The sequence below is a fragment of the Pseudomonas turukhanskensis genome, assembly GCF_027922365.1.
In the GTDB taxonomy this organism is placed as follows: Bacteria; Pseudomonadota; Gammaproteobacteria; order Pseudomonadales; family Pseudomonadaceae; genus Aquipseudomonas; species Aquipseudomonas turukhanskensis.
This window is the reverse complement of the sequence record NZ_BSFN01000002.1, coordinates 395,913-504,597: the sequence shown is the minus strand read 5'-3', so window position 1 is coordinate 504,597 and position 108,685 is coordinate 395,913. Positions and strand designations below refer to the sequence as shown.

General features: G+C 61.4%; 88 protein-coding genes, 1 pseudogene and 1 riboswitch (1 of these 90 running past the window's edge). Of the genes and pseudogenes, 62 read left to right on the top strand and 27 right to left on the bottom strand.

Going from position 1 to position 108,685, the window contains the following annotated elements:
* The 5 genes from PKE98_RS06135 to PKE98_RS06115 form a co-directional block, all read left to right on the top strand.
* The coding region (locus PKE98_RS06135) for a cadherin-like domain-containing protein (protein WP_271194378.1) at positions 1 to 8,268 on the top strand (8,268 nt) is incomplete at its 5' end.
* A gap of 178 nt (positions 8,269 to 8,446) precedes the next feature.
* On the top strand, positions 8,447 to 8,785 hold the full coding sequence (locus PKE98_RS06130; protein ID WP_271194377.1) for a tryptophan synthase subunit beta: 339 nt from the start codon (positions 8,447 to 8,449) through the stop codon (positions 8,783 to 8,785).
* 196 nt (positions 8,786 to 8,981) lie between these two features.
* Positions 8,982 to 10,340 (top strand): MATE family efflux transporter, encoded by a 1,359-nt coding sequence (locus PKE98_RS06125; protein ID WP_271194376.1) that lies wholly within the window; start codon positions 8,982 to 8,984, stop codon positions 10,338 to 10,340.
* 90 nt (positions 10,341 to 10,430) lie between these two features.
* The gene (locus PKE98_RS06120; protein ID WP_271194375.1) at positions 10,431 to 10,601 is read left to right on the top strand and encodes a YhfG family protein; all 171 of its coding nucleotides are present in this window, start codon (positions 10,431 to 10,433) and stop codon (positions 10,599 to 10,601) included.
* A 3-nt stretch (positions 10,602 to 10,604) separates the two neighbouring features.
* Positions 10,605 to 11,204 (top strand): putative adenosine monophosphate-protein transferase Fic, encoded by a 600-nt coding sequence (locus tag PKE98_RS06115; protein WP_271194430.1) that lies wholly within the window; start codon positions 10,605 to 10,607, stop codon positions 11,202 to 11,204.
* Here PKE98_RS06115 and PKE98_RS06110 read toward each other — a convergent pair.
* A complete protein-coding gene (locus PKE98_RS06110) occupies positions 11,190 to 11,882 on the bottom strand; it encodes a TetR/AcrR family transcriptional regulator (protein ID WP_271194374.1) in 693 nt (230 codons plus the stop codon). The genes PKE98_RS06115 and PKE98_RS06110 overlap by 15 nt on opposite strands.
* A gap of 57 nt (positions 11,883 to 11,939) precedes the next feature.
* Between PKE98_RS06110 and PKE98_RS06105 the strand changes: the two genes are divergently transcribed.
* Positions 11,940 to 13,028 (top strand): DUF2855 family protein, encoded by a 1,089-nt coding sequence (locus tag PKE98_RS06105; RefSeq protein ID WP_271194373.1) that lies wholly within the window; start codon positions 11,940 to 11,942, stop codon positions 13,026 to 13,028.
* Positions 13,029 to 13,161: 133 nt separating this feature from the next.
* On the opposite strand, the gene PKE98_RS06100 is transcribed toward PKE98_RS06105, so the two are convergent.
* The 4 genes and pseudogenes from PKE98_RS06100 to PKE98_RS06085 form a co-directional block, all read right to left on the bottom strand.
* Positions 13,162 to 14,634, bottom strand: coding sequence for an inorganic phosphate transporter (locus PKE98_RS06100; RefSeq protein WP_271194372.1), 1,473 nt, complete (start codon positions 14,632 to 14,634; stop codon positions 13,162 to 13,164).
* 160 nt (positions 14,635 to 14,794) lie between these two features.
* Entirely contained in the window at positions 14,795 to 15,982 is a 1,188-nt protein-coding gene (locus PKE98_RS06095; RefSeq protein WP_271194371.1) for an MFS transporter, read from the bottom strand.
* Positions 15,983 to 16,090: 108 nt separating this feature from the next.
* Positions 16,091 to 16,894 carry an SDR family oxidoreductase gene (locus tag PKE98_RS06090; RefSeq protein ID WP_271194370.1) on the bottom strand — a complete coding sequence of 268 codons (804 nt, stop codon included), beginning with the start codon at positions 16,892 to 16,894 and terminating at the stop codon, positions 16,091 to 16,093.
* Positions 16,895 to 17,154: 260 nt separating this feature from the next.
* Positions 17,155 to 17,508, bottom strand: a pseudogene (locus tag PKE98_RS06085) (DUF2784 domain-containing protein); the annotation flags it as partial.
* 144 nt (positions 17,509 to 17,652) lie between these two features.
* Here PKE98_RS06085 and PKE98_RS06080 point away from each other — a divergent pair.
* Complete coding sequence (locus PKE98_RS06080; RefSeq protein WP_108095509.1) at positions 17,653 to 17,811, top strand: DUF3309 family protein; 159 nt, start codon at positions 17,653 to 17,655, stop codon at positions 17,809 to 17,811.
* A gap of 306 nt (positions 17,812 to 18,117) precedes the next feature.
* Here the strand turns inward: PKE98_RS06080 and PKE98_RS06075 are convergent, their stop codons facing one another.
* The 3 genes from PKE98_RS06075 to PKE98_RS06065 all read right to left on the bottom strand — a co-directional run bounded on the left by PKE98_RS06075 (position 18,118) and on the right by PKE98_RS06065 (position 21,183).
* A complete protein-coding gene (locus PKE98_RS06075; RefSeq protein ID WP_271194369.1) occupies positions 18,118 to 19,776 on the bottom strand; it encodes a cation acetate symporter in 1,659 nt (552 codons plus the stop codon).
* Positions 19,773 to 20,084, bottom strand: coding sequence for a DUF485 domain-containing protein (locus PKE98_RS06070; RefSeq protein ID WP_271194368.1), 312 nt, complete (start codon positions 20,082 to 20,084; stop codon positions 19,773 to 19,775). Before PKE98_RS06070 ends, PKE98_RS06075 begins: the two co-directional genes overlap by 4 nt.
* 244 nt (positions 20,085 to 20,328) lie before the next feature.
* The gene (locus PKE98_RS06065; RefSeq protein WP_271194367.1) at positions 20,329 to 21,183 is read right to left on the bottom strand and encodes a glycine betaine ABC transporter substrate-binding protein; all 855 of its coding nucleotides are present in this window, start codon (positions 21,181 to 21,183) and stop codon (positions 20,329 to 20,331) included.
* A 404-nt stretch (positions 21,184 to 21,587) separates the two neighbouring features.
* On the opposite strand from PKE98_RS06065, the gene PKE98_RS06060 reads away from it, so the two are divergent.
* On the top strand, positions 21,588 to 23,141 hold the full coding sequence (locus PKE98_RS06060; protein WP_271194366.1) for a glycoside hydrolase family 17 protein: 1,554 nt from the start codon (positions 21,588 to 21,590) through the stop codon (positions 23,139 to 23,141).
* Between the two features lie 65 nt (positions 23,142 to 23,206).
* Here the strand turns inward: PKE98_RS06060 and PKE98_RS06055 are convergent, their stop codons facing one another.
* Positions 23,207 to 23,578 (bottom strand): hypothetical protein, encoded by a 372-nt coding sequence (locus PKE98_RS06055; RefSeq protein ID WP_271194365.1) that lies wholly within the window; start codon positions 23,576 to 23,578, stop codon positions 23,207 to 23,209.
* A gap of 166 nt (positions 23,579 to 23,744) precedes the next feature.
* Between PKE98_RS06055 and PKE98_RS06050 the strand changes: the two genes are divergently transcribed.
* The 4 genes from PKE98_RS06050 to PKE98_RS06035 all read left to right on the top strand — a co-directional run bounded on the left by PKE98_RS06050 (position 23,745) and on the right by PKE98_RS06035 (position 27,421).
* Positions 23,745 to 24,233 (top strand): GNAT family N-acetyltransferase, encoded by a 489-nt coding sequence (locus PKE98_RS06050; protein WP_271194364.1) that lies wholly within the window; start codon positions 23,745 to 23,747, stop codon positions 24,231 to 24,233.
* A gap of 79 nt (positions 24,234 to 24,312) precedes the next feature.
* Positions 24,313 to 25,611 carry a lipid asymmetry maintenance lipase MlaY gene (gene mlaY / locus PKE98_RS06045; protein WP_271194363.1) on the top strand — a complete coding sequence of 433 codons (1,299 nt, stop codon included), beginning with the start codon at positions 24,313 to 24,315 and terminating at the stop codon, positions 25,609 to 25,611.
* Complete coding sequence (locus PKE98_RS06040; protein WP_271194362.1) at positions 25,604 to 26,392, top strand: MlaA family lipoprotein; 789 nt, start codon at positions 25,604 to 25,606, stop codon at positions 26,390 to 26,392. The genes mlaY and PKE98_RS06040 overlap by 8 nt, the downstream gene beginning before the upstream one ends.
* 189 nt (positions 26,393 to 26,581) lie before the next feature.
* On the top strand, positions 26,582 to 27,421 hold the full coding sequence (locus tag PKE98_RS06035) for a pirin family protein (RefSeq protein ID WP_373877811.1): 840 nt from the start codon (positions 26,582 to 26,584) through the stop codon (positions 27,419 to 27,421).
* 150 nt (positions 27,422 to 27,571) lie between these two features.
* Here the strand turns inward: PKE98_RS06035 and PKE98_RS06030 are convergent, their stop codons facing one another.
* The 3 genes from PKE98_RS06030 to PKE98_RS06020 all read right to left on the bottom strand — a co-directional run bounded on the left by PKE98_RS06030 (position 27,572) and on the right by PKE98_RS06020 (position 31,575).
* The gene (locus PKE98_RS06030) at positions 27,572 to 29,674 is read right to left on the bottom strand and encodes a CHASE2 domain-containing protein (RefSeq protein WP_271194361.1); all 2,103 of its coding nucleotides are present in this window, start codon (positions 29,672 to 29,674) and stop codon (positions 27,572 to 27,574) included.
* A 7-nt stretch (positions 29,675 to 29,681) separates the two neighbouring features.
* A complete protein-coding gene (locus tag PKE98_RS06025; protein ID WP_271194360.1) occupies positions 29,682 to 30,503 on the bottom strand; it encodes an aldo/keto reductase in 822 nt (273 codons plus the stop codon).
* 391 nt (positions 30,504 to 30,894) lie between these two features.
* Entirely contained in the window at positions 30,895 to 31,575 is a 681-nt protein-coding gene (locus PKE98_RS06020; protein WP_271194359.1) for a class I SAM-dependent methyltransferase, read from the bottom strand.
* Positions 31,576 to 31,704: 129 nt separating this feature from the next.
* Here PKE98_RS06020 and PKE98_RS06015 point away from each other — a divergent pair, with 129 nt between their 5' ends.
* The 3 genes from PKE98_RS06015 (at position 31,705) to PKE98_RS06005 (ending at position 35,741) form a co-directional block, all read left to right on the top strand.
* Complete coding sequence (locus tag PKE98_RS06015) at positions 31,705 to 34,791, top strand: transglycosylase domain-containing protein (protein WP_271194358.1); 3,087 nt, start codon at positions 31,705 to 31,707, stop codon at positions 34,789 to 34,791.
* A 175-nt stretch (positions 34,792 to 34,966) separates the two neighbouring features.
* A complete protein-coding gene (locus PKE98_RS06010; RefSeq protein ID WP_271194357.1) occupies positions 34,967 to 35,398 on the top strand; it encodes a hypothetical protein in 432 nt (143 codons plus the stop codon).
* Between the two features lie 10 nt (positions 35,399 to 35,408).
* On the top strand, positions 35,409 to 35,741 hold the full coding sequence (locus tag PKE98_RS06005) for a YnfA family protein (RefSeq protein ID WP_271194356.1): 333 nt from the start codon (positions 35,409 to 35,411) through the stop codon (positions 35,739 to 35,741).
* Between the two features lie 171 nt (positions 35,742 to 35,912).
* Here PKE98_RS06005 and PKE98_RS06000 read toward each other — a convergent pair whose 3' ends face one another.
* The 5 genes from PKE98_RS06000 to PKE98_RS05980 form a co-directional block, all read right to left on the bottom strand.
* Positions 35,913 to 36,143, bottom strand: coding sequence for a YheU family protein (locus PKE98_RS06000; RefSeq protein WP_271194355.1), 231 nt, complete (start codon positions 36,141 to 36,143; stop codon positions 35,913 to 35,915).
* Positions 36,144 to 36,193: 50 nt separating this feature from the next.
* On the bottom strand, positions 36,194 to 38,965 hold the full coding sequence (locus PKE98_RS05995) for a hybrid sensor histidine kinase/response regulator family protein (protein ID WP_271194354.1): 2,772 nt from the start codon (positions 38,963 to 38,965) through the stop codon (positions 36,194 to 36,196).
* Positions 38,966 to 39,109: 144 nt separating this feature from the next.
* Positions 39,110 to 40,300 (bottom strand): osmoprotectant NAGGN system M42 family peptidase, encoded by a 1,191-nt coding sequence (locus PKE98_RS05990; protein ID WP_271194353.1) that lies wholly within the window; start codon positions 40,298 to 40,300, stop codon positions 39,110 to 39,112.
* A gap of 188 nt (positions 40,301 to 40,488) precedes the next feature.
* Positions 40,489 to 42,228 (bottom strand): N-acetylglutaminylglutamine synthetase, encoded by a 1,740-nt coding sequence (ngg, locus tag PKE98_RS05985; protein ID WP_271194352.1) that lies wholly within the window; start codon positions 42,226 to 42,228, stop codon positions 40,489 to 40,491.
* A gap of 45 nt (positions 42,229 to 42,273) precedes the next feature.
* The gene (locus tag PKE98_RS05980) at positions 42,274 to 44,043 is read right to left on the bottom strand and encodes an N-acetylglutaminylglutamine amidotransferase (RefSeq protein ID WP_271194351.1); all 1,770 of its coding nucleotides are present in this window, start codon (positions 44,041 to 44,043) and stop codon (positions 42,274 to 42,276) included.
* 280 nt (positions 44,044 to 44,323) lie between these two features.
* On the opposite strand from PKE98_RS05980, the gene PKE98_RS05975 reads away from it, so the two are divergent.
* The 3 genes from PKE98_RS05975 (at position 44,324) to PKE98_RS05965 (ending at position 46,699) form a co-directional block, all read left to right on the top strand.
* On the top strand, positions 44,324 to 44,536 hold the full coding sequence (locus PKE98_RS05975) for a hypothetical protein (RefSeq protein WP_271194350.1): 213 nt from the start codon (positions 44,324 to 44,326) through the stop codon (positions 44,534 to 44,536).
* A 200-nt stretch (positions 44,537 to 44,736) separates the two neighbouring features.
* Entirely contained in the window at positions 44,737 to 45,300 is a 564-nt protein-coding gene (locus PKE98_RS05970; RefSeq protein WP_271194349.1) for a hypothetical protein, read from the top strand.
* 142 nt (positions 45,301 to 45,442) lie between these two features.
* A complete protein-coding gene (locus PKE98_RS05965; RefSeq protein WP_271194348.1) occupies positions 45,443 to 46,699 on the top strand; it encodes an FAD-dependent oxidoreductase in 1,257 nt (418 codons plus the stop codon).
* A 41-nt stretch (positions 46,700 to 46,740) separates the two neighbouring features.
* On the opposite strand, the gene PKE98_RS05960 is transcribed toward PKE98_RS05965, so the two are convergent.
* From PKE98_RS05960 to PKE98_RS05950, 3 genes are all read right to left on the bottom strand, one after another.
* On the bottom strand, positions 46,741 to 48,063 hold the full coding sequence (locus PKE98_RS05960; protein ID WP_271194347.1) for an NAD(P)/FAD-dependent oxidoreductase: 1,323 nt from the start codon (positions 48,061 to 48,063) through the stop codon (positions 46,741 to 46,743).
* 142 nt (positions 48,064 to 48,205) lie between these two features.
* Entirely contained in the window at positions 48,206 to 49,297 is a 1,092-nt protein-coding gene (locus PKE98_RS05955; RefSeq protein ID WP_271194346.1) for a polyamine ABC transporter substrate-binding protein, read from the bottom strand.
* Positions 49,298 to 49,324: 27 nt separating this feature from the next.
* Positions 49,325 to 50,683 carry a glutamine synthetase family protein gene (locus tag PKE98_RS05950; protein ID WP_271194345.1) on the bottom strand — a complete coding sequence of 453 codons (1,359 nt, stop codon included), beginning with the start codon at positions 50,681 to 50,683 and terminating at the stop codon, positions 49,325 to 49,327.
* Positions 50,684 to 50,907: 224 nt separating this feature from the next.
* Here PKE98_RS05950 and PKE98_RS05945 point away from each other — a divergent pair, with 224 nt between their 5' ends.
* The 25 genes from PKE98_RS05945 (at position 50,908) to PKE98_RS05825 (ending at position 80,183) form a co-directional block, all read left to right on the top strand.
* Entirely contained in the window at positions 50,908 to 51,789 is an 882-nt protein-coding gene (locus PKE98_RS05945) for a helix-turn-helix domain-containing protein (protein WP_271194344.1), read from the top strand.
* Positions 51,790 to 52,761: 972 nt separating this feature from the next.
* Positions 52,762 to 52,968: a hypothetical protein gene (locus PKE98_RS05940; RefSeq protein WP_271194343.1), complete on the top strand. Its 207-nt coding sequence runs from the start codon at positions 52,762 to 52,764 to the stop codon at positions 52,966 to 52,968.
* Between the two features lie 586 nt (positions 52,969 to 53,554).
* On the top strand, positions 53,555 to 54,058 hold the full coding sequence (gene rfaH, locus PKE98_RS05935; RefSeq protein WP_271194342.1) for a transcription/translation regulatory transformer protein RfaH: 504 nt from the start codon (positions 53,555 to 53,557) through the stop codon (positions 54,056 to 54,058).
* 171 nt (positions 54,059 to 54,229) lie between these two features.
* On the top strand, positions 54,230 to 54,706 hold the full coding sequence (locus PKE98_RS05930) for a hypothetical protein (protein ID WP_271194341.1): 477 nt from the start codon (positions 54,230 to 54,232) through the stop codon (positions 54,704 to 54,706).
* A gap of 124 nt (positions 54,707 to 54,830) precedes the next feature.
* Positions 54,831 to 55,991, top strand: a complete 1,161-nt coding sequence (locus PKE98_RS05925; protein ID WP_271194340.1) for an outer membrane beta-barrel protein — start codon at positions 54,831 to 54,833, stop codon at positions 55,989 to 55,991.
* Positions 55,992 to 56,014: 23 nt separating this feature from the next.
* The gene (locus tag PKE98_RS05920; protein WP_271194339.1) at positions 56,015 to 56,557 is read left to right on the top strand and encodes a polysaccharide biosynthesis/export family protein; all 543 of its coding nucleotides are present in this window, start codon (positions 56,015 to 56,017) and stop codon (positions 56,555 to 56,557) included.
* Positions 56,557 to 58,794, top strand: coding sequence for a GumC family protein (locus PKE98_RS05915; protein ID WP_271194338.1), 2,238 nt, complete (start codon positions 56,557 to 56,559; stop codon positions 58,792 to 58,794). Before PKE98_RS05920 ends, PKE98_RS05915 begins: the two co-directional genes overlap by 1 nt.
* A 184-nt stretch (positions 58,795 to 58,978) precedes the next feature.
* Positions 58,979 to 59,725: a tyrosine-protein phosphatase gene (locus PKE98_RS05910; RefSeq protein ID WP_271194337.1), complete on the top strand. Its 747-nt coding sequence runs from the start codon at positions 58,979 to 58,981 to the stop codon at positions 59,723 to 59,725.
* Entirely contained in the window at positions 59,722 to 60,492 is a 771-nt protein-coding gene (locus PKE98_RS05905) for a hypothetical protein (RefSeq protein ID WP_271194336.1), read from the top strand. Before PKE98_RS05910 ends, PKE98_RS05905 begins: the two co-directional genes overlap by 4 nt.
* Positions 60,493 to 61,887 (top strand): undecaprenyl-phosphate glucose phosphotransferase, encoded by a 1,395-nt coding sequence (locus PKE98_RS05900; protein ID WP_271194335.1) that lies wholly within the window; start codon positions 60,493 to 60,495, stop codon positions 61,885 to 61,887.
* A gap of 120 nt (positions 61,888 to 62,007) precedes the next feature.
* Positions 62,008 to 63,465, top strand: coding sequence for an O-antigen ligase family protein (locus PKE98_RS05895; protein WP_271194334.1), 1,458 nt, complete (start codon positions 62,008 to 62,010; stop codon positions 63,463 to 63,465).
* Positions 63,459 to 64,724: an oligosaccharide flippase family protein gene (locus PKE98_RS05890; protein WP_271194333.1), complete on the top strand. Its 1,266-nt coding sequence runs from the start codon at positions 63,459 to 63,461 to the stop codon at positions 64,722 to 64,724. The genes PKE98_RS05895 and PKE98_RS05890 overlap by 7 nt, the downstream gene beginning before the upstream one ends.
* 11 nt (positions 64,725 to 64,735) lie before the next feature.
* A complete protein-coding gene (locus PKE98_RS05885; protein WP_271194332.1) occupies positions 64,736 to 65,653 on the top strand; it encodes a glycosyltransferase family 2 protein in 918 nt (305 codons plus the stop codon).
* A gap of 212 nt (positions 65,654 to 65,865) precedes the next feature.
* Positions 65,866 to 67,008, top strand: coding sequence for a glycosyltransferase family 4 protein (locus tag PKE98_RS05880; RefSeq protein WP_271194331.1), 1,143 nt, complete (start codon positions 65,866 to 65,868; stop codon positions 67,006 to 67,008).
* Between the two features lie 125 nt (positions 67,009 to 67,133).
* Positions 67,134 to 68,432: a polysaccharide pyruvyl transferase family protein gene (locus tag PKE98_RS05875; protein ID WP_271194330.1), complete on the top strand. Its 1,299-nt coding sequence runs from the start codon at positions 67,134 to 67,136 to the stop codon at positions 68,430 to 68,432.
* A 46-nt stretch (positions 68,433 to 68,478) separates the two neighbouring features.
* Positions 68,479 to 69,525: a glycosyltransferase family 4 protein gene (locus tag PKE98_RS05870; RefSeq protein WP_271194329.1), complete on the top strand. Its 1,047-nt coding sequence runs from the start codon at positions 68,479 to 68,481 to the stop codon at positions 69,523 to 69,525.
* On the top strand, positions 69,522 to 70,676 hold the full coding sequence (locus tag PKE98_RS05865) for a glycosyltransferase (RefSeq protein ID WP_271194328.1): 1,155 nt from the start codon (positions 69,522 to 69,524) through the stop codon (positions 70,674 to 70,676). Before PKE98_RS05870 ends, PKE98_RS05865 begins: the two co-directional genes overlap by 4 nt.
* 20 nt (positions 70,677 to 70,696) lie before the next feature.
* Entirely contained in the window at positions 70,697 to 72,106 is a 1,410-nt protein-coding gene (locus PKE98_RS05860) for a mannose-1-phosphate guanylyltransferase/mannose-6-phosphate isomerase (protein WP_271194327.1), read from the top strand.
* A gap of 88 nt (positions 72,107 to 72,194) precedes the next feature.
* Positions 72,195 to 73,214 carry an NAD-dependent epimerase/dehydratase family protein gene (locus PKE98_RS05855; RefSeq protein ID WP_271194326.1) on the top strand — a complete coding sequence of 340 codons (1,020 nt, stop codon included), beginning with the start codon at positions 72,195 to 72,197 and terminating at the stop codon, positions 73,212 to 73,214.
* 18 nt (positions 73,215 to 73,232) lie between these two features.
* The gene (gene galE, locus PKE98_RS05850) at positions 73,233 to 74,255 is read left to right on the top strand and encodes a UDP-glucose 4-epimerase GalE (protein ID WP_271194325.1); all 1,023 of its coding nucleotides are present in this window, start codon (positions 73,233 to 73,235) and stop codon (positions 74,253 to 74,255) included.
* A gap of 121 nt (positions 74,256 to 74,376) precedes the next feature.
* Positions 74,377 to 75,210, top strand: coding sequence for a UTP--glucose-1-phosphate uridylyltransferase GalU (gene galU / locus PKE98_RS05845; RefSeq protein WP_271194324.1), 834 nt, complete (start codon positions 74,377 to 74,379; stop codon positions 75,208 to 75,210).
* 135 nt (positions 75,211 to 75,345) lie between these two features.
* Positions 75,346 to 77,364, top strand: a complete 2,019-nt coding sequence (locus PKE98_RS05840) for an acyltransferase family protein (protein ID WP_271194323.1) — start codon at positions 75,346 to 75,348, stop codon at positions 77,362 to 77,364.
* Entirely contained in the window at positions 77,361 to 78,572 is a 1,212-nt protein-coding gene (locus PKE98_RS05835; protein WP_271194322.1) for an acyltransferase family protein, read from the top strand. Before PKE98_RS05840 ends, PKE98_RS05835 begins: the two co-directional genes overlap by 4 nt.
* Before the next feature lie 121 nt (positions 78,573 to 78,693).
* Entirely contained in the window at positions 78,694 to 79,803 is a 1,110-nt protein-coding gene (locus PKE98_RS05830; RefSeq protein WP_271194321.1) for an acyltransferase family protein, read from the top strand.
* A gap of 17 nt (positions 79,804 to 79,820) precedes the next feature.
* Positions 79,821 to 80,183, top strand: a complete 363-nt coding sequence (locus PKE98_RS05825) for a VanZ family protein (protein WP_271194320.1) — start codon at positions 79,821 to 79,823, stop codon at positions 80,181 to 80,183.
* A gap of 1 nt (position 80,184) precedes the next feature.
* Here PKE98_RS05825 and PKE98_RS05820 read toward each other — a convergent pair whose 3' ends face one another.
* The gene (locus PKE98_RS05820; protein WP_271194319.1) at positions 80,185 to 81,537 is read right to left on the bottom strand and encodes an O-antigen ligase family protein; all 1,353 of its coding nucleotides are present in this window, start codon (positions 81,535 to 81,537) and stop codon (positions 80,185 to 80,187) included.
* A 239-nt stretch (positions 81,538 to 81,776) separates the two neighbouring features.
* Between PKE98_RS05820 and PKE98_RS05815 the strand changes: the two genes are divergently transcribed.
* Positions 81,777 to 82,421, top strand: a complete 645-nt coding sequence (locus tag PKE98_RS05815; RefSeq protein WP_271194318.1) for an HAD-IA family hydrolase — start codon at positions 81,777 to 81,779, stop codon at positions 82,419 to 82,421.
* Positions 82,422 to 82,486: 65 nt separating this feature from the next.
* On the opposite strand, the gene PKE98_RS05810 is transcribed toward PKE98_RS05815, so the two are convergent.
* From PKE98_RS05810 to PKE98_RS05800, 3 genes are read right to left on the bottom strand one after another with little or no spacing between them, the layout of a single operon-like run.
* On the bottom strand, positions 82,487 to 83,668 hold the full coding sequence (locus PKE98_RS05810; RefSeq protein WP_271194317.1) for an acetyl-CoA C-acetyltransferase: 1,182 nt from the start codon (positions 83,666 to 83,668) through the stop codon (positions 82,487 to 82,489).
* An 11-nt stretch (positions 83,669 to 83,679) separates the two neighbouring features.
* Positions 83,680 to 84,336 (bottom strand): CoA transferase subunit B, encoded by a 657-nt coding sequence (locus tag PKE98_RS05805; RefSeq protein ID WP_271194316.1) that lies wholly within the window; start codon positions 84,334 to 84,336, stop codon positions 83,680 to 83,682.
* A gap of 36 nt (positions 84,337 to 84,372) precedes the next feature.
* Positions 84,373 to 85,071, bottom strand: coding sequence for a CoA transferase subunit A (locus tag PKE98_RS05800; protein ID WP_271194315.1), 699 nt, complete (start codon positions 85,069 to 85,071; stop codon positions 84,373 to 84,375).
* 146 nt (positions 85,072 to 85,217) lie between these two features.
* Here PKE98_RS05800 and PKE98_RS05795 point away from each other — a divergent pair, with 146 nt between their 5' ends.
* Positions 85,218 to 86,114, top strand: coding sequence for a LysR family transcriptional regulator (locus PKE98_RS05795; RefSeq protein WP_271194314.1), 897 nt, complete (start codon positions 85,218 to 85,220; stop codon positions 86,112 to 86,114).
* Here the strand turns inward: PKE98_RS05795 and PKE98_RS05790 are convergent.
* Positions 86,111 to 86,281 (bottom strand): hypothetical protein, encoded by a 171-nt coding sequence (locus PKE98_RS05790; protein ID WP_271194313.1) that lies wholly within the window; start codon positions 86,279 to 86,281, stop codon positions 86,111 to 86,113. The two genes, PKE98_RS05795 and PKE98_RS05790, sit on opposite strands and share 4 nt — an antisense overlap.
* A 206-nt stretch (positions 86,282 to 86,487) precedes the next feature.
* Between PKE98_RS05790 and PKE98_RS05785 the strand changes: the two genes are divergently transcribed.
* The 6 genes from PKE98_RS05785 (at position 86,488) to PKE98_RS05760 (ending at position 94,320) form a co-directional block, all read left to right on the top strand.
* A complete protein-coding gene (locus PKE98_RS05785; RefSeq protein WP_271194312.1) occupies positions 86,488 to 88,002 on the top strand; it encodes a CoA-acylating methylmalonate-semialdehyde dehydrogenase in 1,515 nt (504 codons plus the stop codon).
* Between the two features lie 33 nt (positions 88,003 to 88,035).
* Positions 88,036 to 88,929 carry a 3-hydroxyisobutyrate dehydrogenase gene (gene mmsB / locus PKE98_RS05780; RefSeq protein ID WP_271194311.1) on the top strand — a complete coding sequence of 298 codons (894 nt, stop codon included), beginning with the start codon at positions 88,036 to 88,038 and terminating at the stop codon, positions 88,927 to 88,929.
* Between the two features lie 10 nt (positions 88,930 to 88,939).
* Positions 88,940 to 90,091 carry an acyl-CoA dehydrogenase family protein gene (locus PKE98_RS05775; RefSeq protein ID WP_271194310.1) on the top strand — a complete coding sequence of 384 codons (1,152 nt, stop codon included), beginning with the start codon at positions 88,940 to 88,942 and terminating at the stop codon, positions 90,089 to 90,091.
* 493 nt (positions 90,092 to 90,584) lie between these two features.
* Positions 90,585 to 91,985, top strand: a complete 1,401-nt coding sequence (locus PKE98_RS05770) for an MFS transporter (RefSeq protein WP_309298742.1) — start codon at positions 90,585 to 90,587, stop codon at positions 91,983 to 91,985.
* Positions 91,986 to 92,179: 194 nt separating this feature from the next.
* Positions 92,180 to 93,769: a malate:quinone oxidoreductase gene (locus tag PKE98_RS05765; protein ID WP_271194308.1), complete on the top strand. Its 1,590-nt coding sequence runs from the start codon at positions 92,180 to 92,182 to the stop codon at positions 93,767 to 93,769.
* A 137-nt stretch (positions 93,770 to 93,906) separates the two neighbouring features.
* Complete coding sequence (locus PKE98_RS05760; RefSeq protein WP_271194307.1) at positions 93,907 to 94,320, top strand: hypothetical protein; 414 nt, start codon at positions 93,907 to 93,909, stop codon at positions 94,318 to 94,320.
* Between the two features lie 51 nt (positions 94,321 to 94,371).
* On the opposite strand, the gene PKE98_RS05755 is transcribed toward PKE98_RS05760, so the two are convergent.
* Positions 94,372 to 94,635 carry a DUF2188 domain-containing protein gene (locus tag PKE98_RS05755; protein WP_271194306.1) on the bottom strand — a complete coding sequence of 88 codons (264 nt, stop codon included), beginning with the start codon at positions 94,633 to 94,635 and terminating at the stop codon, positions 94,372 to 94,374.
* A 329-nt stretch (positions 94,636 to 94,964) separates the two neighbouring features.
* On the opposite strand from PKE98_RS05755, the gene PKE98_RS05750 reads away from it, so the two are divergent.
* Positions 94,965 to 95,132, top strand: coding sequence for a con-10 family general stress protein (locus PKE98_RS05750; protein WP_108099367.1), 168 nt, complete (start codon positions 94,965 to 94,967; stop codon positions 95,130 to 95,132).
* Between the two features lie 134 nt (positions 95,133 to 95,266).
* Here the strand turns inward: PKE98_RS05750 and PKE98_RS05745 are convergent, their stop codons facing one another.
* Positions 95,267 to 95,716: a hypothetical protein gene (locus PKE98_RS05745; protein WP_271194305.1), complete on the bottom strand. Its 450-nt coding sequence runs from the start codon at positions 95,714 to 95,716 to the stop codon at positions 95,267 to 95,269.
* 321 nt (positions 95,717 to 96,037) lie between these two features.
* Positions 96,038 to 96,143: riboswitch (guanidine-I (ykkC/yxkD leader) on the top strand.
* A 53-nt stretch (positions 96,144 to 96,196) separates the two neighbouring features.
* Here PKE98_RS05745 and PKE98_RS05740 point away from each other — a divergent pair.
* The 10 genes from PKE98_RS05740 to PKE98_RS05695 form a co-directional block, all read left to right on the top strand.
* Positions 96,197 to 97,264, top strand: a complete 1,068-nt coding sequence (locus tag PKE98_RS05740; RefSeq protein ID WP_271194304.1) for a putative urea ABC transporter substrate-binding protein — start codon at positions 96,197 to 96,199, stop codon at positions 97,262 to 97,264.
* A gap of 42 nt (positions 97,265 to 97,306) precedes the next feature.
* Entirely contained in the window at positions 97,307 to 98,122 is an 816-nt protein-coding gene (locus PKE98_RS05735; protein ID WP_271194303.1) for an ABC transporter permease, read from the top strand.
* Positions 98,119 to 98,922 (top strand): ABC transporter ATP-binding protein, encoded by an 804-nt coding sequence (locus tag PKE98_RS05730; protein ID WP_271194302.1) that lies wholly within the window; start codon positions 98,119 to 98,121, stop codon positions 98,920 to 98,922. Before PKE98_RS05735 ends, PKE98_RS05730 begins: the two co-directional genes overlap by 4 nt.
* Positions 98,923 to 98,924: 2 nt before the next feature.
* On the top strand, positions 98,925 to 99,653 hold the full coding sequence (locus PKE98_RS05725; protein WP_271194301.1) for an urea amidolyase associated protein UAAP1: 729 nt from the start codon (positions 98,925 to 98,927) through the stop codon (positions 99,651 to 99,653).
* A gap of 10 nt (positions 99,654 to 99,663) precedes the next feature.
* Complete coding sequence (locus PKE98_RS05720) at positions 99,664 to 100,299, top strand: urea amidolyase associated protein UAAP2 (protein ID WP_271194300.1); 636 nt, start codon at positions 99,664 to 99,666, stop codon at positions 100,297 to 100,299.
* 258 nt (positions 100,300 to 100,557) lie between these two features.
* A complete protein-coding gene (locus PKE98_RS05715; protein WP_271194299.1) occupies positions 100,558 to 104,268 on the top strand; it encodes an urea carboxylase in 3,711 nt (1,236 codons plus the stop codon).
* 212 nt (positions 104,269 to 104,480) lie between these two features.
* Entirely contained in the window at positions 104,481 to 106,283 is a 1,803-nt protein-coding gene (gene atzF, locus PKE98_RS05710; RefSeq protein WP_271194298.1) for an allophanate hydrolase, read from the top strand.
* Positions 106,284 to 106,437: 154 nt separating this feature from the next.
* Positions 106,438 to 107,919: a sensor domain-containing diguanylate cyclase gene (locus PKE98_RS05705; protein WP_271194297.1), complete on the top strand. Its 1,482-nt coding sequence runs from the start codon at positions 106,438 to 106,440 to the stop codon at positions 107,917 to 107,919.
* Entirely contained in the window at positions 107,909 to 108,118 is a 210-nt protein-coding gene (locus PKE98_RS05700) for a cysteine-rich CWC family protein (protein WP_271194296.1), read from the top strand. Before PKE98_RS05705 ends, PKE98_RS05700 begins: the two co-directional genes overlap by 11 nt.
* Positions 108,119 to 108,206: 88 nt before the next feature.
* Positions 108,207 to 108,685, top strand: the 5' portion of a protein-coding gene (locus tag PKE98_RS05695) for a 16S rRNA pseudouridine(516) synthase (protein WP_271194295.1). The gene runs 214 nt beyond the window's last position; the window shows 479 of its 693 coding nt (coding positions 1-479); it begins with the start codon at positions 108,207 to 108,209; its stop codon lies off the right edge, out of view.

The following is a 108,685-nucleotide window of genomic DNA, read 5'->3' as shown; positions in this document are numbered from 1 at the left end:
GATAACGATGCACCGACTGCTCCGGCTGTAACGCTGGAAACACTGGAAGACACGCCAATCGATGGCTCGGTAGTCGGCAACGATGTCGACGGCGACTCCCTGACCTATACCCTTAAAGGCGATGTCCAGCCGGCTCACGGTTCTGTGGTCGTCAACACCGACGGTACGTTCACGTACACACCGAACACCAACTACAACGGTCCAGACAGCTTTACCGTCAGCGTCTCGGACGGTAAAGGCGGCACCGTTGATAGCGTAGTGACCATCGGCGTCACCCCGGACAACGATGCACCGACTGCTCCGGCTGTAACCCTAGAAACCCTGGAAGACACGCCAATCGATGGCTCGGTAGTCGGTAACGATGTCGACGGCGACTCGCTGACCTACACCCTTAAAGGCGACGTGCAACCGGCCCACGGCTCGGTTGTGGTCAACACCGATGGCACCTTTACCTACACGCCAAACGCCAACTACAACGGGCCGGACAGCTTCACCGTCAGCGTTTCGGACGGTAAAGGCGGCATTGTTGATAGCGTGGTAACCATCGGCGTTACGCCAGTGGCCGACGCGCCAACGGTTGTTATCACCACCGACGGCGACAACAGCGGCACGATCAGCGCTGCCGAATTGGCTGCCGGCTCCAACGAAATCTCTGTAACCATCACCGTGCCAGCAGGTACGGCGGCGGGTGATGTGCTGAACATCACCAATCCTGATGGCACCGTTACCAACCATGAGCTGGTTGCAGACGACCTGGCCAACGGCGTCACCCTGACCTACCCACGGCCGGCTGACGGCGCGGTGGTAACTGTGTCCGCCACCATCACCGATGCAGGCGGCCATACGTCGCCCGCCGCTGCCGACACCGCGACCATCGGCGACACCACCGCCGCCAGCGCACCGGTGGTGAGCATCGTCGATGACGCCAACGACAATGGCCAACTGACGGCCGCCGAAGTGGGCACGGATGGCGTGCAGGTTCGCGTGGCAGTCAATAACGCCGATCTGGTGGCAGGCGGCACCGTCAGCCTGAACATCAGCAACGGCAGCGACAGCCACACCGCCAACCTCGCCCTGAGCAATGGCGTGCTGGTAGTCACCGGCACCACAACCCCGGCCGCCGGCTTCAGCTATAGCAACGGCACCATCAGCTTTACCGAAACCAAGCCGGCTACCGGCGACAGCATCAGCGTCACGGCCACCCAGACAGATGCGGCGGGCAATACCTCGGCGCCAGGCAATGACAGCGCCGTGGTGGTCAACACCGCCCCAGACGCCATCGACGACCTGGCCGGCACCGCTTACACCGTAACCTTGGGCGACAAGGCCGGCGCGCTTACCAGCAACAACTGGGGCAACCTGGACAGCAAGGGCCTGGGCGTGACCGTTAGCGCGGTCAAAGGCGATGGCACAGCCGGCACCGTTTACCACGGCAGCGATGATGGCAACGCCAACACGTTGGGCGTTTCCGGTACACCACGCGCTACCGGCGCCGTCGCCAACCAACTGGAATTCGACCCGGCCAGCAAAACCTCCGAAGGCCTGGTGCTGAACCTGAACGGCAACATCAACCACGCCGACTTCAGCGTCAGCCACCTGATTGCCAGCGAAGCGGGCGGTGAAGTCGGCCGCTGGGTCGCCATGTACAACGGCGAAGTCGTGGCCACCGGCGAGTTCAAACTCACCAGCGGCGGCGCCGGCACCTTTGCGATCGACACACCCGGGCTGGTATTCGACAGCATCCGCTTCGAAGGCGTGAGCACCGTTAGCGGTGGCGGCGACGGTTCGGATTACTTCCTCACCGGTTTCTCCGGCAGCGGCCCGGCTTCGGCCAACAGCGCCTACACCGTGAGCGAAAACGGCACCCTGACCATCGCCAACGGCAGCAAAGACCTGACCGCCAACGATACCGACGCCGACCACGACGCGTTGGTCGTTACCCAGGTCAATGGCACCGCCATCGGCAACGGCGCTGTCACCCTCGCCAGCGGCGCCCTGGTGACCGCCAATGCCGACGGCAGCTTCAGCTACAACACCAATGGCAAGTTCGACTCGCTCAAAGCCGGCCAGGTAGCAACCGACACCTTCACCTACACCATCAGCGACGGACATGGCGGCACAGACACCGCTACCGCCACCGTGACCATCATTGGCAGCAACGATGCGCCAACGGTCGGCGGCACCAGCACCGGCACCGTGACCGAAGCGGGCAACCTGGACGACGGCACCGTTGTGGCCGGTACCGCTACCGCGACCGGCACCCTGGTCGCCACGGATGTGGACCAAGGCGCCACCACCACCTGGAGCCTGGCCAATGGCACCGGCAACTACGGCAGCCTCGCCATTACGGCGGCAGGCGTGTGGACCTACACCCTGAACAATGGCGCAGCCGCGACCAATGCCCTGGCTGAAGGCCAGACCGGTCACGAAACCTTTACCGCCACGGTGACCGATAACAACGGTGCAACCGTTACCCAGCAAATCACCATCAACGTCACCGGCACCAACGACGCGCCAACCGTGAGCGGCACCAGCGTCACCACCGGCACCGTGGTCGAGGCCGGCAACCTGGATTCCGGTGCGGTGGTCAGCGGCACCCCAACCTTCACCGGCACCCTGGTCGCCCAGGATGTGGACCAGGGTTCGAGCACCACCTGGAGCCTCAACACCGGCACTGGCACCTACGGCACCATCGCCATTACCGCCGCCGGCGTGTGGACCTACACCCTGAACAACGGCGCAGCCGCCACCCAGGCGCTGGCTGAAGGCCAGACTGATCAGGAAACGTTCACCGCCACGGTCACCGACAACAACGGCGCCACCACCACCCAGGTGATCACCGTCAACGTGACCGGCACCAACGATGCACCGACCGTTAGCGGCCCGCTGACGGCCAGCGGCACCGAAGACGGCAACAGTGTGGTGGTCAACCTGCTGTCCGGCGCCGCCGATGTGGACAGTGGTGCCGTGCTCAGTGTGGGCAATGTGAGCACCCTGCCGGCCGGCGTCACGCTGTCGGGCAGCACCCTGACCGTGAACCCGAAAGACGCCAGCTTCCAATCGCTGGCCGCCGGCGCCACCAAAGACGTCGTCGTCACTTACAACGTGATTGACGAGAAAGGCGCCGTGGTCGCGCAAACCGCCACCGTTACCATCACTGGCACCAACGACGCACCGACCGTCAGCGCAGCCGTCACTGCGGCCGGCGTGGAAGATGGCGCAAGCTTCACCGTCAACCTGCTGGCCAACGCCAGCGATGTGGACACCGGCGCCGTACTGAACGTCGCCAGCGTCAGCACCTTGCCGGCCGGCGTCAGCCTGTCGGGCAATACCCTGACCGTGAACCCGGCCGATGCCAGCTTCCAGTCGTTGTCGGTGGGTGAGGTCAAAACCATCACCGTCAGCTACAACGTGGTGGACGATAAAGGCGCGCTGGTGGCACAGACCGCCACCATCACCATCACCGGCACCAACGATCTGCCCGAGGTGACCTCCAACGCGGCCGCCGCTACCGGCACCGTGGTGGAAGCGGGCAATCTGGATTCCGGCGCCGTTGTGGCCGGCACACCGACTGCCACCGGTACCCTGACCGCCACCGATGTCGACCACGGTTCGGCCACCCACTGGAGCGTGGCCAGCGGCACCGGCAACTATGGCACCCTGGCCATCACCGATGCCGGTGTGTGGACCTACACCCTCAATAACAACGCCACCGCCACCCAGGCACTGGCTGAAGGCCAGAGCGGTTCCGAAACCTTCACGGCCATCGTCACCGACGACAAGGGCGCGACCGTCAACCAGACCATCACCGTGACGGTTACCGGCACCAACGATGCACCGGTAGTCACCTCCACGGCGGCGGCCGCTACCGGCTCCGTGGTCGAAGCGGGCAATACCGACTCAGGTGCGGTTTTAGCGGGCACCCCGACGGCCACCGGCACCCTGACCGCCAGCGATGTCGACCACGGTTCCAGCACCAGTTGGAGTCTGGCCAGCGGCAGCGGCGTTTACGGCAGCCTGGCCATTACCCCGGCCGGCGTGTGGACCTACACCCTGAACGACGGCGCAGCCGCCACCCAGGCATTGGCCGAAGGCCAGGCGGGCCAGGAAACCTTTACCGTCAACGTCACCGACAACAACGGCGCCATCGCCACCCAGGTGATCACCATCAACGTCACCGGCACCAACGACTCGCCAACCGTGAGCGGTGCAGTGACCGCCAGCGGCGTGGAAGACGGCCCGAGCTTCACCGTCAACCTGCTCAGCGGCGCCAGCGATATGGATGCTGGAGCCAGCCTGAGTGTGGCCAACGTCAGCACCCTGCCGGCCGGTGTAAGCCGCTCGGGCAACGTGCTGACCGTCGACCCGAGCAATGCCGCTTACCAGGCCCTCAAAGCCGGCGAGCAGCAGACCCTGAACATCACCTACAACGTGGTGGATGACAAAGGTGCGGTGGTTGCGCAAACCGCCACCATCACCATTACCGGCACCAACGATGCACCGGTGGTCACCTCCTCTGCCGCCGCCGCTACCGGCACCGTGGTGGAAGCAGGGCTGACACCAGCGGGCGTGGCCACCGCCGGCACCGCCAGCGTCAGCGGCACGCTGACCGCCACCGATATCGACCACAGCTCCAGCACCAGCTGGACCGCGGCCGGCAGCGGCACTTATGGCTCGCTGACCATGACCCCAGCCGGCGTGTGGACCTACACCCTGGACAACAGCAAGCCCGCCACTCAGGCCCTGGCAGCCGGTGAGAGCACAACCGATACCTTCACTGCCACCGTCTCCGATGGTTTGGGCGGCACGGCCACCCAGGTGATTACCGTTACCGTCAACGGCACCAACGATGCACCGGTGGTGACCTCCGCCGCATCGGCTGCCACCGGCAGCGTGGTCGAGGCCGGCGTACTGGCCAACGGCACCGCCACCGCGGGCACCGCCAGCGTCACCGGCACCGTGGTGGCTACCGACGCCGACCACGGCTCCAGCACCACCTGGAGCGTGGCCGACGGCACCGGCACCTATGGTTCGCTGACCATGAGCGCGGCTGGCGTCTGGACCTACAACCTGGACAACAGCAAGCCCGCCACCCAGGCGCTGGCAGCCGGTGAGAGCAAAACCGAAGTCTTCACCGCCACCGTCTCCGACGGCTTGGGCGGCACGGCGACGCAGCAGATCACCGTGACGGTCAACGGCACCAACGACGCACCGGTGGCGGTCGATGACCACTACGTGCTGGGCCTTACCGGCCAGTACTACGGTTATGCCCAAGGCACCGGCGCCAACCTGGAAACCATTGCCCAGGTGCAAAACCTGATTGCCGGCAAAACGCCGGATGCCACCTTCACCGCCACCACGCTGAACTACGGCAATGGCGTGAGCACCGATCTGGGTGCGGGCACCAACCTGCAGACGTTCCTGGGTAGCGACAAGGCCAGCCTGTCCACCGACCCAGGCACTACCAGCGATGCGATCATCAAGCTCAGCGGGCAGGTCTCGCTCGCGGCCGGCACCTACAGCTTCAAGGTGACCTCCGACGACGGCTTTATCCTGCGCATCGATGGTCAGGATGTGATCAATTTCGACGGCAACCGCAGCGCTGCCTCCACCACCGCCACCTACACCATCCCTACCAGCGGCGCCCATCAGATCGAAATCATCTACTGGGACCAGGGCGGCAATGCCGTGCTGAAAGTGGAAACCAAACTCGCCAGTGCGGCCGACAGCGCGTACACCGTGCTGGGCGCCAGCGGCAATACCAGCTCGCTGGTTACCGCCGAAGACAACACCCTGACGATCAACGCCAGCACCCTGCTGAAAAATGACAGCGACGCCGATGGCGGCACCCTGAACGTGACCAGCGTGCAGGGCGCCACCCACGGCAGCGTGGCCTTGAACAACGGCGTGATCACCTTCACTCCAGAGGCCAACTACAACGGTGAGGCGACCTTCCAGTACACCGTCAGCGACGGCAAAGGCGGCACCGCCAACGCCACCGTGACCCTGTATGTAACGCCGGTAAACGATGCGCCGACCGTGACCTCCACCCCGGTGGCGCTGACGGCCGCCGACGAAGACACCAGTGTCACCATCACCGCCGCGCAGTTGCTGGCCAATGCCAGCGATGTCGACAGCAGCACACTGACCGTGTCGGGTCTGGCCGTGACAGCCGGCTCCGGCAAACTGACCGACAATAACAATGGCACCTGGACCTTTGTGCCGACCAAAGACTGGAACGGCGACGTCAAGTTCAGCTACACCGTCAGTGACGGCTCCCTGAGCGTTGCCGACAGCGCGACGCTGACCATCAAGCCCGTAGTCGATGCCAAGGCCGACACTGTCACCATCAATGAAGACAACGCCGTCACGATCAATGTGCTGGCCAATGACACCTTCACCAACAGTGACAAAGCCATCACCGCCATCAACGGCCAAACCATCACCTCGGCCGGTGTGGCTGTGGAAAACGGCGTGGTGAAACTGGTCAACGGCCAGTTGCAGTTCACCCCGACGGCAGACAAGAGCGGGCAGTCCAACTTCACCTATACCGTGAAGTCTGGCGGTGTCACTGAAGTCGCTGACGTCAAAGTGGTGATCAACCCGGTAAACGATGCCACAGCCCCAACCGTAACCGTGACCCCGAAGGGCTACTGGACGTTCGACTCCAGCACCACGACCGGCAACGGCAACAACGCTGTCACCAAGGTGACCAACGCCACCACCGGCGAAACCGGTACGCTCAAAGACATCGACAACACTGGCAACTCTACGGCTCCAACCCTGAGTTCGGGCACTGGCACTGGCACCCGTGCAGACGGCGCCGGCAAGTACCTGACGCTCAACACGGGCACCGACATTGGCGACGTGGTTCAGGTGGACAGCTCCATCTCCAACGCGCTGTTGGGCACCGCCACCCTGACCTTCTGGATCAATACCGCGCAAGCCGGCAACACCGACGGCAAGGGCACCTCCTGGAACAACCCGAGCATCATTGGCAGCGAGCAGGTCAGTGGCGGTAACGATATCCAGTGGGGCGCGATCAACAGCAGCGGCAAGATCGGCTTGGGTCTGGGCAACGTCGACGGCGTGTACAGCACCACCTCGATCAACGACAGCCAATGGCACAACATCGCCATCTCCCGTGATGCCGCTACCGGCCTGGTCAATGTGTATGTCGACGGCAAACTGGAAGCCTGGGGCAGCCCGACCGACAGCGCCTTCACCGGCGCGCTCAACAAACTGCTGGAAATCGGCGCCACCAATGCCTTCACCGGTTCTGGCACTGATGCCACCGATACGTCGTACTTCAAAGGCGCGTTGGATGACCTGCGTATCTACAGCGGCGTCCTGACCGCCGACCAGGTCGCGGCTATCAACCACGTGGAGAACGGGTACCAGGGCACTGCCATTGCCAACGCCGTCACCACCAACGAGAACACCCTCACGTTCAGCGTTGCCGATACCGCAACCAAACTGACCGTTACCGGCTTGGAAAACGGCATGACCCTCAGTGACGGTCACGGCCACACCTTCACCTCCACTGGCGTGGATTCGATTGGCGATCTGAGCAGCTGGGATACCTCAACCCTGATTCTCGGCAATACCGGCACCAGTTCGGGCACGCTGATATTCGCAGGCACCAATACAGTCGGTACCGACACCAACACCACCTACCAGGCGATCACGCTGGCCAACGGCACCTCGGTGCTGAGCACCGGCGGCACCGGCGCCGACACCCTGAACGGCTCGTCGGCTGCCGACCTGCTGCGTGGCGGCGACGGCAACGACACCCTCTATGGCGGTGCCGGCAACGACCGTCTGGAAGGTGGCGCCGGCGATGACAACCTGTATGGCGGCAGCGGTAACGACCTGCTGATCGGTGGCGACGGCAACGACCTGCTGTTCGGCGGTAGCGGCACCAACATCATGACCGGTGGTGCGGGAGCGGATACCTTCGCCTGGGCAAAAGGCGAAGCCGGAAACTCGACCATCACCGACTTCAAAGTCAGTGAAGGCGACCGCATCGACCTCACCGACCTGCTGCCTGATATGACCAACGTCAACGTGCTCGACTACATGAAAGTCGAAACCACGGGCTCGACCTCGACCATTCAGATCAGCACCTCGGGCCATATCGACCAGGGCGCGAATGTGAGCATTACCCTGCAAGGGGTTGATCTGAACACGTACGGCTCCTCCCAGGCCGACATCATCAAGTCGCTGGTAGCCGGTAGCGACCCGGTGGTGAAAACCGAACACCATTGATTTAGGGCGGGACCAACGGCGCGTCTCCAGCAGTTCGGAGTTCGCGCCGTTTTTTTATTGGCAAGAAAGCTGCCTGGCAAGAATGCGTTGCAGGCGCTACACACAACTGGCAGGGTTCGCGTTTGCACAGCCTTGTGCGAGCCGCCGTGCACTACAACCAACAAGAGAGGGTTTGCTGATGCTGTATGTCCAGCGCAACGAGTTCGGTGAACTGACGCGCGTAGAAGCCGCCCCATTCGACGGCGCCAGCGGCACGGCGCTGGCCGATGACCATGACGTGCAAGCCTGGTACGCCAACCACAGCGTCGAGAGCAATCTGCTGCAACTCAAGCAGAGCGACCTGGAAATGATCCGGGTAATCGACGACCTGATTTCGGTGCTGATGAACAAAGGCGTACTGCGCATCACCGACCTGCCGCCGGCCGCGCAAAGCAAACTGCTTAGCCGTACCCAATCGCGCGAAGCGTTAGGTGGGCTGCATAAGTTGATCAACGATGATGATACCGGGGTGATTTGAAACCCCGAGCTTGAGATTTCGCAGGAGCGATATGTAGGGCGAATATCCGTGCAACGGATATCTGCCGTGCTCTGCGGCTAGCGGTGAATCGGCGGATACACCTGCGGTGTATTCGCCCTACGGCTTGCCGATACGCATGTGCAAAACCGCCGCGTTCATGCTCAGATGGCCGCCTGCCGAACCACGAGCCCTTTAAATGCAAGCCGCCTCTCCCGAACGCCCGCTGTGGCAGGTTTACCTGGTTTTTCTGGTCCCCATGGTGCTGTCCAACTTCCTGCAAGGGCTGTCGGGCACGCTCAATAGCATTTACATCGGGCAGATGCTCGGCACCCAGGCGCTGGCTGCAGTCTCGGGGATGTTTCCCATCGTGTTCTTCTTTATCGCCCTGGTCATCGGCCTGGGTGCCGGCGCTTCGGTGCTGATTGGCCAGGCGTGGGGCGCGCGGGAGCCGCATCTGGTCAAAGCCATCGCCGGCACCGCCCTCACCCTCGGCGCGTTGATTGGTTTGCTGGCAGCGGTGGTCGGTACGGTGTTCGCCCGCCAGGCCATGGTGGCCCTGGGTACGCCAGCGGACGTACTGGAAGACGCCACCGCCTATATGCAGGTGATGATGCTGATCATGCCGCTGCTGCTGGTGTTCGTGCTCTTCACCCAACTGCTGCGCGGCGTCAGCGACACCGTGTCGCCACTGTTGGCGCTGATTCTCTCCACCGTCGCCGGCCTGCTGCTGACCCCGGCGCTGATCAAAGGCTGGCTCGGTTTGCCGCCCATGGGCATTCAGAGCGCCGCCTATGCGGGCCTGTTCAGCAACCTGCTGGCGATGCTGCTGCTCACCGTGCGCTTGCGCTACAAACACCACGTGCTGGCCCCTGACCTCGAACTGCTGCGGGCGCTGCGGGTAAACCGCGAAATCGTCGGCAAGGTACTGCGCATCGGCCTGCCGACCGGGGTGCAGATGGTGGTGATCTCCCTGTCGGAGCTGGTGATTCTGGCGCTGGTCAACCAGCACGGCTCGCAAGCGACTGCCGCCTATGGCGCCGTAACGCAGATCGCCAACTACGTGCAATTTCCCGCGCTCTCCATCGCCATCACCGCCTCCATTCTCGGCGCCCAGGCCATCGGTGCCGGCCAGGTCGAACGTATTGGCGCCATTTTGCGCACGGGCCTGTGGATAAACACCTGCCTGACCGGCGCCCTGGTGCTGGTGGGCTACGCGCTGTCGCACTGGCTGCTGGGCCTGTTTATCACCGACCCGGCCACCCGCGCCCAGGCCGAGCACCTGCTGCACATCATGCTCTGGAGCATTCTGATTTTCGGCTACCAGGCCATTGTGGGCGGCATCATGCGCGCCAGTGGCGTGGTGCTGATGCCGGTGGTCATTTCGATCTTCTGCATCCTCGCCGTGCAGACGCCGGGGGCGTATCTGCTGGATGCGTATTTCGGCCTGGAGGGCGTGTGGATGGCCTTTCCGCTGGCCTACGTGACCATGCTGGCTTTGCAGACCTTGTACTACCGGCTAGTGTGGCGGCATCGGCGGATTACGCGCTTGGTTTGATAGACGATTCCTTTCGCCCACCAAATGGCGGTACGCCTATTGTTTTCCATCGGCTACAATCTCTAATTGACGCTCTTCTGGAGGACCGCTATGACTTCGAAAAGCCTGGAGGCGAAAAAGGCCTATATCGCCAAATCCCGCCTTTCCAACTACGCAGCTAGCCTTCGTCTGGAAGGTTTTCAAACAACACCTGAAGACGCAGAACTCAAGTACAAGACTCGGGAAGAAGCGTTGAAGTCCATCAAGCAGAATCAGGACTAACTCCTGGATAAGTATGGAACTGGCGATGATCCGTATTGCTATCCCGGCACGCGGGTACTGCGTAACCGTTTAAATACTCGAGACGAACCCGTTCTAATCGAGGCGGAATACAAACTTTCCCAGATCGCCGCTTCTGAAGTTGAATTTCAGCTCCCTCCGTACTCCCTCGCCTATCTGCAAAATCTGCATCGCCACTTATTCAAGGACATTTACGATTGGGCCGGAACGTTACGCTCAATCGACATTTCCAAAGGTGATACACGCTTTTGCACCGCATCGCGAATAGAGCCGGAAGCCAACAAAATCTTTGACTCGATGACACGAGCTAACTGGTTTGAAAACCTCGACAAAACCGACTTGGTAATTGCGTTAGCCGAACATTTCGGTGACCTGAACATGATCCATCCATTCCGCGAGGGAAACGGTCGGGCTCAACGCATCCTGTTCGAACACATTATTGCCAATGCTGGTTATGAAACTAATTGGTGGGCTGTTGAAGAGGCCGAATGGATCAAGTCCAACATAGATGCCGTGCTGTGTGACTACAGTGGTCTCGCATCTATCTTTTCCCGCTGCGTCGGCGCAACACTAATTCTGGATTGATTTAGCAGGGTCGCAGTTACTCGCTTGCCCCACGCGCTGCACCAACATCCCCTTCATCTCCGCCAACCACACCCGTTGCTGCTCGGCACTTAGCTGCGCAGTGAGGTAGTACCGTCGTCCGCCCCAAACGCTGGTCAGCCACGCATCGATAATTTGCGCGGCGGGCTGGTGTGGCAGGTCGTGGCAGGCGGCAAACACCTCGCGCCATTTGCTTGCTAGCTCTTCATAAGCCCGAGCCTGGTGTTTGCGTTCGGCGATCTTGTATTCGAGCTGAATCAGCTCGTAGCCGAACATAGAGCGGTCGGGCTCGGGCGGGTTGCAGCAGACTTCCAGCAGGCGCTCCACACGCGCCTGCCAGCTCAGGTCGGTGGGCTGCACCACTTCGCGGTCCAGGCGCGCCAGCAGGCATTCGATGCCGTAGCGCACGTACCCCGACAGCATGGCTTCCTTGCTGGGGAAATAGTCGTACAGGGTGCCGATGGCGACGCCCGCTTCCAGGGCGACGGCGCGAGTGGTCAACGACGTCCAGCCCTCGCGCAGCCAAATCCGAACAAAGGCTTCGTAGATGGCCTCCACGGTAAAGATGGCGCGGGCCTGGCTTGGGCGTTTAAGCGGCTTGCTGCGCGGCTTTGCCGGGCTGGCTGACGGTGTGCTGGCGTTTCCGAACCCGCGCTTCATGGTTAGCTCGTACTCTGTGGCGACACGCTTACTCCCCACAAAAACCAGGAGCCCACCATGTCAGGTCGCAGCAACGTAACACGCCTACTAACCGAAAAAAATGCACTGGACCAGAGCCATATCGAGCAGCACGAGGAGGACCTGAGCGCAGCGCCGGGCGAGATTGTGGTCAAGCTCGAACGCCTGTCGCTGACCACCAACAACATCACCTACGCCGCCTTTGGCGACTCGATGAATTACTGGGACTTCTTCCCCACCGGGGACGCCGGTCTAGGCCATGTGCCGGTGTGGGGCTTTGCCGATGTGGTGGCTTCCAACGTGGAAGGCGTGGCCGTGGGCGAGCGCTTCTATGGCTATTTCCCGATTGCCAGCCACCTGCGCATGAAGCCTGAGCGCGTAACCGACCGCGGCTTCTACGATGGCGCCGAACACCGCCGCAACCTGACCTCGGCGTATAACCAATACACCCGTTGCAGCTGGGACCCGTATTACAGCCCGGCCACGGAAAACCTGCAGATTCTGCTCAAGCCGCTGTTTCTTACCTCCTCCATGCTGGCGGATTTTCTCGAAGACAACGCTTTCTTCGGCGCCACCCGCCTGGTGTTTTCCAGCGCCTCGAGCAAGACCGCCTTTGCCACCGCCGTGTGCTTGGATGGCGCCGGCGTAGAACGTGTGGCGCTGACTTCGCGCGGCAACACCGCGTTCGTGGATGGTTTGGGTTGCTACGAGCAAACCCTGGCCTATGACGACCTGAGCCAGCTGAGCACCGACCAGCCGACCCTGTACGTGGATTTTTCCAGCGACCTGGCCCTGCGTGACCGGGTGCACCAGCATTTTGGCAGCCAGCTGGTGTACAGCTGCTGCGCGGGCTCTGCACAAAGCACCGACCCGGCCCAACTCACTGCCATCACCGGGCCGCAGCCGCAGCTGTTCTTCGCGCCGATTCAGCTGCGCAAGCGTAATGCTGATTGGGGGCCGGTTAAGGTGTCCGAGCATATTGGCGAAGGGCTGGTGCGGTTTTATGACCAGATCACGCCGCTGCTGGAGGTGAAGGTGAGCCAAGGGTTTGCGTCGGCGCAGGAATTGATCGGCAAGCTGTACCACGGGCAGGTGCCGGCCAAAGAAGGGCATGTGGTTGAGCTGTAACCACTGGTAAATCGCTTGGTGCGCGGAGCACACCCTACGAAAGCAGAGTGCGGCTTGCTCTTGTAGGGTGTGCTCCGCGCACCAAGCGATATCCGCCTCCGTAAAAAACCCCGCTAGAGGCGGGGCTTTTTTGTTAATCGACGAACCGTGTCGCGAGCCAGAACAGGCTGGCTGCAAGGCCCATCGAAATCGGCAGCGTCAGCAGCCAGGCCAGCAAGATATTGCGCACGGTGCCGCCTTGCAGGCCGCTCTTGTTGGCGACCATGGTGCCGGCCACACCCGAGGACAACACGTGGGTGGTGGAAACCGGCAGGCTGAACACGTTGGCCAGGCCAATGGCGCAGGCGGCGGTGATCTGTGCCGACATGCCCTGGGCGTAGGTCATGCCCTGCTTGCCGATCTTCTCGCCGATGGTCAGTACCACACGCTTCCAACCCACCATGGTGCCGATACCCAGGGCCAGGGCCACGGCCAGAATCACCCAGAACGGCGAGTATTCGGTGGTGGCGGTGAGGTCTTTGCGCAGCTTCTCGAGATCGGACTTCTCACGGGAGGCCAAGGTATCGAGCTTGCCGACTTTCTTCGCGGTGTCGTCCAGGCACAGCAGGTAACGGCGCACTTGAATGCGGGTGTCCGGTGCCAGGCTGTGGTAATCGGTCACGCCTTTGAGGTCGCTCAGCAGACCGGCGATGGTGGCTTCGGTCTGTTGCGGGTTGCAGCGAAACAGCTCGGGCATTTCGGCAGTGTTGGCTTTGCCAAGGGCCAGGAAGTCACCGAGGCTTTCGCGATTGCGGTCGTAGAACTGACTCAGGTGAATAGTGGCGTCACGGGTGCGTTCGATCTGGTAGGTGGTGCTGTTCAGGTCCAGTACGAACTGCGCAGGCACGATACCGATAAGCACCAGCATGATCAGGCCAATGCCTTTCTGCCCGTCGTTGGAGCCGTGCACGAAACTCACGCCCATGGCCGACAGCACCAGCACCAGGCGATTCCAGAACGGCGGGTGTTTCTTGTCGTCGATCTTGCGGCGCTGCTCCGGGGTTTTGTGCATCTTGGACAGCGGGCGCCACCATTTCAGCCCCATCAGCACCAGGGCTGCGACCACAAAACCGGCAATGGGCGAGGCGATCAGCGACATGCCGATATCAATCGCTTTCTGCCAGTTCACGCCGTCGGCCAGCGGAATATCGCTGATCAGGGCGTTGGCCAGGCCAACCCCGAGAATGGAGCCAATCAGGGTGTGGGAACTGGAGGCCGGAATACCGAAGTACCAGGTGCCCAGGTTCCAGGTGATGGCGGCCGCCAGCAGCGAGAACACCATGGCCAGCCCGTGGCCGGTGTTCACGTTGATCAGCAACTCCACCGGCAGCAGGTGCACGATGGCATAGGCCACGCCCACGCCGCCGAGCAACACACCGAGGAAGTTGAAAACACCGGAGAGCATGACCGCCAGGTGCGGCGGCATGGCTTTGGTGTAGATAACGGTAGCCACCGCGTTGGCGGTGTCATGGAAGCCGTTGATGAACTCGAAGAACAGGACGAACGCCAGGGCCAGGATCAGGCTGATGATTACCCAGGGTTCCAGCCCGCTGAAAAGATCGAACATGTGGTTTTCTGTTCAGGTCGAAAGGGGGCGCGATTATGCCAGATAACCGCCACGTGAAAATCTGAAAACTGCTGGCTGGTAACGCTAGCAGAGAAAAACCGTCACGCCACGGTCATAAAGCCCACAGCCCGCGCGGGGTGTGGGCGGGTGCGGCATTTTGTTACTGCGCCGCGACGGGGGTGGCGCGGGTGCGCAACGACCATGCAAGGAAGACCATGCTGATGGCCAAGCCGGTAAGCACGATAAACGGCACCTGGTAGCTGCCGGTAAGGTCGCGCACCAGGCCGGTCAGAATCGGCGTAAAGCTGCTGATGCTGTAACCGGCGCAGAGCATCATCGCGGTCCAGCGGCTGACCGCCAGCGGCGTATTCACTTCATACATCGGCAGCACCAGCGACAGCGCGAACGAGCCACTCAGCGCCAGCCCCAGCAGCAGCGCCCAGACTTGCGGCAATACCTGCGGCATAAAGGAAATCATGCCCAGGCACAGGCTCGACGCCACGGCGCACCCCAGCAGCAGCTGGGCGCGGTTGTCGTAACGCTGGGCCAGCCAGGGCAGCACGAAGGCACTTGGCAGGCCGATCATCATGTACGAGTTGAACAGCGTGTTGCTCTGCGACGCGTCGAAGCCCACTTCGTGGTAGCGCGCCGTCAGCCAGGTGGTGAGGGTGTAAAACAGCCCGGCCTGAATCGCGAAGAAGCCGGTGATCACCCACGCCCGTGGTTCACGCCAAGGCAAGCCACCGCCGCTGCCCACTTCGGCGGGGTCTTCATGTTTATTCGGCACCCACAGCCACAGCAACACGGCCAGCAGTGCCGGCACCGCCCAGATCGCCAGGCCCCAGTGCCAGCGCTCGCCGAGCAGGCTGGTGAGCGGTCCGGTCAGCACGGCGCCACCGGCACCGCCGATGGTCATGCTCAGCGAATACCAGGCCACCACCCGGCCGACCTTGCCGACAAAATGGCGCTTGATAAAACCGGACAACAACGGCCCCGCCACCGCAATACCGGCGCCGACAAACACTGCACTCCCAATCAGCACCATGCTGTTATGGCTGGCCAGGCGCAGCACCAGCGCACTGCCGATCAACACCATGCAGCCCGTAATAGTGCGTTCCAGACCAAAGCGCACAGCCAGACGCGGCGCCATGGGTGCCAGCAGGCCCATGCACAATACGGGCAAGGCGGTGGTAAGGGCGATAAGGCCACGGCTGAGGTTCAGCTCGTTGGCGATCTGTTCGATAAGGGGAGCAAGCGAGGTGATGCCGGGGCGCAAATTGATAGCGGCCAGCACCAGGGCGACAAACAGCAGGCCCTTGGATATGGGTTTCACGAGAGTAGCCAACATAACAACGACCAGGCAGGCCGGGCCAGCAACCCTACTATTCAACAATGGTGACTAACAAGTCTGACTGGCAAAAAAATTGACCAGTCAGACAAGTTATTGACGAGCTGCTTATTTAGCCTTGGCGCGCATTTTCTCGGCCATCACGGCCATTTCGTTGTACAGGATTTCCGGGTTTTTCTGCTTCAGCGCCCAGGCCATGCGGCCTTGTTCGTGGGGCAGAATCATGAACTCGTTGTTGGCAACCGAGGTAAAGATGTAGTCGGCGATGTCGGCGGCGCTGATAGGGCTGCTTTCCAGCAGCTTGCCCACCTGGGCTTTCATGGCCGGGGTCGGGCCACGGAAGGAGTCCATCAGGTTGGTCTGGAAGAACGACGGGCACACCACGTGCACACCGATTTCCTGCTGCTTGAGTTCCGCCAGCAGGCTTTCGGACAGGGCCACCACGCCGGCCTTGGCCACGTTGTAGTTGCTCATGGCCGGGCCTTGCATCAGCGCGGCCATGGAGGCGATGTTGATGATCTTGCCTTTGCTGCGTTCCAGCAGCGGCAGGAAGGCTTTGCAACCTTTGACCACGCCCATCAGGTTGATGGAAATCTGCCAGTCCCAGTCTTCGAGCGAGAGGTCGCTGAAGAAGCCACCGGAGGCGACACCGGCGTTGTTGACGATGACGTCGACGCCGCCGAATTTGGTTTCGCAGGCTTGTGCCAAGGCGGTGAGCTGGCTGTAGTCGCGCACATCGCAGCGCAGGGTAAAGCCATCGCCGCCGGCTTCACGTACCAGCTTCAGGGTTTCGGCCAGGCCCGGCTCGCTGACATCGGACAGCGCCAACTGCCAGCCTTCGCGCGCCCAACGCAACGCGATTTCGCGGCCCAAGCCAGAACCCGCGCCGGTGATCATGATGCGATTTTGCATAGTAAGGCTGCCTTTTCTTATAGGTGTCAGGGGTGAGTGGCCTCAGTGTAGCGAAGGCTTTAGCCCCGCCCACGCACCATTAGAATGCTGAATGAGCCAAGCAAACCGAAAACTACTGCGCTCGTTTTGGCTGCGTTAAAAACAGGCGAAAAATGCTCATTGACTATGTGTCAACTGCGCTTTTTCGCCTGTTTTTGCCTTGCCAAACCTTCGCTCGCTACGTTTTCGGCGTTCCGTATGAGACCTGTTTTGGCACCTAGAAAACGGCGGATCACGACCCAGTAAACGGCGATATTTAGCACCAGCACCACGCTGCCAAACACCAGCTGCATCGAGGCTGTAAGCCCGCGTGGATAGATCAGCGGAATCAGGTAATGCTCAATAAAACCGCCGTCGTAGCCCTGCTGCCCGGCCGCTTGGCGCAGGCTGTTTTCCAGCGGCGTGAGCGGGCAATACAGATGAAAGAACTCCACCACCGCCCCCCAGGTCACTGCTGGCACATGCAGCGCCAGCAGCCACCGCCAGCGCAGCACCAACAACCCGCCGAACAGCACAAACAGAATAAATAACAGGTGCACCAGCACCACGGCGTCGGCGCCCAGGCGATACAGCATTTACCCTCCTCCGCATTCTGCGCAGAAATAACCTGAATTATTGGAAAGCCACATAAGTCGTACTAAGTAGACGAGGCAAGCGCAGCGGTAAGGCGGCCTCTGAAGGAAGTTGCACGTTATGGTCTAGAACAAGGAATCCAAACCATGGGCCTCAGCACAATTCTGATCGTCGTACTTATTCTCCTCCTGGTCGGCGGCTTGCCGTTGTACCCGCACTCCAGAAGTTGGGGCTACGGCCCGTCGGGCATTCTGGGTACCATTTTGATCATCGTGATCATTCTGGCGCTGCTTGGCAGGATCTAGTTCCTCGCCGGTAATAAAAAAGCCCCGCTTAGTGCGGGGCTTTTTTATTACTAATCGATCGGCTGCGCGTCGGCATTGCTGCGTTGACATGACTTTTTCAATGCTAATTGGCTACAGCCAACTGCGCTTCAAAAAGCCATGTCGCCTTGCACTGCTCTAGCTCGCTCGATCTCGATCTCGATGTGCGGTGCTGCTGCAATCCAAAGGCAAAGGGCAAAAGTAACGGCTTACTCCGCGCACCAATGGCAAAACCCCGGCATAAAAAAGGCAGCCCGAAGGCTGCCCAAACACTCAGAGGGTTACCGATCAGTGAGCGGCTGCACCACTGGCACCCAGGCCAGTCTGCGAGCGCACGAACTGCGGCAGGAAGCGCGCACGTTCTTCACCGGCCGAGGTGGATTTGTCGGTAATGGAGAAGAACCAGATACCGGCAAACGCCACCACCATGGAGAACAGCGCCGGGTATTCGTACGGGAAGATCGCCTTGGCGTTGCCCAGTACCTGCACCCAGACGGTTGGGCCGAGAATCATCAGCCCCACAGCGGTCAACAGACCCAGCCAGCCACCCACCATCGCGCCGCGGGTGGTGAGGTTTTTCCAGTACATGGAAAGGAACAGCACCGGGAAGTTGCAGCTCGCAGCAATGGAGAACGCCAGGCCCACCATGAAGGCGATGTTCTGTTTCTCGAAGAGAATCCCAAGACCAATGGCGAGCACGCCCAGGGCAATGGTGGTGATCTTCGATACACGCAGTTCATCTTTCTCGTTGGCCTTGCCGCCTTTGATCACGCTGGCATAGATGTCGTGCGATACCGCCGACGCACCCGCCAGGGTCAGACCGGCCACTACCGCCAGAATGGTGGCGAAGGCCACAGCCGAGATAAAGCCCAGGAACAGGCTGCCACCGACGGCGTTAGCCAGGTGCACCGCGGCCATGTTGTTGCCACCCAGTAGCGCACCGGCGGCATCCTTGAACGCCGGGTTGGTGCTGACCAACAGGATCGCGCCAAAGCCGATGATAAAGGTGAGGATGTAGAAGTAGCCGATAAAGCCGGTGGCGTAGAACACGCTCTTGCGGGCTTCTTTGGCATCGCTCACGGTGAAGAAGCGCATGAGAATGTGTGGCAGGCCGGCAGTACCGAACATCAGCGCCAAGCCCAGCGAAATTGCCGAAACCGGGTCACTCACCAATGCGCCAGGGCTCATGATGGCCTGACCTTTGGCGTGCACTTTCACCGCTTCGGAGAACAGCGTACCGAAGTCGAAGTTGACGGTTTTCATCACCATCAGCGCCATGAACGAGGCGCCCGACAGCAGCAACACGGCCTTGATGATCTGCACCCAGGTGGTGGCCAACATGCCGCCAAACAGCACGTACAGCACCATCAGAATGCCGACCAGAATCACTGCCACGTGGTAGTCCAGGCCGAACAGCAGTTGAATCAGCTTGCCGGCACCAACCATCTGCGCAATCAGATAAAACGCCACCACCACCAGCGAACCGCTGGCCGACAGGGTGCGAATTTCTTTCTGCTTGAGACGGTAGGAGGCCACGTCGGCAAAGGTGTATTTGCCCAGGTTGCGCAGGCGCTCGGCGATCAGGAACAGAATGATCGGCCAGCCAACGAGGAAGCCGATCGAGTAGATCAGGCCGTCATAGCCGGAGGTGTACACCAGCGCGGAAATACCCAGGAACGAGGCCGCCGACATGTAGTCGCCGGCAATCGCCAGGCCGTTTTGGAAACCGGTGATTTTGCCGCCAGCGGCGTAGTGGTCAGCGGTGGAGTTGTTTTTCTTCGATGCCCAGTAGGTGATAAACAGCGTGGCACCCACAAACGCCACAAACATGACGATGGCCGATACGTTGATTGGCTGGCGCTCTACCGCGCCACTGATGGCATCGGCCGCCCAGGAACCCTGAGCAAACGCGAGCAGGCCGCAAGCGGCGAGAAGGCGGGCGATCATTGTTTCACCTCGTCCAGAATGGCCTGGTTCAGGTCATCGAACTCGCCGTTGGCGCGGTACACGTAGATACCGGTGAGCACAAAGGCGGAGAGGATCAGGCCGATACCGGCTGGAATCCCCCAGGTGGTGGGCGAACCTTCGCTGATCGGCGTACCGAACAGGCTCGGGTCAAAGGCGATGATCAGGATGAAGGCCACATAGAGGCCAAGCATGATGGCCGAGAGTATCCAGGCGAATCGCTCGCGCTTGGCTACCAGTTCTTTGAAGCGCGGACTTCTTTCAATCCGCTCGTAGATGCTGTCGTTCATTTTATTTTTATCCTCCGCAGCACGAGTTGCTGGTGAGGTTTAACTCTAGTTCTCCTATAGCCGAACGACAGACGACCTTAGTCTTATTCGAGACCATGGTCTCAACGCGCGACGACGCTTTTGCTTTTGTAGGGTGTGCTACGCGCACCAAGCGATTCATCGGCAATCGCAACGGTGCGCAGAGCACACGCTACAAAAGCAAAAGCCGCTCGGTGAGCGGCTTCGGCATGCGGCGTATCGTTACTTATTTCAACCACTCGTTTACGCGGTCGGGGTGTTCAGCCACCCATTTCTTGGCGGCTTCAGCAGGCTTGGCGCCCTCTTCCACGGCCAGCATCACGCCGCCGATTTCATCCGGGGTCCAGGTGAATTTTTTCAGGAAGGCCACCACGGTTGGTGCTTTGGCCTCCAGGCCCGGGTTGGCGATGCTGTCTACGTGTTCAGCTGCGCCGTACACACCTTTGGGGTCTTCCAGAAAGCGCAGTTTGTACTTGGCGAACATCCAGTGTGGAATCCAGCCGGTTACTGCAATCGGCTTCTCGGAGCGAATGGCGCGGGCCAGTTCGGCGGTCATGGCGCTGCCGGAGCTGGCCAGCAGTTTGTAGTCCAGACCGTAGTCCTTGATGGCCTGGTCGGTTTTCAGCATCACGCCTGAACCGGCATCGATACCCACGATACGGCCGCCGAAACCGGCTTTCTCGCCTTGCAGGTCACCAATGGTCTTGGCCTTGACGTACTCGGGCACGATCAGACCGATCTTGGCGTCGTTGAAGTTGGGGCCCAGATCCACCACCTGGTCCTTGAGTTTTTCGTAGTAGGCACCGTGGGTCACCGGCAGCCAGGCCGACAACATGGCATCGAGCTGCCCCTTGGCCACGCCTTGCCACATGATGCCGGTCGCGACGGGCATCAGTTGCACGTCGTAGCCGAGTTTTTCCTTGATGATTTCCGCTGCGACGTGGGTGGTGGCGACGCTGTCGGACCAGCCATCGACGTAGCCGATCTTCAACGTGGGTTTATCTGCCGCACCTGCCAAACCGGTGCTCAGTGCCAGTGCGATACCCGCACCCAAACCCAATAACCGACGCATTTTGCTCATAAGTCTGTTCCCCGAAATTAGTGGCTCGGCGACTGCCGAGTGGCAGGTGGTGGTGTCTTGTAGTTGGTCTATCTAGTGGCGGTGCCTGTTGAGTGATCCCTGGCCCACGCCCTGAGTCAGTCGTGTGCCGACGCCTGGATAATCGACCCAACCGGTGATGGCACCTGCTCCAAGAACGACATGAACACGGCCAAGAAACGACATCATTGATTCAGCAACGACAAGACTGATACTCAAGGCCGTCACGGGGACTGCCAAGCCCTTGAAATTTATGATTGAACGGCCGTTCAAGTACCCGTTTCACGCCACCATTCATATGCGCTAACACACGCCAACGGCGGCTCTACGCTAATTGACGGGAATGCAGGTAAACTGCGCGGCTTTGCCCCCAGACGCGCCTAACTATGCCCGCTACCGCTCGTTTTCCCGCCCTGCCCTACGTGTTCGCCTGCCTGCTTGCCGTGTTCGCCATTGGCGGCCTCTGGTATGGCCTGGGCAAACCCCTGGTGCTGCCCGATGCCGCGACGCCCACGCACAAATTGCAGTGCGCCTCCTACACGCCGTTCGACAAGGACCAGTCGCCGTTCGACCAGCCTTTCGCCCTGCGCCCGGAGCGTATGGATGCCGACCTGGCCCTGTTGGCCACGCGCTTCCACTGCATACGCACCTATTCCATGACCGGGCTGGAAGCCATTCCGGACCTGGCGCGCAAGCACGGCCTGAAGCTGATGCTCGGCGCCTGGGTCAACGGCAACCCGGTGGACACCAAGAAAGAAGTCGATGCGCTGATCAAATCGGCCAACGAGAACCCTGATGTGGTGGAGTCGGTGATCGTCGGCAACGAGACCCTGCTGCGCAAAGAAGTCACCGGTGCCCAGTTGGCCAAGCTGATTGGCGAAGTGAAGTCGCAGATCAAACAGCCGGTGACCTACGCCGACGTCTGGGAATTCTGGCTCAAGCACCCGGAAGTGGCCCCGGCCGTGGACTTCCTCACCATTCACCTGCTGCCGTACTGGGAAGATGACCCCACCGGCATTGACGAAGCCCTGGCCCACGTCGCCGAGATTCGTAAGGTGTTCGGCAGCAAGTTCGCGCCCAAGGACATCTTTATTGGCGAAACCGGCTGGCCAAGCGAAGGCCGTCAGCGCGAAACCGCCGTACCTAGCCGCGTCAACGAAGCCAAGTTCATCCGTGGTTTTGTCGCCATGGCCGAGCAGAACGGCTGGAACTACAACCTGATCGAAGCCTTTGACCAACCTTGGAAGCGCGTCAGCGAAGGCGCCATGGGCGGCTATTGGGGCCTGTTCGACGCCGACCGCCAGGACAAAGCCGTACTGGCCGGCCCGGTTTCCAACTTCGCCAACTGGACCTTGTGGCTGAGCGTGAGCGGCGTGATCTTCCTCGCCACCCTGCTGCTGGCCGGTCGCCCCAGCTCCACCCGTTCGGCGCTGGTGCTGCCGTTGCTGGCAGCGGTTGGCGCGTGCTGCATTGCCTTGTGGGGCGAGATGGCGCGGGTGAATAGCCGTTATGTGGGTGAATGGGCGTGGGCGGCGTTTCTGGTCGGCCTTAACCTGGTGGTGCTGGCCCACGGCGCGTTGGCGCTGTCGAGCAAGGCCGGCTGGCGCGCCAACCTCTATAGCTGGTTGCAAGCTCGTGGCGGCTGGTGGCTGGCCGCCAGTGGCTTTGCGGCAGCGGTGCTGATGCTAGGCCTGGTGTTCGACCCGCGCTACCGCTGCTTCCCGAGCATGGTGCTGGTGTTGCCGGCGCTGGTGTACGTCTGCCGCCCGGTGGCCGGCCCACGCCGCGAGATCGCGCTGCTGACCCTGATCGTCGGCGCCGGCATCCTGCCGCAGTTGTACCAGGAGACCCTGGATAACTGGCAGGCGCTGGGCTGGGCGGCGGTGAGTGCAGTGATGGTAGCGGCGCTGTGGCGCAGCTTGCGGGTCAAGGCCAATTAAGGCCGATACCCAGACACAAAAAAAGGGGCTCGGATGAGCCCCTTTTTTATTGTGGTTATGTAGGGTCAGGCAACCAGGCGCGGTGCCCGCACCAACCGCAACGCGGCAACCACTACGGCAAACACCGCCAGGCTGGCGCTGTACAGCACCAACGCCGGCAGCGCGAACACCAGGGCCGCTACCGCCAACCACCAGCCGGCACGGCCGGGCACGAAAAACGCCACCAGCGCGCCGCCAAGGCCAGCCCAGGCAATGATGCGAAAGTGAATCAGCAGACCCAGGCCATCACGCACCTGGCATTCCCAGCGCTGCGCCTGGTCAACGCAAATGCCAACCCACTGGCTGTCTTCCATCAGGGCAAAACGCAGCCCATAGGCGGCGGCCAGCCACAGGGCCAGAACGACCAGCAAGGCGATCAGGGGCAAACGACGGGACATGGGTTTCTCCGGTAGATAAATCGGCGCTCAGGATAAACGTCCGACCGCGGTATGCAAGGGTTACAGCACGAAACATCAAGCCTTGTGCACGGTTTGTGTAGCACCCTGTTGCCGTGCGCGCCAAGAGCCTGCAAGCTCCGCTCATTCCGCCATTTGAGGAGCCTGTATGTCCCGTATTCAATTGCGCAATGCTACCCCCGACGACGTGAGCCTGATCCTTAGCCTGATCCATGAGTTGGCGGTGTACGAAAAGCTCAGCGATCAGGCCGTGGCCACACCCGAAGACCTCACCACCAACCTGTTCGGCCCACGGCCTTTTGCCGAAGTATTGATTGGCGAACTGGATGGCGAGCCCCAGGGATTTGCGCTGTTCTTTCCGAACTTCTCTACGTTTTTGGGCAAGCCCGGTATTTATCTGGAAGACCTGTACGTGCGTGAACACGCACGCAGCTCGGGCCTGGGTAAAGCCTTGCTGGCCCGTCTGGCGCAGTTGGCGGTGCAACGCGGTTGCGGGCGTCTGGAGTGGTCGGTGCTGGACTGGAACGAGCCGGCGCTGGGCTTTTATCGGCGCCTTGGCGCGCGCCCCCAGGACGACTGGACCACCTACCGCCTGAGCGGCGCCGCACTGGCCGAATTGGGTAAACAGGCCGAATGAAAATGTCTGTGCTATACCAGCGTACCCGTTGTCATAACGCCGGATTCACTCTGCACTTTATCTTCTAAAGGGATTTGCGATGCCGCGCCTCTTACGTTTTGCCGCGCTTATGGCTGGTCTATGCCTGAGCCCGTTGTTGTCGGCCGCCGACATCGACGAGGCCAGCTACGGTTTTCCACTTACCAACCCGTTCGAAGCCACCATTGCCACAACGCCGCCGGAGCTGCGCGCGGCGGTGCCGGACGATCGGGATATCGACCAGGCCGACTACACCCTCAACCTGCACCCTGAGCGCGAACTGGAGGTACCGGACAACTTCTGGCCGGTAAAAACCTTGCGCTACCGCATGGCCAAACAGAAAGGCCCGGCGCCGCTGATTTTCATCATCGCCGGCACCGGCGCGCATTACTCCAGCACCCTGGCTGAAAACCTCAAGAAGGTGTTCTACGGCGCCGGCTACCACGTGGTGCAGTTGTCCTCGCCCACCAGCTACGACTTTATGACCGCCGCCTCGCGCCACGCCACACCCGGTGTCAGCACCGAAGATGCGGACGATCTCTACCGCGTGATGCAAGCTGTGCGCGCGCAACACCCGGAAGTGGACGTCACCGACTTCTACCTCACCGGCTACAGCCTCGGCGCTCTGAACGCGGCATTCGTCAGCAAACTGGATGAAACCCGGCGCAGCTTCAACTTCAAGAAAGTGTTGATGCTCAACCCGCCGGTAAACCTCTACACCTCCATCACCAACCTCGACCGGCTGGTACAAACCGAGGTCAAGGGCATCTCCAACAGCAGCACCTTCTATGACACCGTGCTGAGAAAGCTCACCCGCTACTTCCAGCAGAAGGGCTACATCGATATCAACGATGCGATGCTCTACGACCTGCAACAGTCCAAGCAGCACCTGTCCGATGAACAACTGGCGATGCTGATTGGTACTTCTTTCCGCTTCTCCTCGGCCGACATCGCCTTCACCTCGGACCTGATCAACCGCCGTGGCCTGATTACCCCGCCGGAAACCCCGATCAGCGAAGGCACCAGCCTCACGCCCTACTTTCGCAAAGCCCTGCAGTGCGACTTCGACTGCTACATCCGCGAACAGCTGATTCCTATGTGGCGCGCGCGCACCGACGGCGGCAGCCTGCTGCAGCTAATCGACCAGGTGAGCCTGTACGCGTTGGAGGATTACCTGAAAACCAGCAAGAAGATTGTGGTGATGCACAACAAGGACGACGTGATTCTCGGCCCTGGCGACCTGGGCTTTTTACGCAGAACGATGGGCGACCGCCTGACCGTGTACCCGCATGGCGGGCACTGCGGCAACCTCAACTACCGCGTAAATACTGCCGCCATGCTGGAGCTGCTTCATGACTAAAACATCCTTGCTGCTTGCCATGCTGCTCGCCAGCGGCGCCACCTACGCCGCCGAACCGGTATCCGCGCCAGGCGTGGCTGCCGAAGCCGACGGTTTCACCGAGCCGCTCAAAGCGTTGAAATTCAACGCGGGACTGGACCAGCGTGAATTCGAGCGCTCGACCCTCGATGCCCTTAACGTGTACGACCCGCTGGAATCGGTTAACCGGCGCATCTACCACTTCAACTACCGCTTCGATGAGTGGGTGTTTCTGCCGGTGGTCGACGGCTATCGCTACGTCACCCCGCAGTTCGTGCGCAGCGGCGTGAGCAACTTCTTTAGCAACCTGGGTGATATCCCCAACCTGCTCAATAGCCTGCTGCAGTTCAAAGGCCAGCGCTCGATGGCAACCACCGGCCGCCTGCTGCTGAACACCACCATCGGCATTGCCGGCCTGTGGGACCCGGCGACCATGATGGGTCTGCCCAAGCAGTCGGAAGACTTCGGCCAGACCCTGGGTTTTTACGGCGTACCGGCCGGCCCCTATATCATGCTGCCGATTCTGGGCCCCTCGAACCTGCGCGACACCGGCGGCCTGGTGGCCGACTTTGCCGCCGAGCAGCAGATCAACTTCCTCAACGTCGCCGAAGTCAGCCAGGACCACCCGGAATTGTTCCTGCTGCGCTCCATCGACCGCCGCTACGTGACCACCTTCCGCTACGGCCAGACCAACTCGCCGTTCGAATACGAGAAAGTGCGCTACGTGTACACCGAGGCGCGCAAGTTGCAGATCGCCGAGTAAGCAGTCCCCGCTGTGTTGTAGGAGAGGATTTGGCCTCGATGCCTTCAAGCTCACGAGCATCGAGGCTGAAGCCGCTCCTACACGCTGCCGAATCATTCATAAATTCGATTGATATAGCGCCAATTTCGAGCCAATCAATCTGATCGAAAGCTTTACCATGGCGCCATCACTTGATTGGAGCCTCTGGCCATGAACCGCACCGTCCTCAGCATCCAACCCGGCCAACCCGCCTCCGACGGCGCTGGCGTACGCCTTAACCGTGTGTTCGGCGGCCTGGGCGTGGAACGTTTCGACCCCTTTCTGATGCTCGATGAATTCGGCTCGGTCAACCCCGACGACTACATCGCCGGCTTCCCGCCCCACCCGCACCGGGGGTTTGAAACCATCACCTATATGCTTGAAGGCCGCATGCGCCACGAAGACCACCTGGGCAACGTGGGCCTGCTCGGCAACGGCGGCGTGCAGTGGATGACCGCCGCGCGCGGCATCATCCACAGTGAAATGCCGGAGCAGGAAGAAGGTGTGATGCGTGGCTTTCAGCTGTGGCTCAACCTTCCGGGCAAAGACAAGCTCGGCGACCCGGGCTACCGCGACATCCCCGCCGTCGAGATTCCGCGTATTCACACCGCGCAAGGCGTTGAAGTGGTGGTAATCGCCGGGCAGTTTGACGACGGCCAGGTGCAGCAACTCGGCGCCGTGCAGCGCCCGAATACCGAGCCCCACCTGTTCGACTTGCGCCTGGGCGCAGGCCACAGCGTGGCGCCGCGCCTACCCGAAGGGCATCGGGTGATGCTGTATGTATATGACGGTAGCCTTCAAGTTGACGGGCGCACGGTGGAAGCCGGGCGCTTGGTGCGGCTGTCGGATCAGGGTGAATTGCACCTTGGTAGCGAACAGGGCGCCAATGTGTTGCTGGTGGCGGGCAAGCCGCTGGGCGAACCCATCGTGCAATACGGGCCGTTCGTGATGAATACCCGTGAGGAAGTGGAGCAGGCGTTGCGCGACTTCCGTGATGGAACATTGGCGTGATGGAGCATTCGCGCGATCAAACATTAACGTGATGAACAGCGGTGCGACGACCTGACGGCATAAAAGGGTTTAAAAAACATCGAGGCTGAGGCCGCTCCTACCGGAGCTGAGCTTCCGGGTGACAGCAGTTTCAGTCTCAATGCGTGTGGTCTACTTGCGGGTCATGGCAAACGCATCGCCACGTTCCCCGGCCGCCAACCGCTGCCAATGAAACCGCACCAAGCCATCCGCCGGCCGCTGTTCATGCAGCGCCGTAAACGCCGCCAATGCCCCCGCATCCCCCGTCATCAAGAGCAGGTGGGCGGCGTCATACGCATCGTCCACCGCCTGCAAAGGCTCAAACACTTCCACCGCCGCCGACTTGCCCTTCAGTTGCACCTTGCCCACCGCGCGCATGGGCACCTGCGGGTTACTGCGCGCGATAGCGGCCGACACGCATACGCGGGTGCCCAGGTACTGGTTAAGGCTTTCCAGGCGCGACGTGGTGTTCACCGGGTCGCCCAAGGCGCGGTAGTCAAAGATGGTCGAGCCGCCGAAGTTGCCCACTACCACTTCGCCGCTGTGCACGCCGATACGGGTTTGACCGAAGGCGATGCCACGGGCCTGCAACTGGGCGACATAGCCTTGGGCAAAGCGGTCGATTTCCAGCGCGCAGCTCAATGCCCGCTGCGCGTGATCGGCCTGGGGCAACGGCGCAGAAAACATGATGGCCACGGCATCACCGACAATGCGGTCCAACGTGCCGTCGTGACGGAAAGCAATGCCGATCACCTGTTCCAGATAATCGTTAAGCAGGCTGACCACCGCCTCCGGTGTTTGCCGCTCCATCATTTCGGTAAAGCCGGTGAGGTCGGTAAACACAAAACTGCACACCTGCCGATGACCGCCCAGGGTCAGTTGGCCGGGGTTATCCACCAGGTGCTTGACCAGGTTTGGCGACACATAGCGGGAAAACGCCTCGCGCACCCAGCGCTGCTCGCGCTCACTGGCCACGTGATGGCTGATGCTCGCCACGCTGTAGAGCAGCGCCAGGCCCAGGCCCGGAGTAAACAGGTCGAGCAGCAGGCGCTCAACGCTAAAGGCGTACCACGCCAGGCCATTGAGCGTAGCGATAAGCAGCAGCGTCAGCCCGGCCGCCGGCAGCGCACGCACGCGCAGCGCCAGCAGGCACACCAACAAGCCGCCCAGCAGCAACGCCAGCGCCTCCACGGCCGGTGCCCAGCCCGGCCGCTGAAGGTATTCGCCGCTCAGTATTTGCTCCAGCGCCTGTGCGTGCACCTCCACACCCGGAATGATCCCGCCCAGCGGGCTAAAGCGCAGGTCTTGCAGGCCCTGGGCCGAGGTGCCGATGAGGGCGATGCTGCCTTGCAACCCGGCAGGCGCCTGCCCGGCCAGCACTTGCCAGGCGGCAATGGTGCGCACCGCCTGCGGCACGGTGAAATGCACCCACAGCTCGCCACGGCGGTTGGTGGGAATTTGCAGACGGCCGATATCGATGCGCTCTATACCGGCCTCCCCGGTGTGCACCCGGTACAAGGGCGAACGCTGCGCCACCCGCAGCGCCTCGGCCACCAGCGACGGCCGCGCCTGGTCGCCCAAGGCCACCAGCAGCGGCACCTTGCGCACCACGCCGTCGGTATCAGGATCGAACGTCAATGCACCGCTGCCAAGGGCGGCTTGTTCCAGCACCGGCAGTGCCCGCACGGCAGAGGCGTACTGCGGCAGAAACGGTATCGGCGACGGCTCGGTCGCCACCAGACCGTAGCGACTCAACGGCAAGCCGTTAGCGCCTGGCCGCCGCTCGGTGCCAAAACCCAGCACCGCGTTGCTGCTGGCCAGCGCCGTGGCCAGTTGGCTGTCGTGGTCGGGCAATGCCTGCAACTGGCTGAGCAGCGCGTCGTCCAGGCCTTGGTCCTGCAACAGCAAGGCCGGCGAGGTGCGGTCCGGCTCGGCGAACAGCACGTCGAAGACAATCGCCGCCGTGCCGGCTTCGCGCAATTTGTCCACCAGCTCGGCCACCCGCGTGCGCGGCCAGGGCCATTGGCCCAGGCGAGCCAGGCTGGCTTCGTCGAGGTCGATAATGCGCACTGGCGCACCGGTGTATTCGCGCGGCTGCCAGCGCTGGAACTGGTCGAACACGGCGTTGTGCAGCTGTTGCACCGGCAACGGTGCCAGCACCAGCACGGCCATGCACCCAAGCAACACCACGGCACAACTGAGCAGACTGGGCGACACCCCTCGGCGTTTGCGCATTCGTTTCTTACACCATGGCCAAAGGGCGTTTACGGGTGGGCGGCGGGAAGACGCCGTCGAGCAGACGCAGGTCGGCGGCGTCCAGGGTCAGCTCCAGCGCAGCGGCATTGGCACGCACATGGGCCGGGGTAACGGCCTTGGGAATGGCAATCACCCCGCCCTGCTGCGCCAGCCAGGCCAGTGCCACCTGAGCCGGGGTGGCATTCCGGCGCTCGGCTATCTGGCACAGAGTGGCATCGACGAGCAGGCGCCCGCCCTGGCCTACCGGGCAGTAGGCCATTAAGGGCATGCCCTGTTGCTGGCACCAGGGCAGCAGGTCGAACCCCACGCCGCGTTGTTCCAGGCTGTAGAGCACCTGGTTGGTGGCGCAGGTGGGGTTGGCGAGTTCGTGCATATCGTCGAGGTCGAAATTGGATACGCCCCACCGGCCGATCTTGCCTTGCTCACGCAGGCGTTCGAAGGCTTCCACGGTTTCTTCCAGCGGGTGCTGGCCGCGCCAGTGCAGCAGGTAGAGGTCGATGGTGTCGGTGCGCAGGCGTTTGAGGCTGCGCTCGCACGCCTCGATAGTGCCGTGGCGGCTGGCGTTGTGGGGGTAGACCTTGCTGACCAGGTAAACCTGGTCGCGGATGCCTTGCAGGGCTTGGCCCACTATTTCTTCGGCACCGCCTTCGCCGTACATTTCGGCGGTGTCGATCAGGGTCATGCCCAGTTCTACGCCCTGGCGCAGGGCGGCGACTTCGGCCTTTTGCTCGCTGGCGCGCTCGCCCATGCGCCAGGTGCCTTGGCCGATGGCGGGGAGGGTTTGGTTGGCGAGGTGGACAGTGTGCATGGAGGGGGTCCTTCCTTTTCAATTCCGTGTGCGTTACGCAGTAGCTTTTGTAGGGTGTGCTCCGCGCACCTTTGCGGTTTTCTGGCGAGCGGTGTTTTTTCTGTTTTACCGCGTGCGCTGAACGTTTTGTTTCGCGCCTTACGCGCGAGTTTCTTTTTCCGGTCGATGAAAAAGAAACCAAAAAATCTTGCCCCCACCTTGGGTTTTCACTGCGTGAAAACTACCCTCGCTACGTCGCCGCTTCAGGGGCCGGCGAGAAGGGCCATCCATGGCCCTCACGCCTTTCGCGGCTCCCGGCCGCTCAACCCCTTACGCGACGACTACGCTCGGCCTGCGCTCAAGGGGCGGGTAGATCACGATCAAAAGCAAAGCAAAAGCCGAAGCGCTGTTTTTATTTCAATCCGGATTTCAGTAATAGCAGCAGCGACACCGGCTGCTCGCTCTCGGGGTGCAGCGGTTCTTGTAGCCATTGCAGGCGCCAGTCGGTTTCGGCGAGCAGGGTCAGCCACGATTCCAGGGTGCGGAAGAACCAGGGCATGGGTTCGGCAAAGCCTTCGCCGAAGCCTTCGAAGTGTTCCACGCGCCAGCCGTCCTGGTATTGCCCTTGGCCACGCGAGCTCCAGGGGTGGATGGTTTGAATCAGCAGCACGCCGCCGGGCGACAGCAGTTTGTGCAGGGTGGTGAGCACGGGTGCCAGCGGTTCGTCGAGCAGGGCGAAGTTGCATACCAGTACGTCGAATTTACCCAGTAGCGGCGCCTGTTCTTCCAGCTCGGCGTAGCCGCACACACGGTATTGCCCGGAGCAGATGGCCCGCGCGGTTTCAATCAGCGGCACCGAGGCGTCTACCCCGACCGCTTCAATGCCATGGGCCATCAGGCCTCGGCACAGCCAGCCTTCGCCGCAACCGATGTCCAGCACCCGTTTGGGCTCGCAGGCCAGAATGGCGCGCAAGATGGCGGCGTCGGTAACCAGCCGGCGGCTTTCAATGCGCTGTTCGCGCACGGCGGCGGTCCAGGCGTCGGCGTTGGCCTGCCAGCTGAAGTTGAGCTGTTCTCGGTGGTCGCGCTGCATGGTCGGGCTCGAATGTTCAGGCTCGGAGAAGATTTTTTTCGCGCAGGAACGTTAACCGCATTTTGCCGCCGACAACAGCGTCTAAGCTTTACTCCATGCAGAGCAACGCAGAGCCAAGGCCAATTTGATATGGGCGCACTATGGCAATCGAACGCTACCCCGGCTGAGCACTCGGTGCCCGGCCTGACTGCCAGCCCTTCGCCTTCAGCCAAACGCCCACCACCCCGTTCCCCCTGGCGCCGCGCGTTGCGCCGTACCTTTTGGCTGACGTTTGTACTGGTCGTTCTGGCGGTCGGTTGGCTGGCTTACGAGGAAATCCGGACCGCCACATACCAGTCTCGCGAGCTCAGCCACTATGCCGCCACGCTTACGTATCAGCTGGCGGACGGCCCCAGCTCCGCCATCCGCTATCCCGAAGACGGCCCCTTCGATAAACGCCTGGGCTATGCCTATCTGCCGCAGATGCTGGAACGCCTGCAGCAGCGTGATTACCAGATCGAGCAGCAAACCCGTTTTTCTCCCGCGCTGCTGAACTACAGCCAACACGGCTTTTTCATTCCGTATCCAGAGAAATTACAGAGCGGCCTGGCCATTGCCGACTGCCGTGGCCTGCCGCTCTACGGCTTCACCTATCCACAGCAACTGTATGCCGGCTTTGCCGATATTCCGCCGCTGGTGGTCAATAGCCTGCTGTTTATCGAAAACCGCGATTTGCTCGACAGCCAGCAGCCGCTGAGCAACCCCGCCGTGGACTGGCCGCGCTTTGCCATGGCGGCGCTCACCCAGATCGGGAAGAAGCTTGATGTGCAAGGCCAGTCCTCCGGCGGCAGCACCCTGGCTACGCAGTTGGAAAAATACCGGCACTCGCCAGACGGCCTGACACTGTCGGCCAAAGACAAACTGATGCAAATGCTCTCGGCCAGCGTGCGGGCCTACCAGGGCGGCGCGCAAACCCTGGCGGCGCGGCAGAATATCGTGCGCGATTACCTCAATAGCGTGCCGCTGTCGGCAGCGCCGGGGTATGGCGAGGTGCATGGCCTGGCCGATGGCTTGCGGGTTTGGTATGGCGCCGATTTCAACCAGGTCAACCAGACGCTCAGCGATGCCCACGCCCCGTTGAGTGAACGCGGGTTGGCGCTGCGTCAGGTGCTGTCGCTGATGATTGCCCAGCGCCGGCCTTCTTATTACCTGGCGCAGGGCCATAGCCAACTGGCCACACTGACCGACAGCCATATCCGCCTGCTGGCCAATGGCGGCGTAATCGACCGCCCCCTGCGCGACGCCGCCCTGGCGAGCAAAACCACCTGGCGCGACCTCGCCGCCCAGCCCGGTGTGCAGCCGGTGGAAACCAACAAGGGCATCAGCGTGGCCCGCAGCCGTCTTTCCACCTTGCTGAACAAACCGCTGTACGATCTCGACCGCCTTGACCTGGCCGCCACCACCACCCTCAATGGCCAGTTGCAGCAGGCCGCCAGCGATTACCTGCAACGCCTGGCCGACCCGGCCTTCGCCGCCAATACGGGCCTGCTCGGCGACCACCTGCTGACCGCGCAAACCACCCAGGATGTGCGTTACAGCTTCACCCTGTTCGAACGCACCGCCGACGGCTCGCGGGTGCGGGTGCAAACCGACAGCACCGACCAACCCTTCGATATCAACGAAGGCAGCAAGCTGGAGCTGGGCTCCACCGCCAAGCTGCGGGTGCTGACCACGTACTTGGAAATCATCGACGAACTGCATCAGCGCTTTATCGGCCAGACGCCGGCGCAGTTGCGCAAGGTGGAGGTACCCGAGCAAGACCGCCTTACCCAATGGGCCGTGGATTACCTGGCCAGCGGCAACGACCCCAGCCTCGCCGCCATGCTCGACGCCGCGCTGGAACGCCATTACTCCGCCAGCCCCGGCGAAAGTTTCTTTACCGGCGGCGGTTTGCACCATTTCAATAACTTTCGCCGCGAAGACAACGGCCGCAACCCCACGCTGCGCGAAGCGCTGCAAGAGTCGATCAACCTGCCCTTTATCCGCCTGATGCGCGACGTGGTGCGCTACAGCACCTACCAGGCCAGCAACAGCAGCGCCGAGCTGCTCAAGGACGACCACGACCCGCGCCGCCAGGATTACCTGCAGCGCTTTGCCGACCACGAAGGCACGGTGTTTTTGCTGCGTTTCTGGCGCAAATACCAGAACAAGAACGCCACCGAACGCCTGGACACCTTTCTCGACGGCATGCACCCCACCGCTTCGCGCCTGGCGGCGGTGCACCGCTACCTGATGCCGGATGTGGACGAGGCCACCTTCGGCACCTTTATCAATGCCCACCTGAGCGACGAGAAAGTCGGGCCGGCGCGGGTGCATGAGCTATACGGCAAATACGGCCCGGGCGCCTACAGCCTGCCCGACCAGGGCTACATCGCCCGCGTTCACCCGTTGGAGCTGTGGCTGCTGGGCTATCTGCAACTGCACCCGCAAGCCAGCTTCAATGAAGCGGTCAGTGCCAGTAACGCGCAGCGCCAGGAAGTGTATGGTTGGCTGTTCAAAAGCCGGCACAAGCGCGCCCGCGACAGCCGGATTCGCATCATGCTGGAGGTGGAGGCCTTCCTCGATATTCATCAGCGCTGGCAGCGTGTGGGCTACCCCTTCGACCACTTGGTGCCGTCGCTCGCCACCGCCATCGGTAGCTCCGGTGACCGCCCGGCAGCGCTGGCCGAGCTGATGGGCATTATCCTCAACGACGGCATTCGCCAGCCCACGCTGCGTATCGACAGCTTGCACTTTGCCGCCGACACGCCCTATGAGACTCGCCTGGGCATCGAACCCGATCAAGGCAAGCGGGTGCTCTCCAGCGAAGTGGCCAGCGCGCTGCGCGGCGCGCTGGCGCAAGTGGTCGCCAAGGGCACGGCGCGGCGGTTGAACGGCAGCTTCAGCGAGGCCGATGGCAGCGCGATGACCCTGGGCGGTAAAACCGGCACTGGCGATAACCGCATTGAAAGCGTGGGCACCGGCGGGCGCGTTCTCAGCTCGCGGTCGCTTAACCGCACGGCGACCTTTGTGTTCTATCTGGGGGAAAAGCACTTCGGCACCTTGACCGCGTTTGTGCCGGGGCGCGCGGCAGAGGGGTTCCGCTTTACCTCCGCGTTGCCGGTGCAAGTGCTCAAAGGGATGGCGCCGATACTGCAGCCGTATCTGCTCGCCAATAGCCAATGCGCTATGCCGTGATACCGCTGGTGCGCGGAGCACACCCTACAAAAGCGAATCGCGGTCCGCTCTTGTAGGGTGTGCTCCGCGCACCGGGCGATCGCCCCGCAAACGCTATCCAAGCCCTAACCACCTATCCCCGTCACCCTGCTAATATTCGCACCGCCCCACTATCCCCGCTGTCTGGAGTTCCCGCTTGGAGTCTGAATCCATCGTCTATGGCTGTATCCGCGACTGGCCGTCGGGTGATCCGGAGCAGGCGCGCTTGCGTCGGGCGATCAACCAGCGTGAGTTGCAGGCCTTGCCGTCGGGCGATGCCTGGCCGTTTATTGGCCGCGACATGTTTTCGTTTTGCCCCGAGCCCGGTGAAGGCCTGTACCAGACGCAGGTGATTCACTTCGGGGCCAGCTACCGCGCCGTGGAGTACGAGTGGACCCTGTGGGTAGAACAGTTCGAGGCGCTGCTCAAGCGCCTGTACTGGGGCAGCGCGGTGGTGCACCTGGAAACCGAATTAAGCGGCAGCCACACCTTTCGCTGGGAATCCGAACAGGGCTTTCACAGCCCGCAAGACCCCGGCGGCCTGCTGGTGCGCTGCGCCTGGGAGCGTGAAGGCGCCCTGCACAGCTAAGGACAACGCCATGCTCAATTACCTGTGGTTTTTCCTCGCGGCCCTGTTCGAAATCGCCGGCTGCTATGCGTTCTGGTCGTGGCTGCGCATGGGCAAGAGCGCCTGGTGGATCGTGCCGGGCCTCGTTAGCCTGGTGCTGTTCGCGCTGCTGCTGACGCGCGTGGAGGCGGCGTATGCCGGCCGTGCGTATGCCGCCTATGGGGGCATTTATGTGGTGGCGTCGTTGTTCTGGTTGGGCGTGGTGGAGCGGGCGCGCCCGTTATCCACAGACTGGATCGGCGCGGCGTTTTGTGTGGTGGGTGCGTTGATTATTCTGTTTGGGCCACGGTTCTCGGCTTCATAACACTGATTCCAACGTTTGAAGGCTACTGAGAACGCCCTACAAACCTCCGTCATTCCCGCGCAGGCGGGAATCCAGATTCTCGCCTCAGCCCTCGTATCGCGCCCCCTTCAAAATTCTGGCTCCCCGCCTTCGCGGGGACGACGCAGTGCAACAGCAACGTCCAACGCGCTCTTAATCCTCGAGCCACTCCTTGGGCACGTCGCGCTTCATTGCCAATTGGCATTGTTCACTTTCGACGTCAAAGACGATGACCGCTTCCCCTTTGTCGAGGGCGCGGCGCACGCGGGCGACGCGGGTTTCCAATGGCGTTTCGTCGCCGTTGTCGGTGCCGTCACGGGTGACGAAGTCTTCGATCAGGCGCGTGAGGGTGTCGGCTTCGAGCATTTCTTGCGGGATCAACATGGCACTTCTCCAGAAAGCCCGGCGATGTTAACCCACTTACTATTGGCCTACTAAGACGGAGAAATTTCTTCGCTGGCCGGCGTTTTACGTTCACTGGCGAGGAATTTGTCCAGGGTGGCGTACAGCACCTCGCAGTCCAGCGGCTTACCAAGAAAGTCGTCCATGCCAACCAACGCGCCGTGCTCGCGGTGTTCGTCGAGGATATGCGCGGTCAGGGCGACGATGGGCACCGGGCGCAGCTGCTGTTGTTTTTCCAGCCGGCGAATCTGCCGCGTGGCTTCAAAGCCGTCCATCTCGGGCATTTCACAGTCCATCAAAATCAACTGCACGGCTCCCGGGTCGCGGCTGTAGTCCTTCACCGCTTCCACGCCGTTGGCCACCACGCGTACCACGTAGCCGCGTTTTTTCAGCAGGCCTTGCACCACCAGTTGGTTTACCGGGTTGTCTTCCACCACCAGAATGCAGGCGCTGTTGCCGCTCTGGTCCACCACCGGCGGGCGGTTTTCGCTGCGCCGCTCCTGGTAGAACTCCAGCAACGCTTCGCGTAGCGGCGTAATAGCCAGCGGCTGGGCCAGGTTGAGCAGGCGCAGGCCTTTGCTCGGCGGCAGCAATTGGCATTGTTCCGGCGGGCACAGCAGCAGAATGCGTTGGCCCTTTTGCAGGCGCGGGCGCAGGGTGTCGAGCCAATGCAGCACGCTGCCGGGCCAGGGCGCCATCAGAATCAGCAACGGTGTTACGGCAAAATCGTCGAGGTAGGCCTGCAAGCGTTCGGGGTTCTGGCAGCGCTCAGTGCGCATGCCCCAGCGTTCCAGCAGGCGGCTCAGGGCGTCGAGGCCCAGGCCATCGAGGGAGGTAAGCAGCGCGGTTTTGCCTTTGAGCAGTTGGCGCAGCGGGTCGTCATTGCGATCGCCTTCTTGCAGCGCCACATCGAACGCCAGGCGTGTGCCCTGCCCTGGCGTGCTGTGCACTTCGATATGGCCACCCATCATTTCCACCAGCTCCTTGCTGATGGCCAGGCCAAGGCCACTGCCGCCGTAACGGCGGGTAGTACTGGAGTCGCCTTGGGAGAAGGATTCGAACAACTGGGTTTGCGCCTCGCCGGCAATACCGATGCCGCTGTCGCTGACGGAAAAGATCAGGTGCGGATTGCCCAGGCTGTTGTTGCGCCGGCACACACTGACCGCCACATGACCCTCGGCGGTGAACTTCAGGGCATTGCTCAACAGATTCATCAATACCTGCTTGAGCCGCGTGGGGTCGCCCTTGATGCGCTGCGGCACCCCCACTTCCAGGCTGACGTATAACCGCAGGTTCTTTTCCAGGGCCTGGGCGGTGAACAGGGTCAGGGTGTCGGAAATCAACACTTCCAGGTCGAACTCGATGTTTTCCAGGCTCAGCTTGCCGGACTCGATACGGGCGTAGTCGAGGATGTCGTTGATCACCGCCATCAACGAGCTGCCGGAGCTGGCAATGGTATCGACGTAAAACCGCTGACTGCGGTCCAGCGCCGTGCCCTTGAGCAACTGCAACATGCCCAGCACGCCGTTCAGGGGCGTGCGGATTTCGTGGCTCATCTTGGCCAGGAAGCGGCTCTTGGCCTGGTTTTCGATTTCCGATTTGGCCGCTGCCTGGCGTGAGCGAAAGCCTTCTTCCTTGAGCAGGTTGATGCGGTCGGCCAGGCCGATGGACAAGGTGATCAGCTCGATGGTGACCCCCACCTTGACCATGGTGGCGCCATAGATGCCGAAAATCTCGATACCCAGCGAGCCGGTGGTGGCGACGATAAACGAGGTCAGCAGAATGCCCCAGGCCAGAATGTAGTAAGAGCCGTAACGCAGGCCCTGGCGCCAGATATAGATGCCACTGAGCAGCAGCACGAAGGACACGAACAGCACCGTCAGGCTGGCCAGAATGTTCCAGGCCTGCAAGCCGATCACCACCACTGAGACGATGCAGCACAGAATAAGCGCCATCAGGTATTGCAGCGCCTTGTCCAGGCGCGGGGAAAACTGCGCGGTATGCAGAAAATGGCGGCTGAACTGGGTGGCGCTGAAGCTGTGCAGGAACATCAGAAAGTAGATGCTCACCGACTGCAGCTCGATCAGGTTGGGCATCAGCTTGAACAGCATGCCGTCGAAGCTGGCGGCGAACAGGCCGATGTTGAGGTTGTACACCAGGTACCAGAAGTAGGCCCGTTCGCGCAGGGAGAAATACAGGAACAGGTTGTAGCAGAACATCGCAAACAACACGCCGTAGAAGGCGCCGTTGGCGCCCATCAGGTTTTCCTGGGCTGCGGCGCTGGCGCCGTAGGTGCTGAAGAACATCGGCACAAACAACGTACTGGTGCTTTCAATCCGCACAATCAGGGTGCTCTGGCCCTGGGGCAACTCCATGGGAAACCAGAAATTGCGCACTTGCACGGGGCGCTGGGAGAAGGCGAAGCGGTCGCCGGTCTCCTGGCTGGCTATCTTGCCATCAGGGGTTTGCAGGTAGAGCTGGATATGGTCCAGCAGCGGGTAGTTGATTTCCAGGTAGCCGCCCAGGGCGTGGGGGCGGCTATTGAGCAGGCGCACCTTGAACCACCATACCGAGCCGTTCTTGCCCAGGTTGACATGGTCGCTGCGCGCGCCGTTGAACTCGTCATCGCTCAGGGCCTGCACTTGCTCCAGGCTGAGAATGCCGCGTGGGTCTTCGAAATAGCCGATATAGGGCGCCAGTGACAGGCGCATTTCATCCTGATTCAGCGGCGCAAACGTGGGTGCGCCGGCCCAGGAGCTTCCGGCGAACAGGCACAGCAAGACGAGCAGACAGATACGAGGCATCCGTAAACCTCAGACAAATACAGGCGAAGCTGACTAACCCCACCGCGTGAAAAACTCGCCTAGCCGAGCGTAGTAGTTTTCACACGAACCGGGCCGCTCCTTTCTTGTTCTTGTCTGGCACTTTGCCTCTATGCTGCCCGCCCTTCAAGTGTCGTTTTCACGGGAATTGATCAGGCTGTCGACCGTCGGAACCCGGGTGTCGCTTTCCATCTGCGCGTCGTGTTCGATCTGGTGACTGAAATTATCCAGCGACTGGTTGGCCGGTTTGGCGTCACTGGCAAACACCGGCGGGCTCAGAATATAGGCGCTGAGCAACCGGCTCAGCCCCGCCAGGCTGTCGATATGGGTGCGCTCGTAGCCGTGGGTGGCGTCGCAACCAAAGGCCAGCAGCGCGGTGCGGGTGTCATGGCCGGCGGCCACCGCCGATTGCGCATCGCTGTGGTAGTAGCGGAACAGGTCACGGCGCACCGGCACCTCATGGGTCTCGGCCAGACGCAACAGGTGGCGCGACAGGTGATAGTCATAGGGCCCGCCGGAATCCTGCATGGCGACACTCACGGTGTGCTCACTAGACTGCTGCCCCGGCGCCACCGGCGCAATGTCGATGCCGACAAACTCGCTGACATCCCAGTGCAGGGCCCCGGCCGCCCCGGAGCCGACTTCCTCGGTGATGGTGAACAGCGGATGGCAGTCGATGGCCGGTTCGATACCGCTTTCCACCAGGCCTTTGAGCGCGGTGAGCAAGGCCGCTACACCGGCCTTGTCATCCAGATGGCGGGCGCTGATATGGCCGCTTTCGGTGAACTCCGGCAGCGGATCGAACGCCACGAAGTCACCGACGTTGATGCCCAGCGACTCGCAGTCGGCGCGGGTGCTGCTGTAAGCGTCCAGGCGCAGTTCGACGTGGTCCCAACTGATCGGCATCTGGTCGATGGCCGTGTTGAACGCGTGGCCGGAGGCCATCAACGGCAAGACGCTGCCGCGAAAGACGCCGGTTTCGGTAAACACGCTAACGCGGCTGCCCTCGGCAAAACGGCTGGACCAGCAGCCCACCGGGGCCAGGCCCAGGCGGCCGTTGTCCTGTACCTGGCGGACGATGGCACCGATGGTGTCCAGGTGCGTGGAAACCGCTCTGTCGGGGCTGTTCTGTTTGCCCTTGAGGGTTGCGCGAATGGTGCCACGGCGGGTGAGCTCAAAAGGAATGCCCAATTCCTCCAGGCGCTCGGCCACGTACCGCACGATGGTGTCGGTAAAGCCGGTGGGGCTGGGAATGGCGAGCATTTCCAGGAGCACGCGGCGCAGGTAAACGAGGTCGGGTTCGGGGACTTTTTTCATGGGGGGTCTCCTTCAATGCCTGCGAAGCGCCTGGTAGCAGGCGCACAGGTTCTAAACAAAAACTCCCGTCATCCCAGCGCAGGCTGGGATCCAGAATCGTGCAGGAGTCGCGGTGTGGCTGGCAGTGGTGCACCTGGGTCCCAGCCTTCGCTGGGACGACGGGGTGGAGGCGGAAAAAATGACCGCCCTCAGCTACCGGGCTGACTGAGCGGAAACAACAGATCAATAAACCGCTCTGCCGTCGGTTGCGGTTGGTGATTGGCCAGCCCCGCGCGTTCATTGGCCTCAATAAACACGTACTCGGGCTGGTCCGCTGCCGGCACCAGCAAGTCCAGGCCGACTACCGGAATATCCAGCGCCCGCGCTGCGCGCACGGCGGCTTCACCCAGCACCGGATGCAGAATGTCAGTGACATCTTCCAGCGTACCGCCGGTGTGCAGGTTGGCGGTGCGCCGTACCGCCAGGCGCTGGCCGGCGGGCAGTACGCTGTCGTAGTCAAAGCCGGCCGCGCGCAGGGTGCGGTGGGTTTCTTCATCCAGCGGAATGCGGCTTTCGCCGCCAGTAGCGGCTTGCCGGCGACGGCTCTGCGCTTCTATCAGTGCGCCGATGCTATGGCGGCCATCACCAATTACCTCGGCCGGCCGGCGAATGGCAGCAGCCACCACCACATAGCCGATCACCAGAATGCGCAGGTCGGCGCCTTCGTGAAAACTTTCCAGCAGCACGCGGTTATCAAAGGCTTGGGCGCGTTTAATAGCCGCTTCCACGTCCTCCTCGGTTCGCAGGTCAATGGCCACGCCCTTGCCCTGTTCGCCATCCACGGGTTTAACCACCACCCGGCCATGCTCGGCGAGAAAGTCGGCGTTTTCTTCTGGCTCGCCGGCCAGTTGCTGCGCCGGCAATTGCAGGCCAACGCGGCGCAAGGCGCGGTGGGTCAGGAGTTTGTCCTGGCACAGGGTCATGCTCACGGCGCTGGTAAGGTCACTTAGCGACTCGCGGCAACGAATGCGCCGGCCACCGTGGTTAAGGGTGAACAGCCCGGCTTCGGCATCGTCCACCTGCACCTCGATACCACGGCGACGGGCTTCGTCGACGATAATCTTGGCGTACGGATTGAGCTCTGCTTCCGGGCCGGGGCCGAGAAACAGGGTCTCGTTGATGCCGTTCTTGCGCTTGAGGGTAAAGGTGGCCAGGTCGCGAAAGCCCAGTTTGGCGTACAGGCGCTTGGCCTGGTGGTTGTCGTGCAGCACCGACAAATCCAGGTAACTGAGGCCGCGGCTCATAAAGTGCTCGATCAGATGACGCACCAGCACCTCGCCTACACCGGGACGCGGGCACTGCGGCGACACCGCCAGGCACCAGAGGCTGCAACCGTTGTCCGGGTCGTTGAAGGCTTTACGGTGGTTGAGGCCCATCATGCCGCCGATCACGTCGCCACTATCAGCGTCTTCGGCCAGCCAGTATTCCGGGCCGCCGTCTTCCTTGGGCGTCAGGCGCTCGGGGTCTACCGGCAACATGCCGCGCAACTGGTACAGGTGGTTTAGCGCCTGCCAGTCTTCGGCACTTTGTGCACGGCGCACGTTAAAGCCACGAAAGCCCCGGCGCGCCTGGCGGTAGTCGGTGAACCACAGGCGCAGGGTGTCGGAGGGGTCGAGAAACAAACCCTGCGGCGCCTGGGCCAGCACCTGATGGGGCGCAGCCACGTACAGGGCGATATCGCGTTCGCCGGGCTTTTCAGCTAACAGTTCACTGGCCAGCATTTCCGGCGTTGGGTAGGTGTGGCCGATCAGAATCCGCCCCCAGCCGCAGTGCAGAGCCAGTGGTGGATTGGCGTGCTGATTGCCATCCTCGGCAAAACGCGCCTGCAAGCGCTCATAGGACGGCGGTTGGCCGCGCAGCAGGCGCTGGCTGTAGGCATAGCCTTTCATTAACAAATCTTCCCTTGAGAAAACGGGTGGCAAGGCGCTGCTCATTTACACGCCTTGTTCGCTCAGCCACAGGTTGAGGGCGGCGAGCTGCCAGAGTTTGGAACCACGCAGCGGCGTCAGTTGGCCCTGCGGGTCGGTGAGGAGCTGGTCGAGCATCGCCGGGTTGAACAGGCCACGGTCCTGGCTCGGGTCGAGCAACAACTCGCGCACCCAGCCCAGGGTGTTGCCCTCAAGGTGTTTAAGCCCTGGCACCGGGAAATAGCCCTTGGGCCGGTCGATAACCGCCGCCGGAATCACCAGACGAGCCGCTTCCTTGAGTACCTGCTTGCCGCCATCGGGCAGCTTGAAGCGCCCCGGAATGCGCGCCGACAGCTCCACCAGGCGGTAATCCAGAAACGGTGTGCGCGCTTCCAGGCCCCAGGCCATGGTCATGTTGTCCACCCGCTTCACCGGGTCATCCACCAGCATCACCGTGCTGTCCAGGCGCAGCGCCTTATCCACCGCCGCATGGGCGCCGGGGCGCTGGAAATGCTCGCGCACGTACTCGCCGGCGCAGTCGCCGGTCAGCCAGGCGGGCTGCACGGTGTTGCGGTACTCGTCGTAGCTGCGGTCCAGAAACGCCGCGCGGTAAGCGGCAAAGGGGTCGACCGCACCGTCCACCAGCGGGTACCAGTGGTAACCGGCAAACAACTCATCGGCGCCCTGCCCGCTTTGCACCACCTTGCAATGCTTGGCCACTTCGCGCGACAGCAGATAGAAAGCAATGCAGTCATGGCTGACCATCGGCTCGCTCATGGCGCGAAACGCCGCCGGCAGTTGCTCGATGATTTCGCGCTCATCGATACGCAGTTGGTGATGACGAGTGTTGTAGTGCTGGGCAATCAGGTCGGAGTACTGAAACTCGTCGCCACGCTCGCCGCCGGCATCCTGAAAACCGATGGAAAAGGTCGACAGGTTTTCCACTCCGACCTCACGCAGCAAGCCCACCAGCATGCTGGAGTCCACCCCACCGGACAGCAGCACGCCGACATCCACGGCGGCCCGCTGACGAATCGCCACCGCCTCGCGCACGCTTTCCAGCGTCAGGTCGCGCCACTCGTTCAGGCCATAGGCCTGCTCATCAGCGGCGGCGCCGTAGGTCAGTTCCCACCAGGTTTTCTGGGTGGTATTGCCTTGGGCATCAATGCGCATCCAGGTGGCCGGCGGCAGCTTGCTGACATTGGCCAACAGCGTGCGCGGCGCGGGCACCACGGCGTGGAAATTCAGGTAATGGTTGAGGGCGACAGGGTCGAGCGTCTTGTCGATATCGCCACCCTGCAACAGGGCCGGCAACGTCGAGGCAAAGCGCAGGCGCTCGGCCGTGTGCGACAGGTACAGCGGCTTGATGCCCAGGCGATCGCGGGCAATAAACAGTTCGCGCTTCTCACGCTCCCAAATGGCGAAGGCAAACATGCCATTGAGTTTGGGCAGCAGGTCGGCGCCCCAGGCGTGGTAGCCCTTGAGCAGCACCTCGGTGTCACCCTCGGAAAAAAACTGATACCCGAGCGCCTGTAGCTCGCTGCGCAGTTCCGGGTAGTTGTAGATGGCGCCGTTGAACACCAATGAAAGGCCCAGTTGGCTATCGATCATTGGCTGGCCGGAGGCGTCCTCTAGGTCCATGATTTTCAGGCGCCGGTGACCCAGGGCAATGGAGCCCTGGCTATGGAAGCCGTGGGCGTCGGGGCCACGCGGGGCCAGGTGATGGGTAATGCGCTCGACCGCTGCGAGGTCGGCGGGGCGATTATTGAAACGTAACTCTCCAGATATTCCGCACATAGTCCTTACCGGGTTTCCGTTGGGGAAAAAGGGGGGCGCGCAATCGTTGCGCTAATGGAGCAGACCGGCTCAGGGGCTGAGAGTTTTAGATAAATGTGATCTAAGTTGATGGGTGGCCCGAGCAGCCAAGGGGAATTCGGGCATGTGTCTGGCGAGGGGTAAAAGCACTCGCCCATCAATTTCAGCAATATCAACTACCAACACCATGCGTTTCTCAAGGCAGGCACAAAAGCGGAACCTTGGCTCCGAAGTCACTTACCTAGCCCTTGAGGAACACACCATGAAAACCATCGTTACCGCGTCCCTGCTCACCGCGTTGTTAACCGGCAACGCCTTCGCCGCCGCTGATGTCAACCACAGCTACGAAGCTGCCACCGCCAAACAAACCGCCGAGCAAAGCAAAACCGTAAAGGCCGACGACACCACCCAGGCCGTCGACAAGAAAGACCAAAGCGAAGATGACCGCTGGGGTCTGCCACGCTGGTGGCATTGATTGACCGCAGTACCACAAGGGCGCCTGGCAGGCGCCTTTGTCGTTTCTGCAGCCGTTACCGGCGGCTCACGCTTGCTCTCCCCTTGCGGGAGAGGGCTGGGGTGAGGGGGACTTTGCTTGACCACTCATCCCCTTTGTCGAACAACGGCAATTTGCCGCTACTCCACTTCTAGGTAACTCACAGAAATGGAGCATCGAAGATGACCAAATTACCTTTTACTGCCTTGGTACTCAGTGGCCTGCTGGCCGCTTCCTCCGCCACCGTCGTGGTGGCGGCGACCGTAAGCCCCGGCAATGGCGTAGGCGCCCCGGAAGCCGGCACCTCGGGTGAAGGCACAGGCACCTCCAGCACCGGCGCAAGCAGCCCGGGCACCGGCACCGGTACCGGCGCCACCGGCCAGGGCACCACCGGCACCGGCACCGGCTCGCCAGGCGCGGGTACCGGCGCAACCGGTACTGGCACCACCGGCACGGGGACAGGCATAGGCACCGGCACAGGCGCCACAGGCACAGGTACTGGCGCGACTGGCACTGGCACTGGCACCGGGACAGGAACCGGCACCACCGGCGGCAGCACCATGAGCCCATCGGGTGGCAGCGGCGGCAGCGGTGGCAGCAGCTCGGGCAGCGGCGGCACAGGCACAGGTGGCACCGGTACCGGTGGCACTGGCACTGGCGGCACCGGCGGTGGCATGGGCGGTGGCGCAGGTGGCACTGGCGGTGGTTCGGGTGGCGCTGGCGGCGGCGCGGGCGGCGGCAGCTAATGCTGCGTGCTCCACACCATGGCCAGTGGGGTTTACCCACTGGCCATTTTTTTGTCTGGCGTTTGACGGTATAACGGCACCGCTGCCAGCACGCAGCCCCCATCCAAGGACATGCCCACCGTAGTCGGGCTGGAGATCTCAGGTGATCAAACCGCTGCGTATTGCCATTGTCGGCGCAGGCCCGGCCGGCCTTGCCGCCGCCCTTTATCTGCACCGCAGTAACCACCAGGTAACGGTGTTCGAACGCTTTGCCGAAGCCGCCCCGGTAGGCTCCGGTCTTATTCTGCAACCGACCGGGCTAACCGTGCTGGAAGACCTCGGCCTGTTCGCGGCCATTGCCCAACTGGGCAGCCGCATCGACCGCCTGTACGGCGCCGACGCCCACTCCAATCGCACCGTGCTGGACGTGCGCTACAGCGCGATCAAAGGCGGTCGCCATGGCATTGCCGTGCACCGCGCGGCGCTTTTTCATGTGTTGTTCGAGGCGGTGCAAGCCGAGCGCATTGCCGTGGAAACCGGCCTGGATGTCGACACCCTGGAAACCCGCGGCGACCTGGCCTGGCTGGTCAGCGCCACGCAGGCCAAAGCCGGCCCGTTCGACCTGGTGGTCGATGCCAGCGGCTCGCGCTCCAGGCTCAAGACTTTCGCCCTGCAACCCAGCGAACCGAAGCCGCTGGTCTACGGCGCCTTCTGGGCGTCACTGCAGGCCGACCCGGCAGCCTTGACCAGCAGGGCCCTGGTGCAACGCTACCACCGCGCAACCACCATGATTGGCGTGTTGCCCATCGGCAAAGCCCACCCGGACAGCGCCGCCATGAGTGCGTTTTTCTGGAGCACCAAACCCGATGAAGTGGAAACGCTGAAGCGCGCCGGCATCAATCGATGGAAAGACCAGGTGGCCGGCCTGTGGCCCGACTGCGAAAGCTACCTGCAACAGATCAACGATTTCGACGACATGACCCTGGCCCGCTACGGCCACCACACCCTGGCCATGCCGGTAGGCCGAAGCCTGGCGGTTATCGGTGATGCCGCCCACTCCACCAGCCCGCAGTTAGGCCAGGGCGCCAATATGGCGCTACTCGATGCCCGCGCCCTGGTGCATGCGCTGAACACCAGCCCCGACCTGGCCACCGCCCTGCCCCGCTACGCGGCGTCGCGACGTGTGCATGTGCGCACATTTCAGGCGCTGTCAGGGGCGTTTACGCCGTTCTATCAGTCGGATTCGCGCCTGTTGCCGTTGCTGCGGGATCGGGTGATGGCGACGGTGGCCAAGATACCGCCGGCGCCACAGATTCTGGCCTCGATGGTGGCAGGCACGTTGGTGGACCCGTTTGCGCCGATTGGGTTGCGTGAGCGTAGTTGGCAGGAACCGCTGGTGCGCGAAGCACACCCTACCTGAGCAACGTCTGCCCGTAGGGTGTGCTTCGCGCACCAAGCGGTTTAGAACCCAGCGATTTCCCGCAACCGATACCACGACATCCCCAACGCCAACAGCGGCGTGCGCAGCAGTTTGCCGCCGGGGAATTTCATATGGGGCACGGCGGCGAACAGGTCGAAACCCGTGCTGTCTTGCCGGCAGATGGCTTCGGCCAGCAGGCGGCCGGCCAGGTGGGTGGTGTTTACGCCGTGGCCGGAATAGGCCTGGGCGAAGTACACATTGGTTTCCCCACGCAAACGACCAATCTGCGGCAGACGGTTGGCGCCGATGCCGATGGTGCCGCCCCACGCGAAGTCGATACGGGTATCGGCCAACTGCGGGAATACACGGAGCATTTTCGGCCGCATATACGCGGCGATGTCCTGCGGATCGCGGCCGGAGTAATGGCAGGCGCCACCGAAGAGCAAACGACGGTCGGCCGACAGGCGGAAGTAGTCCAGCCCGACACGCTGGTCACACAGGGCACGGTTGCCAGGAATCAGCTGCTCGGCCTGCGCCAGGCTCAACTGCTCGGTGCCGATGATATAGCTGCCCGCAGGCAGCACCGTGCCGCTCAATTCTGGCACCAGGCCTGCCAGGTGAGCGTTGCCGGCCAGCACCAGGTTGTCGGCACGCACCAGGCCCGAGGCGGTGTGCACTTTCACTTTGGCGCCGTATTCGATGCGTTGCGCAGCGCTGTTTTCAAAGATGCGCACGCCCAGCTTGTGCGCCACGGCCGCTTCGCCCAATGCCAGGTTGAGCGGGTGCAGGTGGCCCGAGCCGCTGTCGATCATGCCGCCGACAAACACCTTGGAGCCGACCACACGGTCCATCTGATCCGGTTCAATCAGGGTCAGTTTATGGCCATAGCCCATGCGCTCCAACGCGTGCTTGTCTTCGATAAAGCCCTGGTAGTGCTGAGGGGTATTGGCAAGGTCGCAGTAGCCCCAGCGCAGGTCGCAGTCGATGCCGTACTTGGCCACGCGCTCGCGAACGATTTCCACCGCTTCGAGCCCCAGCCGTTCCAGGGTGGCAACGCCGTCGGTGCCAATCTGTCCGGCGAATTTCGACAGGTCGTGGCCAACGCCACGAATCAGTTGGCCGCCGTTGCGACCGCTGGCGGCCCAGGCAATTTGCCGGGCTTCGAGCAACACCACCGACAGGCCGCGCTCGGCCAGTTCAATGGCGGTGTTAAGCCCGCTGAAGCCACCACCGACCACGCATACATCACAGTCCAGCGAGCCATTGAGCACGGGAAAGTCGATCTGCTTGTTGCGGGTGGCGTGGTAGTAGGAGGCGGTATGGGCCGTGGGCCCCGCACCGGGAAGAGCAGAATTCAACGACATACAAAGGCCTATAGCCTGGAGGCTTGCACCTCCGGGAAACGGTGAGACGGACCGGTTCGGGTAGCTTTTGCAGGAGCGGTTTCAACCGCGATGCTGTTGAAGATCAGAGCATCGCGGCTCAAGCCGCGCCTACAAAGAGCAGTTACCGACCGGACTTGTAGTTGTTCCAGGCGCGAGTGGTCCAGCGCATTACCGCAGGCGTCCACTCGGAGGAAACGTAGAGCTTTTTCAGCACGTCATCGGACGGGTAAATAGAGGGGTTCTGACGAATTTCCGGGTCCATTACCGCATCCGCTGCCTGGTTGGCGTTGGCGTAGCCGACAAAGTCGCTGACCTTGCTGATCACGTCAGGCTTGAGCAGGTAGTTGATATAGGCGTGCGCCTCGGCAACGTTTTTCGCGTCAGCCGGAATGGCCAGCATGTCGAACCACAGGTTAGCGCCCTCTTTGGGCACCACGTAGGCGATGTCGATACCGTTCTTGGCTTCCTGCGCGCGGCTCATGGCCTGGAAGGCGTCACCCGAGTAGGCGAACGCTACGCAGATATTGCCGTTGGCCAGATCCGCCACGTATTTCGAGGAGTGGAAATAGGTGATGTAGGGGCGAATGGCGTCGAGTTTCTTCTGCGCCTCTTTGTAGTCTTCCAGTTTGTCGCTACGCGGGCTCTTGCCCATGTAGTTGAGCAATGCCGGGTAGATCTCGTCCGGCGAGTCCATAAAGGTCACGCCGCACGCTTGCAGCTTCTTGATGTTTTCCGGTTCGAACAACACGGCCCAGGAGTCGATGGTGTCAACGCCCAAGGCTTCCTTGACCTTCTTCACGTTGAACGCGATGCCGTTGGTACCCCACAGGTACGGCACGGCGTATTCGTTACCGGGATCGTTTTCTTGCAGGCGCTCGAGCAATTGCGGGCTGAGGTTTTTGAAGTTGGGCAACAGGCTCTTGTCCAGCTTCTGGAACACCCCGGCGCGAATCTGCCGGCTAAGGAAGTGGTTGCTCGGCACGACGATGTCGTAACCGGTGCGCCCGGCCAGCAGCTTGCCTTCCAGGGTTTCGTTGGAGTCGAACACGTCGTACACCGGGTTGATGCCGGTTTCGGCCTTGAAGTCTTTCAAGGTGGTTTCGCCGATGTAGTCGGTCCAGTTGTAAACGTTCACCACGCCGGCGGCATACACGCCGCCGCTGAGCAGCAATACGCTGCTAGCCAGCACTGTTTTGATCAGTGATTTGCTCATCGAATCGCCCTTACGGTTGTTGTTTTTTTACACGCTCAGCAGCAGGAACTCGCGCTCCCAGGAACTGATGACGCGCTTGTAGTTTTCATGCTCAGCGCGTTTCACAGCCACATAAGCGGCCGGGAAACGCTGGCCCAGGTACTCCTTGACCATGGTCGACTGTTCCATGCATTCCAGCGCCTGTTCCAGGGTCAGCGGCAAGCGCAGGTTGCGGCGCTCATAGCCACGGCCCACCACCGGCTCGCTCGGGTTCAGGCCTTCAACCATACCCACGTAACCGCACAGCAAGCTGGCCGCCAGTGCCAGGTACGGGTTGGCGTCGGCGCCCGGCAGGCGGTTTTCCACGCGCATGTTCTGCGGGTCGGACTCCGGCACACGCAAGCCCACGGTACGGTTGTCCGAACCCCACTCCACGTTCACCGGTGCCGAGGTGTCCGGCAGAAAGCGGCGGAACGAGTTCACGTTGGGGGCGAACAGCGGCAAGGTTTCGGGGATGTACTTCTGCAGGCCGCCGATATGGCCCAGGAACAGCTCGCTCATGCTGCCATCTTCGTTGGCGAACACGCTTTTGCCGGTGCTCAGGTCCACCACACTCTGGTGCACGTGCATGGCACTGCCAGGCTCGCCGGTCATTGGCTTGGCCATAAAGGTGGCGGCCACGTTATGACGCAGCGCGGCTTCGCGCATGGTGCGCTTGAACACGAAAATCTGGTCGGCCAGGTGCAGGGCATCACCGTGACGGAAGTTGATTTCCATCTGCGCCGTGCCTTCCTCGTGAATCAGGGTATCGAGGTCCAGGCCCTGGGCTTCGCACCAGTCGTACATGTCTTCGAACAGCGGGTCGAATTCGTTGGTGGCTTCGATGGAATACGACTGGCGACCGGTTTCCTGACGACCGGAGCGGCCTACCGGCGGCTTCAACGGATAATCCGGGTCGGGGCTGCGTTCAGTGAGGTAGAACTCCATTTCCGGCGCCACGATCGGCTTCCAGTTTTTAGCGGTGTACAGCGCCAACACCTTCTTGAGGATATTGCGCGGCGACAGGTCGATGGGGTTGCCCATCTTGTCGTAGGTGTCGTGGATTACCTGAGCGGTCGGTTCCAGCGCCCACGGCACCAGGAACACAGCGTTTTCGTCGGGGCGGCAATGCATGTCGATATCGGCGGGGTCGAGCAGGTCGTAATAGACGTCGTCATCGACAAAGTCGCCGGTCACCGTTTGCAACAGCACGCTCTCGGGCAGGCGCATGCCTTGCTCGGCGAGAAACTTGTTGGTGGGAGAAATCTTGCCGCGAGCGATGCCGGAGAGGTCGGAGACAAGACATTCCACTTCGGTGACTTTGTTGTTATTCAGCCAAGTTTTCAGCTGTTGCAGATCGCCTTTCATAAACCCTCAGGGAGTTGTGCTTGAAGGCACCGAGTCTGCACGCCCGGCAATTGGGGCATCTATCCAGTTTGCGCAACGTCTGCTGCCACTTTTTGGCGCATGCGACGTTTAGTCGCCAAACGGCCAACCTAAGCTCCGCAAACGGCTAAACAATCCAAAGCGCGAGCCCGGCCATAATCGGGCGTCTTTTTCCCGCTATATAAGAAAGCAGCCCGGAGGGGCGCATGGCGATCAAGGTCCTACAAACACTCGACGTGGACCAACAGCGCACAGCCATCGACGGCTGGCAGCAGCACTACGCGCAGATGTCGGCCGGGCGATTTCACGGCAGCATCGTGCATGCCCAATGCAACGGCGTAGAAGCCTATGAAGAACGGATGAACACGCGGGTCGAGCAGCATTTTCATGCGCCCGACAAGGCACTGGTGTTCAGCTTCGACATGGCCGATGGCGCCCTCTACCTACTAAACAGCGAAAGCCAGAACACCTGGATTACCCCGGAGCACTACCGCGAGGTAGCGGTGGTGGTCGACCTTGATCTGATGGGCCAGGGCCTTTGCCCTGGCAGCCTGGACGGGTTGCTGCTGACGCCACTGCGGTCGCAGCAGAGCCAAGTATTCAGTTCGTGGTTGAGTTATGTACTGAACAAATTGTCGGCCACGCCGGGGGCAAGCCTGGATGCGAGCTTGTCACGCCAGTTGGTGGATGACTGTCTGTTCGTGCTGGATTGTTCCTCGCGCTCGCTCGATCAGTTGAAGCAGCGGCGCCTGGCTGAAGACCGGCGGATTGTGGGGCAGGTGTTCGAGTTGGCCAGCGCCTACCCGGAGGACAATTTCAATGTGTTGGAGTTGGCCACGGCGGCGGGGGTGACGGTGCGGCAGTTGCAGCATTCGTTTACGCAGTTCACCGGGATTACGCCCAGTGCGTGGTTACGGTTGCGCCGGTTGAATGCGGCGCACCGGGATCTGACGCTGGCAGCGCCTGAGGAGACGACGGTGGCTGAGGTGGCGATGCGGTGGTCGTTCTGGCATTTGGGTAGGTTTGCGGAGGCGTATAAAGGGTTGTTTGGGGAGCAGCCTAAGTGCACGTTGCAGCGTAGGGGATAGTTTTTTTGGTGATCGGTGTTTGTCTGCATTACCGCGTGTGCTGAACGTTTTGTTTCGCGTCTTACGCGCTAAGCTTTTGTAGGGTGTGCTCCGCGCACCTTTGCGGTTTATCAGGCGACTGTGTGCTTTCTGCTTTACCGCATGCGCTGAACGTTTTGTTTCGCGCCTTACGCGCGAGGCCCTTGTAGGGTGTGCTCCGCGCACCTTGCGGTTTATGAGGCGACTGTTGTTTTTCTGCATTACCGCGTGTGGTGAACGTTTTATTTCGCGCCTTACGCGCGAGTTTCTTTTTCCAGTCGATGAAAAAGAAACCAAAAAATCTTGCCCCTACCTGGGCCCTACGCTGTGCTTCGGGTTCCCTCGCTGCGTCGTCGCTCCAGGGGCCGGGCTGAAGGGCCATCCATGGCCCTCATCCCTCTTCGCGGCTCCCGGCCGCTACGACCCCTTACGCAACGACTCCGCTCGGCCTGGCGCTCAAGGGGCGGGTAGATCACAAGCGGTAGATCAAAAGCCAGATCAACGGCCCCTCTCGCCTGCCCGGCCGGCCTAGCGGGCGAGGGGGTGACGTTTGGCGCCGACCGCGTTGCTTTTTGTAGGAGCCAGCTTGCTGGCGAATCCTGCAAACACAGGTCTCGAATTACCTTTTCAGGGTTCGCTAGCAAGCTAGCTCCTACGAAAAGCAGCCCCTCTCCCGCTAGGCCGGCCGGCCAGGCGAGGGGGTTGGGGTGAGGGGCATTTGATCTAAAACTTGAAATCACACACACAACAAAAAACCCGCCGAAGCGGGTTTTTCTCAGACCATCCCAACATCCTGTCGGCTGCCACCCTGGCAATGGTCGATCGTCCCTGATCCTGAAGCACTCCCTGCGCTTCAGTGACGACTCCACATTAAGCAATCTCCTACAAACAAAAAAGGCGATATCAGAGCCACGCCTTGTAAGCATTTCGCTATAGCGAAACGGTAAATCCGCCATGAACTTCGGCACCAAGCGCTCGCTCGGGCTAAAAGCGGGCAGGCGGTGCGCCGTGCCGACTCCACAAGACAACCGCCCCCCAGGCTCTGCGCTGCCCACCCAGCAACAGCAATCCAACAACCTGCGCACCAATCAGCCCCTTAACCCGGCGCAATTGACTTTCCGTCTGGCAGATATGCCGCAAAAAACCGCACCAATCATCTAAAAACGCCCCCCCTTGTCATCGTTTAGTAGCAGCGTCGCCTTCTACTGCACAGCAAGGGTGCATGGATGGGTCGGCAGCCCGCAGACCAGCTGGCAGAAATTGGTAATTTTTTCAACACACAGCGACCGTTGATCGGACGACGAAATGGCCAATTCCCCGACTAATTAAAGAAAAACAATCAAACCAAAGTCGGGTCTAAAACGAGACCTGGCAGGGCGCCAGCAAGGAATCAGGTCATTGAAAATCAGCAAATTCCTAGATGTGTAAGGGACTTAATACAGGTGGAGCCTCAAGAGATAGCAGGTTGCCACTGCGCTTCAAGAGGCCTATGCTCGCCGTCCGCTGTCACCTCGGTAAATTTTTTTTGAACTTTTCAACAAAAATAAACCTAAGGAAATCAGCTAGAAATCCTCGCTAACGGGGGGCGCCATGAAAGCGACACATTGCTTCGCTAGCATTGGCGTTATGTGATGGCATATTTCGTGCTTCGTGTGAAGTAGGGCCTGGTTCGAGTGCGTAGGTGGTCGTAACGCACGACTCCAGATTTCTCAGCCAGCTTGATCTCGCGAAGTGGAGTGAAAGGTCTATGGAAAGACTCAGCACCACCCAGCCGGCCTGGTACCTCTTGCAATGCAAGGCGCGCCAAGACAGTCGAGCTGAAGAAAACCTGCTCCGGCAGAACTATGTGACCTTCAGGCCGCAACTGGTGGCGCAACGCGTACTGCGTGGCAAGCCGCACTGCGTGCTCGAATCACTGTTCCCCGGCTACCTATTTATCCAGTTGAGCCACGAGGACAACTGGTCTGCGCTGCGCTCCACGCGCGGAGTCAGCCGCATCGTCAACTTCAACCACGGCCCCGCCACGGTCACCGATCAGGTGATCGAGCATTTGCGTGCGCGCTGCTCGGGAGAAGTGCCCAGTCAGGCGTTCAGACCGGGCGACAAGCTGCAAATCATCCAGGGCCCATTAAGCACATTGGAAGGCATCTTCCTGGCAATGGATGGCACCGAACGGGTGATGATCCTGTTGCAGTTATTAAGCCGTGAACAACCTGTTCGCGTGCCCTTGAACCATATCAAGAGCGCTTGAACCCGGCCGTAAACCGTTCTACCGAAACTGCTTTTCCACCACATCAGCGTGCCGCGTTATCAAGGACCATACGTGTAACCTTGGGGCGGTAGCGTGGGGAAAGGCCTGAATTTTTGCCGTTGATTCGCTCCCTGCATTCGAGCGGCCAACCTCCGTACAAGGACAGACGCCATGCGCGCTACCGTAGCCACCGCCCTCCTCGTTTCGCTCGCCGCCGGCACCGCTCACGCCGCCCCGGAAACCGTTCTGGCTTTGCAGGCCGCCAACGTGCCCCTGACCAGCAGCCAGGCGCACCAGCTCAGCGCTTACTCGGGCCAAACCCTGGCCACCGCGTTGGGCAATCTGGCCAAGCAGTCGCCGGCCAATGCGGTGGCCATCACCTCGGCGGTGATTCCGGCGCACCCGGAATTGGCCGGACCGTTCGTCACGGCGCTGGTAACGGCAGTACCCGACCAATTCAGCGAAATTCTTGAAGCTGCCATCGCCGCCGCGCCTGACCAGGCCGCCGAGTTGGCATCCCTGGTGTCCGACCTGCAGCCCACCGCCGCTGGCGACAGCAGCCCGAGCTTCGGTGACAGCGGCACCGGCGTTCCAGGCACCAGCAACGCAGGCACCGGCAGCAACCCGGGGACCGCGAGCGCAAGTTGATACGGGGTTGGCAAAACGTTGATGAAACCATTTGCAAACGCTGCGCACTAAGCGAAGCGGCACAGCTTCCCCGTACACCCTGACGCGCGTCTCGCCGCAGGAATGAACACAGCAAGGACTTCGCATGAAATCGATCCGTCGGCTAGCCATCACGCTTGCAGCACCGACCCTACTTCCCGCCTCGGCCTGGGCATTGGAACCGCAGAGTGTCGACGTCTTCGGCCTGCAATTCACCCCGACCCTGGCCGTGAAAGAAAGCTACGACGACAACTTCCGCGAGTTGGAGCATCAGAAGGAGTCGTCCTGGATCACCAGCATTACACCGACTTTCGAACTGCTGGCTGAAGACCGTAACAGCGCCTACCGGGCCACTTACGAAGCCAACAGCGACATCTACCATGATGCGTCCGACGCCTCGAACACCGACCACAAGGTGTTGCTCGAAAGCATCATGGAATTCACCTCGAGCCACCGCCTGAAAATGGAGGCTGGTTACAACAAGATCGAGGAAACCGCCGACACCGCGGTTGAGCAAGAGAACGACAAATACCATTCCACCCACGTCGGCGGCGTGTACAGCATCGGTTCGGCCAAAGCCAATAACCGCCTGGACTTCGGCGCCAACTACGAAGAGCTGCGCTACGACAACAGCGGCGATATCAACGCTGACGAAGAGCGCGACACCACGGCCCTGAATGCCATCTGGTTCCACCGCCTGGGCGGGGCCACCAACTCTTTGGTGGAAGTGCGCCACAGCAAGTACGACTACGTACTCAAAGACAGCCCCCGCAACAGCACCACCGATGCCGTGCTGGTGGGTGGCACCTGGGATGCCACGGCGAAAACCACCGGCAAGCTGCGCGTTGGTTATGCCAAGAAAGACTTCGATGACAACAGCCGCGACGACCTCAGCAGCCCTATGTGGGAAGTGGGCGTGGACTGGCTGCCGCTGACCTATTCCAAGTTCAGCCTGACCACCACCCGTGCCTTCGATGAAGGTGACGACGGCTCGGACGCCATCAAAAACACCAGCACCTCGCTGGCCTGGGCCCACGGCTGGACTGAACGGGTGACTTCCACGGTGAAGTACGAGTTCGGCACCAAAGACTACGAAGGCCAGGACCGTTCAGACGACCTCTCCTCCATCGGTTTGAGCCTGAGCTACAAGATGCGCCGCTGGCTGGATATCGGCGTGGGTTACACCTACCGCGAAGACGACTCCAGCGCGGCAGAACAAAGCTTCAAACGCAACATCTACATGATCAGCCTGACCGGCAGCCTTTGAGACATACCACCTTGAGCCTATCTATGATTCGCAGACTTGTTCTCTCGCTGATTACCCTGGTGTTCTGTCAGTTGGCGGTGGCCGCCGAAACCCTCGAAAGCGGCGGCCAGTACCAGCTCGCCTCGGGTGACGTAGTGCGCATTCAGGTGTACGGCGAGCCGGACCTGAGTTTCGACGAAATTCGCCTGAACGATGCCGGCACCTTCACCTACCCCTTCGTTGGCCAGATCAACGCCAAGGGCAAAACGCCGAACCAGATCGAAGACCTGATCGCCAACAAACTCAAAGACGGTTACCTGAGAGATCCAAAAGTCACCGTCGCCGTGGTCACCTACCGCGAGTTCTACATCAGCGGTGAAGTACAAAAACCTGGTGGTTATCCGTACCAGCCGGGCCTCACCTTGCAACGTGCCATCGCCCTTGCCGGTGGTTTGACGGAGCGCGCCTCGACCAAGCGCGTGACCATCATGCGTGGCAGCGGTGAAACCCGTCAGGGCGATAAAGCCACCCTCGACACCGCCATTCTTCCTGGCGACACCATCACTATCGAGCAAGGTTTTTTCTGATGAATGATCTGCAGCGCATTACCCCAGAACGAGTCTTGCCGTTTCGTAGCCATAACGAAGACGAAGATGTCATCGACCTGAAAAAGCTGGGCGACACGCTCTGGCAGGGCAAGTGGAACATTGCCGCTTTTATCGTCATCGTGACGATGCTGGCGGTGGTGGCCGTGCTTAACCTCACGCCGCAATACCGTGCAGGCGCCGTACTGCTGATTGAAGACAAGCACCCGCCGGTGCTGTCGTTCCAGCAGATTCTCGACCCCTCCGACAGTGGCAGCGAGTACCTGCAAACCCAGCTGGCTTTGCTGCAATCGCGCGGCCTGGCTGAGCGCGTAGTGCGCAAGCTGAACCTCACCGACGAGCCGCTGTTTGATCCGCGCCAACATGCCGAGTCGGCGTTCTCCCCTCGCGCCCTGCTGCGCAAGTCGGGCATCGGTGAACTGATTCCCGGCCTGGCGCCGGAAGAAGATCCGAACGCCGGGCCGACCGAAGCCCAGGTGTTCGACACCGTTACCCAGCGCCTGCGTGACGAGATCGAGCCGCAGATTCTGGGTAAGAGCAAATTGCTCTCGGTAAGCGTGGAAATTCCAGACCCTGAGCTGTCGGCCAAAATCGCCAACGCCATGGCTGAAGGCTTTATCGAGAGCCAGCTGGATGCCAGCCTGGACACCTCGCTAGCCACCACCAACTGGATGAACTCGCGCCTGGAAGAACTGCGCGGCAAGCTGAAAACCGCAGAAGACACCTTGCAGGCCTACCGTGAACACGAAGGTCTGGTTGATGTCGACGGCGTGGCCACCATCAGTGCCAACGAGTTGTCGGCCACCGGTAGCCGCATGATCGATGCCCGCCGTGCACGTGCCGAAGCTGAAAGCCAGTTCCGCCAAGTGCAGAGCCTGAGCGCCGCCGGCGACCTCGACCGCCTGGCCAGCGTGCCGGCCGTGCTTGGTCACCCACTGATTCAACAATTCAAAGCCGATGTGGCACGTGCCCAGGCCAAGGTGGAAGAGATGTCGCGCCGTTATGGCGACAAGCACCCGGCCATGGTGGCCGCCCGCTCCGACCTCTCCGCCGCCACTGCCAGCCTGCAGGCGCAGGTGCAGTTGGTGGTTGCCGGTATCGAGCGCAATTATCAGCTGGCTCAGGCCAACGAAAACTCGCTGCGCTCCTCGTTCAACACCAACAAGGCGCAGATCCAGGACATCTCCCGCAAGGAGTTCAAGCTGCGTGAACTGCAACGTGAAGTGGACACCAACCGTTCGCTGTACGAAACCTTCCTCACCCGCTTGAAGGAAACCGCCGCCACCTCGGACATGAACTCGGCCAACGCCCGCATCGTCGACCGCGCCATCGTGCCGACCAAGGCGAGCAAACCACGCAAGTCGCTGATCGTCGGTATCGCCGCCGTATTGGCTGCCGTGCTGGGTATCGGTCTGACCTTGCTGTTCGAAGCGTTGAACAACAGCTTCAAGAGCACTGAAGACGTCGAAAGCAAACTCAACGTGCCGGTATTGGGCGTGGTGCCACTGGTGCCGAAGAAGAACCGTCATCAGGTCGCGCATCTGTTCGAAGACAACGTCAACAAAGCGTTCAGCGAATCGATCCGAACCTTGCGTACCAGCCTGGTGCTCACCGACCTCGACAGCCCGCGCAAGATCGTACTGGTCACCTCCTCCGTTCCGGGCGAGGGCAAGAGTTCGATCGCCAGCAACCTGGCCTTCTCGGTGGCGCATATCGAAAAAGTGCTGTTGATCGACGCCGACCTGCGTCGCCCGACCATGGCCCGCAACTTCGATTTCCCGGTGGGCACACCGGGCCTGGCGAACCTGATTGCCGGTACCGCCAAGCTGGATGAGTGCATCCGTACCGTGGGCAACGTCGACATGATGCCAGCCGGCATGGTGCCGCCGAACCCGCAGGAGCTGCTCTCGTCGGCACGCCTGACCAATATTCTGGAACTGCTGAAAACCCGCTACCAGCGCATCATCATCGACTCGCCTCCCACCATGGCGGTCAGTGACTCCAAGCTGTTGGCCACCTCCTGCGACGCGCTGATCTATGTGGTTCGCGCCGAGCACACCTCGATTCCGATGGTGCAAAAAGGCATGGGCCAGTTGCTGCAGAACAATGCCCCGATCACCGGGGTAGTACTGAACCAGGTTGATCTGAGCAAGACCTCGAAGTACGGCTATAGCTATGCCAGCTACTACGAAAACTATGGCGAAACGTCCAAAGCCTAACGCGTTTGTCATACGCGTCTGCGACTGTTGAGTGGCCCTTTTTGGCCACTCGCTATTAATCCGAACCGGTGCTCGACGCCGGTCATGGATTGCCGATTCAACCCTTTTTAATCCGCCGTTCTCTGCCTGGTGGTGACCGTTTTATGGGGTCATAACCTGCGTGAGCTACGCCCGGAGGCAGCACATGATTGACCTGCACTCGCATTTGTTACCTGGCATCGACGACGGTGCCGCCGACATGAACCAGGCACTGGAGATGGCTGCGCACGCGGTTGCCTGCGGCACCACCCATATGGTGTGCACGCCGCATCTGCACCCTGGCCGGTACAACAACACCAAGGCGAGCATCGCCCTGGTGGTGGCGCAGTTTGCCCAGGCGCTCGCCAAGGCCGGCATTGCCCTGCAGGTGAGTGCGGCCGCTGAAGCGCGCTTTGATTCGGACCTGGTGAACCTGGCCATGGAAGGGCAACTGCCCTACCTGGGTGAATGGAATGGCCGCAAGGTGCTGCTGCTTGAGTTTCCCCACAGTGAAATTCCGCGCCATGCCGAGAAGCTCACGGCCTGGATGTTGAAGAACAATATTCAACCGCTGATCGCCCATCCGGAACGCAACAAAGGCTTGATGGGCCCCGGCAACCACAAACGTATCGAACCCTTTCTTGCTCAAGGTTGTCTGCTTCAGGTCACAGCTGGCGCCGTGGCCGGACACTTCGGCAGCTCGGCCCAGGAACTGGCAGAACGTTTTCTGCTGGCAGGCCAGGTCACCATCCTGGCCAGCGACGCACACAACATGAAAAACCGTCCGCCCAACCTGTTGCCTGGCCTGGAACACGCCGCCGAATTGATCGGCGAGTCCGCCGCGCGCCTGTTGGTGGATGACAACCCGTGGCGTATTGCCCGAAGCCATTTTGCCGCCGCGAGTGCCGCATGACCGACACACCACTACCCAAGCAGCCAGCGCGTAGCGAACGCCGTGGCAACCGCCAGCCGCCCAAGCCGCAATCGCCGCTGTACCGCGCGCTGACCGGCGTGTGCCTGGTGGGCGCCCTCGCCGCCCTGGTGCCAGCCAGCCAAATGCTGCTGGCCGGCCTGGCCAGCCACCGCGCTGAACTGGCATTGCAACGCTGGGCCGCCAGCGCTCAGCTGCCGGCCGAAGCCAAATGGCAAAGCGCGCTGGACGCCGCCAAGCAGGCCAACGCCTTGTACCCGGTGGCCAGCGGCACCTACCTGGAACAGCTCGGCCAGGTGTACAGCTGGAAAGCATTCGATCAACCGGCCGGTGCCGACAGCGCCCGCCCCTCGCGCCTGCTGGCGGCCGCTGCCTACCGCCAATCGGCGCAGGCACGGCCCACCTGGCCGGCTACCTGGGCGCACCTGGCCCACAGCAAATATGCCCTGGACGAATTCGACAGTGAGTTCGCACAGGCCATGAAGCAAGCAAACGAGTGGGGCCCATACCGCCCTGATGTTCAGTTGGAACTGGCAAGTATCGGCCTACGCGCGTGGCCGATGCTGAATCACCAACAACGCGTCGATGCTCTCATTTCTGCACGCCACGCTATGGATGGCACGAATCAAGCTGCGAATACCCTGTTTGCCCTCGCCCAGACCAATGGTCTGGAACAGACGCTCTGCATGAGCGGCGTCGACGAGCTGGACGGGACCCGAAATTACTGCACGCGTGGAGGTAACCGTTAAATGACTTCCCAACACAGCAACCTCATGGCTAACCGCCGTGGCCTGACCTTCTGGGGTCAGTGGGTGACTGCAATGTTCCTTGCCAACCTGGTGCTTACCGCCCTGGTGGTGATGAAATTTGGCTCAATCCCGAGCGAATACCGAGTACTCGGTGTTCTCACCATCCTGGGCTCTGTGCCCTGCTATGCCGCCTTGCAGGTGTATCACAAGCGCCACCGCTTGCTGTCTGGCATGGGCCGCTTGCTGGCCGGCTGGTGCCTGCTGCTGGGCGCCATGATGACCATCGCGTTCGCCACCCAGACAACCGGCGTGTACTCGCGTGAAGTGGTATTTAGCTGGGCCATTCTTGGCTTTGCGGTGCAGGTGCTCAGCTATATCCCATTGCGCATGCTCACTCGCCTGCATTCGCGCAAACTGCGCAAAGATCGTCGTTCGGTCATCGTTGGCACCGGTTCGCTGGCCAAAGACCTGGCTGACAAACTCAGCCACCCCAGCCGCGTGCCGCTGATCGGCATGATCGCCACCGAAAAGAGCGACCCGGCCGACGACAATGGCCTGCCGGTGCTCGGCACCCTGAGCGAGCTGCGTGATGTGATCGAGCGCGAGAACATTCGCCGCGTTTACATCGCCGTACCGCTGGGTGAAGTGCAGCACATCGAGAACATCTACATCGACCTGCTCGACATGAGCGTGGACGTGGTTTGGATTCCGGACTTCGGCTCCATGCTGCTGCTCAACCAGTCGATTTCCGAAATCGAGCACATGCCGGCCATCTACCTCAACGAAAGCCCGATCAGTTCGCACCCGGCCGCCCTGTTTGCCAAGGAAGCCATGGAGCGCACCCTGGCCGCCCTCGCCCTGCTGCTGCTCAGCCCGCTGATGATCGGCATTGCCATCGCGGTGCGGCGTTCTTCCCCTGGCCCGATCCTGTTCAAACAGGAACGCCACGGCTGGAACGGTGAAGTGATCAAGGTGTGGAAATTCCGCTCCATGCGGGTTCACGCGCCAGAAACCGTGGTTAAACAAGCCACCCGTGGTGACGACCGTATTACCAAGGTCGGTGCCTTTATCCGCCGCACCTCCCTCGATGAATTGCCACAGCTGTTCAACGTGGTGTTCGGTGAAATGGCGCTGGTCGGCCCACGCCCTCACGCAGTCACCCACAACATCTACTACACCGACAAGATTCGCGCCTACATGGCCCGTCACCGGATCAAACCGGGCATCACCGGCCTTGCGCAAATCACCGGGCACCGTGGCGAAACCGAAACCATCGACAAGATGCAGCAACGGGTCAACCAGGACCTCAACTACATCAACCAGTGGTCCTTGTGGCTGGATGTGAAAATCCTGATCAAGACGCCATTCACGTTGCTATCGAAAAACATCTACTAAAACGCTCGCCAAGAGCAGACAAGCCCCGTGCGCAACACGGGGCTTCTACAAGCGCGACCCTTTTTTTTACGGCAAACCAGCACCCTTTTTTATTCATTTCACGAGCACCGATACCGAACCATGGAAGCCATTCCTATCGCCATATTCTGGGGCTTTGTTGTCCTCAGTATGTTTCGCAAGCCCCATGCTCTGCTGTACCTGTTTTTTGGCTCGTTTTCTTTCGGTGCGTTTGCCGTAATCCCCGCCAACATGACCGGCGGCCTGACCCTGACACCCACCCCTATCGTGGTGTTGCTGATTGTCGCGCGCACCCTGTGCAACCGCGCGGGCCTCGAATTTTTTGTCGGTTCAGCGTTGTCGCCCAAGCGGCTGCTGCTGCTGTTTCTTTACTGGTTGGTTGCCCTGTTCGTCACCGCCTTTATGCCGCGGCTGTTTATGAACGAGGTCACCATCATTCCGGTGCGGCTGGAACTGTCCACCTTCGGTGAAGCCCTTAAGCCCACCACGCAGAATTTCTCGCAGATGGCCTATCTGAGCATCTCGGTATTCGCGGTATTTGCCTTCACCCGCATGATGCGCGAGCCGGCTAACCGCCAACATGCGTTGGCGGCCATGTGCCTGGGCGGGGCGATTGCGCTGGTGACTGGCGTGCTCGATTTCATGAGCCAATATGTACCGCTGGACCCACTGCTCGCGCCCTTCCGAACCGCGACCTATGCACTGATGACCGAGGTGGAAATTCTCGGCGGCAAACGCGTGGTGGGCTTGATGCCAGAGGCTTCGGCCTATGGCTTCTTGAGCATTACCTTCCTGGGCCTGATCTACTTTTTCCGCCACGCCATGGAAAGCCGCTGGTTGCGTGAGCGCGTAGCGCCGGCACTGACGGTGGGGTTGATCGGCATGATCTGGCTGTCGACCTCCTCGGCCTCCTACGTGGGCCTGGTGGTGTTCTTTCTGTCGGCCGGCCTGGAATGGGCGGTGCGCAAAAGCTCCAAGAACCCGGGCAAAGGTCTGGGCGCAGAGTTCTGGATTGTGTGGACGGCCCTGGTTGGCATTGGCCTGGTGGTGCTGTTTGCACCAGCGGTGCTGGACCCTATCGTTGCGCAGTTCAACGAGATGGTGGTGAACAAGTCCAAAACCTCCTCCTACGAAGAACGCACCATGTGGACAGCCGTCGGCTGGCAAGCGCTGTGGGACACCTGGGGCCTGGGCGTGGGCATCGGCGCCACGCGCACCTCTAACTTCGCCGCTGCGGTGTTCAGCAACAGCGGCATTATCGGCGGCCTGTTGTACTTCGCGTTTGTGTGGCAGTCGATGCGTCGCAAGCTGCCGCCACTGGGTGATGCCAGCGGCCGGGCGATGATGAACGCAGTGCGCTATGCGTATATCCCGACCTTTATCGTGAGCTTGCTGATTGGCACCACGCCGGACTTCAACAACTACAACGCGTTTCTGTACGCCACCACCCTGGCGGTGGTGCTGAGTACGCGCAAACAACTGGCTGACCGTACGAGCCCGAACCTGTTCCCCGGGCACCCCCATTCGATTCATCAAGGCACTGAGCTACCACGATGGTGAATTCGAATCAGGCGAGCGATAAGAAGTCTCGCGCAGATCTGTTCTTTGTTTACATGGCTTACACCCTGCGCTACGTCTACCTGCTGTTGCTGATCCCGTTCTATGGACGGGTCTTGGGGGTTGAAGGGTATGGCGTGGTGTTGGCGGCAATGTCGCTGATGACCATTACCTGGCGGTTTGTGGAGTGGGGTTTTACCACCTCTGGGATCCGCGAAATTGCCCCGCTTGGGCCGGAGCGCTATGCCGGGCTGGTGGGCCGCCATGTCAGCGCGCGCACGCTGCTCGCGCTGCTGGGTGCCATCGGTGGTGCCGGGGCAATCATGGTTTCGCCAGTGCTGCACGCGCACCCACTGACCGCCGCTGCCGGCGTGGCACTGGGCATTGTGTCGGCGTTCAACCTGGGCTGGTACTTCTCCGGCACCCACCGCCCACGCAGCGCGGTAAAACTGGAAGTGCTGGGCTTTGCCGTCAGCCTGGTGCTGGTGTTCAGCCTGGTACGTGGCCCGGATGACAGCGCCTTGGTACTGCTGGCTCTGCTGGGCTCGGGGCTGGTGGCCTCCGGCGCCGGCTACTGGATGATCCGCAACGAAATTCACGGCGCCCGCTTCAGCATCAAGGACGGCAGCGCGCTGGTGCGCTCCTCCAGCACCATGTTCCTGTACACCGGCACCTCTACCCTGCTGGTGGCTTCATCCACCTACTTGCTGAGCATTCTTTCCACCACGGCCGAAGTCGGCTCCTTTGGTGCAGCAGAGCGCCTGGTGGGTGTGGGGCTGGCGCTGATGGGGCCGGCGGGCCAGGTGTTCGTACCCAAGATTGCCAAGCTGTTTATCGAGGATGAAGCCCACGCCTTTGTGGTCATTCGCAAAGGCATGCTGTTGATCGTCGGCATGGGTGTGGCGGGGTTGGTGTGCAGCCTGGCGCTGGGCCCCTGGGTGGTGCCACTGATCTTCGGCCCCGGCTTTGAAAAGAGCGTGGGCATCTTGCAATGCATGGCGTTTCTGTTCCCGATCAGCGCCTTCAATCTGGTGGTTAGTTTTTACGTGCTGATTCCCCAGCACAAGGAAAGCGTTCTGGCAAAAGTGGTATTGGTGGGGGCGGCCGTAAGCCTGGTCTGCGCTGTCCCTCTGGGTATGCAATACGGCGGTATGGGCATGGCTATTGCCCGTATTGGGGGTGAGTTGATTGTGTGTGCAAGCCTGACTTACTACTGCTGGAAAATGGGCATTCTGGCTCGTATCTTCAACGTTAAAAAATGATGGATTTTCCAATGAAGGCATTCGTCGTAATCGCCACAAAAGGCCGCAGCAAAGAAACCTATACCTTGCTGGAGTACCTTGACCGTCAAACGGATATACCGGCGCACGTGGTGATAGTGGGCAGTGAAGATAAAGATGTGGAAGGCCTGGCCAGTCACCCCTCGGTGACCGAAGGGCGCGCCCACATTCTGCTGTCCCGGGCCGGCCTGACCATTCAACGCAACGTGGGGCTCGATGCCCTGGCCCCGAAAGTGGCCGGGCTCGATGCCAAGGAATGGTTTGTCACGTTCTACGATGACGACTTTCGCCCTGCCCCCAACTGGCTGGAAAGCGCCGGCCAGGCACTGAAGGACTCCCCGCATATCGTCGGTATTACCGGCAACGTGCTGGCCGACGGGGTGAACAGCGAATTCGGCGTTTCCGAAGAGGATGCCGTGCGCTACCTCAACGGTGACAAAGCGCCTGAAAGCCACTGGTCATTCGCCCACAGCGTCAAGACACTGACCGGCTTGTACGGTTGCAACATGGCCTACCGTGGCACCGTGGCCACGGCCCTGCGCTTCGATGAAAACCTGCCCATGTACGGCTGGCAGGAAGACTTCGATTACTCCAGCCGCGCCCGTCAGTATGGCCAAGTGGTGTTGATGCCAACCTGCCGGGGTGTGCACCTGGGCGTCAGCTCGGGCCGTACCAGCGGTGTGCGCTTTGGTTATTCGCAGATCGCCAACCCGATCTTCCTCGCGCGCAAGGGCTCCATGACGTGGCGCACCGCCGCCAAGCTGATGTCCAAGAACTTCATCGCAAATGTGGCAAAAACCTTGTTCATGATTCGCATAAAAGATTTCCCCGGCCGTTTAAAAGGGAACTTTCAAGCCGTCCGCGATCTGATGACCGGCAAGCTCAATCCCTTGCACGTGCTGGACATCTAAAGCTGTAACAAGCCTGCGCGTATAACAACAAAAAACATTCCGCACCGTGCCAGCCGCTTCTTCCGGCGCGGCACGCTGCATGAATTTTTTTACCCGTTGCCATCACGCGAGGCCTGTTCGCAGGTCTCACCTCGAATCTTGTAAGCAGTATTGCGGCCGTGGACGTTGCGGCCCGATTTGCACGATGAGCACTTACAAACAAGGAGATTTACATGGCGACCGCAGCAGTGACCTGCCTGCCACAACCTGCGAGCAAAATTGGGATTGACGGGGATGCCTTGCGCAAGCCCCTCTCTGGTGTCGGGCAGTACGTATTCAACCTGTGCAAAGAGCTTGACCGCCTGCTCCCCTCTGCGAGTTTCTTTGTTTACACCCGCCTGGCGCCCGAGAACGTTGCCCTGCCCTCCGAGCGTTGGGTGGTACGCCAGGAACCGCACTCGCTGGCGCGTAAAATACCTTCGTTTGCCTGGTTGAAAACCCGCGGTGCGGCCTTGGCGCGGCGCGACAATCTTGATGTGTTCTGGGCCGGTCGCACGATTCACCCGGGCAAGAAAGTGGCACGCCGCATTGTGGTGACGGTGCACGACCTCAACCACCGCCTGGTGCCCAAAACCATGGAGTGGGCCACACGTTTGTCGCACATTCTCTGGTTCGACCGTGACGTGCGCAGCGCCGATGCGATTTTCACCAACTCCCAAGGCACTTCCGATCGTTTGCAACACTGGGTGGGCCGCTCGGCCGACCTGGTGATTCACCCAGGCGTACGCCCCGACTTTCATCCGATGGATGCCGGTGACCGCGAGATCGCCGAACAGGCCCTGGCGCCCCGTGGCATTCGCCCGCCTTACCTGCTGGCGGTATCGACGCTGGAGCCGCGCAAGAACATTGGCATTCTGGTGAGCGCGTTCGTAAAGCTCAAAGAAGCCGGCCTGCTGCATGACCACCAGCTTGTGCTGGTCGGTGCCAAGGGCTGGCAGAACAAAGAGCTCGCACAAAAAATTAGCGACAACGCCGCACTGGGCATTGTCCTACCCGGGTACGTGCCCGATGAGCTGATGCCCGCCGTGTTCGCCCTCGCCGACGTGCTGGTAATGCCGTCGCTGTACGAAGGCTTTGGCATGCCGGTGCTGGAGGCCCGCGCCGTGGGTACGCCGGTGATTGTCTCGGACATTCCCGAACTCAAGGAAGCTGCCGATGGCCAGGGCCGTGTCGTGGTGCCGGATCTGGGCGGCATCGAAAACGCGTTGAAACAGATGCCAGTGGTCTCGGTCGAAGACCGACAGCGAGCCTACGGCGAGATCTTCACCTGGGCAAAATCGGCACAGCGCATGGTGGGGATGTTGCTACCGGCATAGCCGTCTGCGGCAACGCCCGTTGTTCAAGTACGTCGACATTTCTTTTTTGTACCAGGCGCCAGAGGTCGTGGCCCCACCTGCTCCACCGTCGGCATTGGCATACTTTTATTTTTCTGGATAACACCATGGTCAAGTCCGCTCTGAAATACGTTTGGCGCAACCTGGGAATCAGGACGATGTACCTGGACGCTCAGTACCGAGCCCTCTTGAAAGAATGGCACAACGACAAGGATGCCAAGCCGTGGCCGCGCACAGACGCTGCCCCGGTGGTGCTGATTATTCCGCCGGACCCTGCCCTGCTCACCGCCTCCAAGGGCGATGAAGCCATGCTGTCGGTGGTAACCACTTACTTCAAACGCAAGTGGCCGAACGTGCAGTTCATTGTCGCCACCGCCGAAGATGAAGCCGATAAATGCGCGCGCGCCCTGGGCACCGAACCACTGCGAATTCTCGATGAGAACCTGAGCCTCAAGCAGTCGCTGGCCATGCTCGAGGGCCGCAATATTTGCGCCAGCGTCACGGTCGGTGCCGACGTGCTCGACGGCAGCTACAGCCAGGCGTTTTCCGGCAAGCTGATCATGCTCACCGGCATGCTTTCGCGCCGTGGCATCGACTGCGTGGTAACCGGGTTCAGCGTCAGCGAGAAGCCGTACGGCAAGCTGAAATTCCTGCTCGATGAATTCAGCCACGACGTGGTGTTCAACCTGCGCGACCCGCTGTCGTTCAGCCGCTTTCAGCAACTGACCAGCGCCAACGCCAAGCTGGTGGCCGACCTGGCCTTCCTGCTCGAACCCCAGAAAGACACCGACCCGGTGCAACAGGCACGCACCTGGATCGACGCCCAGCATGCGCTGGGCCGCAAGGTCATCGGCCTGAACATGCACCCGCTGTTGCTGGACTTGCAGGAGCGCCAGGAGATTCACCGCGTGGTGGAGCAGTTTTCCAGCGTAGCCAAAGACCTGATTCAAACCCAGGGCATCAGCGTGCTGCTGATCGACCACGACTTCCGTGGCGACTCGGCCGACTACCACTGCCTCGACCCGCTGGAAAAAACCCTGGCCGGCGATACCGCGCAATACACCTACCGCCCTGCCACGCGCCTGAGCGCGGCCGAACTCAAGGGTGTGGCCGGCTACCTGGACGGCATCGTCAGCGGCCGCATGCACCTGATGATCGCTTCGTGCGGCGCCGGCACTCCGGTATTCGGCATCGAATACAAGGGCAAGATGAGCGGCCTGATGAAGCACTTCCAGATGGACACCAGCAACCTGTCCAACGCGCACGAAATCATGAACGAGCCGCAGGCGTTCAAGGCCAAGCTGCTGCGCTTCATTGAAAACCTGAGCACCACCAAACAACAGCTGACCGACAACAAAACCGAGATCAAACGCCTGTCTTCCCTGAACTTCGCGAAATTCGCATGAGCCCTCGTTGCCAACTTTTCAATCAGTCCCGGACAGGAAGCAACACGTGCCCTATGTAAATGCGCGCTTTCTCACGCAAGCCATGACCGGTGTGCAACGTTACTCCCTGGAAATCAGCCTGCAATTGCGCCAGCAGATGCCGGAGCTGCGTTTCGTTGCCCCGCACAATATCGTTCAACACGAAGCCGCCGAGGCGCTGGGCGTCGAGCGCATCGGCAGCCGCACCGGGCATGCCTGGGAGCAGCTCGACCTGCCGGCGTTCTTGCGCAGCCAGGGCTCGCCGCTGCTGGTCAACCTGGCCAACACAGCACCGGCGTTTTACAGCAACAAGCTGTCGACGCTGCACGACATCGCCTTCGAGCGCTTCCCGGAAAACTTCTCCTGGAAGTTCCGCCTGGCCTACCAGCTGGCGACACCGCGCACCATCAGAACCTCGAAAAAGGTGATGACCGTCAGCGAGTTCTCCAAGCAGGAAATCTGTGCGGTGTACAAGACGCCAGCCGAGCGGGTGGTGGTGGTACCCAATGCGGTATCCGGCGAGTTCAAGCCAGTGCCCCATGAGGTGGCCGAGCCTTACCTGCTCGCGGTGTCATCGCTTAATACGCAGAAGAATTTCCATGGCCTGGTCGATGCCTTCAGCTTGCTGCAACAGAGCAGCCATAAGCTCTACATCGTCGGCTCACTGAACAAGAACTTCGCTGACCCAGGTTTGGTGAAGAAGATCGAAACCGATAGCCGCATCAAACTGCTGGGGCGCGTCAGCGATGAAGAGCTGGTGCGTTTGTACAGCGGGGCGACGGCCTTCATTTATCCATCGTTCTACGAAGGCTTTGGGCTACCCCCGCTGGAGGCGCAAGCCTGCGGCTGCCCGGTGATCGCGGCCAATGCCGCAAGCCTGCCGGAAGTCTGTGGTGATTCGGCGTTGTACTGCTCGCCCTATGACGTGCAGGACATCGCCAAACAAATACAGGTGCTTATTTCCAGCCCGGAGCTGGCGCAGAGCCTGCGTGAAAAGGGCTTCGCCAATATCCAGCGTTACAGCTGGGCAGCATCGGCTTCACGCCTTCTACAGGTGATACGGGAGTTTCAATGAAAGTCGCAATCATCCATTACTGGTGGCTCAGCAATCGTGGCGGCGAAGCGGTGTGTTCGGCCCTGGTCGAACTCTTCCCGCAGGCCGACCTGTTTATTCATGTGTGCAATGAAGACGTGGTGCGCAAGGCGTTGCCCAGCACCTTCACCGGCACCATCAACACCACGTTTATTTCGCGCCTGCCGGGTGCGAAAAAGCATTACCAGAAGTACCTGCCGTTTATGCCCATGGCCCTGGAGCAACTGGATCTGTCGGCTTACGATCTGATTCTGTCCAGCGAGTCGGGCCCGGCCAAAGGCGTGGTCACCCGCCCGGACGCGGTGCATATCTGCTACTGCCATTCGCCCATGCGCTATGTCTGGGACATGTACCACGAGTACCTGTCCGGCGCCGGCCGCCTGATCCGCACCCTGTTCCCGTTCGTGTCGCATTGGCTGCGGGTGTGGGACCGGTTGTCGGCCGACCGCGTCGACCAGTTCATTGCCAACTCCAACTTCGTTGCCCAGCGCATTCGCAAGTTCTACCGGCGCGATGCCGAAGTGATTTACCCACCGGTCAACACCACCGAGTTCAGCCCCAACGAAGTGCGTGGTGACTTCTACCTGTGCCTTGGCCAACTGGTGGCTTACAAGCGCGCAGACCTGGCGGTAGAGGCCTTCAACCAGCTCGGCTTGCCGCTGGTGGTGGTCGGTGAAGGCGAGATTTTCGACAAGCTCAAGGCCATTGCCAAACCCAATGTGAAACTGATGGGCCGCCAGCCCTTCCCGGAAATCAAAGACCTGCTGCAGCGTTGCCGCGGCCTGATTTTCCCGGGTATGGAAGACTTCGGCATTGTGCCGGTCGAAGCCATGGCAGCAGGCGCCCCGGTTATCGCCTACGGCAAAGGCGGCGCCCTGGAAACGGTGATTCACGGCAAGACCGGCATCCTGTTCCCGGAGCAGACGGTGGAGTCGCTGATTCAAGCGGTGCAGCAGGTTGAAAGCGGCGCGGTCACCTTCGACCCGGCAACCTTGCATGCGCACGCAGCCACCTTCGACAAGAGTATTTTCAAGCAACGTATCCAGGCATTTGTCGATGACGCGTTGCTGGGCTCAGGCCCTGCCGTACAACCCATTACCCACGCCACTGCACGTCCAGCCCTAACTGAATGACGGCAACAAGGAGGTCTATCATGCTCTTACCTATCATCATGGCTGGCGGTTCTGGCTCGCGTCTGTGGCCACTGTCGCGGCAACTGAACCCCAAACAATTCCTGCAACTGGCCGATGCCCAGCTGTCGATGCTGCAGGCCACCATCGCGCGTTTGAAGGGCTTGGATATCGCCCTGCCCCGCCTGATATGCAATGAACAGCACCGCTTTCTGGCCGCTGAACAGTTGCGTCAGCTGGACATGGAGAAATCCAACATTCTGCTCGAGCCTGTCGGCCGCAACACTGCCCCGGCAATCGCCCTGGCGGCGCTGCAAGCGGTAGCCGACGGTCAGGACCCGCTGCTGCTGGTACTGGCGGCCGACCATCTGATCAAGGACGTCGACGCCTTCCATAGCGCCGTACGCACGGCCATGCCGCTGGCCGAAGCCGGCAAGCTGGTCACCTTCGGCATCGTGCCCGATCACCCGGAAACCGGTTACGGCTATATCGAAAAAGGCACGGCCACGGGCGACGGTGGTTTTGCCGTCAGCCAGTTTGTCGAGAAGCCGGACCTGGCGACCGCCACCGACTACCTGCAGAGCGGCGACTTCCTGTGGAACAGCGGTATGTTCCTGTTCCGCGCCAGCCGTTACCTGCAAGAGCTGGAACGCTTTGCCCCGGCGATTCTCGAGGCCTGCAAGAAGTCGTTGGCCGGCGGCCAGCTGGACCTGCACTTCACCCGCGTCGATGCCGCCGAATTTGCCCTGTGCCCGGACGATTCCATCGACTACGCGGTGATGGAAAAAACCGCTGACGCCGTGGTGGTGCCACTGGATGCCGGCTGGAGCGATATCGGCTCCTGGTCGGCGCTGTGGGATGTCAGCGACAAGGACGAACACGGCAACGTGCTCAAGGGCGATGTATTGCACCACAGCAGCACCAACACCTATGTGCACGCCAGCAGCCGGCTGGTGACGCTCGTGGGTGTCGAGGACCTGGTGATCGTCGAAACCAAGGACGCGATCATGGTGGCGCACAAAAACAACGTGCAAGACGTTAAGAAAATCGTCGAGCAGTTGAAGGACGGCGGCCGCAAAGAACACATTAACCACCGCGAGGTGTATCGCCCCTGGGGTGTGTATGACTCCATCGACGACGGCCACCGCTATCAGGTCAAACGCATCACCGTGAAGCCCGGCGCCAAGCTGTCGGTGCAGATGCACCACCACCGCGCCGAGCACTGGATTGTGGTGAGCGGCACGGCCAAGGTTACCAACGGCGACACCACCTTTCTGGTCACCGAAAACCAGTCCACCTACATCCCCATCGGCCAGGTTCACGCCCTGGAGAACCCCGGTGTAATTCCCCTTGAACTGATCGAAGTACAGTCCGGTCCGTATCTGGGCGAAGACGACATCGTGCGGTTCGAAGACAAGTACGGCCGCGCCTGATCCCCTCAGGTTGTCCGTCGCCACGCCGGTGCAGTGCACCGGCTACTGGCCGTCGCCTCTACGCCAAATGAATTGAAGGATGGAACAGATGAACTGCGCCGTGATTTTTGGTGGCTCGGGTTTTATTGGCGTGTTCTTCGCCAAGCAACTCATTGCCCAGGGTGGTTACGACAAGGTCTACCTGTTCGACAAAGAGCAGGTTACCCAGAAACCCTTCCCCTACCGTGCGCGTCTGGTGCATGAAAGCGCCCAGATCGTCGAGATCAACGGTGACGTGCGCCAGCCCATCGCCTGGCAGCCGGAAGAAACCGTGGCCCTGATCGCCAACTTCGCCGCCGTGCACCGCGAGCCCGGCCACGAAGATTTCGAATACTACGAAACCAACTTGCTGGGTGCCGAACACGTGACCGCGTGGGCCGAGCAAGTGGGTTGCAACGATGTGATTTTCACCAGCTCGATCTCGCCCTATGGCCCGAGCGAAGAGCAGAAAGACGAACGCACCCTGCCGGTGCCGGCCACCGCCTACGGCGGCTCGAAGCTGGCCGCAGAAAAGATTCACCAGACCTGGCTGGCCGCCGACAAGGCCAACCGTCACCTGGTGATCGTGCGCCCGGGTGTGGTGTTTGGCCCCGGCGAAGGCGGCAACGTCTCGCGCCTGGTGAAAGCGGTGATCAAGCGTTACTTCTTCTACATGGGCAACCGCACCACGCGCAAAGCCGGCACCTATGTAAAAGAACTGTGCGCGGCAATGCTCTGGGTACTGGCGCGCCAAAAGGAACAAGGCGGCCACTTCTCCCTGTTCAACATGACCATGAACCCTGGCCCATCGATTTCCGAATACGTGGAAACCGTGTGCAGTGTGGCGGCCATCGAACGCAAAGTGCCTGCCGTGCCCTACCCGCTTTTGCTGGGTGTGGCCTACAGCATCGATGCCATCGCGCGGCCATTGGGCATCAAGCACCCGTTCAGCCCGGTGCGTATTCGCAAGCTGGTGCGTTCGAACAATGTACTGCCGCATTTTCTCGTGGAAAACGGCTACCCCTACCAGTACAGCCTGGCCACGGCCTTCGCTGACTGGAAAACCAGCTGCCCGGAAGAGTGGCGCTAAGACAAGGCGGAACGCCCCATGAGCGAAACCATTCTGGTCACCGGCGGTGCCGGTTACATCGGCTCGCACACCACCCTGGCCCTGCTCGAAGCAGGCTATGAGGTGGTGGTGCTCGACAACCTGTGCAACAGCTCGCCCGAGTCGTTGCAGCGGGTGGCACGCATCTGCGGCAAGCAGGCCGAATTCATTCAGGGCGATATCCGTGACCGGGTATTGCTCGATGAGCTGTTTGCCTCGAAAAACATCAGCGCCGTGCTGCACTTTGCCGGGCTCAAAGCCGTGGGCGAGAGCGTGGCCAAGCCGCTTTCGTACTACGAAAACAACGTCGCCGGCAGCGTGACCCTGTGCCAGGCCATGGCCCATGCCGGGGTTTACCGCCTGGTGTTCAGCTCGTCTGCCACGGTGTACGGCGAGCCGACGCAAATGCCGATTCGCGAGGACTTCCCCACGGGCATACCGACCAACCCGTACGGGCGCTCGAAGCTGATGGTGGAAGAGTTGCTGCAGGACCTGGCGCGCTCGGAGCCGCGCTGGAGCATTGCCCTGTTGCGCTACTTCAACCCGGTGGGCGCGCACACAAGCGGCCTGATCGGCGAAGACCCCAATGGCATTCCCAACAACCTGCTGCCGTATATCAGCCAGGTAGCCATCGGCAAGCTCAAGCAGCTGTCGGTGTTCGGCAACGACTACGCCACCGTTGATGGCACCGGGGTGCGCGACTACATCCACGTGCAAGACCTGGCTGACGGCCACTTGAAAGCCTTGCAGACCATTGCCGGCGACAGCGGCGTGAAGATCTGGAACCTGGGCACCGGCCAAGGGTACAGCGTGCTGCAGATGGTTCAGGCGTTCGAGAAAGCCAGCGGTCAACCGGTGCCCTACCAACTGGTGCCCCGCCGCCCCGGTGATATTGCCGAGTGTTGGGCCGACCCGGCCAAGGCAGCTGCCGAGCTGGGCTGGAAAGCCACGCGTGGCCTGGAAGAAATGATGAGCGACACCTGGCGTTGGCAGTCAGCCAACCCGCAGGGGTACGCGCACTAGTCACACCGTCAATGTGGTCACACCGTCAATGTAGGAGCGGCTTGAGCCTCCATGTTCTTGATGTTTGAAAGCGTCAAGGCTTAAGCCTCTCCTAGGAATGTATCTTCGCAAGGAGCTTCTTATGATCCGCAAATGCCTTTTCCCTGCTGCCGGCTACGGCACCCGTTTTCTGCCGGCCACCAAGGCCATGCCTAAAGAAATGCTGCCGATCGTCAACAAGCCGCTGATTCAATACGGCGTTGAAGAAGCCCGCGATGCCGGCCTGCAACACATGGCCATCGTCACCGGCCGTGGCAAACGTGCGCTGGAAGACCATTTCGATATTAGCTACGAGCTGGAGCACCAGATCCGCGGCACCGCCAAGGAACACTTCCTGGCCGGCACTCGCGAGTTGATCGATAGCTGCACCTTCTCCTATACCCGTCAGGTGGCCATGAACGGCCTGGGCCACGCCATTCTCTGTGGCCAGCCGCTGATTGGTGATGAAGCCTTTGCCGTGGTGCTGGCCGATGACCTGTGCATCAACCTCGACGGCGACGGCGTGCTTACTCAGATGATCAAGCTGTACAACCAGTTCCGCTGCTCCATCGTGGCGATTCAGGAAGTACCCGCTGATGAGACCAGCAAGTACGGCGTGATCGCCGGCGAGCTCATCCGCGACGATCTGTATCGCGTGCACAACATGGTGGAAAAACCCCAACCCGAAGATGCGCCGTCCAACCTCGCCATCATCGGTCGTTACATTCTTACCCCGGATATCTTCGGCCTGATCGCCGATACAGAGCCCGGCAAGAATGGCGAAATCCAGATCACCGACGCCTTGCTCAAACAAGCCAAGGCCGGGTGTGTGCTCGCGTACAAGTTCAAAGGCAAGCGGTTCGATTGCGGCAGTGCTGAAGGCTATGTAGACGCGACCAACTTTTGCTTTGAAGAGCTTTACCTCAAAGGAAAATAAGGTCACCGCCTCATTGTTTTATGGGGTGCAAATATAACGGCGCTCGTGACGCCGAACCTGATGACACCGTCGTGCGGACACAACCTGGTGGGGGGATTCTCTCCCCCTGTAGTGGTCGTTTAAGCAGGCGACAAAATGAAGAGCTCAAATAATAAGTTCCGTAGGGACATAAACGGCCTGCGCGCTTGGGCCGTTGTGGCGGTAGTTCTTTTTCATTTTGGGGTAGCCGGGTTTTCCGGCGGGTTTGTTGGGGTAGATGTGTTTTTTGTGATCTCCGGGTTTCTGATGACCGGGATCATCTTGCGGGGGTTGGAGGCCGGCACGGCGCGGCCGTTCTCCATCATCGGTTTCTATCTGTCGCGCGCCCGGCGCATTCTTCCCGCCCTGTTGGTGCTGTGCCTGGTGTTGATGGTGGTGGGCTGGTTTGTGCTGCCGGCCACCGAATACCTGCAACTGGGCAAACATGCCATCAGCGCACTGGGCTTTTTGTCCAACGTGCTGTTCTGGCGCGAGGACGGCTATTTCGACAGCGCCTCCCACGACAAGCTGCTGCTGCACACCTGGTCACTGTCGGTGGAATGGCAGTTCTACCTGCTGTTGCCGGTCTTTATGGTAATGGTCTGGAAGTTTCGACAAAGCCGCCAGGCTCAAGCGATTGCCTTGGCCGGCGTGTTGTTGCTGTCGCTGCTGCTGTGTGTGGTGGGCACGCCCATCAAGACCACGGCGGCCTTCTATCTGTTGCCCACCCGCGCCTGGGAAATGCTCGCCGGCGGCCTGGTGTACCTGCTCAGCCTGCGCCTGGTGCTCACGCCTGCTACCCAGCGTGTGCTGGAAACCTGCGGCTTCGCCTTGTTGCTCGGCACCATCGTGCTGTTCGACAGCAACAGCCAGTGGCCAGGGTGGCGGGCAATCGTGCCGGTGTTGGCGACCATGCTGGTGTTGCTGGCTGCCCGCCAGGACTCTCTGTGGACAGGCACCCGCCTGGCCCAGTGGCTAGGCGACAGCTCCTATTCCCTATACCTGTGGCATTGGCCCCTGGTGGTGAGCCTGGTGTACCTGCAACGCCAGGACTCAGTACCGGCCATTGCCGCCGGCATCCTGCTGGCCGCGCTGCTTGGCGGGCTGTCGTATCGCTTTGTCGAGCAGCCGGCACGCGACAACCTCAACCTGATGCGCCAACGCATCGGCGCCCTGGTCATCGTCGCAGTCACTGTGCTGGTGATGCTGCCGGCCGGCGTCATTCTCTTGCAGCACGGTGTGCCCGGCCGCTTGCCGGTCGAGATCGACGCGGTATTCGCCGAGGCCGAAAACAAAAACCCGCGCATGGGCGAGTGCATGCAGAACGAATTCAGCCAGGTGCCGGAATGCACCTATGGCGGGCCCAGACTTGGTGCCATCGTCGTCGGCGACAGCCATGCCGGCGCCTTGATTCGCGCAGTGGAACGCGCCCTGCCCAGCACCGATGAACATGTGCTGGACTGGACCATGAGCAACTGCCCAACCATTGCCAATATCAAGGCCGTCGGCCAGCTCACGTATAAATGCGGCACCTTTATCGCGAGCAAAAGTCAGAGCTCCGACACCCAACACGAGCGTGCGCCGCTGTTGATCATCAACCGCACCTCCAACTACCTGCTGGGCCCCAACGAGCCCGACCGCACCCGTGAAGTAGCCGTGCCCGAACTGTATATGGACAAACCCTTTGACTCGCGCAGCCCTGAGTATCTGCAGACCCTGCGTGAAGGCATCATCGATACCGCCTGTGCCTTTGCCAAACACCGGCCGGTGTACATGCTGCGGCCCATTCCCGAACTCAAACGCAATGTACCCAAGACCATGGGCCGGGCGTTGATGATGGGTATTCAGATGCGGGTATCGATAAGCCTGGACGAATACCACGAGCGCAATGCCTATGCCTGGAAAACCCAGGACATGGCCGCGGCGCGTTGCGGGGTGGTGATTCTCGACCCCCTGCCCTTGCTATGCCGCGACGGCCAGTGCTACGGGGATGTAAACGGCCACCCGCTGTACTTCGATGACGATCACCTGAGCGAATTTGGCGGCGACCGTCTGCGCCCCCTGTTCAGCAGCATGTTCCTGACGACCGACAGCAGCGCCCACGACGTTCCACTTGTTGAGACCACCCGCCCATGACGTATTCCACCCCCCGGCGCTTTTACTCCCTGGACTTTATCCGCGGCGTGGCGGCGCTTGCCGTGGTGTTCTGGCACTGGCAGCACTTCTTCTTTCAGGGCAGCACCTTTGTGCCCTACGAGATGGAGCAGCAGCCGTTCTACAACCTGTTTTTCCTGTTCTATCAAACCGGCTGGCTGGCGGTGGACTTCTTCTTCTCGTTGTCGGGCTTTATCTTTTTCTGGCTCTACGCTAGGCAGATAGCTCAACGCGAGGTTGGCGGCTGGGCATTTTTTGCGCTGCGCTTTTCGCGGCTGTACCCCTTGCACCTGGCCACGCTGGTGTTTGTGCTGGTGGCTCAGCGTTGGGTGCTGGCGCATACCGGCGACTACTTTGTGGTGCCGTACAACGACCTCTACCACGGCATTCTCAACCTGTTTTTTGCCTCCAGTTGGGGGTTTGAAAAAGGGCCATCGTTCAACGGGCCGATCTGGTCAGTGTCGGTTGAAGTGCTGATGTACCTGGTGTTCTTTTTTGTCTGCCTGCTGTTTCGTCAGCGCCTGTGGGCCCATGTGGGCATGCTGGCCTTGGGCGTGGTGGTGATGGTGCTCGAGCCCATCGTCGGTCGCGGTATTTTCTCGTTCTTTCTGGGCGGGCTGGTGTTTCGTTTCTACCAGCACGTGTGCGCACGCGGCTGGTTGCCCCGTGTACTGCCCTGGGCCGTGGGCACGGCGGCGCTGCTGTGGGTGTTTACCGTCGTGGAAGTGCACAGCCCGTGGTTCTGGCCGCACGTACAGGCGCTGTTGCAAAGCCTGTTGCCCGAGCGGTTTGCCGGCCTGGCCGACAAGGCCGTACATGGCGCCACCCGTGCCATCGTGGTGGCGGTGCTGTTTCCACTGAGCATCTTCAGCCTGGCGCTGCTTGAGACCAAACGCGGTTACCTGGGCCGGCGCCTGGCCATGGTGGGCAACCTCACCTACTCGTCGTACCTGCTGCACTTTCCCTTGCAGCTGTGTTTCTTCGTGGTGGCCGGCCAACTGGGCCTGGGCCAGGCATTCTTCTACGGCGAGCTGTCGATGCTGATCTTCTTCGCCGTGTTGATACCACTCTGTCTGCTCAGCTACTTCTACTTTGAAACCCCCGCGCAGACCTATCTTCGCACCCGATTGCTGAGCTTTGGCACCAAGGAAAAGCGTGATGTGGGCACGCAAAAAACCTTGAACCCCTAACCGGTTTCTACACACCAACCCGACTGCAACCGACGCGATCAAGCACCACCGGAGAGCACTTTTTTATCTTAAAAAAAACAGAAAAATGCTCATAAAAAGTCTGCCTTAAAGGACTAAAAAAATGGCTAGGGCCAACGCAGTAACAGACCGAGCAACGCCCGCAACGGACCGACAGGCATGGATAGATACCCTGCGCGGCACCAGCATCATTCTGGTTATTCTGGTTCACACCGCATCATTTGCCGGCTTCAATGAAAACGACACCCTGCTTTTTGCGCGCCTGATTGACGGCATCAACGACGCCGCCGCGCCGCTGCGCATGGAGATCATGTTTTTGCTCTCCGGCTTTTTTGTAAGCCGCGGCCTGAGCAAAGGCTGGCGCCAGTACAACCTGGGCAAAGTGAACAATATCCTCTACCCCTTCGTGGTCTGGTCGCTGATTGCGTACTCGATCAACAAGGTGGGCGCGACGTTTTTCGGCGGGCGCTGGGGCGACTGGTATGACCTGCTGCGCCTGCTGGTGGGCGCAACCGATTACACCTGGTTTCTCTACGACCTGTTCGTGTTCTATCTCATCACCCCGTTGCTGCGTCGCTACAACCCGCTGCTGGTGGTGGGCCTGGCATTGGTAATCGCCTTCAGCCTGCCACGCGAGTGGTTTATGTGGCTGCCAGGGTATGGCGACAACGTGCCGGGCTTCGAACGACCGATCTACAAGGTCAATGACCTGTTCTACTACTTCATCTTTTTCTTTGCCGGTGACTACCTGGTGAAGAACAGGATCGACCTCAAGGCCATCACCCACCCCGCCGCGCTGGCACTTTCGGCAGCCGCCGCGTTGACGGTGCTGGGCCTGGGTTATTTCAACGTGGTGGGCAAGACCTGGCCCGGTTATGCACCTCTGGTGCTGGCCGCGTTACCGATCTTCTGCAAGGTGGCGGTGGTGGCCAGCAACAGCCTGCTTTCGGCGCCGGTCACCTATATCGGCCGCAACTCGATCGTGTTCTATCTGGTGCACTACCCGCTGTATATGGTGCTGGTCTTCGTGCTGAAAAAGCTCGGTATCGTCGACAGCTCGGCGCTGTTTTTGCTGCTGCTCAGTGCCGGCTTGCTGGTGCCCCTGCTGGTAGTGGTGATCAAGAACACCCGTCAATTCAACGTAGTAAGCCTGCTGTTTTCGCCCGAATTTCTGATGGAACGACGGGATAAACCACTGGCAAGTGAGGCCTAAATGCTGGGAGTTTCAACATGAGCGGCCTGCTGCGCGGGTTGGTTTTCTTTGTAGTGCTGGGCGCCATTGTGTACAGCGGGTTAAGGCCGCATGCCCTACCCGTGGCAGACGACACCCAGAACCTGCTGCTGCATGTGCTGGCGTTCGCCGCACTGGTGGGCTCGGCGCGCTTGGCATTTGCCAGCACACACGCGTTCTGGACGGTGCTCTATAGCCTGATCTTCGCGTTGATGCTCGAGCTGCTTCAGGGGCTCTTTCCGGAAGGCGCCGTATCGGTGCCGGCCATCGCCGCCAATATCCTCGGCGTGTTTGCGGGCCTGGCGGTGGCGCAGTCAGTCAAGCAACTGGTGCACCGGCGTCAGGCCCGCCAAGGCTGGTGACTCAGCTGCGCTCGCGCGTGCGCCGCTCGCGGTAGTGGTTGTTGGCCAATACGCCGATGGCACACATCACCACATAGGTGGCCGCGTTGGCCGGAATCTGCAGGTTGAAGTCGGCCATCGAGTGAATCAGCAGCGCCACAATCCCGACGCTGGCGCCAAAGCCGACCCCGGCCCGGTAGGTGGACTCGCCTTGCCACATGGCGCGCTGGGCGTGGTACAGCCCCAATAGCACGAACAGCACCAGCGGCAGGCTGCCGAGCAGGCCGTACTCAATCACAAACTGCAGGTAGTCGTTGTGGGCATGGTCGAAGTGCAGGCCAATGTCGGCACTGGCCACCTTGCCAAACAGCACCTCGAACGTGCCGGCGCCGTGCCCAGTGAGCAACTGCTCGCGGGCCAGCGGCAAGGCTTCGAGGTACACCGTGCCACGCAGTTCGTTGGCGGCCTGCACCGTCTGGCCATCGACCACCACGGCACTCAGTTGGGTGTTGGCAATGCGGTCGGCCAGTTTGTCGAGGCCGAAGTACTGGCTGACGATCAGCAGGTCAATCAGCACCAGGCTGGCGAGAATCAGGCCATTGCGCAGCCGATGGGTTTTGTCGCTTAGCAAAAACAACCCACCCACCAGCAGCAGGCTGGTGAAAAACGCTGTATTGCCCATGCGCGAATGGCTCATCACCAGCGCAATGGTCATCAGCACCAACGCCAGGCGCAGGCGCCCTTTGGGGCCCAGCAGCATCTCCAGCGCATTGATCCAGCGAAACGGCCGCTCATCACGCAGCGCCAGCAGCAGGCCAACCCCGGCCGCCAGGGTCAACTCCAAATACCCCGCCAAGTGATTGCGGTTGATAAACGTGCCGGTGGCATCGCCCAGGTACGTGGTCTTGCTGCCCACCAGCAGACCTTCTACGCCCGACAGGGTCATCACCGCACCAAAAAACGCCTGAAACGTGCCGCTCACCACTAACACGGCGAGCAGCAGGCTCAGGCGTTTACGCGTGCGAAACAGATCCACCACCAACACAAACAGCAGGCTGTAGGCCACGCCCAGCATCAGGTATTGGAAGGTGGCGGCGGTGTCGACCGTGATGCCCAGCAGCCATTGCAGCAGCACCCACAGCTGGCTCAGTAACAACAGACCGAGCATGGGCAAACCGGCACGCAGGGTGGGCCCCATGTCGCGGTTGCGCCGCCAGGCATTCAGCGCCCAGCCGGCCCCCAGGCCGCAGCACAGAAACACCAGCAGGCCCATGGACCAGTCGCGGTTACTGCCAATGGGCAGCGGCAGCCACAGGAGCAGCAACAGCGCGCCACTGATCAGCGCGCGTTCAAGACGTTTGGAGGGAGCGGCCATGCCGGGCGTCCTTGCAGAAATGGAGAGAGGACTCGAGGAAGGCCGAAGAACAGCCGGAAATAGGGCCAAATGCTATCACCTCCATCAGGGGCCGCGAAACGCAAAAGCTGGTGCTCAGCGCTTGCAAACGCTGTTCCAGACCAACGCTTCATCGTGGCGGGCGAGCATGACAATTGCGCAACCCTGACAAGCAACTGTGGTCACACCTGCCTGCCCATTATTTTGAGGGACTGAGTTCCGTGACGATTGCCGGCCTTATTTTCGACTGCGATGGCACCCTGGTGGACAGCGAACGTCTGGCTGCCGGGCTGCTGCACCACTTGCTGGCTGAGCAGCAGGTGCAGATGCCGGTGGATGAAGTGCTGCGGCGTTTTCGCGGCATTCCCTTTGCACAATTCATCAGCGAATTGAGTGCCCTGCACCCGGCGCTCAACGGCACCCACCTGGCCCATGAATTTCGCTGCCGCAGCCTGCCGCTGCTGCGCGACCAGGTCGTGGAAATGCCGGGCGCAGTGGCCTTCGTGCGCGAGACACCGTTGCCCATTTGCGTGGCGTCCAACGGGCCACGGGCCAAGATCGAAACCAGCCTGGGCGCGGTTGGGTTGCTGGAAGTATTTGGCGCGCGGATTGTCAGCGCCTACGAGGTGAATGCCTGGAAGCCGTCGCCGCGCTTGATTGAGCATGCGGCGGGCGTGCTGGGGCTGCCGGTAACGCAGTGTTTGCTGGTGGATGACAGCGTGCCCGGCGTGCAAGCCGGCATCAGTGCCGGCGCGCAGGTGGCGGGGTATGGGGATACAGACTTCAGTGAGTTCGAAGGGTTAGCGAATTTTCACGAGGTGCGAAATTTTGGCGAACTCGAAAGCTTGGTGAAGCGCTTGTCGTAGGGTGTGCTTTGCGCACCGTGGCGATATCGGGGAGATCGCTGGTGCGCGGAGCACACCCTACGAGATCAAGAGCGTTCCAGCGCCAGCGCTACGCCTTGGCCGCCGCCGATGCACAGGGTGGCGAGGCCCTTCTTGGCATCACGCTTGATCATCTCGTGCAGCAAGGTCACCAGTACACGGCAGCCTGATGCGCCGATGGGATGGCCGATGGCAATGGCGCCGCCGTTGACGTTCACTTTGCTGGCGTCCCAACCCAATTCCTTGCCCACCGACAGTGCCTGTGCGGCGAAGGCTTCGTTGGCTTCGATCAGGTCCAATTGGTCGAGGGTCCAGCCGGCTTTTTCCAGGCAGCGTTTGGTCGCCGACACCGGGCCGATGCCCATGATCGCCGGGTCCACACCGGCATTGGCGTAAGCGGCGATTTTCGCCAGCACCGGCAGGCCGAGGGCCTTGGCTTTTTCCGCGCTCATCAGGATCACGGCAGCAGCGCCGTCGTTGAGGCTGGAGGCGTTGCCGGCGGTTACGGTGCCGTCTTTTTTGAAGGCTGGTTTCAGCTTGGCCAGCGCTTCAGCGGTGGTGCCGGCGCGCGGTTGTTCGTCGGTGGCGAAGGCAAGTGGGTCGCCTTTGCGCTGGGGAATCAGGATCGGGGTGATCTCGTCCTTGAAGCGCCCGCCTTCAATGGCGGCTACAGCTTTTTGCTGCGAACCGGCGGCAAAGGCGTCTTGTGCTTCGCGGCTGATGGCGTACTTATCCACAAGATTTTCGGCGGTGATGCCCATGTGGTAGTCGTTAAACGCATCCCACAGGCCATCGGTGATCATGCTGTCGATGACTTGCGAGTGGCCCATGCGCAGGCCGGTGCGAGCACCGGGCATGACGTATGGCGACAGGCTCATGTTTTCCTGGCCACCGGCGATGATCACGTCGGCATCGCCACAGCGAATGGCTTGTGCACCCAGGTGCAGGGCTTTGAGGCCCGAGCCGCAGACTTTATTCAGGGTCAGCGCCGGTACGGCCACCGGCAGGCCGGCCTTGATGGCGGCCTGGCGCGCCGGGTTCTGACCGGCGCCGGCGGTAAGCACCTGGCCAAGAATCACTTCATCCACTTCAGCGCCATCAAGGCCGGTCTGTTCCAGCAGCGCGCGGATAACGGCGGCGCCCAAATCTACAGCCGGAACACCGGCGAGCGAGCCCTGAAAACTGCCGACGGCAGTACGGGTGGCGGCAACGATTACGACGTCTTGCATGGCATCACTCCTCAAAACTGCATTTCCGGCACGTGCTCCGGCACCACCAATTTGCCCGCCGTCTTGGCGACAATTTCCTCGACCGTCACGCCTGGCGCGCGCTCTTTAAGTACAAAGGCACCCTCGGCAATTTCCAGATACGCCAGGTCGGTCAGCACCCGTTTGATGCAGCCGGCACCGGTCAGCGGCAAGGTGCATTTGCCCAGCAGCTTCGATTCGCCATCTTTGGAGGCGTGGGTCATGGTGACGATGATGTTTTCCGCACCGGCCACCAGGTCCATCGCCCCGCCCATGCCTTTGACCAGCTTGCCCGGCACCATCCATGAGGCGATGTTGCCGTGCACATCCACTTCAAAAGCGCCGAGTACGGTCAGGTCGATATGGCCGCCACGGATCATCGCGAAGGATTCGGCCGAGGAAAAAATCGAGGCGCCGGTGCGCGCGGTGACGGTCTGTTTGCCGGCGTTGATCATATCGGCGTCGATCTCGTCGGCACGGGGAAAAGCGCCCATGCCCAACAAGCCGTTTTCCGATTGCAGCATCACTTCCATGCCCTCAGGCACGTAGTTGGCCACCAAAGTGGGGATGCCAATGCCGAGGTTGACGTAGTAGCCGTCCTGCAATTCGCGGGCGACACGTTGGGCCATTTGTTCGCGGGTAAGCGCCATATTCTTGTTCTCGAAAAATAGGTAGGAGGAAGACGATCAGGCACGCACGGTGCGTTGTTCGATGCGTTTTTCGAACGTGCCGCAGATCAGGCGATCGACGTAGATGCCCGGGGTGTGGATCTGCGTAGGGTCGAGTTCGCCCGGGGCCACGATTTCTTCCACCTCAACCACCGTGATCTTGCCGGCGGTAGCGGCCAACGGATTGAAGTTCTGCGCGGTATGGCGGTAGATCACGTTGCCGTACCAATCGGCTTTCCAGCCTTTGACGATGGCGAAATCGCCCGTGATGGAAGGCTCCATCAAGTACTCGCGGCCGTTGAACTCACGCACTTCCTTGCCTTCGGCAACCGGGGTACCGACGCCGGTGGCAGTGAAGAAGGCCGGAATACCGGCGCCACCGGCGCGCATTTTTTCCGCCAGGGTGCCTTGCGGGGTGAGCTCCACTTCCAGCTCGCCGCTGAGCAGTTGTTTCTCGAACAGGGCGTTTTCGCCGACGTAGGAGGCGATCATCTTGCGAATCTGCCGGTCTTCCAGCAGCACGCCCAGGCCAAAACCATCGACGCCGCAGTTGTTGGACACCACGGTCAGGTCACGCACGCCTTTGCGCTTGATCTCGGCGATCAGGTTTTCCGGAATGCCACACAGGCCAAAACCGCCGGCCAACACCGTCATGCCATCTTCAAGGCCAGCGAGTGCCTCTTCATACGAACCCACACGTTTATCGAAACCTGCCATTTGCGGCGCCTCTCTTGTTTTGGTGGGGGCCAGCCGGCCCAGTACCCAGAGTGTTGAGCGCCTGGATTTATTTGTTAAGTTGATTTTTAAAATGGATTGATTGATAAAACAGCACAATAATTTTCCTTTTTTCTGACAGGTGTTGTATGACCGTCAAACAACTCAGGGCATTTCTGGCCGTGGCGCAAAGCTTGAGTTTTGCCCAGGCCGGTGAGCGCCTGTACCTCTCGCAGTCGGCGTTAAGCCTCACCATCAAAGGGCTGGAGGAAGGCCTGGGCGGACGGCTATTCAGCCGCACCACGCGCAACGTGAGCCTGACCCCCGAAGGCGAAGCACTGCTGCCGTTGGCTCGGCGTCTGCTGGCGGACTGGGAAAACGCCGAAGACCAGCTGCGCCAACGCTTCACCCTGCAACAAGGCCGCGTCACCCTGGCGGCCATGCCCTCCTTCGCCGGCAACTTGTTACCGCCGTTGCTGGTGCAGTTTCGCGCGCGGCATCCGAAGGTAAATGTCACGGTCAACGACGTAATCAATGAACAGGTGATCGAGATGGTGCGCGATCGCCAGGTGGAGCTGGGTATCGCCTTTGCCCCCGATGCCGACGCCAGCCTGCACTTCACCCCGCTGTACCTGGACCGTTTTGTGGCGGTAGTGGCGGCAGATTCGCCGTTGGCTACACAGGCTGAGGTGGACTGGGCCACGCTGCTGCACTACCCCTTTGTCACCCTGCAACGACCCTCGACCGTGCGCTTTATGCTGGAAGACCACTTGCGTCAGCGCGGGCTGAAACTGCCGGTGGCGTTTGAAAGCCATCAGTTGGCAACGGTGGGCCGGATGGTCGCCAATGGGTTGGGCGTGAGCGCGGTGCCGGCCTTATGTGTAGAGCAGATGCATGAATTGGGCGCCCGCTGCCTCACGTTGCGTGAGCCGGTCATCGAGCGGGAGGTTGGGATTCTGCGTAAGGCTGATCATGAATTGTCGGTGGCCGCGCAAGCGTTGTACGACACCGTGCTGGCGGCCAAACCGGGAGGGATAACCGTTTAAAAGCTGTAAAGCAGTGCCCGCTCGGCAACCAGAAGCAGGTCGTACAGGTAGGCTGGAACTTCCGGTTGCAGCGCCGCCAGGGCCATCAGCGTTATCAGGGCCAAGCCCAGGGATTTAACGGCACGGCGTAAGGGAGAAGCGAATTCGACGTTGGACGGAAGTGACATGCTGGCAGCTCGCTGAAAAGGAACGCGCGAGCATGAGCCTCGAGAAAAAAATGCTCTGTAGAACGGATGATCAATACAGGTAAGGCTTTTCCTAGGGGCTTTCTTGGCAGCCCGCCGCCGCCCTCTATGTTGAGAAATTACACACTGCTAAGCTCACCCGGGTCTCGATTTGCCAAACCCCTGCTCATGCCGGAGTCATAACAACAATGCAAACGACCGAACGCACGACCCCTGCCACGGTAAAACTGCTGATCGGCGGCAAGCTGATCGACTCCACCACCAGCCAGTGGCGCGACATCATCAACCCGGCCACCCAGCAGGTGCTGGCCCGAGTTCCCTTCGCTACGCAGGCCGAGGTGGACGCCGCCATCGACGCGGCCAGCGAGGCCTTCAAAACCTGGCGCAAAACACCCATCGGCGCCCGCGCGCGGGTGTTTCTCAAGTACCAGCAACTGATCCGCGACCATCTGCAGGAGCTGGCGGCACTGCTGACCGCCGAGCAGGGTAAAACCCTGGCCGATGCCGAAGGCGATGTGTTTCGCGGCCTGGAAGTGGTGGAGCACGCGGCGGGCATCGGCAACCTGCAACTGGGCGAGTTGGCCAACAATGTGGCCGGAGGCGTCGACACCTACACCTTGCTGCAGCCGCTGGGCGTGTGCGCCGGCATTACCCCGTTCAACTTTCCGGCCATGATTCCGCTGTGGATGTTTCCCATGGCCATCGCCACCGGCAATACCTTTGTACTTAAACCCTCTGAACAAGACCCCATGGTGACCATGCGCCTGGCCGAACTGGCGATGCAGGCCGGGGTGCCTGCCGGGGTGTTGAACGTGGTGCACGGTGGGGCGGATGTGGTGAACCGCCTGTGCGATCACCCGGCCATCAAGGCGGTGTCTTTCGTGGGCTCCACGCAGGTAGGCACCCATGTGTACAACCGCGCCACCCAGAACGGCAAACGCGCTCAGTGCATGATGGGCGCGAAAAACCACGCCATCGTGATGCCCGACGCCAACCGCCAGCACACCCTCAACAACCTGGTGGGCGCAGCTTTTGGCGCCGCCGGGCAACGCTGTATGGCGCTGTCTGCGGTTATTCTGGTGGGAGAGGCGCAAAGCTGGCTGCCGGAGCTGATCGAGCGCAGCAAAACCCTGCAGCTCAATGCCGGCACCGAAGCGGGCGCCGACCTGGGGCCGGTGGTGTCATGCGCTGCGCTGGAGCGCATTGAGGGCCTGATCGCCGCGGGGGTAGCAGAAGGCGCGACCCTGGCGCTTGATGGCCGCCACCCGACGGTGACCGGTTTTGAACGCGGCAATTTTATTGCCCCGACCATTTTCAGCAACGTGACCCCTGCTATGCGCATCTACCGCGAGGAAATTTTCGGCCCGGTACTGTGCGTGCTGAACGCAGCCACCCTGGACGAGGCCATTGCCCTGATCAACGCCAACCCCAATGGCAACGGCACCGCGATCTTCACCCGCTCGGGCGCAGCGGCCAGGCATTTTCAGGAGGAAATCGATGTGGGCCAGGTGGGCATCAACGTGCCGATTCCGGTGCCGGTGCCAATCTTTTCCTTCTCCGGTTCGCGCGCGTCCAAGCTGGGTGACCTCGGCCCGTATGGCAAACAGGTGGTGCAGTTCTATACGCAGACCAAAACGGTCACGCAGCGTTGGTTCGATGAAGACGAGGTCGGAGCGGTCAATACGACGATTACGTTGAAATAGCACTTCCCATAATTCCAATAAGAGGGACGCCCCATGAATATCGGATTTATCGGCCTGGGCAATATGGGCGGGCCCATGGCCCTGAACCTGCTGAAAGCCGGCCACACACTGGAGGTGTTTGACCTGGTGCCGGCCTCCGTGCAACGCCTGACCGACGCCGGTGCCCACGCCCTCGCCTCCCCTGCCGACCTTGCGCGCAGCCAGGTCGAGCTGATCATCACCATGCTGCCGGCCGCTCGCCATGTAAAAGCGGTGTACATGGGCGAAGACGGTCTGCTCGCCCATGTGGCTCCCGGTGTGCGGCTGATCGACAGCTCCACCATCGACCCCATGACCGCCCGCGACGTAGCCGCTGCCGCTGCCCGGCAGGGCAACCCGATGCTCGATGCACCGGTCTCCGGCGGCACCGGTGGCGCGGCCGCTGGCACGCTGACGTTTATGGTTGGGGGCAGTGCCGCCGACTTTGAACAGGCACAGCCAGTGCTCGCTGCCATGGGCAAGAACATCGTGCATTGCGGCGGCGCCGGTAACGGCCAGGTGGCCAAGGTGGCGAACAATATGCTGCTGGGCATTTCCATGATTGGCGTGGCCGAAGCCATGAACCTGGGCGTAGCGCTGGGCATGGACGCCAAGGTACTGGCCGGGGTGATCAACACCTCCAGCGGCCGCTGCTGGAGTTCGGATACCTACAACCCCTTCCCCGGCGTACTGGACAACGCCCCCGCCGCACGCGGTTACAGCGGTGGTTTCGGCACCGACTTGATGCTCAAGGACCTGGGCCTGGCCACCGAAGCCGCCAAGCAAGCCCGGCAGCCTGTGTTGTTGGGGGCCCTGGCTCAACAGCTGTACCAGAGCTTCAGCGCCCAGGGGCATGGCGAGCTGGACTTCTCCGCGATCATCCAGCTCTACACCGGTACATCACAATAAGAGAGCTCCCATGCACGACCTGGAACTGAGCGAAGAACAACGCATGATCCGCGACATGGCCCGCGACTTTGCCCGCAGCGAAATCGCCCCCCATGCCCAGGCGTGGGCCGCCGCCGGCTGGATCGACGATGCCGTGGTCAGCAAGATGGGCGAATTGGGCCTGCTGGGCATGGTGGTGCCCGACAGTTGGGGCGGCTCCTACACCGACTATGTGGCCTATGCCCTGGCGGTGGAGGAAGTGGCCGCCGCCGATGCCGCCACCGGCACGCTGATGAGTGTGCATAACTCGGTGGGGTGCGGCCCGGTGCTCAACTACGGCAGCGAGGAACAAAAACAGCAGTGGCTGCCGGCCCTGGCCAGCGGCGAAGCTATCGGCTGCTTCTGCCTGACCGAACCCCATGCCGGCTCCGAAGCCAACAACCTGCGCACCCGCGCCGAACTGCAAAACGGCAACTGGGTGCTCAATGGCGCCAAGCAATTTGTCAGCAACGGCAAACGGGCCAAGCTGGCCATCGTGTTTGCCGTTACCGATCCGGAGCTGGGCAAAAAAGGGTTGTCGGCCTTTCTGGTGCCTACCGACAACCCGGGGTTTGTCGTAGACCGTAGCGAGAAAAAGATGGGCATCAAGGCGTCCGACACCTGCGCCGTCACCCTCAGCAACTGCGCCATTCCCCAAGCCAACCTGCTCGGCGCGCGCGGCAAGGGGCTGGCGATTGCCCTGTCGAATCTGGAGGGCGGGCGCATCGGTATTGCCGCCCAGGCCCTGGGCATCGCCCGTGCCGCCTTTGAAGCGGCACTGGTGTATGCCCGTGAGCGGGTGCAATTTGGCAAACCGATCATTGAGCACCAGAGCATCGCCAACAAGCTGGCCGATATGCACACGCAAGTGAATGCCAGCCGTCTGCTGATTCTGCACGCGGCACGGCTGAAAACCGCTGGCCACCCGTGCCTATCAGAAGCCTCGCAGGCCAAGCTGTTCGCCTCGGAAATGGCCGAGCGTGTGTGCTCCGATGCCATTCAGATTCACGGCGGCTATGGCTATCTGGAGGACTACCCGGTCGAACGCTATTACCGCGACGCTCGCATTACCCAGATTTACGAGGGTTCCAGTGAAATTCAGCGGCTGCTGATCGCCCGCGAACTGGCGCACTACTCGCTTTAAAAGCCCCGTAAACCACAGGCAAAAAAAAGCCGCTCATTGCGAGCGGCTTGGTTGAACAAGAGAAAGCTTCAAAAAACTTCATTCCACCGTCCAGGCAACAACTACGTGGTTACACACCTGATTTGTTGAAGTAACCGAACTGCGACTTTGCTTCCACGTATCGCCTGTCTGGCTTCAATTGGGTTTAGCGATGAAGTGCGATTTTCATCGCCAGGAAATTAAACCCTTCATAGCAGTTGGGAGAAATCGGAAACAACTGCGGAAGCCGTAAGCACTTTCTAGAATTCCTGCAAATCCAGCGCGCTTGCAGGCAGTTACTCACACGTTAATAAGCCGTAGATTCAAACAGCGCTGTTCACGCTTATCGTGCTTGGGCACACTCGCGCAGCAATGTCAGGTCTGTTCTCCACTTCCTGCCAGCCGTTAAGGGCCCGTCGTGACAGCAGCTTCCACCTCTCCCGTGCTAACCCCCACTCAACTGCGTCAGATCCTGATGGGCCTGATGCTCGGCATCTTTCTCTCCGCTCTGGATCAAACGATCGTTGCCGTGGCGTTACCCGAAATTGCCCTGCAGCTGCCCGGCAGTGAAGTGCTGGCCTGGGTGGTATCGGCCTATATGTTGGCCATGACTATTTCCACCCCATTCTTCGGAAAACTCGGCGATCTGTTCGGTCGGCGTCGACTGCTTCTGCTGTCCATCGCTTTATTCGTGTTTGCCTCGGTGCTGTGCGCACTGGCGCAGGACATGTGGCAACTGGTGGGTGCCCGTGCGCTGCAAGGCGTTGGCGCCGGCGGCATGGTGGCCACCACCCAGGCGCTGATCGGCGACCTGATCGCTCCGGCCGAACGCGGCCGTTATCAAGCCTGGTTCAGCGGCATGTTCGCCCTGGCCAGTCTGATTGGCCCGCCGCTGGGCGGCCTGCTGAGTAATCAGCTGTCGTGGCGCTGGGTGTTCTGGATCAACCTGCCGATTGGCTTGTTGGCCATCTGGCTCAGCCAGCGGCGCCTGGCCGGGCTGCCGGAAAAACGTCGCAAGGCCCAGCTCGACTACCTCGGCGGCGTGCTTTTGCTGCTTGGTCTGGGCAGCTTGTTGTTACTGATTACGCGCCTCGGCCAGGAGCGTCAGTGGCTCACCCTGGAGAACGCTGTGGGCCTGGGCATTGCCGTATTGGGCCTGCTGCTGTTTGTACTGCAGGAACGCCGCGCCACTGAGCCGGTGATTCCCATGGAGCTGTTTCGCATCGGCCCGGTACGCGCCGGCTGGTGCCTGCTGTTTTTCGCCAACTTCCAGGCCGTGGCCCTGGCCGTGTTGTTCCCGCTGCATGCCCACGCACAAGGCGGTGCCGGCACCGGTGCCAGCCAACTGATGGCGATTGCCATCGGCGCGCCGCTGGGGGCGTTTATCGGTGGGCGCATGAGCGCGCGGCTGGGCCGCTACAAACCATTGATTCTGAGCGGCAACCTGTTGCTGCCGGTGGCGCTGGTGGCGTTGGCGTTCCTGCCCCCCAGCCTGGAAATGCTCAGCCTGCCCTTGCTGGCCTGCTGCGGGGTAGCGCTGGGCTTGCAGTTCCCGACGTCGATGGTGGCCGTGCAAAGCGCGGCGCCGGTCAGCCATCTGGGCGTGGTGACGGCAGCGTGCGGCATGTTCCGCGGCTTGGGCGGGGCGTTGGGGGTTACGTTGTTGTCGAGCCTGCTGTGGCACCTGTTGCCGGGCATCGACCCCGAACACATCAGCGCCAGCCTGGGCCAGGTCAGCAGCGAACAGTTGAGCGTGGCGTTTCGCGACCTGCTGTTACTCGATGCCGCGATTGCTGCCATTCCCTTGTTGATCGCGCTGTTGATGGCGGACCACCGGCTACGGCATCACCTGCCCGCTGGCGCCAACGCCGAATAACGGCGGATATTCGCCCTACGCCCCATGCAGCCCTCGCGGCGAAATTCCGCCCATCGCGTGGCGGGATCTGGCCAGATCCCGCCACCTTCGCCGCGTAAAAAACCGCTGCAACCCCCGCCCTGCGGCGCCTTGCCGCACCTGGCCCCGGTCTTGCTCTACGCCGTCTGGATAGCAAACTGGAAATGGTTGAACTGATGAAAAAGCTGTTGTTAACCCTCGTCTGCCTGGTGTTCACCGGCTGCTCGAAAACCCCTCCCGCCGAAAAAACCGTCGATGTGCTGCTGATCGGCGGCGGCATCATGAGTGCCAGCCTGGGCACCTACCTCAATGAACTGGAGCCGGGCTGGACCATCGACGTTTACGAGCGCATGGGCCAAGTGGCCGAAGAAAGCTCCAACCCCTGGAACAACGCCGGCACCGGCCACTCGGCCTTCTGCGAGCTGAACTACACCCCGGAAAATGCCGATGGCAGCATCGACATCAGCAAGGCGGTGGCGATCAACGAGTCGTTCGAAATCTCCAAGCAGTTCTGGGCCTACCAGGTTGAGCACAAGGTGCTGAACAACCCGACGTCCTTTATCAACAACGTGCCGCATATGAGCTTTGTCTGGGGCGACGACAACGTCAGCTACCTGCAAAAGCGTCACGCGGCCCTGCAACACAGTTCGCTGTTCCGCGGCATGGAGTTCTCCGAAGACCCGGCGCAGATCAAACAGTGGATTCCGTTGGTCATGGACGGCCGCGCCGCGGACCAAAAAATCGCTGCCACGCGCATGCCCATCGGCACCGACGTGAACTTCGGTGAAATCACCCGCCAGCTGTTCGCCTCGCTCACCACCCGGCCGGGCGTGGCGCTGCACCTGCAACATGAAGTGCGCGACATCAAGCGCAACGACGATGGCACCTGGAACGTGGTGGTGGCGGATTTGGGCAACGGCGAGGCACTGAAAAGCGTTAACGCCAAGTTCGTGTTTATCGGCGCCGGTGGCGGCGCCCTGAAGCTGTTGCAGAAGTCCGGTATTCCCGAAGCCGACGGCTATGCCGGTTTCCCGGTGGGCGGTGAATTCCTGGTGACCAAGAACCCGCAAATCGTCGCCCAACACCAGGCCAAGGTGTACGGCAAGGCCTCGGTGGGCTCGCCGCCCATGTCGGTGCCGCACCTGGATACCCGCGTGATCGATGGCCAGAAGGCGCTGCTGTTCGGCCCGTTCGCCACCTTCTCCACCAAATTTTTGATCAATGGCTCGCTGTGGGACATGTTCAGCGCCATGACCTTGCACAACCTGATGCCGATGGCCAATGCCGGCCTGGATAACACCTCGCTGACCACCTACCTGGTCGGTCAATTGATGCTGAGCCAGGACGACCGCATGGCCGCCTTGCGCGAATACTTCCCCGAAGCCAAGGACGCCGACTGGGAACTGGTGCACGCCGGCCAGCGTGTGCAGATCATCAAGAAAGACCCCGAGCTGGGCGGCATTCTGCAGTTCGGCACCGAGGTGGTCAGCGCCAGCGACGGCAGCATTGCCGCGTTGTTAGGAGCCTCGCCGGGTGCGTCTACGGCTGCGCCGATCATGTTGTCGGTGCTGGAAAAGACCTTCAAAGCCAAGGTGCAGACGCCCGAGTGGCAGGCCAAGCTCAAGGAGATCATTCCGTCCTATGGGCGCAAGCTGAACAACGACCTGGAACTCACCAATAGCACCCGCGCCTGGAGCAGCGCGCGCCTGAATCTGCCGTTCGTGCAGGTGCAGCCCGATAGCGACCCGATGGTCGACGCACTGTAAATCCCCGCCCCAGCATGCGCCGGCCGTCCTGGCCGGTGCTTTGGCGTCGCCCTTGCGGTGTTCGCGCTTGCGAGGCCAGGGCTTGAGCGGCACACTGCCCGCTCGCAGGCACATCGCCGCAACAACTGGAGAGACCCATGCCTGTAATGGATACCGACAAGCGTATGGCCGCCCGCGCCTTTGTTCTCGGCCATGCCGACGCGCTGAGCTGCACCGTTTACCGCCTCGATGAAACCGACCCGGAAGCCGAAGAAGAAGACCTTGGCGACGGCAAGGTGTTGTTCGCCGGCCAATTCAACGCCCCGGCCGAATGGGATGCAGAAGCCCGTGACGACTTCTTTGGCGATGCCGACCCAGGCCTGTTTTTCAACGCCTATATCGAAAGCGAAGCCAAACCCGGCAGCAAGGCGCACTTCAGCGCCGAAATTGGCGACTACGTGGCCGCCCTGCCCGGTTTAGGTGAAGTGGTGATGTATTACGTGTACGACGCCGTGGAAGACGAAAGCGGCCGCCTGTGCGTGTTGATTCGCGACGAAGAACAACCGGCGTAACGATCCGCCGCTCTATCGCAACGGCGGATATCGTCTTCGACGATATTCGCCCTACGCTTCTCCCTTGTCGTTGGCTGACTCCGATTCCTGCCACTTGGCCCACTGCCGAGGCACGACCTTGCCGGCCTGGTAGGTCTGCTCCACCGTGGTGCCATCTTCGTTGTGAATAATCAGCACGGCATCCTTGCCGCGTAGAAAACGCTCGGTTTCCTGTATCAGACGCCCTTTGGTCAGGGCACGTTTGGACGGGCGCGTGGCCCCTTGCTTGATCAGTTGCCAACCCTCTGGCACACGGTTGATGTGGTAGTCGCCCATGCTGCATTTATCCCTGAATGTCACTGCCGCCCACACGCCTAGTGCGCCGGGCTGTGAAGTATCCGAGCGAAACGCTGTAAGAGCAGTTCCGTATAGGGGATGAGCGGTCGTTTTAGTGCAACTGAATTGCCCCGCCTTAGTTGCACAAATCCATTAACGCAAGCGCAGCGGCCGAATCAAAAGTTTGCCCGGAAGTTGCACTTTAATATCAAAAAACCGTTTGTCGCCAATGACTTAATTTGACCGAACGATATCAGCCAAGGGCCTTCAGAGTTCGTGTAAGGCCCATTAGGGTTTTGCTACTACTCATTGAACGAGGAGAAACCAAAATGCCTACCAACAAAAACCCCGGTAATTTCGCCAACGATCGAGCGAGGGCCTCGGAAGCTGGACGCAAGGGTGGACACAACAGTGGCGGCAACTTCGCCAACGACCCGCAGAAAGCCTCCGAAGCCGGCCGCAAGGGTGGCCAGGCCAGCCATGGCGCCAGAGGCTGACCGCCTTAAATCGCCAGTTGTTGTATGTGCCTTGATTCACTAGCCCGAAGCAGTAGCAGCGCTTGGCTAGCTGAATCCAGCAAGGGCCCGCGAGAGCGGGCTTTTGTTTGTCTGCTTATTAATGGCGCGAATCGTCAGCGGTTTTGCCGGCGGTCCCAACGCGTGTCATGACCACGGTTGTCGCTACGCGCAGGGCGCGAATCGCCACGGCCATGTTCGGCATCCCGGCGGCGGGCCTGCTGGTGACGGTCCGGGGTGCGACCGGGCGCTTGGTGATAGCCACGCGGCGGTTGGTTCCAGCCTTGCTGCACCGGGGCGCGATGCGGGGCGTGATGCCGGGGTGGCGGCGCCGGCACGTAATACCGTGGCGGCGGTGCGCGATACACAGGAGGCGCCGAGTAGTACCGAGGGGCCGAGTAATAGCGCGGCGCCGAGTACACCTCATAGCTGTAGGGCGCGCTGTACACGTTGCCGTAGCCGCCGCGGCCATAGCCACGGTCGTAATTGTCGTCGTAGTCATAACCCGCACAACCAGCCAGAAACAGGCCCATCAGGCCCAGCAGCAGGGTTTTGTAACGCATCATGGCAGCCTCCAGAGACCGCACGGGAACCGAGGGGCGAATGCCACTCATTGGGTGCTCCCGAAGTCTTGGACAGCACAGAAAGTGTCCCGCTTGCTGTAGGGAAGTTCTTATTCCATTGCCAGTTATTTCAGAAGCGCACCAAAGCGCAGCACCCTGCCCGCCCTCGCCTTTTTTTCGCGCACGGTTCTGCACGCCTCTAACCGGCCTCTGCACCCGAGCCCCCGTGATTGCCGGGCCGAGCGAACTTGGCACGGCTCTCGCTTTAGCCTTGGCGTGCAGGAATCACCCATGCCAAGGCCTGGGTACGCGGCACCACAATTTGCAATGGATGACTAGGGTTCCGGCTAGCGCTTAAAACGCTCAGTGACTGGTCCGAGAGTTATCGACCTCCAGTGAGGTTACACGGCGGGACAAAAGCCCGGGAGACGAACGCCAAGCCGCGTTGCGCCTGCCCGCTTTTTCTCGAACTGGAGGTTTTTAATGCGCAAGTCCCTGCTTTCCGCCCTCGTTCTATCCGGCCTTGCCGCCGCCCTCAGTTTTAACGCCCAGGCTGCCACCAAAGACAAATTCAGCGTCTGCTGGACCCTCTACGCCGGCTGGATGCCATGGGAATACGCGGCCGCCGAAGGCATCGTCGACAAGTGGGCGAAGAAGTACAACATCGCCATCGACGTGGTGCAGCTCAACGACTATGTCGAGTCGATCAACCAGTACACCGCCGGCCAGTTCGACGGCTGCACCATGACCAACATGGACGCCCTCACCATTCCGGCTGCCGGCGGCGTGGACTCCACCGCCCTGGTGGTCAGCGACTTCTCCAACGGCAACGACGGCATCGTGCTCAAGGGCAAGGGCAAGACCCTGGCCGACCTCAAGGGCCAACCCGTAAACCTGGTGGAGTTGTCGGTGTCGCACTACTTGCTGGCGCGCGCCCTGGAAACCGCCGGCATGAGCGAAAAAGACCTGAGCGTGGTGAACACCTCCGACGCTGATATCGCCGCCGCCTTCAACACCAGCGACGTCAATTCGGTGGTCACCTGGAACCCCATGCTGGCCGAAATCAAAGCCCAGCCAGACACCACCGAAGTGTTCAACTCCAGCCAGATTCCCGGCGAGATCATGGACATGATGGTGGTCAACACCGCCACCCTCAAAGACAACCCGGCACTGGGCAAAGCCCTTACCGGCGCCTGGTTCGAAATCATGGAGTTGATGGCCACCGACAGCCCGCGCGCCACTGCCGCGCTGGAGCATATGGCCAAGGCCTCGGGTACGGACCTCGCCGGCTTCAAGTCGCAACTGGCGACCACCAAGCTGTTCTACACCGCCAAAGACGCCCTGACGTTCGCCACCAGCGCGCAACTGCCGGACACCATGAGCAAGGTGGCGAACTTCTCCTTCGCCCATGGCCTGCTCGGTGAAGGCGCCAAAGACGCCGGCGCCGTGGGGATGAGCTTTGCCAAAGACAAGGTCACGGGCGATGCGGACAACATCAAGCTGCGCTTCGACCCGCGCTACGTGCAGATGGCGGCGGATGGCACGTTGTAAACGTGCCCGTCCTTTCAATCGCGACCCTTTGAAGAGCCTGCCATGCGCCTGATCAATCGCCACCCGGACGGTGCCGGACGACTGCTGCTGATTCTGCTGCCGTTCGCCCTGCTGCTGTTCGCCTACTTCACCGGTTCTGCGGCGCGGTTGGCAGACAACCCCAATGACAAGCTGTTGCCCAGCGCCGTGCAGATGAGCGATGCGGTCAAACGCATGGCCTTTACCGAAGACAAACGCAGCGGCGGTTATCTGCTCTGGCAAGACACCGCCTCCAGCCTGCAACGTCTCGGTATGGGGCTGGGTATCGCCGCCATCGTCGGCCTGTGCCTGGGCATTGCCGCCGGCACCCTGCCGCTGTTCAACGCGCCGCTGTCGCCACTTTTAACTGTGCTGTCGATGGTGCCCCCGCTGGCGATTCTGCCGATTCTGTTTATCGTTTTCGGCCTCGGCGAATTGTCGAAGGTGATGCTGATCGTCATCGGCATCACCCCGGTTTTAGCCCGTGACCTGGAGCAGCGGGCACGGGAAATTCCGCCGGAATTGCTGATCAAGGCGCAAACCCTCGGCGCCTCGACCTGGACCCTGATTCTGCGGGTGATTCTGCCGCAACTGCTGCCGCGCCTGCTGATTGCCCTGCGCCTGGTGCTCGGCTCGGCCTGGCTGTTTCTGATTGCCGCCGAAGCCATCGCCTCCACCGACGGCCTGGGCTACCGGGTGTTTCTGGTGCGCCGCTATATGGCCATGGACGTGATTCTGCCCTACGTGGCGTGGATCACCCTGCTGGCCTGGCTGATGGACCTGGGCCTCAAGCGCCTGACCCAGCTGGCGTTCCCCTGGTATGAAGGGGCGAAAGCATGAGCGCCTTCATCGAAGTCAAAAACGTCTGGCAAACCTACGGCGACCAAGTCGTTTTAGAGAACCTGAATATCAGCGTCGCCGAGGGTGAGTTCTGCACCCTGGTGGGCACCTCCGGCTGCGGCAAGTCCACCTTTCTGCGCCTGCTGCTGGGCCAGGAAGTGCCGAGCAAAGGCCAGATTCTGCTGGGCGGCAAACAGCTGGTCGGCGAGCCGGATTCCAGCCGTGGCGTGGTGTTTCAGCGTTACTCGGTGTTCCCGCATTTGTCGGTGCTGAACAACGTCGCCCTCGGCCTTGAATTGCCCCGCGCACCGCTGTTCGGGCGGCTGTTCGGCCAGGCCAAACGCGATGCTCGCGAGCAGGCGGCCGAGCTGCTGAAAAAGGTCGGCCTCGGCCACGCCCTGGACAAATACCCCACCCAGCTTTCCGGCGGCATGCAGCAACGTCTGGCCATTGCCCAGGCACTGATCATGCAGCCGCGCGTGCTGCTGCTCGACGAGCCCTTTGGCGCGCTGGACCCCGGCATTCGCAAAGACATGCACGAGCTGCTGCTGGAACTCTGGCGCGAGACCAAGCTGACGGTTTTCATGGTCACCCACGACCTCTCCGAAGGCTTCACCTTGGGCACTCGCTTGATGGTGTTCGACAAGGTCCGCCACGACCCGCATGCGCCGAATGCTTATGGCGCGCGCATCACCTACGACATCCCCTTAAACCCCGACCGCCGCGCCACCCGCGCCGCCGTCGAAGCCCTGCCGGCGCACGTCACCGGCAGCCTCCACGCTGTTTACCAAGGAGCCTGATCATGACCAGCGCGTTGAGCCTGCGCCCCAGCCTGTATGAAGAAACCGTACCGGGCGGCGGCCATACCTCGTTCGTTCTCAAGCGTGGCCAGTTGCTGCGCATTACCGATATCGAAGGCGGCGCCAATGTCAGCCTCATGCTGCTCAATGCCGCCGAAAAAAGTGAGCGCCTGAACCTGCCCGACAGCCTCAAGGGCCAGCACACCGCCAAGCTCACCGTCGGCCACTGCCTGTACTCGGACATGGGCCGCGTACTGGCTGCCATCACCGCCGATACCTGCGGCTGGCACGACAGTTTTGGCGGGGTACTGAACGCTGCCGAAGTGCAGGAAAAGTACGGCGCTGGCCGTTATCAGGAACTGCGCAATAGCTTCTTTCGCAACGGCGTGGACAACCTGCTGGTGGAAATGGGCAAGTGGAACCTCAACCTGCAAGACCTGCTGATGGTGCTCAACCTGTTCAGCAAGGTGACCGTCGACAGCGACGGCGCCTTCCACTTCGCCCCTGGCAATTCCAACGCCGGTGACTACTTAGAGCTGTACGCGCCGATGGACACCCTGGTGGTGCTCACCGCCTTGCAACACCCGATGGACCCCAACCCTGAGTACGCACCAAAACCGGTGCAACTGAACTGGAGCCAGGTCGCCGAAGACGGCATCAGCGTGCTGTGCCGCACCTCGCGCCCGGAAAACGGTCGCGCTTTCCACAACACCGAACGTCAGTACATTTGAGGGTCACGCCATGTCACTTACCCACAGCCCTCGTCATGAAGAAGCCGCCGTTTTCCGCGCCACCATTGCCGCGGGCGAGCCGTTCCTCAAAGAAGTGAAAGCCGGGCAAACCCTGCGCCTGCTCGACCTGGAAGGCAACCAGGCGGTCGACACCCTGTTCTTCAGCGCCAGCAACCCGCGCGAGCGCTACGACGTACAACGCACCCTGCGCAAACAGAACCGCGTGTACCTCACCACCGGCACCGTTTTGTACTCCAACCTCGGCAACCCGCTGCTGACCATTACCGCCGACACGTGCGGGCGCCACGACACCCTGGGCGGCGCCTGCGCCCAGGAAAGCAACACCGTGCGCTACGCCCTGGACAAACGCTATATGCACAGCTGCCGCGACAACTTCTTGCGCGCCAGCCTGCACGACGGGCGCCTGAACAAGGCCGACATCAGCGCCAACATCAACTTCTTCATGAACGTGCCGGTCACGCCCGAAGGTGGGCTGACCTTTGAAGACGGAATTTCGGCGGCCGGCAAATACGTCGAGCTGGTGGCGCATATGGACGTGATCGTCCTGATCTCCAACTGCCCGCAACTGAACAACCCCTGCAACGGCTACAACCCGACGCCGGCGGAGTTTTTGGTATGGGACTGATTCGGCGCTGCTTGTTTGCGCTGTGCCAGAGCCGGGCGGGTCAGGTATTGCGCCCCTCTCCCGCGTGCGGGAGAGGGGCCGGGGGTGAGGGCAAGGGGCAAACGCACCATCAAAGTCCCCCCACACCCTAACCCTCTCCCACGAAAGGAGAGGGAACTGACCCAGTTCGCAACAGCATGAATTTCCCCACCGTGGACGACCACGGTGCAGACCGAATACAGCGGGACGGCCCGCCTCCCCTTTCGAGGGCTTAACGCCATGTTCAACACACTGCTGATCGCCAACCGTGGCGCCATTGCCTGCCGCATTCTGCGCACCCTGCGTGCGCTGGATGTACGGGGTGTGGCCGTGTATTCCGAAGCCGATGCCGCCAGCCTGCATATTCAGCAGGCCGACGAGGCGTACAGCCTGGGTGAAGGCGCTGCTGCCGGCACCTACCTGAAGGTCGAGAAGATTCTCGCCGTGGCCAAACAAACCGGCGCCCAGGCCATTCACCCCGGCTACGGCTTTCTCTCGGAAAACGCCGCCTTTGCCGAAGCCTGCGAAGCGGCCGGCATTGTCTTTGTCGGCCCGACGCCTGAGCAACTGCGAGTGTTCGGCCTCAAGCACACCGCGCGCGCCCTGGCCAAGCAACATGGCGTAGCCATGCTGGAGGGCACCGAGCTGCTGGAAAGCCTGGACGCCGCGCTAATCGCCGGCGAACAGGTGGGCTACCCGGTAATGCTGAAAAGCACTGCCGGTGGTGGCGGTATCGGCATGCGCGTATGCCGCTCGGCGGCTGAACTGAGCGAAGCCTTCGATGCGGTAAAACGCCTGGGCCAGAACAACTTCAGCGACGCCGGTGTGTTTATCGAGAAATACATCCAACGCGCCCGTCACCTGGAAGTGCAGGTGTTTGGCGATGGCCAGGGCGAGGTGATTGCCCTCGGCGTGCGCGACTGCTCGGTGCAGCGCCGTAACCAGAAAGTGCTGGAAGAAACCCCGGCCACCAACCTGCCCGCCGGCATGGCCGAGGAACTCTGCGCCGCCGCCATCAAACTGGCCAAGGCGGTGAACTACCGCAGCGCCGGCACCGTGGAGTTTGTCTACGACAGCGAGGCCAGCCAGTTCTATTTTCTCGAAGTGAACACCCGCCTGCAGGTGGAACACGGCGTGACCGAACAGGTGTGGGGCGTCGACCTGGTGAGCTGGATGATTCAACTGGCCGCCGGTGATCTACCGCCACTGCAATCGCTGATCAAAGGCCTGATCCCAAAGGGCCACGCCATTCAGGCGCGTCTGTATGCCGAAGACCCGGGCCGCGATTTCCAGCCCAGCCCCGGCCTGCTGACCGCCGTGCAGTTCCCGCCGGCCGATGGCAGAACCCTGCGCATCGACACCTGGGTAGAAGCCGGCTGTGAAATTCCGCCCTACTTCGACCCGATGATCGCCAAGCTGATTGCCTGGGCGCCGACGCGCGAAGCAGCAAGCGCCGGCCTTTACAACGCCCTGGGCGACAGCGTGCTGTACGGCGTGGAAAGCAACCGCGACTACCTGCGCCAGATTATTCAGGACGCCCCGTTTGCCAGCGGCAATCCCTGGACCCGTTGCCTGGAGCAATTGGTATACAAAGCCGACACCCTCGAAGTGCTTGGCGCCGGCACCCAGACCACCGTGCAGGACTACCCCGGGCGCCTGGGCTACTGGGCCGTCGGCGTGCCGCCATCGGGGCCGATGGACAGCCTGGCGCTGCGTTCGGGCAACCGCCTGCTGGGCAACGCCGAGGGCGCTGCCGCGCTGGAAATCACCATGAGCGGCCCGACCCTGCGCTTTAACACCGACGCCGTGGTGGCGGTGACCGGTGCCGTTATTCCGCTTAGCCTGGATGGCGCCGCGCAAGCCATGAACACCGCCCTGCTGGTCAAAGCCGGCAGCACCCTGACCCTGGGCACCATCGCTGGCGCCGGCGCACGCAGCTACCTGTGCCTGCGCGGCGGCCTGCAAGTGCCGGATTACCTGGGCAGCAAAAGCACCTTTACCCTGGGCCAGTTCGGCGGCCATGGTGGCCGCGCACTGCGCGCCGGCGACGTGCTGCATATTCCCGCACTGAGCGACGACAGCCATGGCGCCAGCCTGGCTGCTGAGCTGTGCGAGCCATTGCCCGCCCTGCGCACCATCCGCGTCATCTACGGCCCGCACGGCGCACCGGAATACTTCACCCCCGAGTACATCGACACCTTTTTTGCCACCCACTGGGAAGTGCACTTCAACTCCAGCCGCACCGGCGTACGCCTGATCGGGCCGAAGCCGCAATGGGTGCGAGAGAGCGGTGGCGAGGCGGGGCTGCACCCCTCGAATATCCACGACAACCCGTATGCAATCGGGGCGGTGGACTTCACCGGGGATATGCCGGTGATTCTGGGCCCGGACGGGCCGAGCCTGGGCGGGTTTGTGTGCCCGGTGACGATTATCGAGGCGGACTTGTGGCAACTGGGTCAGCTTAAGGCTGGGGATAAGGTGCAGTTCACGCCAGTCGATATCGCGACAGCACGGTCGCTCGTCTCCCCTCTCCCGCTTGCGGGAGAGGGGCCGGGTGTGAGGGCAAAACAAACTCAGCTGCTCTGCTCCCCTCTCCCGCCTGCGGGAGAGGGGCCGGGGGTGAGGGCCAATGCCAGCACAATGCAAAGCCCCTCACCCCAACCCTCTCCCGCAAGCGGGAGAGGGGGCCGATTGGCGCTCGTTTCCCCCATCGTGCTCGACCTTGGCCAAGCCGATACCCGCCTGGTCGCCCGCCTCTCTGGCGACACCCACCTGCTGGTGGAAATCGGCGCCCCCGAGTTGGACCTGGTGCTGCGCTTTCGCGGCCACGCGCTGATGCAAGCCCTCGAAGCCAAGGCCCTGGATGGCGTCATCGACCTGACCCCGGGCATTCGTTCGCTGCAAGTTCACTACCAGCCGGAAACCCTCAGCCTCACCGACCTGCTGGGCATCATCGCCGGCGAGTGGGACGCGGTATGCGCCGCCCAGAACCTCGAAGTGCCATCGCGCATCGTGCACCTCCCGCTGTCCTGGGATGACCCGGCCTGCCAGTTGGCCATCGAGAAATACATGACCACCGTGCGCAAAGACGCCCCGTGGTGCCCGAGCAACCTGGAGTTCATACGCCGCATCAACGACCTGCCCAACCTCGAGGAGGTGTACCGCACCGTGTTCGAGGCCAGCTACCTGGTGATGGGCCTGGGCGATGTGTACCTCGGCGCGCCGGTGGCTACCCCGCTGGATCCACGCCACCGTCTGGTAACCACCAAATACAACCCGGCGCGCACCTGGACTGCCGAAAACTCGGTGGGCATCGGCGGCGCCTATATGTGCGTGTACGGCATGGAAGGCCCCGGCGGTTATCAGTTTGTGGGCCGCACCTTGCAGATGTGGAATCGCTACCGCGAAGTGGCTGCGTTCGACGGCAAGCCGTGGCTGCTGCGCTTCTTCGACCAGATCCGTTTCTATCCGGTGAGCGCAGAAGAGCTGCTGCAAATCCGCAAGGATTTCCCCCTGGGCCGTTACGACCTGCAGATCGAACACAGCGTGCTCAACCTGGCCGACTACCAAGCCTTTCTGGCTCAGGAAGCCGACACCATTGGCGCCTTCCGCCGCCAACAGCAGGGCGCGTTCAACGCCGAACGCGAACGCTGGATCGCCAGCGGCCAGGCGCACTTTGACAGTGAAGAAGCGGTGGCCGAACCGGGTGAAGACGCACCGCTAGCAGCCCGCCAACACAGCATTGAAAGCCATATTGCCGGCAACCTCTGGCAGGTGCAGGTGCAAGCCGGGCACAGCGTGAAAGCCGGCGATGTGTTGGTGATTCTCGAGTCGATGAAAATGGAAATTCCGCTGCTCGCGCCCCGTGACGGGGTGGTGAAAGAAGTGCGGGTGCAGCCGGGCTCGGCGGTGCGCGCGGGGCAGCGGGTTGTTGTGCTGGAAGAGAGCTGATTGAGCTCCCCTCTCCCGAGCGCGTGAGAACGGCCGGGGGTGAGGGCAAAACAAACCCAACTGCTCTGCTCCCCTCTCCCGCGTGCGGGAGAGGGGCCGGGGGTGAGGGAAAAGGCCAGACGCAAAACCCAAACCCTCTCCCTAGCCCTCTCCCGCAAGCGGGCAGAGGGGACTGATCGCGTTTTGCCGGAAACTTTTTAAGGAGCCACCTAATGAACCACCCATACGACCTGCGCCTAGGCGCCGTCAAAGCCGCGTACCTCGCCGGCACCACCACCCCGCGCCAACTCATCGGCGCCCTGCGTGAACAGGCCGCAGCGCTGAGCCCCGAATTCAATCTGTTTATCCACCTGCTCACCGAACAAGAGCTGGAGCCCTACCTCGCCGCCCTTGACGGCAAAAACGCCGACAGTCTGCCGCTGTTCGGTGTGCCGTTTGCCATCAAGGACAATATCGACCTGGCCGGCATCCCCACCACCGCCGCCTGCCCGGCCTTCGCCTACACGCCGAGCGAATCAGCAACCCTGGTCAAGCAATTGCTGGCCCTCGGCGCCGTGCCACTGGGCAAGACCAACCTCGACCAGTTCGCCACCGGCCTCAATGGCACCCGCTCGCCCTACGGCCCGTGTCGCAACAGCGTGCACCCGGACTATCCGTCAGGCGGCTCCAGCGCTGGTTCCTCGCTCGCCGTGGCCCTGGGCCTGGCCAGCTTTTCGCTGGGCACCGACACCGCCGGCTCTGGCCGCGTGCCGGCGGCGCTGAACAACCTGGTCGGCCTCAAAGCCACCAAAGGCCTGATCTCCACCGCCGGTGTGGTGCCCGCCTGCCGTACCCTGGATTGCGTCACCTACTTCACCGCCACCGCCCGTGAGGCCAGCCAGCTACTGGGGCTGACCGCCACCCTGGACCCGGCCGACGCCTATAGCCGCAAAAATCCGCTGTGGAACGATGCCAGCGCCTTTGGTTTGCCGCGCAAAGGCTTCCGCTTTGGCGTACCCAAACAGCTGGAGTTCCTCGGTTGCCCCGAGAGCCCGGCCCTGTTTGGCGCCACCATCAAGCACCTGGAAGCGTTGGGCGGTGTGGCCGTCGAACTGGACTTCGAGCCCTTCGCCGAAGCTGCGCGCCTGCTCTACGAAGGTCCGTGGGTGGCCGAGCGCTACAGCGTCGCCGGCGAGCTGATCGAAGCGCAGCCCGATGCGGTATTGCCGGTGATTCATGCCGTGCTGTCCAAGGCGCCGGGCACCACTGCCGTGGAACTGTTCCGCGCCCAGTACCGCCTGCAAGAGCTGAAAGCAATTTGCGACCGGGCCATGGCCGAATTGGAATGCGTGCTAACCCCGGCTTATCCACGCCCGGTCACCCTGGCCGAGCTTGCAGCCGAGCCGGTCAAGCGCAACTCGGACCTGGGCTACTACACCAACTTTATGAACATGCTCGACTACGCCGCCATCGCGGTGCCAGCCGGCTTTATGGCCAATGGGCTGCCGTGGGGCGTGACCCTGTTCGGGCGGCCCTTCACCGACCAGTACCTGCTGAGCCTGGCCGAAAGCCTGCAATGCGAAACCGACTTGCCGCTGGCCGGCGAACGCAGCCTGGGCCTGACCGCCCCCACCACCCTCGCCCGCCACGACCTGGCGCGCGTGGTGGTGTGCGGCGCGCACTTGGATGGCCTGCCTCTGAACTGGCAGCTCAAGCAACGAGGCGGCCGCTTGCTTCAGGCCACACAGAGCTCGCCCGACTATCAACTCTGGGCCCTGGCCGGCGGCCCGCCGCTGCGACCGGGCATGATGCGGGTGGCCGAAGGCGGCGTGGCGATTGAAGTGGAAGTGTGGGAGCTGCCTAGTAGCGAGCTGGGCTCGTTCCTCACCGGCATTCCGGCGCCGCTGGGCTTGGGCAAGGTGCAACTGGCCGACGGCACCTGGGAAAGCGGGTTTATCTGCGAGCCCTATGGGTTGGCGGGGGCGACCGATATCAGCCACTTCGGCGGATGGCGGGCTTACCTGAAAAGCAAATAACGGCCGCTAAAAGCTCGAGGCTGAAGCCTCTCCTACAGGTTCGCCGCCCACTTGTAGGAGAGGCTTGAGCCTCGATTCCTGGAAAAGGCGAAACCAAGCTGACGGAAAATCCATAGCAAGCTAGCATGGCGCATCCCGTCAGAGCCGCTCGTCCATGCCGTTACACCAGCCCCAAACTGCCCAGCGCTACCTCGTCCTGGTGTTATTGCTGCTGCTTGGCAGCGGCTTTCTGGCCACTTCGCTGGTGAGCTACTACGCCTCGCTGGCTTCGATTCGCAGCAGCATCGTCGACACCGAACTGCCGTTGACTTCCGACAACGTCTATTCAGAAATCCAGAAGGACCTGGTTCGGCCCATCCTTATTTCCTCGATGATGAGCCGCGACACCTTTGTGCGTGACTGGGTGCTCAGTGGCGAAAACGACGTGGATCAGGTCACCCGCTACCTGGCCGAAGTGCAGGCCCATTACGGCGCCTTCACCAGCTTTTTTATCTCGGAAAAAACCCACCGTTACTACCAGGCCAAAGGCCTGCTCAAGAGCGTGCGTGAAGACGAGCCGCGCGACGTCTGGTACTTCCGCGTGCGCGACATGGCCAAACCGTACGAGATCAACGTCGATGTGGATATGGCCAACCAGGACCGCCTGACCTTCTTCATCAACTACAAAGTCACCGACTACAACGGCAATTTTATCGGCGCCACCGGCGTGGGCCTGACCGTGGATGCGGTGGTCAAGCTGATCGACACCTACCAGCAGCGCTATGACCGCGCGGTGTACTTTGTCGATACCGAAGGCAAGATCGTGCTCACCGGCGCAACCGGCGGGCCGATGGGGGCCAAGGTGGGCCAGGCGCTCAAGGACGTACCGGGCCTGGACGAACTGGACAGCAAGCTGCCGAAACCGCAAAGCGGCACTTTCACCTATCAGGAACATGGCCGCGGCCACTTCCTGAACGTGCGCTACATTCCGGAACTGAACTGGTACCTGTTCGTCGACAAGCACGAAAACAACGCCCTGGCCGCCGTGCGCAAAACCCTGTACCTGAACCTGCTGATCTGCGTGGTGATCACCGCCCTGGTGCTGTTTCTGGTGCGCCTGGTGCTGCGCCGTTACCAGGCACGCATCAGTGCCCTGGCCACCACCGACACCCTGACTAAACTGCCCAACCGCCGCGGCTTCGACATTCTCGCCAACCAGGCCTTGCAGGAAGCCCAACGTGAGCAAAAGCCGCTGGCCACGTTGATGATCGACCTCGACAACTTCAAAACCCTCAACGACACCCACGGCCACCTGGCCGGCGACGATGTGCTGCGCGGGTTTGCCGCCAATTTGCGCGGCAGCCTGCGGCAGGCCGACATCATGTGCCGCTGGGGCGGTGAAGAATTTATCGTGTTGCTCAAAGACACCGCCCCGGCCGCCGCCCAATTGATTGCGGAAAAAATCCGCCTGCTGGCCGAACAGAGTCGCTACCCGGTGGGCGAGTTGGTGTTGCAGGTAAACACCAGCATCGGCCTCACCGAACTGGCCGAAGGCGACACCCTGCACAGCCTGCTCGCCCGTGCCGACCGCGCGTTGTACCGGGCCAAGCAGTCCGGGCGCAACCGCGTGTGCGTGGAACCTGCCCATGTCGGCTGACACCGACCGCTGCCCGCTGTGTGGGCAGCGCAACCAGTGCACGCAGGCGGACCCGGCGAGCAGCGGCGATGACTGCTGGTGTTTCACTACGCCCATCTCAGCCCAAGCCCTCGCGCGGCTGACGGAAGAACAGATCGACAAAAGCTGCTTGTGCCCGAGTTGTGCACGAGTTGTACCGCCCGATGATTATCCCGTGTAGGAGCGGCTTCAGCCGCGATGCGCTTGATCCAAAGCATCGCGGCTGAAGCCGCTCCTGCAGAGACCTCATTTCACTCGTCAAGAACCCCATGCGCCTCGACCGCCTGCTCGCCAACCTCCCCACAGCCAACCGCTTCGACGCCCGCCAGCAACTGGCTGCCGGGCGAGTAAAAGTGGACGGTATCGTGGTGCGCGACGGCCTCCTGGATATCCGCGAATTCCAGCGGGTAGAGCTGGATGACACCCTGCTGCAGGCCGGCAAACCGGCGCTGTATTTCATGCTGCACAAACCGGCCGGGTACGTCAGTGCAACCGAGCATGACCAACACCCGACCGTGCTCGACCTACTGCCCGAAGCTGCCGAACACAACCTGCACCTAGCCGGGCGCCTGGACCTGACCACCACCGGCCTGCTGCTGTTGACCAACGACGGGCACTGGTCGCGTCGAGTTACCCAGCCCACGAGCAAACAGCCCAAGGTGTACTACGTGGAAACCGAGCAGGTGATCACCGCTGACTACATCACGGCGTTCGCCCAGGGCATGTACTTCGCCTTTGAGGACCTCAC

Bases quoted from the DNA above. Each gene is read 5' to 3' on its own strand.
- PKE98_RS06130 (WP_271194377.1), top strand. From the start codon at position 8,447: ATGCTGTATGTCCAGCGCAACGAGTTCGGTGAACTGACGCGCGTAGAA.
- PKE98_RS06125 (WP_271194376.1), top strand. From the start codon at position 8,982: ATGCAAGCCGCCTCTCCCGAACGCCCGCTGTGGCAGGTTTACCTGGTT.
- PKE98_RS06120 (WP_271194375.1), top strand. From the start codon at position 10,431: ATGACTTCGAAAAGCCTGGAGGCGAAAAAGGCCTATATCGCCAAATCC.
- PKE98_RS06110 (WP_271194374.1), bottom strand. From the start codon at position 11,882: ATGAAGCGCGGGTTCGGAAACGCCAGCACACCGTCAGCCAGCCCGGCA.
- PKE98_RS06105 (WP_271194373.1), top strand. From the start codon at position 11,940: ATGTCAGGTCGCAGCAACGTAACACGCCTACTAACCGAAAAAAATGCA.
- PKE98_RS06100 (WP_271194372.1), bottom strand. From the start codon at position 14,634: ATGTTCGATCTTTTCAGCGGGCTGGAACCCTGGGTAATCATCAGCCTG.
- PKE98_RS06095 (WP_271194371.1), bottom strand. From the start codon at position 15,982: ATGTTGGCTACTCTCGTGAAACCCATATCCAAGGGCCTGCTGTTTGTC.
- PKE98_RS06090 (WP_271194370.1), bottom strand. From the start codon at position 16,894: ATGCAAAATCGCATCATGATCACCGGCGCGGGTTCTGGCTTGGGCCGC.
- PKE98_RS06080 (WP_108095509.1), top strand. From the start codon at position 17,653: ATGGGCCTCAGCACAATTCTGATCGTCGTACTTATTCTCCTCCTGGTC.
- PKE98_RS06075 (WP_271194369.1), bottom strand. From the start codon at position 19,776: ATGATCGCCCGCCTTCTCGCCGCTTGCGGCCTGCTCGCGTTTGCTCAG.
- PKE98_RS06070 (WP_271194368.1), bottom strand. From the start codon at position 20,084: ATGAACGACAGCATCTACGAGCGGATTGAAAGAAGTCCGCGCTTCAAA.
- PKE98_RS06065 (WP_271194367.1), bottom strand. From the start codon at position 21,183: ATGAGCAAAATGCGTCGGTTATTGGGTTTGGGTGCGGGTATCGCACTG.
- PKE98_RS06060 (WP_271194366.1), top strand. From the start codon at position 21,588: ATGCCCGCTACCGCTCGTTTTCCCGCCCTGCCCTACGTGTTCGCCTGC.
- PKE98_RS06055 (WP_271194365.1), bottom strand. From the start codon at position 23,578: ATGTCCCGTCGTTTGCCCCTGATCGCCTTGCTGGTCGTTCTGGCCCTG.
- PKE98_RS06050 (WP_271194364.1), top strand. From the start codon at position 23,745: ATGTCCCGTATTCAATTGCGCAATGCTACCCCCGACGACGTGAGCCTG.
- mlaY (WP_271194363.1), top strand. From the start codon at position 24,313: ATGCCGCGCCTCTTACGTTTTGCCGCGCTTATGGCTGGTCTATGCCTG.
- PKE98_RS06040 (WP_271194362.1), top strand. From the start codon at position 25,604: ATGACTAAAACATCCTTGCTGCTTGCCATGCTGCTCGCCAGCGGCGCC.
- PKE98_RS06035 (WP_373877811.1), top strand. From the start codon at position 26,582: ATGAACCGCACCGTCCTCAGCATCCAACCCGGCCAACCCGCCTCCGAC.
- PKE98_RS06030 (WP_271194361.1), bottom strand. From the start codon at position 29,674: ATGCGCAAACGCCGAGGGGTGTCGCCCAGTCTGCTCAGTTGTGCCGTG.
- PKE98_RS06025 (WP_271194360.1), bottom strand. From the start codon at position 30,503: ATGCACACTGTCCACCTCGCCAACCAAACCCTCCCCGCCATCGGCCAA.
- PKE98_RS06020 (WP_271194359.1), bottom strand. From the start codon at position 31,575: ATGCAGCGCGACCACCGAGAACAGCTCAACTTCAGCTGGCAGGCCAAC.
- PKE98_RS06015 (WP_271194358.1), top strand. From the start codon at position 31,705: ATGGGCGCACTATGGCAATCGAACGCTACCCCGGCTGAGCACTCGGTG.
- PKE98_RS06005 (WP_271194356.1), top strand. From the start codon at position 35,409: ATGCTCAATTACCTGTGGTTTTTCCTCGCGGCCCTGTTCGAAATCGCC.
- PKE98_RS06000 (WP_271194355.1), bottom strand. From the start codon at position 36,143: ATGTTGATCCCGCAAGAAATGCTCGAAGCCGACACCCTCACGCGCCTG.
- PKE98_RS05995 (WP_271194354.1), bottom strand. From the start codon at position 38,965: ATGCCTCGTATCTGTCTGCTCGTCTTGCTGTGCCTGTTCGCCGGAAGC.
- PKE98_RS05990 (WP_271194353.1), bottom strand. From the start codon at position 40,300: ATGAAAAAAGTCCCCGAACCCGACCTCGTTTACCTGCGCCGCGTGCTC.
- ngg (WP_271194352.1), bottom strand. From the start codon at position 42,228: ATGAAAGGCTATGCCTACAGCCAGCGCCTGCTGCGCGGCCAACCGCCG.
- PKE98_RS05980 (WP_271194351.1), bottom strand. From the start codon at position 44,043: ATGTGCGGAATATCTGGAGAGTTACGTTTCAATAATCGCCCCGCCGAC.
- PKE98_RS05975 (WP_271194350.1), top strand. From the start codon at position 44,324: ATGAAAACCATCGTTACCGCGTCCCTGCTCACCGCGTTGTTAACCGGC.
- PKE98_RS05970 (WP_271194349.1), top strand. From the start codon at position 44,737: ATGACCAAATTACCTTTTACTGCCTTGGTACTCAGTGGCCTGCTGGCC.
- PKE98_RS05960 (WP_271194347.1), bottom strand. From the start codon at position 48,063: ATGTCGTTGAATTCTGCTCTTCCCGGTGCGGGGCCCACGGCCCATACC.
- PKE98_RS05955 (WP_271194346.1), bottom strand. From the start codon at position 49,297: ATGAGCAAATCACTGATCAAAACAGTGCTGGCTAGCAGCGTATTGCTG.
- PKE98_RS05950 (WP_271194345.1), bottom strand. From the start codon at position 50,683: ATGAAAGGCGATCTGCAACAGCTGAAAACTTGGCTGAATAACAACAAA.
- PKE98_RS05945 (WP_271194344.1), top strand. From the start codon at position 50,908: ATGGCGATCAAGGTCCTACAAACACTCGACGTGGACCAACAGCGCACA.
- PKE98_RS05940 (WP_271194343.1), top strand. From the start codon at position 52,762: ATGAACTTCGGCACCAAGCGCTCGCTCGGGCTAAAAGCGGGCAGGCGG.
- rfaH (WP_271194342.1), top strand. From the start codon at position 53,555: ATGGAAAGACTCAGCACCACCCAGCCGGCCTGGTACCTCTTGCAATGC.
- PKE98_RS05930 (WP_271194341.1), top strand. From the start codon at position 54,230: ATGCGCGCTACCGTAGCCACCGCCCTCCTCGTTTCGCTCGCCGCCGGC.
- PKE98_RS05925 (WP_271194340.1), top strand. From the start codon at position 54,831: ATGAAATCGATCCGTCGGCTAGCCATCACGCTTGCAGCACCGACCCTA.
- PKE98_RS05920 (WP_271194339.1), top strand. From the start codon at position 56,015: ATGATTCGCAGACTTGTTCTCTCGCTGATTACCCTGGTGTTCTGTCAG.
- PKE98_RS05915 (WP_271194338.1), top strand. From the start codon at position 56,557: ATGAATGATCTGCAGCGCATTACCCCAGAACGAGTCTTGCCGTTTCGT.
- PKE98_RS05910 (WP_271194337.1), top strand. From the start codon at position 58,979: ATGATTGACCTGCACTCGCATTTGTTACCTGGCATCGACGACGGTGCC.
- PKE98_RS05905 (WP_271194336.1), top strand. From the start codon at position 59,722: ATGACCGACACACCACTACCCAAGCAGCCAGCGCGTAGCGAACGCCGT.
- PKE98_RS05900 (WP_271194335.1), top strand. From the start codon at position 60,493: ATGACTTCCCAACACAGCAACCTCATGGCTAACCGCCGTGGCCTGACC.
- PKE98_RS05895 (WP_271194334.1), top strand. From the start codon at position 62,008: ATGGAAGCCATTCCTATCGCCATATTCTGGGGCTTTGTTGTCCTCAGT.
- PKE98_RS05890 (WP_271194333.1), top strand. From the start codon at position 63,459: ATGGTGAATTCGAATCAGGCGAGCGATAAGAAGTCTCGCGCAGATCTG.
- PKE98_RS05885 (WP_271194332.1), top strand. From the start codon at position 64,736: ATGAAGGCATTCGTCGTAATCGCCACAAAAGGCCGCAGCAAAGAAACC.
- PKE98_RS05880 (WP_271194331.1), top strand. From the start codon at position 65,866: ATGGCGACCGCAGCAGTGACCTGCCTGCCACAACCTGCGAGCAAAATT.
- PKE98_RS05875 (WP_271194330.1), top strand. From the start codon at position 67,134: ATGGTCAAGTCCGCTCTGAAATACGTTTGGCGCAACCTGGGAATCAGG.
- PKE98_RS05865 (WP_271194328.1), top strand. From the start codon at position 69,522: ATGAAAGTCGCAATCATCCATTACTGGTGGCTCAGCAATCGTGGCGGC.
- PKE98_RS05860 (WP_271194327.1), top strand. From the start codon at position 70,697: ATGCTCTTACCTATCATCATGGCTGGCGGTTCTGGCTCGCGTCTGTGG.
- PKE98_RS05855 (WP_271194326.1), top strand. From the start codon at position 72,195: ATGAACTGCGCCGTGATTTTTGGTGGCTCGGGTTTTATTGGCGTGTTC.
- galE (WP_271194325.1), top strand. From the start codon at position 73,233: ATGAGCGAAACCATTCTGGTCACCGGCGGTGCCGGTTACATCGGCTCG.
- galU (WP_271194324.1), top strand. From the start codon at position 74,377: ATGATCCGCAAATGCCTTTTCCCTGCTGCCGGCTACGGCACCCGTTTT.
- PKE98_RS05840 (WP_271194323.1), top strand. From the start codon at position 75,346: ATGAAGAGCTCAAATAATAAGTTCCGTAGGGACATAAACGGCCTGCGC.
- PKE98_RS05835 (WP_271194322.1), top strand. From the start codon at position 77,361: ATGACGTATTCCACCCCCCGGCGCTTTTACTCCCTGGACTTTATCCGC.
- PKE98_RS05830 (WP_271194321.1), top strand. From the start codon at position 78,694: ATGGCTAGGGCCAACGCAGTAACAGACCGAGCAACGCCCGCAACGGAC.
- PKE98_RS05825 (WP_271194320.1), top strand. From the start codon at position 79,821: ATGAGCGGCCTGCTGCGCGGGTTGGTTTTCTTTGTAGTGCTGGGCGCC.
- PKE98_RS05820 (WP_271194319.1), bottom strand. From the start codon at position 81,537: ATGGCCGCTCCCTCCAAACGTCTTGAACGCGCGCTGATCAGTGGCGCG.
- PKE98_RS05810 (WP_271194317.1), bottom strand. From the start codon at position 83,668: ATGCAAGACGTCGTAATCGTTGCCGCCACCCGTACTGCCGTCGGCAGT.
- PKE98_RS05805 (WP_271194316.1), bottom strand. From the start codon at position 84,336: ATGGCGCTTACCCGCGAACAAATGGCCCAACGTGTCGCCCGCGAATTG.
- PKE98_RS05800 (WP_271194315.1), bottom strand. From the start codon at position 85,071: ATGGCAGGTTTCGATAAACGTGTGGGTTCGTATGAAGAGGCACTCGCT.
- PKE98_RS05795 (WP_271194314.1), top strand. From the start codon at position 85,218: ATGACCGTCAAACAACTCAGGGCATTTCTGGCCGTGGCGCAAAGCTTG.
- PKE98_RS05790 (WP_271194313.1), bottom strand. From the start codon at position 86,281: ATGTCACTTCCGTCCAACGTCGAATTCGCTTCTCCCTTACGCCGTGCC.
- PKE98_RS05785 (WP_271194312.1), top strand. From the start codon at position 86,488: ATGCAAACGACCGAACGCACGACCCCTGCCACGGTAAAACTGCTGATC.
- mmsB (WP_271194311.1), top strand. From the start codon at position 88,036: ATGAATATCGGATTTATCGGCCTGGGCAATATGGGCGGGCCCATGGCC.
- PKE98_RS05775 (WP_271194310.1), top strand. From the start codon at position 88,940: ATGCACGACCTGGAACTGAGCGAAGAACAACGCATGATCCGCGACATG.
- PKE98_RS05770 (WP_309298742.1), top strand. From the start codon at position 90,585: ATGGGCCTGATGCTCGGCATCTTTCTCTCCGCTCTGGATCAAACGATC.
- PKE98_RS05765 (WP_271194308.1), top strand. From the start codon at position 92,180: ATGAAAAAGCTGTTGTTAACCCTCGTCTGCCTGGTGTTCACCGGCTGC.
- PKE98_RS05760 (WP_271194307.1), top strand. From the start codon at position 93,907: ATGCCTGTAATGGATACCGACAAGCGTATGGCCGCCCGCGCCTTTGTT.
- PKE98_RS05755 (WP_271194306.1), bottom strand. From the start codon at position 94,635: ATGGGCGACTACCACATCAACCGTGTGCCAGAGGGTTGGCAACTGATC.
- PKE98_RS05750 (WP_108099367.1), top strand. From the start codon at position 94,965: ATGCCTACCAACAAAAACCCCGGTAATTTCGCCAACGATCGAGCGAGG.
- PKE98_RS05745 (WP_271194305.1), bottom strand. From the start codon at position 95,716: ATGATGCGTTACAAAACCCTGCTGCTGGGCCTGATGGGCCTGTTTCTG.
- PKE98_RS05740 (WP_271194304.1), top strand. From the start codon at position 96,197: ATGCGCAAGTCCCTGCTTTCCGCCCTCGTTCTATCCGGCCTTGCCGCC.
- PKE98_RS05735 (WP_271194303.1), top strand. From the start codon at position 97,307: ATGCGCCTGATCAATCGCCACCCGGACGGTGCCGGACGACTGCTGCTG.
- PKE98_RS05730 (WP_271194302.1), top strand. From the start codon at position 98,119: ATGAGCGCCTTCATCGAAGTCAAAAACGTCTGGCAAACCTACGGCGAC.
- PKE98_RS05725 (WP_271194301.1), top strand. From the start codon at position 98,925: ATGACCAGCGCGTTGAGCCTGCGCCCCAGCCTGTATGAAGAAACCGTA.
- PKE98_RS05720 (WP_271194300.1), top strand. From the start codon at position 99,664: ATGTCACTTACCCACAGCCCTCGTCATGAAGAAGCCGCCGTTTTCCGC.
- PKE98_RS05715 (WP_271194299.1), top strand. From the start codon at position 100,558: ATGTTCAACACACTGCTGATCGCCAACCGTGGCGCCATTGCCTGCCGC.
- atzF (WP_271194298.1), top strand. From the start codon at position 104,481: ATGAACCACCCATACGACCTGCGCCTAGGCGCCGTCAAAGCCGCGTAC.
- PKE98_RS05705 (WP_271194297.1), top strand. From the start codon at position 106,438: ATGCCGTTACACCAGCCCCAAACTGCCCAGCGCTACCTCGTCCTGGTG.
- PKE98_RS05700 (WP_271194296.1), top strand. From the start codon at position 107,909: ATGTCGGCTGACACCGACCGCTGCCCGCTGTGTGGGCAGCGCAACCAG.